A 115,343-nucleotide genomic window follows, 5' to 3' on the forward strand; every position below is an offset into this window, starting at 1 on the left:
GAGTCAAGCCCTCGGCATATTAGTACGGGTCGGCTGCACGCCTTGCGACGCTTCCACTCCCCGCCTATCAACCTCATCGTCTTTGAGGTGCCTTACCGGACTACTCCGTGAGAAACTTCATCTTAGGGCTGGTTTCACGCTTAGATGCTTTCAGCGTTTATCCTTTCCGGACGCAGCTACCCAGCTGCACGGCTGGCGCCATGACTGGTACACCGTCGGTCCGTCCACTCCGGTCCTCTCGTACTAGGAGCAGCCCCCTTCAGGTTTCTTCCGCCCGCGATGGATATGGACCGAACTGTCTCACGACGTTCTGAACCCAGCTCACGTACCACTTTAATGGGCGAACAGCCCAACCCTTGGGACCTGCTTCAGCCCCAGGATGTGATGAGCCGACATCGAGGTGCCAAACCTCCCCGTCGATATGGACTCTTGGGAGAGATTAGCCTGTTATCCCCAGGGTAGCTTTTATCCGTTGAGCGATGGCAATTCCACTCTCATTCCACCGGATCACTAAGCCCTACTTTCGTACCTGCTCGACTTGTCGGTCTCGCAGTCAAGCTCCCTTCTGCCTTTATGCTCTTCGCGCGATTTCTGTCCGCGCTGAGGGAACCTTTGGACGCCTCCGTTGCTCTTTCGGAGGCGACCGCCCCAGTCAAACTGCCCACCTGGCACTGTCCCGAGTGTCGTAACCACTCCGGTTAGATGACCAGCGGAGGAAGGGTGGTATCCCAACAGCGGCTCCGGGCGTCCTTGCGGCCGCCTTTCTCAGCCTCCCACCTATCCTGTACATCATCCGCCGGGCATCAATGCCAAGCTGCAGTAAAGCTCCATGGGGTCTTTCTGTCCAGTCGCGGGTAACCTGCATCTTCACAGGTATTTCAATTTCACCGGGCCCCTCGTCGAGACAGTGCCCAAATCGTTACGCCTTTCGTGCGGGTCGGAACTTACCCGACAAGGAATTTCGCTACCTTAGGACCGTTATAGTTACGGCCGCCGTTTACTGGGGCTTCAGCTCAAGGCTTCGGATTGCTCCTGACCTCTCCCCTTAACCTTCCAGCACCGGGCAGGCGTCAGCACCTATACGTCAGATTTCTCTTTTGCAGGCACCTGTGTTTGTGGTAAACAGTCGCTTGGGCTTCTCTTCTGTCGCCGCCTCCAGCTCCAACCGCTAGGGTTTTCACCAGGAACGGCCATCCTTTTCCCGAAGTTACGGATGCAATTTGCAGAGTTCCTTAACGAGGGTTTTCCCGCGCACCTTAGGATCCTCTCCCTGCCTGCCTGTGTCGGTTTCGGTACGGGCGCAGTTCGTCTCGCTAGAAGCTTTTCTCGGCAGTGTGGTCCGCTTGGCTTCGGCTCACCCAAAGGTTTGCCTCCCTGTCACGTCTCGGCTTTTACAAGGGGGATTTGCCTCCCTTGCAGCCTACCGGCTTCGACGCGCTCTTCCATTCGCGCGCCCAAGCTCCCTCCTGCGTCACTCCATCACTCAAACGACTCCCTGCGGTACTGGAATGTTTGCCAGTTGTCCATCGCCTATGCTTGCTGCCTCGGCTTAGGTCCCGACTGACCCTGGGACGACGAGCGTTGCCCAGGAAACCTCAGGCTTTCGGTGGGCCAGATTCTTGCTGGCCTTTTCGCTACTCATACCGGCATTCTCACTGCCATGCGCTCCACCGCTCCTTCCGGTACGGCTTCTCCGCCCATGGTACGCTCCCCTACCCCGCATAGTTTCCTATGCAGCCGCAGCTTCGGTTCTGTACTTGAGCCCCGGACATCTTCGGCGCAGGGACTCTCGACCAGTGAGCTATTACGCACTCTTTAAATGGTGGCTGCTTCTGAGCCAACATCCTGGTTGTTTTCGAATTCCTACATCCTTTTCCACTTAGTACAGCATTGGGGACCTTAGCTGGCGGTCTGGGCTGTTTCCCTCTTGCGTACGGGTCTTATCACTCGCACGCTGACTCCCGGGCTTGCCATGCAGCCATTCGCAGTTTGACTGGGGTCGGTAGGCTTTACGCCCCCTTGCCCGATCAGTGCTCTACCGTCTGCATGCATCGCCCGAGGCTAGCCCTAAAGCTATTTCGGGGAGAACCAGCTATCTCCACGTTCGATTGGCATTTCACCCCTATGCACAGCTCATCCCAAAGTTTTTCAACACTCACGGGTTCGGCCCTCCGCCCAATTTTACCTGGGTTTCAGCCTGGCCATGCATAGATCACTGTGGTTTCGGGTCTGCCCCGTCGAACTCTTCGCCCTCTTAAGACTCGCTTTCGCTTCGGCTCCGCGTCTTCCGCTTAACCTTGCTCGACGGGACAACTCGCCGGTTCATTCTTCAATAGGCACGCCGTCGCGCCAATAATGCGCTTCGACTGCTTGTGGACATACGGTTTCAGGTTCTATTTCACTCCGCTCCCGCGGTTCTTTTCGCCTTTCCCTCACGGTACTTTCCTCTATCGGTCGTCAGGTAGTATTTTGCCTTGGATGGTGGTCCACCCCGCTTCCCACAGGGTTCCTCGTGTCCCGTGGTACTCTGGATCCCAGCCCGTTCTTCAGCCTTTCGTGTACGAGGGTTTCACTCTCTTTGCCCGGCCTTCCCATGCCGTTCCACTAGGCTGCTTTCCCTTTTTGCTGGTCCTCAACCCCGAAAGCCCGAAAGCTCTCGGTTTGGGCTCTTCCCTTTTCGCTCGCCGCTACTAAGAGAATCACTATTGTTTACTTTTCCTCCGGCTACTTAGATGTTTCAGTTCACCGGGTTTGTCTCCCTTTCGGGTAGTGCGACATGACTCGCACTGGGTTGCCCCATTCGGATATCCGTGAATCGAGGCCTATTTGCGGCTCCCCACGGCTTTTCGCAGCTGATCGCGTCCTTCTTCGACTCCTGACGCCAAGGCATCCACCGTATGCCTTTCGTAGCTTGACTTTTCCACGATTTTCATCGTGTGTTTCGCCTTCAAGGCATCATTTCTGATGTTCTTGTCTTGGTTTGTGATCCTAAAATGTTCGGAAAATCTTTGCTGTATTGCTACAGCCTTCGATGATTTTCTTTCATTTTGTCTTCTGTGTAGTTTTCAAGGTACGACTTTGAGAGAAGGTATTCCCTCAAAACTAGACAATGCAGAAAGGCTTATGCCAGCCCTATGCCTCGACTTAAGATCAAGCTGCAACGGCTCGGCGCGGTCAACGTCTCCCAATCACGCTTCGCCTTTCGGCTCGCGTTCTTGGGACGTTTTCGCGTACGAGCTGTTTCCGAATCCGCTGCGCCCTTCGGGCTTGCTTCTTCGACAGCTCAGCACCTTAGAAAGGAGGTGATCCAGCCGCACCTTCCGATACGGCTACCTTGTTACGACTTCACCCCAGTCATCGCCCCCGCCTTAGACGGCTGCCTCCTTGCGGTTGGCCCGCCGGCTTCGGGCGTGAATGACTTCCGTGGTGTGACGGGCGGTGTGTACAAGGCCCGGGAACGTATTCACCGCAGTATGCTGACCTGCGATTACTAGCGATTCCGACTTCATGCAGGCGGGTTGCAGCCTGCAATCCGAACTGGGGGATGGTTTCTGGGATCCGCTCCGGCTCGCGCCCTCGCTTCCCTCTGTCCATCCCATTGTAGTACGTGTGTAGCCCAGGACATAAGGGGCATGATGACTTGACGTCATCCCCGCCTTCCTCCGCGTTCTCCACGGCAGTCTCCCTTGAGTTCCCACCTTTACGTGCTGGCAACAAGGGACAGGGGTTGCGCTCGTTGCGGGACTTAACCCAACATCTCACGACACGAGCTGACGACAGCCATGCACCACCTGTTTTCGTGTCCCCGAAGGGAGGCGTGTATCTCTACACGTTTCACTCAATGTCAAGCCCTGGTAAGGTTCTTCGCGTTGCGTCGAATTAAACCACATACTCCACCGCTTGTGCGGGCCCCCGTCAATTCCTTTGAGTTTCAGTCTTGCGACCGTACTCCCCAGGCGGAATGCTTATTGCGTTAACTCCGGCACAGGAGGGGTCGATACCTCCTACACCTAGCATTCATCGTTTACGGCCAGGACTACCGGGGTATCTAATCCCGTTCGCTCCCCTGGCTTTCGAGCCTCAGCGTCAGTTACAGTCCAGAAAGCCGCCTTCGCCACTGGTGTTCCTCCCAATATCTACGCATTTCACCGCTACACTGGGAATTCCGCTTTCCTCTCCTGCACTCAAGACTGCCAGTTTCCATCCCCTCACGGGGTTGAGCCCCGCACTTTTAAGATGGACTTGGCAGCCCGCCTGCGCTCCCTTTACGCCCAATAATTCCGGACAACGCTCGCCACCTACGTATTACCGCGGCTGCTGGCACGTAGTTAGCCGTGGCTTCCTCGCAAGGTACCGTCACCCAGGCTCAATGTTCTCAAACCCGGTTTTCGTCCCCTGCAACAGAGCTTTACGATCCGAAGACCTTCTTCACTCACGCGGCGTTGCTCCATCAGGCTTTCGCCCATTGTGGAAGATTCCCCACTGCTGCCTCCCGTAGGAGTCTGGGCCGTGTCTCAGTCCCAATGTGGCCGTTCATCCTCTCAGACCGGCTACTGATCGTCGCTTTGGTGGGCCGTTACCCCGCCAACTGGCTAATCAGACGCAGGCCCATCGACAGGTGATAGCATATTCAGAGGCCATCTTTCATCCAGGAGGGATGCCCCTCTCGGACTTCATTCGGTATTAGCATTCCTTTCGGAATGTTGTCCCCATCCTGTCGGCAGGTTGCCTACGTGTTACTCACCCGTTTGCCACTCAGTCTAAAAATCACCACTCAGGCCTCAGCCCTGTGTCGGCACTTTTTTAACGCGTGATGGCCACTTCGTGTCCATGACGCTTCTCTACCACCGGCTAAGAGCTCAGTGGTAATTTTTAGACTCCGTTCGACTTGCATGTGTTAAGCACGCCGCCAGCGTTCGTCCTGAGCCAGGATCAAACTCTCCGAAAAAAACTTGATCTTTTTGCGCTATGCTGCGTCATGGCTTCGCCGTGTGTCCTCGACGTACGCGAGTACGTCTGCGGGACGCGGCTTCGCCATTCCTTTCCTAGCGAAAAAATCTCTGCGTTTTTTCTCCGTTGCCGACTATGTTGAATAATCATGGCGGAGAAAATTGCTTTTAGCAGAGAGCCGTGATTGGCTCTTTTTTATCTTTGGATACGATTCTTTCGAACCGCATAAAGAAATTGTCGATTGCTTTTACAATTTGTAGTTCACAATCGATGTTTCATCAAGATCTCTCTTGATGGACATCTGGCTTGAATCATATAGATGATTCATTTCTGCATTGTTTAGTTTTCAAGGAACACCGCCGAATTGCTCCGGCTTGTTCGCGCCTGCTCACTTCAGGCGACTTGACTATCTTATCCTACTCCCGAGTGATTGTCAAGCGCTTTTTGACGTTTTTTTACAAAAAAACACGGCAGTCCATTTCCTGCACTGCCGCGCTTTTATTTCAAGCCGCTCAACCCGCGAGCTTGCTCTTCATGATATCAATCGCTTTCAGAAGCTGCGTGTCGTTTGATGCGCCGTCAGCCTGCTCCACGGGGACGTCCGGTTCTATGCCTGTGCCGTCAATACTGCGGCCCGAGGGCGTATAATACTTCGCAATCGTCAGCTTCAGGGCGTCGTCGTCATAAAGGGGCATGACGACCTGCACCGAACCCTTGCCGTAGGATTTTGCACCGACGAGTGTCGCTGCGCCCGTATCCTGCAGTGCACCCGCAAGGATTTCACTCGCCGAGGCACTGTTGCCGTCGATGAGCACGACAATCGGATATTTTTCCTTTTCAAGCTTTGAGTCGTATTCCTCTTTCGTACCGTCTTTCTGTACAACGGAGACAACCGGTCCCTTGGGGACGACCATGTTGGCGATCTCCACGCAGCTCGTTACAAGGCCGCCGGGATTTTCACGCAAGTCGAGGATCATGCCTTTCATGCCTTCCGTTTCAAGATTGTTATAGGCTTCCTTGAATTCTGACGCCGTATGTTCGGAGAAGGAAGCGATGCGGATGTAGCCGATGCCTTCCGTATCGGGCAGCATCTGTCCTGCGACCGTATGCACCTGGATCGTCGCACGCGTGATGGTATAGTCCTGATCCTCTTCGCCCGCGCGACGGATCGTCAGGACGACATTCGTACCGACTTCGCCGCGGATGTGCATCGCGACTTCTTCCGGCTCGATCTCGTGCGTCGGTTTTCCATCGACTGCCACGATCTCATCGCCGGTCTTGATGCCGGCCGCCTCTCCCGGCGTTCCTTCCATAACGGAAATAACTGTGACCTTGTTGTCCTTGAAGCCCATGACAATGCCGATGCCGCCAAACGAACCTTCCGTATGTGCCTTGAGCATCTCATACATCTGCTGGTTCAGATAAATGGAATGGGGATCGTCCAGCGTCTTGACCATGCCGGAAATGGCACCGTCAATCAGCTTTGTATAGTCCACATCCTGCACATACTGCGTCTCGATGAAGCGCAGCGCACCAAAGAAGCGCACGACGTCCTTCATCTTCTGTCCGTTGAAGCCCAGAAGGGCATAAATGCCGAGCACCGTCGCCGTAAAGGTGACGAACGACGTCATGACGACGAGCAGGGCAACGTTCCTCTTTTTCAAATTTTCACCAACCTTCCGCTGAAAAGTATTTCATCCGACAGCAAAAGAAAAATCAGAGATACCCCATCGGTTCAACCGGTTCGCCGTCTACACGCACCTCAAAGTGGCAATGCGGGCCTGTCGAATTTCCTGTCGAGCCGCATTCAGCTATGGGCTGCCCCTGCGAAACCGACTGTCCTTCACTCACAAGAAGCGCCTGGTTATGCCCGTAAAGCGTCGATACGCCGCCGCCGTGGTCGATGATGACAGCATAGCCGTAACCCGAGATCCAGCCTGCATAGGACACGATGCCGGACGCCGCGGCATGGATGGTATCGCCGTAGTCGCCTCCGATGTCTATGCCCGAATGGAAGCGGCTCGCACCCGTAATCGGATGGATGCGCCAGCCAAAAGGCGAGGTGATCGGACCTGAAATCGGCCAGATCATACCGCCGTTGCCCGAGGGCACCGCCGGCTGGTAACGGCTGTTCCTTATCATCCGCTCAACCTCTTTGGAGGCTGCCATATTTTCGTTGATAATGCGCTCCTGTGTCGCGCGATCCGTTTCCATCTTGTCGATAAGAGACTGCTGCGCTTCCTGCTTCTTTTCCGCCTCTTTTCGGCGTACGCTCGCCTCATCGACGAGTTTTTTCTTCGCAGCCTTATCCTTCTCAAGCTCCCGTGTGGAGTTTTCGATGGCTTGCTTCTCGGCAAAGACCACCTGCACGAGATCGTAATCCTGCTGGATGACCTTTTTCAGCAAGTCCATGCGCGTAAAGAAGTCTTGGAAATCCTTCGCACCAAAAAGCACATCGAGGTAGCTGATCTGTCCGTTGATATAGATATCCCGCACGCGAGCGGCAAGCTGATCCGTTTTCTTATCATAATCCTTGTTCAGAACCTTGAGTTTTTCCTCGTTTTCATCAATGCGGTCCTCCGTCGCGTCAAGTTCGCTGCGGACATCCTTGTATGCCTTCTTCGCAGCATCCGCCGCTTCATCAAGTTCACGCTTTGCTTCGGAAAGACCCTCGATTTCCGACTCTATCTCATTCTTTTTTCGCTGCGCCTGGTCAGCCTTATGGATATACTCATCGCGCTGCTCTTCCAGACTTTCCGAGAAAGCGACAGGCGAAAGCCCGACGAGAAAAACCGCACAAAGCGCTGCCGCCGCGATCTTTTTTCCCTGCTTTCCCCATCCGGTATAAAAAAACATGAAAAAGCCTCCTAAACCTTGAGGAATCTTTTGAGCGAAATCGTACTGCCAAGCGCTCCGATCACCATGCCGCTCAAGAGCATCACGACACTGATGAAATTGACGAACGGATACTGCGGAATCAGCGGCAGAAAAGCCAATGTGCTGTAAACCTTGGCCGTTATCATTCCATAAATGCTCCGCAGCGCGACGGAAGCGAAAACACCTCCGAAGAAACCAAGCACGACGCCCTCGAGAAGGAACGGCCAGCGAATGAACCAATCGGTTGCGCCGACGTACTTCATGATGGCGATTTCCTTCCTGCGCGCGAAGACCGTCAAACGTATCGTATTCGATATGATGAACAGCGTCGCCCCTGCCAAAAGCAGCATGAGCGTAAACCCAAAGGCGCGTATGAGGCGCGTCATATCGAAGAGATGCTCGACGACATCCTGTCCGTACTTCGCGGATTCCACACCGTCAAATCGCTCAATCGCCTTGGCAGCCGTCTCCACCATCGTCGGCTGCTTTACCGTCACTTCGAAGGAATTGGGCAGCGGGTTCTTGTCGTCAAGCGCATCGAGCAGATACTTCTGGTCACCGAGGCGTTCACGCAGGCGCACGATCGCCTCCTCACGGCTCACATATTTGACGCTTTCAATGCCCTGCATCTTGTTCAAGTCATCCTCGATATCATCAATCTCCGAACCCTTGAGTTTGTCCGACAGATAGACATTGATCTGTACCTGCGACTCGAGCATCGAGGCCATGCGGTTCATATTCATCACGATGATGAGGAACATGCCCAGGATGAAAAGCGAGACGGCAACCGTACCGATGGAAGCAAACGACATCCAGGTGTTGCGCTTGATGGAAATGCAAACCTCTCGTATGAAATATTCGCTTGTCCTAAGCTTCATAGCCGTATCCTCCCCTCGCTTCGTCGCGCACGATGCGGCCGCCTTCGATGGCAATGACGCGCTTTTTCATCGTGTCCACGATATTTTTGTCATGCGTCGCCATGATGATCGTCGCCCCCGCATCGTTGATGCGGCGGAAAATATCCATGATTTCCCATGACGTCTCAGGGTCAAGATTGCCCGTCGGCTCGTCCGCGATGACGATGGCCGGATCGTTGACAATAGCACGCGCAATCGCCACACGCTGCTGCTCACCGCCCGAAAGCTGCGACGGGAAGTTTTTCCACTTCTCGCGAAGTCCTACAATATCCAGAACCGAATTCACACTGCGCTGCATGAGGCGTCGCGGCGCCTCAATGACCTGCATGGCAAAAGCGACATTTTCATAGACGGTCTTATCCGGCAAGAGCCTATAGTCCTGGAAAATCACGCCCAAACCGCGCCTCAGGTACGGCACATCCTTCGGCTTCAGCTTCATCATATCGTGCCCATTCACGCGCAGCTTTCCGCTCGTCGGCAGAATTTCCCGCAGCAGCAGGCGCACAAACGTCGATTTGCCCGCGCCGCTTGCCCCGACGAGAAAGACGAAATCTCCCTTTTCTATCTTGACGCTCACATGGTCGAGCGCCACGGTGCCATTATCATAAACCTTGGAAACATCCTTCATATAAATCATCCGATGAATTCCCCCATATCAGATGCCCGATTTGACATTCTTTTCTATTATAGCACAAGTACCGACTTTCTGCTTTTTGCGGCAATCTTTTCTTAACAATTTTCTTTCCTCAAGGCGAACACAATGCCTTGCCGCCAAATCCTGAAGCAGATATGCAGCTATATCCGGGTGATAACCAACTGAAAATAAAGCATTTTCTCCGGGGATCTCCATATATATTCCATTGCCGACGCGTTTCTCCCCAGCACAGAAGATGCCCCTGCCCGGGTTTTTATACCCGAACAGGGGCAATAAACAAACGGGAGCCATCGCATCCACGACAGCCGGTTCTGCCCATTCAGTCCTTCGCTTCTTCCAAGCGCATGAGCATGAAGCAGTAATCGGAGAGGCGATTGAGGAAGACCTGATCCTCCTTATGGAGAACCGCCTCGCGCGAGAGTGCGTAGAAGCGACGTTCGGCACGGCGCACCGTCGTGCGTGCAAAATCGAGCATGGCGCCGGCCTGTGTATCGCCGGGAACAAGAAAATGCGTGAGCTTCGGCAAATGCGCTTCAATCTCGTCGATATCCTTTTCGAGCATCGCCGCATCGTCAAATGTGACCATCGGCTCCTGCCCAAGGCTCGCGATATCGGCCATGAGCAGCGAAAGCTTTTTCTGCAGGAGCACGATCTTCTCGCGCACGGTTTCCTTCGTGGCAAAGGCACGCGCCATGGCCAAGGCCGATCCCGCCTCATCAAGCGCCCCATACGTATCGACGCGCAGGGCATCCTTGTCGACGCGTTCGCCCGTGTAGAGGCTTGTCTGTCCCTTATCGCCGGTCTTTGTATAAACGCCCATTCATTTCACCTCAATCGAAGATTTCAATTTCACTGAAAAATATTGCGATCTCGCGCGCTGCGCTTTCAGGGCTGTCCGAGGCATGGACGGCGTTCTTGCCGACGCTCTCGGCAAACAGCCTGCGCACCGTTCCCTCAGCCGCTTCGGCAGGATTCGTCTTGCCATTGATCTCGCGCACGCGGGCGATCGCGTCATCTCCTTCAAGCACCATGGCGACGAGCGGCGCCGAGGTCATGAAGCTTTCAAGCTCTTCGTAGTAAGGGCGTCCGATATGCTCAGCATAATGCTTCTGAGCCACACGCTTCGTCATCTGCATGAGCTTCATCGCGCAAAGCTTCAGGCCCTTTTTTTCATAAATGGCAATGATTTCACCCGTATGATTCTTCTCGAATGCATCCGGCTTGATGAGTACCAGCGTTTTTTCCTTCATAAAAAGAACATCTCCCCTGTTTTTAAAGATTCTTTTTGTCCAGCTTATGCAGCATAGCCGCCTTTTTCTCCCCGCTTTCCCGCGCCTCTCTTTCTTCCCTGTAAATGCGGGCAAGCTTGCAGTAGTTCTCAGCTGAGGCGCGGACGGCTTCCAATTCGTCATCGCGCAGCGCACGGACAATGCGCGAAGGGTTGCCGTAAACGAGGGAATCATGCGGGATTTTCTTGTGCTGCGTCAGAAGCGTCGCCGCCCCGATGATCGTGTTCTCCCCAATTTCCGTATAGCCAAGCAAGACAGAGCCCATGCCGATCAAGCAGTTGTTGCCAATCTTGCTGCAGTGAATCAGCGTGTTATGTCCGATCGTCACATAATCGCCAATGATGGTCGGCGCATCGCCCATAACGTGGATCGTGGAGTTGTCCTGTATATTTGTATACCTGCCGACGACAATCGGCTGCAAATCACCGCGCAGGACCGTATTGAACCAGATATTCGCACCCTCCATGATCGTCACATCCCCGATGATTGTCGCATTCGGCGCGATCAGCGCCGTCGCGTCAATTTTCGGTGACACGCCTTTGTAGGGCAGGATGACTGCCATGCAAACCCCTCCCATCTCTTTATTTCCCTAAGCCAACGAAACTATTATAAAAAAATTTCTCCGGCTTGTAAAGGAAGCTCGGATAAAACGGCGCACCGCTTTTCATTCCTCTGCCGAATCCTGCTGCACTTCCCGCTCAGCCGTCCCTTGCGCCAAATACCGCCCCAGCGCCCGCACGCGCTGCTCGTGCAGCCATCGCCCGACAGCGGGGCCTTCCATTCCAGGCGGAGCATCGCCGCCCCGTATGCCGCGGAGCAACGCAAGAATCTCCTCCCCTTCAGCCAGATAGCGAGGCAAGGCGCCGTGATCGACGAGGATGATGCTGCAAAAATCGGCGAAGGACAGACCCGACAGCTCCACGGCAAGCAGGAGTTCCACCATCTTGCCCTTCTTGGCAAGAAGCGGTGCACGCATGTGCTCCTTGATCACAAAACGCGCCGCCTGCAGCCATGCTCTCGGCAAGGTCATGCGCTTGTTCCATGCCGCAAGCGCCTCAAGACCGCGACCCTCATGCCCATAATGATGCGGCAGCATCTCCGCCGGCGTCGTCCCCTTGCCGAGATCATGCGCAAGCGCGGCAAAGCGTGCGGGCAGGTTCCGCGTCCTCCGCGCCGTCTCGTCAACAACCTGCATCGCATGAGCGAAGGCGTCTCCTTCGGGATGATACGCTGCGGGCTGCATTTTGCCGCGCATGGCAAACAATTCAGGAAATACGAGTTGCAATAAATCTGCCTGCAGGAGCACCTGAAAAAAAAGAGACGGCCGCGGCGCAGCGAGTGCGCGCGACAACTCATGGACAAGGCGGTCTGCCGGTTCAGACATAAGTTCAGAGCCGCAGGCGGCCATCAGCGGCACGGTGTCATCCGCCACGGAAAAGTCGAGTTCCGCCGCCTGTCTTGCTGCACGCAGGGCGCGCACGGGATCTTCGAGAAAATGCTTTGATGTGGCGCGGATTGTACGCCTTTCGATATCGGCCTGTCCGCCATAGGGATCGATTAAAGTCTTTTCGGGCAGACGCAGTGCCATGCTGTTCATCGTCGTATCGCGGCGCAGGAGATCCTCTTCGATCGTGACCGATGCCGCAAAGTCCACGGAAAAGCCCGTATAGCCTCGTCCCGTTTTTTTCTCGCGGCGGGCAAACGCGACTTCCGCTTTTACTCCGTCGATTTCCAAAAGGTACACGGGAAAGGACTTTCCGGTACATACGGCAGCAGGAAAAAGGCGCAAAAACGTCTCCCGCTCCATCCCGGCAACAACGAAGTCCTTATCCTGCGGCTTCTCCCCGCGCAGCATGTCGCGCACCCAACCGCCCACGATATAGAGCGTGCCTCCGGCATTTTCCACTGCCTCGATAAAATCCGTTTCCCTCATCCGCACCTCGCCCCCAGAGCCGCGCTGCCGCCCGACGCCTTGCCGCCCCCTCGCAGCAAAGCGTTGGGCGGCAGCGGCATCAATGTCTTTTCAAAATCCTCGCTCCATGCGAGTCTATGGCAAGCTGCAAGGCATGCGCCTCGATTCCATGCTGTGCAAAAGCCTTGACCATCGCCTCTCCTACAGCTTCCTCATCCTGCAAGGCGTATGCCATCAGGCAGGGGCCTGCACCGCTCAGGCTTGCACCGAGGGCGCCCGCTTTATGCGCCGCCCGAAATACATCCTTCATGCCCGGAATGAGCTTTTCGCGATACGGCTGATGCAGTGCGTCGGAAAGGGCGCTGCGCAAAAACCGCGGATGCCCTTTCAAGAGAGCGGCAACCAAAAGCGCCGCACGGCTCACATTGAAAACGGCGTCTTTGAGCGGCACTTCCTGCGGCAAGACACTTCGCGCCAACTTTGTCGAAAGCGGAAACTCCGGCACGGCGACAACAAGCTTCAGAGCCATGCGCGGCATCAGAGAGAAGCACTCGACACGCCCGCGCGTTACGACGCTGACCGTAAAGCCACCAAAAATGGCGGGCGCCACATTGTCCGGATGCCCCTCGATATCCGTCGCCATCTGCAGAAGTTCCCGGCGTGAAAAGCGGTTGTCCAGAAGCGTGTTCGCGGCCTTGAGCCCGGCTACAATGGCTGCCGCACTGCTGCCCAGTCCGCGCGAGAGGGGGATATTGTTCTTCATGCGGATCCGGAATCCCTGCACCTTGTCAGCCATGCGCGCACGCTTCAATATCAGGCGGATGGAACGCACCACGATATTGCGCTCGTCGCGCGGGATATTCCCGGCGCCTTCCCCCTCGATGTCGATGACAATCCCCTGCTCTTCCAGAAACGTGAGTTCAAGCTCATTATAAATCGTGCAGGCGACGCCGATCGCGTCGAAACCCGGCCCGCAATTCGCGCTCGTTCCCGGCACGCGCACGCGGATGGTCTTGTTCAGCATGAACCGTTCTCCTCTTGCATGTTTTCCACCCGGATGATGCTGCGAACCTCGCTGACAACGGCAAGGCTCCTGAGATCGACAGCCGCCTCCTCCAACGCCCTGTGCTTGACACGGTGCGTGATGGCGACAATTTCAGCCTTGTCTTGGCAGCGGCGCGTCTGGATGACCGACTTCATGCTGACCTTGTGATTGCCGAATGCCGTCGCAATGGCGGCAAGAACGCCCGGCTTATCATCCACGAGGAGACGCACATAGTACGAAGCTTCCGTCTCCTCAATGGGGCAAAGGCTTTTATTGGCATAGCAAGTGCAGTGGACGCGCCCAAAGGTATCCATCTGCATATCACGCGCAATATCGATGACATCGGCCACGACAGCGGACGCCGTCGGCAGGGAGCCTGCACCGCGCCCGTAAAACATCGCTTCGCCGATGGCATTGCCGCGCACGAAAATCGCGTTGTAAACGTCGTTGACCGATGCCAGCGGATGTCCTTTGGGCAAAAACACCGGATGCACACGCACATCGACGCCCCGCTCGCCAAGATCCCGTCCGATGGCCAGAAGCTTCACGACATAGCCAAGCGTTTTCGCATAATCAATATCTGGCGGCGTGATATGCGTGATGCCCTCAACGGAAACATCCTCGAAACGTATGCGCGTGTTGAAAGCGATTGAGGCAAGAATGGCAATCTTGCGCGCGGCATCGAGACCTTCGACGTCGGCCGCAGGATTCGCCTCGGCGTAGCCTTTTTCCTGCGCTTCCTTGAGGACGCTGTCGTAGTCCGAGCCGTTTTCCGTCATCTGCGTGAGCATGTAGTTCGTCGTTCCATTGATAATGCCCATGATTTCCGTCACACGGTTTGCGGTCAGGCACTGCTTCAAAGGCATGACGATTGGTATACCGCCGCCTACGCTCGCCTCAAAATGGAAATCGACGCCATGCTTTTCCATCGTCTCAAACATATCCTTGCCGAACTGCGCCACAACATCCTTGTTCGCCGTCACGACATTCTTGCCCTTCCCCATCGCCCGCAGCATATACTCGCGCGCCGGATGAATGCCGCCTAAAAGCTCGATAACAATATCAATCTCCTCATCACTGAGGATTTCCTCGATATCCTCCGTCAGATGCAGCCCTTCCATATAGGGACGCTTCTTCTTCGCATCGCGTACAAGCACAGTCTTGAGGCAAAGCTTCGCTCCCGTTTTCGCCATGATTTCCTGCTCGTTTTCCCGCAATACGCGCACGACGCCCGTGCCGACCGTCCCGAAGCCCAGCATGCCAATCTTGATCTCTCTCATCACTTCACCTCGCATCACGCCTGGCCGAGAACCTCAAGCCTCTTCACGCCGTCCACCATGCGCAGCTTGTCGAGAAGCGCCTCGAGATCGACGGAAAGGTTCGCCGTCTCGATGGAAAGCGTCGCGTTCGCCACCCCCTGCAGAGGAATCCCCTGGTTGATGGTCAGTACACTGCCCGAATCGGCCGAAATCGTGTTGAGCACGCTCGACAACACACCCTTCTTATGTTCCAGAAGAAGCGTCAGCGATATGATCTTGTTGCGGCTCGCCTCATAAAACGGATACACGTAATCCTTGTACTTGTAATAGGCGCTGCGGCTCAGACCCATGCTCTCCACCGCCTCGTTGATCGTTCGCGCATCCCCGCGCTTGAGCAGCTCCTTTACGCGAATCGTCTTCTTGATCGCCTCCGGCAAAATCTGCTCCTGCACAAGAAAAAAGTCGCTCTGCTTTTTCTGTTCCTTTTTTTCTCTTGGCATAAAAAAACCTCCTGTCCTTTGCTGCATAATCCTGACTACCTTTTTACGCATGGAATTATATCATTTTTCCACACCATTGTACAGTCTCCATAGACATTTCTCATACAAAAACGCACCTCCGCCTCTTCTCGGAAACGGAACGAACCGCCCGTGAGGCGGTCTGCCCTCCTAGCGGCGGCCAGCCTTGATCTTACTTTCCGTGCCGTCCAGAAGACGACGAATGTTCGAGTGATGACGCACGATGACGAGAATCGCGGCGGCTCCCCCGAAAACCAGGTACTCCGCCGGTGCGTCAAAGAAGAAGGCGAGCAGGGGAACGAGCGCCGCAGCCACAATGGAACCAAGCGAAACATAACGTGTAACGAAAACGATGCCGAGCCAGACAAGCGTGACAACAGCGGTCACATTCGGCATCAGCATGGCGATGACGCCAAGCCCCGTCGCCACTCCCTTGCCGCCCTTGAAGCGCAGAAAGACGGACGCGGAATGACCGAGGATGGCGAACATCCCGCCAAAGACCATGGCCAGCGGTGTGCCGACGAGCAGCATGGCGATATACACCCCGAGGCTCCCCTTGAGGAAGTCAAGCAGCAGGACGAGCGCGCCGGGCCCCTTGCCCAACGTACGGTAAACATTCGTCGCCCCAATATTGCGGCTGCCGTAGTTACGGATATCGATGTGCCAAAAAGCGCGGCAAAGCCAAAGTCCGCTCGGGATGGCGCCGAGAACATAAGCGCTCACACAGGCAAGAAACATCATAACTCCTCTTCCCCCTTCCCGCGCACAACAAGGCGCAGCGGCGTCCCTTCAAAGCCAAAGCTCTCACGCAGCTTGTTCTCAATATAGCGCAGGTACGAAAAGTGCATGAGTTCCGGTTCGTTGACAAAAACAATGAATTTCGGCGGACGGATGTCAGCCTGCGTCATATAGCGCACCTTGAGCTGTCGTCCCTTATGAGCCGGCGGCGGATTCACGGCGATCATATCGCGCACAAGCTCGTTCAGGATGCTCGTCTTGACGCGCATCGCGGCTTGGTCGGCCACATATTTGACGAGATCCGTAATGCGTGCAACGCGCTGGTGCGTGAGCGCCGAGGCGTAGAGCACAGGCGCATACTGTAAAAAGCCGAGTTCTATGCGCAGCTCCTCCGTAAAGCGCAGCGTGGACTTATCGTCCTTGTTCTCGTAAATATCCCATTTGTTCACAAGGAGTATGACCGCCTTGCCCGACTCATGCGCATAGCCTGCAATCTTCTTGTCCTGCTCCGTTACGCCTGCCGTGGCGTCGAGCACGACGAGCACGACATCGGCGCGGTCAACGGCGCGCAGCGCGCGCATCACGCTGTATCGCTCGATCGGTTCGTCAATCTTTCCCTTGCGCCGCATTCCCGCCGTATCTATAAGAAGGAACTTTATATCATCCTTCGTGAAATGCGTGTCGATTGCATCGCGCGTCGTACCCGCCACATCACTGACAATCACGCGTTCTTCGCCCAAAAGCGCATTGACGAGCGAGGACTTGCCCACATTCGGACGACCTATGACGGCAATGCTGATTTCATCGGCGTCCTTTTCCTCCTCCCTGTCCTCAGGGAAAAGGGCGACAAGCTCATCGAGCAGGTCACCGAGATTCATGGCATTCGTCGCGGAAATCGGCACGGGATCGCCAAGGCCGAGATTATAGAACTCGTAGACATCGTTCTCTTGCTTCGGCGAATCGATCTTGTTCACGGCGAGCAGCACGGGCTTCTTCGTCGTGCGCAGCATCTTGCCCACTTCCTCGTCCGCCAGCGTAAGTCCTGCACGCCCGTCCACGAGGAAGAGGATTACATCGGCTTCCTCCATGGCGATTCTCGCCTGCTGGCGCATCGATCGCAGAATCACGTCCTCCGTCTCAAACTCAATGCCGCCCGTATCAATCATCGTGAACTCTCTGCCAAGCCATTCGGCATCAAGGTAAATGCGATCGCGCGTTACGCCCGGCAAATCGTCCACGATGGACACGCGCTTCCTGCCCAATTTATTGAAGAGCGTGGACTTTCCCACATTCGGACGCCCCACGATCGCCACGATCGGCTTGCTCATTCCATCATCTCCCTTGCCCCGGGATTATTCCCCGGCTTCGTATAGGCAGCGTTGCTCTGCCACATATAGGCTGCCTCCGCCGCCCGTGCCCCACGGTAATGCGTCCAGTCGCACAGAGCCTGCGCGATATCGCGCCCGCCCTGCGCCGTCTCGACGCGGATCCCCGGCAGGGAGCGGCGAAAGCCCTCCAGTGTCATATCGTCCAGAAGAATGTTTTCCCCGGTACGCAGGGCGCATTCCGGAAAAATCACGCCCTGCACGCCGTCCAGACGCTTCAAGGCGCGCAGCATATCCTCCCCCGTCAAAAGACCCGATACATTGACCGTGCGGCCAAAAAAATCATTTTCCACACCGAGGCAGTGCACGGTAAGCCCACGCACGGTAAGCGCCTCAAAAAGCTTCCGGAAAAGCGGCTCCACCGCCGTGCCGCAGAGCACCGCAAGAGAAAGCGGCTCCCCATAACCGCGGGATGCATCGATTTCCGCCAGAGCTTCGCGCCACTCCTCCAGAAAATTTCGCGTGAGCCCTATGCCGTTGTCAAGCTGCGGAAACGCATCGTATTCCTCGACAGGCGGCACAGGGATGCCCGCCAGAAAGTAGAACTCATCGCCAAGATAGACGAAGCTTCTTCCTGTCTCACGCCGCGCCTTTTTCTGCCACGGTTCAATCTGGCGCACCACGGCAGCCGCACCCTCGCGGTCAAACATCCGCAGCGGATAGCAGCCCTCGCGAAAGCGCGTAAGGCCGACAGGCACGACCGCCAGCGACAACGCATGCGGCTGCCGCTTCATCAGCTCCGACACCGTGTACTCAAGCTCCTTGCCGTCATTGATGCCGGGGCAGAGCACGATTTGCGTATGGTACTCGACATCGGCCGCCTCCAGTCGGTCGAGCTGTGCCCCGATCTCCGCCGCACGCCGCGTATTGAGCATGGCCGCGCGCAATTCGGGATTCATCGCATGGACGGAAACAAAAAGCGGCGAAAGATGGTACTGCTCGATGCGCTGAAAATCCTTTTCCCGCATATTCGTCAACGTAACGAAATTTCCGTATAGAAACGACATGCGGTAGTCGTCATCCTTGACGGAAAGGCTTCTCCTCATCCCAGGCGGCACCTGGTCGACAAAGCAGAACCAGCAGCGGTTGCCGCAGGAGCGTATGCCGTCAAAAACAGCGGAAGAAAATTCAGCGCCAAGCTCCTCATCGTAATCCTTCTCAAAGGCCAGAAGCTCCTGCTCGCCGTCCTCATGTTCGACGAGCAGTTCGATCTCCTCCTCGGCAAAGGCGAAGCTCAAATCAATGATATCGCGCAGTTCCTGGCCATTGACCTGAAGGATCTTATCCCCCGGCCTAAGTTCCAGTTCCTCCGCCAGACTTCCCGGCGCAACGCGAATGATTTCCCCTGACAACATCTCTTTTCCTCTGCTTTCCCTGTCCCAAGCGCCCGCAAGGCACACCTATCTGATGAACAAGGGAGTGATGAATGTTCATCACTCCCCAGCGTCTTCTTATTCAGCTATCAGATGCCCTCAGTCCTGCTCGGCGTCGCCCGCAGCCTCATCCGCTGCAGGTTCATCCTTGTAGTAAGAAACATCCGCAATCTCGGCATCCTTCTGCGCTCTCGTGATGGAAAGCGAAATGCGCTTGCGCTTCATATCGATATGCAGGATCTTGACCTTGACAATGTCGCCGAGCTGTACGGCCTCATCGGCACGCGCAATGCGGCGGTCGGCAAGCTCACCCATCGGAATCAGGCCGTCGAAGCCCGGCTCGATCTCCATGAACGCGCCGAAATCCGTCAGCTTGATGATCTTGCCCTTGATATGGGAGCCTTCTGCATAGCGTTCAGCCTTATCCAGCCACGGATCGCGCATCGTATCCTTGACGGAAAGCGAAATGCGCTTCGTCTCGGGATCGAAGTTCTTCACATAGACATTGACTTCATCGCCGACGGCAAGAACATCCGACGGCTGCTTCACGCGGTGCCATGCGAGATCGGAGATATGAGCAAGTCCGTCAACGCCGCCGATATCGATGAAAGCGCCATACTCGACAAGACGCTTGACCGTACCCGGAATGATCTGGCCAACCTCAAGCTTCGAGAAGACTTCTTCCTGCTTCTTCTCACGTTCCTCCTCGAGGAGGCTGCGGCGCGAAAGCACAAGGCGCTGCTTGCGAATATCGATTTCGATCGGCAGAGCCTCAACCGTCGTATCCACATAGACGGAAAGATCCTTGACGAAATGAAGCTCCATCTGGGAAGCGGGGATAAAACCGCGCAGCCCGTTGACAGAAGCTACGAGACCGCCCTTGACGACCTGCGTGATATGCGCCTGGAGCGTCTGCCCTTCTTCCTTCAGGGCCTCGATTTCCTTCCATGCAACCATGCGGTCGGCGCGAACCTTGGAAACCGTCGCGCCATTCTCGCCCCCGAGCGCTACGACGAAAACCTCGATCTCGTCATCCACCTTAACAACATCCCTGGCAGAATCCGGCTCTGGCGAAGCAAGCTCCTTCTTCGCTATGGGGATGTCTGCTTTGAGACCCGGAATATTGACATAGGCCTGTCCGTCCTCAACTGCGACGACCGTAGCCTTCACAACATCGTGTTCCCTTACCTCCTGCATGGACTCCTCTTCAGCTTCCAGCAAACTCTTCATGTCTTGTTCTTGCACTTTTGATATACCTCCTTGATAATCCAGTCCGGAGTAGATGCCCCGGCTGTGATACCAATTTTTTTGATTTTATCAAACCATTCGTCCTGCAGCTCTGCCGCAGTCTCGATATGATAGGTTTGGCATTCCTTGGAACACAACTGCGCCAGGCGCGTTGTATTCGCACTGTTCTTGCCGCCGATGACGAGCATCATGTCGACCTGCCGCGCAAGCTGCACGGCGGCAGCCTGCCGCTGGTCTGTGGCATTGCAGATTGTCCGAACGATGCGAACATCATTCGACTGATCGAGCAGATGAAGCACGATCTCCTTGAACTTCGCCCCGGAAAACGTCGTCTGCGCGACAATCCCCATGCGAGCACACGGCGCGACAGCCTCGGCTCCTTCCACGGAGTCCACGATGACGGCATCGCCGCCTGCCCATTCAAAGATGCTCCTGACCTCCGGATGGCATTTTTCTCCTACGATAACGACAGAATATCCCTCTTCAAAAAGAGCATGCGCCGCCAACTGTGCCTTTTTTACATGCGGACACGTCGCGTCGACGACATTAAGCCCCCGCTCCTTGGCCTCGTCATAAACAAGAGGTCCGACGCCATGCGAACGGATGATGACGGTTCCCTTTTCCAAATCCGGCAGGGATTGTACCATGCCGACGCCTTCTTCTGCAAGGCGCGCAACCATCTGCGGATTATGGATGATGGGACCCAGCGTGCAGGACGAGCCGTCGGGCGCCGCCTGTTCCCGCGCGAGCTGTATCGCGCGTTTCACGCCATAGCAGAAACCGAGGGAATCTGCCAGAAATACTTCCATATATCTACCACCAAATATATAATGTACCGCGAAAAACAGAGAAAATCCCCTACTTCCGCAATCTATTTTACATTATAGCATAAATTCAACCGCTCATGCTATTATTTTTTATCATTCCCAAGGCAATTTTTTTCTTTTCAAAGAAAATCGGCAAAATTACAGGAGTCAAACCGGTTTTCTTGCTCAAGAAGCGGGACTTCCAAGGGCTCCGTAAACAAGGATAAATATTTGTTGTTAATTCTTCTCTTTCGTGGTACAATAAATATGCGAGGCGGAACCAAGAAAGATTCGCCTTGCATATCGTTAACATAACATCTGAGAAGGAGCGATATATTATTATGGAAAAAAGATTGAACCAGCTGCTTTCCGATCTCGTTGTGGAGTACCATAAACTTCAACACTACCACTGGTACGTCAAGGGCAAGGATTTCTTCCAGGTTCATGCCCAGCTCGAAACTTACTACGACGGTGTACGTGACAGCATCGACGCCGTTGCCGAAGGCATCCTGCAGATCGGGCACGAACCGCTTTCCTCCCTCAAGGATTTTCTCGCACTCACCAAGATCAAGGAAGCGCAGCCGGGTTTCGTGAACTCGGACATCGTCCTCGACGAGGTGGAAAAGGATTTCTCTTACATCTACGAAGAAATCCGCGAGCTCAAGAAGGCCGCTGACGAAGCCAACCGCTATGTCACCTCCATGCTCATGGATGACCTCATCACGAACTATGCAAAGACGCTCTGGATGATAAAGCAGTCGCGCAAATAAGGCAAACCATACAATCATTACAAAAGAGCAGCCCCGGAAGCAAATCGCTTCCGGGGCTGCTCTTTTGAATCTGGCCGGATGCAGCGCCTTATGTTCTGAATCTTGCCGCCGCCTCGTTGAGTCCGTGTGCCATATCGGACAGGCCGCGCGTGCTCGCCGCGATTTCCTCCATGCCCGCTGCCTGTTCTTCCGTCGCAGCGGAGACATTCTCCGATTCAAAAGCCACGCGTGAAGCTGCATCGTGCAGCTGTCCCGTCACAGTGCTTATTCTTCCTGCACCGTTGCTCAAATCCTCTGTCGTCCTCTGGATGACACGGACGCTTTCCTCAAGACGATGAATCATGCCCAGGATTTCCGAGAAACTCTCGCCCGTCGCCGCAACATTCTCACGTCCCTTTTCCGCCTGTTCACGTCCGGCCTGCATAGCTGCAACGGCCTGTTCCGTCTCCTGCTGGATGGCCATGATCAGCTCGCTGATCTGCTGCGAAGCGTTCTGCGATTCTTCGGCGAGCTTTCGCACTTCCTCCGCAACGACAGCAAAGCCGCGCCCGTGCTCGCCCGCGCGTGCCGCCTCGATAGCTGCATTGAGTGCGAGAAGGTTCGTCTGCCCCGAAATGTTCGAGATAACCTCGACGATATTGCCGATTTCCTTCGAACGTTCGCCAAGTTTTGCGACGACATTCGAGGAAGAAACGACCGTATCGGCAATCGTATTCATCTGATCGACTGTGGAAACGACAATCTTGTTGCCGTCCTCCGCCTTCTGCGAAGTATTGCTGATGACGCCCATGACCTTTTCCATCGTATGTGTCGCATCCGTAATGCCTTTCGTAAAGGCCTCGATCTGCTGCTTCGCCTCCGCGATGGAATCAAGCTGCGCCTGTGCAGCGCCCGCCACCTCCGTGATGGACTGAGCCACATTCTGCGTCGCCTGCGCCGATTGCTCCGACGTGTTCGTCAACGATTCGGAAGAATCGCTGACCGTACCTGCCGTTGCCTGGATCTTTTTCGTCACATCGCGCATATTTTCCAGCATCTTATTGCACTGCCCGGCCATCTGACCAAATTCGTCCGCCGACGTCACGGGCAATGTCTGACGCAAATCGCCGTCCGCCACACGGCTCAGCGCATCGAGCAGCAGATCAACCGAACGCTTGATCGTGCGCAGTAAATAAAACCCGCAGGAACCGGCAAAGAGAACGACAAGGACAAGAACCGCGACCGTAGACATCACAACCCGCGAATATGTCGCATTGCTTGCCGCTTTCACATCCTTCGTCCCCTTGATAGAGCGCTCCTCATCCTTGACAAGGATGTTCGAGAACTTCTTATATGCTTCACGGCTGGGACCTTCGACGTAAGCAATGGCTTCTTCTCTCTTTCCCTCAGCAATAAGCCCTTCCGTCACCCTGCCTGCCGCCAGGTACTCCTGCCATGCCTCATACTCTGCATCGAAAAATTCCCGATCGCTCTGACGCTCCTCCTCGCTGTCGTATGTCATCTCGTTCAAAGTCTTTTCGTACTCTGCAAAAATCTGATCCACGTCTTGCCGTGCTGCCTGGAGACGAGAAGCAATCTCCGCTTCCTTTGCCGGATCCTCATTGACGGTTTTCAACAAATAGATGTTTCTCGCCTCATTGGCCGCATTGGAAAGCTCAGACGTCACGGATAAGGAATCCGACCAAACCATGAGATCTTCTGTCGATTCATTCAGTTGATTGCTCGCATACATCGCATATACGCCAAAGCCCAAAAATAATGCAATCAGCACCACAAAACTTAGGATGATCTTCCTGGCTACTGTCAATTCATTCATCTTCCTCAAGTCCTCCTAAAAATTAACCTGCACAAACCTGTCTGGCGTATGTTCAGCCCCTTCCCTGCCATTTCTCTTTTCCCGGCAGGGATTTTCAGGCGTTCATTTCTGATAAGGATTATCTTTTCGAACCACATAGGAGATTTTAACATAATACCCCGGTCTTTTGCAAGAGATAATATTTCCTCTGGGACTTAAGATTAGGTACGCTTTTCCATATAACAAACAGGAGCCGTCCCGAAGAGCGAATCGCTCCCGGAACGGCTCCTGCCGCCTGCTGAACCAATAGATTTTCAGGTTTTGAATTTGGCTGCCGCGTCGTTGAGATCCTGCGCCATATCCGAAAGTCCCCGGCTGCTCGCCGCGATTTCTTCCATGCCGGCCGCCTGCTCCTCCGTCGCAGCGGAAACATTCTGCGCTTCTGCCGCAACCTTAGATGCGGAATCGTGAATTTTTCCTGTCGCATCGTCAATCTTCTCTGCCCTGCGGCTCAGATCCTCCATGTTTTTCTCAATCGCAGCCGAATTCTCCTGCACACGCTGGATCATCGCACGAATCTCTGAGAAGCCCTTGCCCGTCGCCGTGACGTTCTCTCGCCCCTTCTCTGCTTCCTCGCGCCCCGTTTCCATCGCCTGCACCGCCTGCGCCGTTTCCTGCTGGATGGCGCGTATGAGCTCTTCGATTTTCTGCGAGGCGTGCTGCGATTCTTCGGCGAGCTTTCGCACCTCTTCAGCGACGACAGCAAAGCCGCGTCCGTGCTCGCCCGCGCGTGCCGCTTCAATGGCGGCATTCAGGGCGAGGAGGTTCGTCTGCCCCGAAATATTCGAGATAACCTCGACGATATTGCCGATCTCTTTCGAGCGTTCTCCGAGCTTTGCTACGACGTTCGACGAAGAAATGACCGTATCGGCAATCGCATTCATCTGATCAACGGTCGAAAGTACGAGTTTATTCCCCTCCTCCGCACGCTGCGACGTATGCTCAATGTCGGCGGCAACCTGCTCGATTGTTTGCGCCGCATCCGCGATCCCGCGCGTAAAGGCATGCACCTGATGCTTCGCCTCGGCGACAGAATCAAGCTGCGCCTGCGCGGCCCCCGCAACTTCCGTAATGGACTCGGCGACATTCTGCGTTGCCTGTGCCGACTGCTCCGAAGTGCTTGTCAACGCACCGGAGGAATCAGAAACCGTGTTTGCCGTATCTTGAATCTTCTTCGTCATCGAGCGTACATTATGCAGCATCTTGTTGCACTGTTCAGCCATCTGCGCGAACTCATCGCCCGAGTCCGTCGCCAGCTTCAGGCTCAAATCGCCCTCAGCAACCTTTTTCAGTGCGTCGAGCACCATCGCGACGGAACCCTTGATCGAGTGCAGCAGAAAGTAGCCGCAGACAACCGCGATGATGAGCACAAGGATCGTGACGATGACCGTCGTCATGACGACGCGAGCATAGACATCATCGGCTTCCTTGTCGACCGCGTCCGCCCCCTTCATGGCACGCTCTTCATCGGAAAGAATGAGTGTCTCCAACTTCTGATAACTCTTGCTCCACTTCTGGTCAATGAAAGCAAGCCCTTCGGCGTACTTTCCCTCGGCAAACAGTCGATCGCCTTCCTCACCGGCTTTCAAATACTCCAGCCAGGCATTGTATTCATTGTCAAAAAGCTCCTGATCCGAGCGGCGCTCCTCTTCGTTGTAGTAAGTCGTCTCAGCGAGTGTTTTTCTGTACTCATCAAAAACATCCTCAACCTTCTTTTTGCTCGCCTCGTGCTGTTGTTCAAGCTGCTCACGCGTCTGCGGATCCTGCGCCATCGCCTTCAAAAGTGCAAAGATACGGGTCTCGTTCGTGGCGTCAGAAAGCCTCGAAGACATATTCAACGCCCGAGTCCAATCCATGAGATCTGCCGTCGACTTATTCAGCGCATTGCCGGAATAATTCGCATAAATGCCAAAACACAGAAACATCACGATCAGGATCACAAAGCTTAAAACAATCTTTTTTGCTACTGTCAACCCATTCATTTCTCCATCCCCTCCGTGGAAAACAACTCCGGGCGCAGCAGCTTGGCAAACAAATCGTATGCACAAATATCCTAATTGGCGAAGCGCAAAGCGTTCAGTCAGTTAGTTGACGTCGACCACTAAAAAGATAATCGTTCCATCTCTCTAATGGTTTCAGTAAATCACATTTCTCGCCTGCGGGAAAAATTGCTTTCCAAAATCCAGATTGTGAAAACGGCAACTAATATAATACAATCATATGCATATATTAGCACATCTGACCCCCCCCGCAAGACATTTCTAACTATTTTTTATGATTTTCAGTTCGAATTCTAATGAAACAGCGCCACGATAAAGTTGCCGCGTTGCTGTCTTTTTCCAATCTACAGACAAAAACTTCCATGCATTTCGGAGAACCGGCATTAAACAGAAAATTTATATGTTGTATATGTCTATTACGCTATAGTCTATCATATATCAAGAAAAAGGAGCTTGCGCATGGAACTGAAAATTACAGGTTATAACAAATGGGATCTCTCGGTAAGAAAAGAAGTGTTGTATGAATTTGCTTGGTCGCTTCGCGCAAATATCGATCGCCTTTGCAGCAAAAATGAGCGTAAAAAAATCCCATATTGGATGCCCTCTATCAAAATTCAATAAAGGATTCCGGTCGCTTATTAAAAACGAATGACCCAATTGAAATTTTAAACATTGAGGGACGTTTAACTGGATTAAAGAATATGATTCCGGTGCTGAAAGATTTAAGGAAATGATCTACGAATTTACAAAGCAAGATGTGGATAATGCCACCCACGGGGTATTAGACATACTTCTTGCAGAAGGAACTTTAACGAAAGAAGAACAGAATGGTGTTGCCATAATCGCAAAAAACCCCATCGTCGACATCCGCAAAGAGCTTCAAGTTATCCAAAAGAACAGAAATCTCGATATGAAGTGAAAATGACACAGAAACCCGCAGAGCCGCCTCCCCCAAGAGGCGATTCTGCGGGTTTCCATTTCCTTCGCTGTGTGGGACGGTTCCTATCCCTGCACGATTTTGCTGAAATCAGCGACCTGGAGCAGGAGATTGTCGATGGCTTTCAAGAGTGCGAGGCGATTCCGACGCACAGCCACATCATCCGCCATGACCATGACGCCGTCGAAAAACGCATCGATCGGATCGGCGAGATCCTTGAAATCGTCAATGGCGCCGACGTAATCGTGCGCTTCAAGCAGGCTTTCCGCCGCACTCTTCGCCGATGTGTAAGCCTTCATCAATTCTCTTTCCTCATCGGTTTCGAAAAGGCTTTCGTCAATCTCTGCTGTCTCGGCCTTCGCTGCGAGGTTTGCCGCGCGCACGAAGGACTGCACAGCCTTTGCCGTATCGGGCGCGGACAGCTGTTCCTGCACGGCTTTGGCTGCGAGCATGACGCGCCCGATATCGTCGATATCGCCGAGCACGGCATCGGCGACATCATAGCGGATTCCCGCTTCACCGAGCACGTTCTTGAGGCGCAGGCGCATAAAATCAGCCACATCGGTCTGCATTTTTTCCCGCGCTTTCACCTCCGTGAGAGCGAGCAAATCCATAGCCCAGCTGACGAGGTCAACGAGCGAAAGGGAAAGCTCCGCCTTGATGATGCTGTTCACAAGCCCGAGCGCCTGACGCCGCAGCGCAAACGGATCCTGCGAGCCCGTGGGGATGAGCCCGCGGCTGAATGTCGCGACGATATTGTCCATCTTGTCCGCAAGGCTCACGATGATGCCGGCCTTCGTCTGCGGCAGTTCGTCGCCTGCAAAACGCGGCATATAGTGCTCGTCAACAGCAAGGGCGACCTCCTCGCCTTCGCCGTCAAGACGGGCGTATTCCTTGCCCATGACGCCCTGCAGTTCCGTGAATTCCATGACCATGCCCGTCACGAGATCGGCTTTGGCCAGCTTCGCCGCACGCTGCGCAGCTTTTTTCTCCGCAGCGCTTGCACCAAGGGCATCTGCGATGCGTCCGGCAAGCTCCTCGAGGCGCAGCGACTTGTCGTAGAGCGTGCCAAGTCCCTCCTGAAAGACAACCGTCTTGAGTTTTTCCAGATGCTCTTCCAAGCTCTTCTTCCGATCTTCGTCGAAGAAGAATTGCGCATCCGCCAAGCGTGCGCGCAGAACGCGCTCATTGCCGTGCTGCACCGTCTGAAGATACTCGGCTCCGCCATTTCGCACGGTGAGGAAAAGCGGCATCAGACTGCCGTCCGCCGCCTTCACGGGGAAGTAGCGCTGATGGTCGCGCATCGGCGTAATGACGGCCTCCGGCGGCAGTGCGAGATACTTTTCCTCAAATCTGCCCGCAAGCGCCGTCGGATACTCGACGAGATAGAGCACCTCTTCCAAAAGATCCGGTGTGATTTCCGCCGTGCCGCCGTGCGCCTTCGCCTCTTCGGCAAGCCCCTGCTCGATCAGCGCCTTGCGCCGCGCAGGATCGACGATGACGAAAGCCTCCTCGCACGCTTCCTCATAATGCGCGGCATCCTGGATAGTGAAGTCGCCCGTGCTGAGGAAACGATGGCCGCGCGATGTATTGCCGCTCTTGACGCGCGCAAGCTCAAAGGGCACGACTTCCTCGCCGTAGAGTGCGACAAGCCAGCGCAGGGGCCGGATAAAGCGAAAGTCGAGGTCGCCCCAGCGCATGCTGTTGGGAAGGGGCAGGTCGCAGATGAGCTCGGGCAGGAGCCTTTCCAGCACCTTTTCCGCAGGCTCTCCCGTTTCCTGTACGAGCGCATAGACGTAGCCATCACGCGTCACGAGATCCTCCGCCTTGACGCCCTGCCCGCGAGCAAAGCCTTCCGCTGCTTTCGTCGGCTTGCCCGCGGCATCGAAAGCCACCTGTACGGACGGCCCTCGTTTTTCTTCCGCGACATCCGCCTGCTTTTCAGCCAATCCTTCGACGATGAGTGCGAGGCGGCGCGGCGTGCCGAGCGTCCTCACTCCGCCATGCGCCAAACGCAGCTCGCCGAGCGCCTTTTCCGCCCTTTCACCAAGCTCCTGCAGCAATCCCGGCATTGCATGTGCCGGAATCTCCTCTGTGCCGATTTCCAACAACAAATCCTTGCTCATGCTTTCGCCCCCTTCTTCAGCATCGGATAGCCCAGCTCTTCACGCTGTTTCAAATAGCACTGGGCGCAAACCCGCGCCAACTTGCGCACGCGGCCGATGAAAGCCGTGCGTTCCGACACGCTGATCGCACCGCGCGCGTCGAGCAGATTGAAGGCATGCGAGCACTTCAAGACGTAGTCGTAGGCCGGGTGCACATACCCCAGCTCGATGACGCGCACAGCTTCCTTCTCGTATTTATCGAAAAGCTCGAAGAGGAGCGCTTCGTCCGAAAGATCGAAGGAATAGGCCGACTGCTCGACCTCGTTCTGGTGGAATACATCGCCGTAGGTATAGTCCTCCGTCCACTGGATGTCGAAGACGTTCTCGACGCCTTGAATATACATGGCCAAACGCTCCAACCCATAGGTGATTTCCGAGGAAACGGGCTTCACATCGACACTGCCAACCTGTTGGAAGTAGGTGAACTGCGTGATCTCCATGCCGTCGAGCCAGACTTCCCAGCCAAGGCCCCAAGCTCCCAGGGTCGGTGATTCCCAGTTATCCTCGACAAAACGGATATCGTGCTGCTTCGGATCGATGCCGAGGCTCTCCAGGCTCTCCAGATAAAGCTCCTGGATATTGTCGGGCGACGGCTTCATGATGACCTGGAACTGATGGTGCTGGTAGAGGCGGTTCGGATTGTCGCCGTAACGACCGTCCGACGGACGGCGTGAAGGTTCGACATACGCGACATTCCACGGCTCCGGTCCCAGAACGCGCAAAAAGGTCGAGGGATTCATCGTACCCGCACCCTTCTCTACATCGTACGGCTCTGTCAAAATGCAGCCCTGGTCACCCCAGAACTTTTGCAGAGCCAGGATAATCTCCTGAAATTTCATCTGAACAACTCCTTATCCCGGGCAAAGGGCAAAGAAAAAAACGCCCCATCCCGCAACAAAATGTCACAGGGACGAGACGAATCCCGCGGTTCCACCCTGATTGGCCCTGTCCTCCACACATCACGCCAAGGACAGACGCCCACCTTATATCTTATTGAACTGCCGCTCCAAAGCGCCCTTCATCCCCAAGGAAGGTCGGACAAAAGCACATCGCTTGCCGAAACCGTCCTGGCGGCCTCCCACCCTCGCCGCCTCGCTGCACGGGAACTACTCCTCTTCTTCATTGCACGTCTAGTTTAGCAAATCAACAGCCAGCTTGTCAATGGCGGCAGAGACAAGAAGCACCGCCTCGCTCCCCGCAAACGGCTCTGCAAAAATGCCGGAAAGCGGTCTGCGCACAAACCGGTGCGGACAGCCGCTTTCCTACCGCCGCTCATGGAGCCGCTCCTCCACTCCTTCCCAAATCTTCTCCGGCACAAAGAGATTGCCGTCCATGCCGAAGCCCATCTCGACGCCTGGACGGTTCTTCCCGTGGAAGTCGCTGCCGCCCGTCGCCAGCAAGCTGTACTTATGGATCAAATATCCCGCGAAAGCCATATCCCGCACCGTATAATTGGGATAAAACTGCTCCATGCCGTCAAGGCCAAAGCCTTTAAGTTCTTGAATCGCCTCTTCTGTCTCATCGTCCGTCAGCCCCTTGAGGCCGATGGTCTTGTGAAAATGCGCCAGCGAGGTCACGCCGCCTGCCGCACGAATGGCGGAAAGGGCTTCCTCCGGTGTGACGTCATGCTCAAGCCCCGCCTCCGCAACGGCGGGATCGAGGTAACGATCCCAAATCTCCGAAGCGCTTTCATAGCATCCGAGTGAAATGATATAGCGCATAACGGCGTAAAGGTCGACAATGTCGCCGAGAGCAAACGGGACGACATCCTCCTTGTGAATCTCCAAGCCGCGCTCCTTCACTCCTGCCAGGATTCTCTCTATGCCGCTCTCCTTGATGGAACGGATATGGCGATAGAGGCTCTGGAAAGCCGGATGTCCCGAATCAAAGCCAAGCGCGACGACATGGAGGCGACGCCCGCGATAGAAAAGCGACATCTCCATGCCCGGGAGGAAGCCGACACCCAGACGCGCGGCCTCTTCCTGCGCTTCAGCAAGGCCCGCGATCGTATCGTGATCGGTCAGGGCAAACCCCTTGAGCCCCAGCTCCTTGGCGTGCGCTGCCAGGCCTGCCGGCGAAAAGCTGCCGTCTGAACAAAGTGAATGTGTATGAAAATCGATCCTTGCCAATATGCCCTCCTGCCGCATCCTGCGGCCAAAATCTCTCAGATGTGTTTGCCTTGCCTGGAAACCACGCGCCCAAGCGGCGGCAATACGCCGATCACAAGCCTCTCTTCTCCGGCTTGTGATTGACCCCTATTCTTCTCCTGCCAGCATCTTTTCCTGTGCAAGGAAGAAATTCTTCACGGCCTCGGCCGCAGGCCCCGTCATGCCGTCGACAGCGGCCAGCTCTTCCACGCTCGCCGCCTTGATCTTCGCAATCGTGCCGAAATGTCCCCAGAGCGCCTTGCGCCTCTTCGGGCCGATGCCCGCGATATGATCGAGTACGGAAACGAGATTGCGTTTGCCACGCAGTTTGCGGTGGTAAGTGATGGCAAAGCGATGCGCCTCATCGCGGATGCGCTCGACGAGATAGAGCGCCTGGCTGCGGCGCGGCAAGATCACGGGATCGGAACTGCCCTCCGTAAAGATGTATTCAAACTGCTTCGCCAGTCCCACGACAGGCACATCGAGATGTCCTGCGCCGCGAATGATTTCCAAAGCCGATGAGAGCTGCCCCTTGCCGCCGTCGATGATGATGAGGTCGGGCAGCTCGTCCTCGGCGAGTTTGCCGTAACGCCTCTCGGTAACTTCGCGCATGGAGAGGAAGTCGTCGGGCTTTCCTTCGGCACTTCGAATCTTGAAGCGCCGATAGTCCGATTTCTTCGGCAAACCGCCTTCAAAGACGACCATCGAGGCCACGGTTTCCGAACCCTGGTTGTGTGAGATGTCGAAGCATTCCATGCGCATCGGCTCTTCCTTGAGGCCGAGGTAGCGCCCCAGTTCCCTTACCGCCCCAAGCGTCTGGTCGTTCGCCTGCTCGATGCGCGCCGCCTCGTCCGCCAGGAACTTCTCGGCATTGCCGCGCGCCATCTCGACCACGTCGTGCTTTGTGCCGCGCTGCGGCACGGCGAGCACAACTTTCGCGCCCTTGCGCTCGGCAAGCCAATTCTCCAAAAGCTCCGTTTCCCCGATGGAAAAGGGCAGCAGGATCTCGCGCGGCAAGAAGGCCGCTCGGTGGTAGTATTGCTTCAAAAATGCCGAAAGCAACGCCTCGTCGGTTTCCTCCTCGCTGCCCGAGAGCAGGAAATGTTCGCGCCCGACCATCTTGCCCGCACGGATGAGAAAAACCATGACGACGGCGCCGATGCCGGAACGCGCCATGCCGATGGCGTCCTGGTCGCCCGAGCCCGTCACGATGTTCTGCTTCTCCGCCACCTTGCGCACGGCAGCAAGCTGATCGCGGATGCGCGCCGCACGCTCGAAGTCGTAGTTGTCCGCCGCCTCTGCCATGCGGCGCGTCAGCTCCTTCTCCACAAGCTCCGTCCGTCCTTCGAGGAACAGACAGACCTCGCGGATCATCGCGTCATACTCCTCCTTGTCCACCGGCTTGCAGCACGGTGCAAGGCAGCGCTTGATATGGTGCTCGAGGCAGGGACGTTCGACCTTCATATTTTTGCAGGTGCGCAGCGGAAAGAGCCGCCGCAGGAGCTTCACGCTCTCATGCATTGCCCCTGCCGACGTATAGGGGCCGAAGTAGCGTGAACCGTCCTTCGTGATGCGCCGCGTGACCATGACGCGCGGATACTCATCTGCCAGCGTTACCTTGAGATAAGGATAGCTCTTGTCGTCCTTGAGGCTGATATTGTAGCGCGGCCGATGCTTCTTGATGAGATTGCACTCAAGGATCAGCGCCTCCACTTCCGAATGGGTAAGGATTGTTTCAAAGTCGGCAATTTTCGTCACCATCGCGCGCACTTTCGGCGCTTGATGCTTGCCGCTCTGGAAATACTGCCGCACGCGGTTCTTCAGCACGACCGCCTTGCCGACGTAAATAATGCGCCCTTTTGCATCCTTCATGATATAGACGCCCGGCGAATCCGGCAGCAGCTTGAGCTTCTCCGCCACAATTTCCGTCATTTTCTCACCTCGCTTTCCTTTGCACATATTTTAGCAGAAATATCTCGGAAGTGTATATAGAATTTTATTAGCCTATGCTTCCCCCTCTTGTCTTATTACGCAATATTGTGTAATATAAAATTGTGAGGAGGAACCTCGATGAAAATATCCGAGCTCGTCAAAATTCTAAAAAAACATGGCTGCTACAGAAAACGGAGCGGCGGCAGGCACGATATTTGGTACAGTCCCCATACCAACAAACTTTTTCAAATTCCTCGCCACGGCAGTCAAGATACCGGCACGGGACTTGTCAACAGCATTTTTAAACAAGCGGGCATTAAATAATCGCAATGGCCTTACAGCTATTGCAGACAGAAAGGAGCTTCTTTCATGAAATACGTTTATCCCGCACTTTTTCATCTTGAAGATGATGGCATCTTTTTCATCTCTTTTCCCGATCTCGACGGTTGTTTCACGCAGGGAACTTCCATTGCCGAAGGAATGGCCATGGCGGCTGATGCTTTAAATCTCATGCTTTGGCATATGGAAGAAGAGCACCTGACCATCCCTGAACCATCTTCTTTGCAAGACCTCAAAACAGAAAACGACGACTTCGCAACGCTCATCTGTGCCGACACGCTCACCTACCGTAAGCAGCACGACACAAAAGCCGTGCGAAAGAATCTGTCCATTCCGCGCTGGCTCGACACACTTGCCTCTGAGCGCAATGTCAATTTCTCCAACATCCTGCAAAACGCTTTAATGCATGAGCTTGGCCTGGACAAGACCTGACGCCCAAAATTTTCTATCCTCTTGAACATTCACAATTTACCGCAACAATATACAATATGAAAAATACCGATATTCTCGATTGAAAAAGCTTTTCCTGCGTGCTAGAATAAATCCATCGCGATAAATACAAGCTATCGTCAATAAACGGAAGTTATCGTCCTGAGATTCTGTCCACTATGCAAAAGGAGGCTGCACCTATGTTCAAGAGAATCCTCATCGCCAACCGCGGCGAAATCGCCGTCCGGGTCATCCGCGCCTGTCAGGAGCTCGGCATCGAAGCCGTCGCCATCTACTCGGATGCCGATCAAAACGCCCTGCACGTCCAGCTTGCCGACCTCACCTACCGCGTCGGCCCCGCCGATGCCTCGGAAAGCTATCTCAACAAAGAGGCCGTTCTCGAGGCGGCGATCAAGACGAAGTCCGAAGCCATCCATCCGGGCTACGGCTTCCTCTCCGAAGACGCCGACTTCGCTGAGATGGTCACGAAGGCGGGCATCGTCTGGATCGGCCCCATGGCCGAGACGCTGCGCCTCGTCGGCGACAAGGATGCGGCACGCGCCGCCATGGCGCCGTCCGGCATACCGATGTCCAAGGGCAGCGCTCCGCTTGAAGACAATGAAATGGCCCTAAAGGCTGCCCAAGAGGTCGGCTATCCCGTCATCTTGAAGCCCGTATCAGGCGGCGGCGGCAAAGGCATGTTTGTCGCACGCAATGAAGAGGATCTCCACAACATCCTGCAGCTCGTCGATCTCAAGAAGGTCGTCCATTACTTCGAGCATTACATCGAGCATTCGCGCCATATCGAAGCGCAGATTCTCGCTGACAATTATGGCACGGTGCTCTTCCTCGGCGAGCGCGAATGTTCGCTGCAGCGCCGCAACCAGAAGCTTCTTGAGGAATCGCCGTCCATCGCGCTGACCGAGGAGATGCGCCGCGAGATCGGACGCCTCGCCATCAAAGCGGCAAAAAGCGTCCACTACTCAAATGCCGGCACCGTTGAATTTTTACTCGATCTCGCCGACAACAAATTTTACTTCATGGAAATCAACCCGCGCGTCCAGGTCGAGCATGCCATAACCGAGGCGGTCACCGGCGTCGACATCGTGCGCCGCCAGATTCAGATCGCCGACGGCGAACCGCTGGGCCTCATGCAGAAAAACATCAAAATCCGCGGCCACGCCATCGAGTGCCGCATCAATGCCGAAGATCCCGACAACAATTTCCTGCCTTCTCCCGGCCTCATCACCTTCATGCACGAACCAAGCGGTCCGCGCGTACGCTTCGACAGCGGCGTGACGACAGGGCTCACGATCGAGCCGTGGTACGACTCACTCATCGCCAAGGTCATCGTACACGGCCGTACGCGCGGCGACGCCATCAAGATCATGGAGCGCGCCCTGAGCGAGTTCCGCATCGAGGGCGTCAAGACGACGATCGCCCTGCATCAGAAGATCCTCGAAGACAACTACTTCCGCACGGGCAACATCGACACGCAGTTCATCAAACGCCGCATCACCTACTACGAGAACGAGCCGAAGAAGCTCAAGCTCAAAGACAAGCTCGACCTCGCCGCCTCCATCAACGCGAGCATGTATTACGCATAGATTCACGCAAAAAAGCCGCCGGAAAATATTCCGGCGGCTTTTGTTCATATTTTGCATGAAACCCCAAAAGGCCAAGCCATAGGCGCAGACCGATTGGCTCGGTTTCTGCACGGGCGGCACATAATGTCCACAAAGTGGCCGTTTGTGCGTATAGTTTACCATAGATGCAGCGTCTTGTGCGCCACGAAACTATGCTTCCTTCGCCGCAGGCTCCTTCTGCCCCAGCGAAACGAAGAAGCCGAGCACGGCGCCCAAGACAGCGGGGCAGACCCAGCCCATCATGACGCCGTAGAAGGGAACGTACTGCGTGAGCAGTCCGTAGAGGGCTGCCGGCCCCAAGCCTGCAGCATGCAGCGCATCGGTCAGAGAGAAAGCGAGCGTGAAGAGAACGGCGCCTTGATATATGCTGCTGCGCCAGCCGATGAAGCGGTCGAAAAGCGAGAGCAGGACAAAGACGATGACCAGCGGGTAGATCGCTACAAGGAACGGCACGGCAAGCGCGATGATCTGCGTAAGACCGATGTTCGATGCGCCGAAGCTGAAGAGGATGGAGAAGAGCAGCAGTCGCTCATAGGAAATCTTCTTTTTGAAGAGCTTATGGAAGAACATCGCAGCACTCGAAGTGATACCGCAGCACGTCGTGATGCACGCGAGGATGATGATCAGCGCGAGGAGCACGTTGCCCGCCGCGCCGAAGAACAGGCGCACGGCTCCGGCAAGGAGCTGTCCGCCGTTTTCCGAGTGGCCAAGAACCGTCACGCTCGTCGCCCCAAGATACGCCAAAGAGCCGTAAACGCACGCCATAAGGAATACGGTGATAATGCCCGCCGCAAGGCACGCCTTGCCGATGGCATGCGTATCTGTCACGCCGCGATAGCGTACGGCGCCGACGACGAGCGCACCGATGGCGATGGTCGCGAGAAGATCCATTGTCTGGTAGCCGTCCTGAAAGCCCTGCGCGTACGGCGCGTCGACGTAGGGTCCCGTAGCTTCGAGCACATCGCCCAAAGGCGAGCCGAATGCGCGCAGGAAGAGGATCACGAGCACGACGAGAAGCGCCGGCGTGAGCATCTTGCCCACTCGATCGATAAGCTTGTTCGGATTGAGCGACAAGTAATATGACGCACCAAAGAAAAACGCCGTATAGATGAGCTGCGGAATCGTGACATCGTCCGTGTCGACGAAGGGACGAATCCCGATCTCGAAGGAGACTGCGCCCGTCCTGGGCATGGCAAACAAAGGGCCGATGATGAGATATAGAATGATGAGAAGCGCCGTCGCAAACCAGGGGAACGTCCGCCTGCGCAGGAGCGGTACATATTCACCGCCTGCGAGCGCGATCGCCATGATGCCGAGGAGCGGCAGTCCGACGCCCGTTGTCATGAAGCCCAGCATGGCGGGCAGCGTGTTCACACCCGCCGCCTGCCCCAGGGCGGGCGGAAAGATGAGATTTCCCGCCCCGAAAAAGACGGAGAACATCATGAAACCTAACGTAAGCAAATCCTTTTTCTTCAATCGATTCATTTCACATTCCTCTCAAAATTCTCTTCCAACATGGGCTTCAAGAACTTGCCCGTATACGACGCTTTCACCTTCACAATCTCCTCGGGGCGGCCTTCCGCCACAATCGTGCCGCCGCCGCTGCCGCCTTCCGGACCGAGATCGATGATATGGTCGGCCGTCTTGATGACATCAAGATTGTGCTCGATGACGACGACCGTGTCGCCGCCGTCAACAAGGCGGTGCAGGATACCCAGAAGCTTCGCGATATCTGCCGTATGAAGTCCTGTCGTCGGCTCGTCCAGGATATAGAGCGTGCGCCCCGTGGAGCGGCGCGCCAGCTCCGTCGCAAGCTTCACGCGCTGCGCCTCACCGCCCGAGAGCGTCGTTGCGCTCTGTCCGAGCTTGATATAACCCAGACCGACATCCTGGATGACCTTGAGCTTCGTCTGGATGCGCGGAATATTCTTGAAGAATTCCACGGCCTCATCGACGACCATATCTAGAACGTCTGCAATGGTCTTTCCCTTGTAGCGCACCTCAAGCGTTTCGCGGTTGTAGCGCGCTCCCTTGCAGACTTCGCACGGCACATAGACGTCGGGCAAAAAGTGCATCTCGATCTTGATGATGCCGTCGCCGCGGCATGCCTCACAGCGCCCGCCCTTGACGTTGAAACTGAAACGCCCGGGCTTGTAGCCGCGCATCCTCGCTTCCGCCGTCTGGCTGAACAGCTGGCGAATGGCGTCGAACACGCCCGTGTACGTCGCGGGATTCGAGCGCGGCGTCCGCCCGATCGGCTGCTGGTCGATGTCTATGATCTTGTCGATATGCTCCAACCCGAGGATTTTCTTATGCTTTCCAGGCTTTCCCTTCGCGTGGTAAAGACGCGAGGCAATGCCCTTGTAAAGGATCTCGTTGACGAGCGTCGACTTGCCCGAGCCCGAGACGCCCGTGACAAGAATGAGTTCCCCGAGAGGAAATTTCACGCGGATATTCTTGAGGTTATTCTCTGCCGCGCCGACGATCTCGACGACGTTGCCGTTGCCCGGCCGCCTGCGGCTCGGCACAGGGATGAACTTTCGGCGGGCGAGATACTGCCCTGTAACGGATTCGGGAACCTTCTTGATCTCCTCCGCCGTTCCCTCAGCCACGATGCGTCCGCCGTGTGCGCCCGCGCCTGGGCCGATGTCGATGATATGGTCTGCAGCGTACATCGTATCCTCGTCATGCTCCACGACAATGAGCGTATTGCCGAGATCCCGAAGATGCTGCAGAGCCGACAGAAGTCGGTTGTTGTCGCGTTGATGCAGGCCGATGCTCGGTTCGTCGAGAATGTAGAGCACTCCCATGAGCCCCGAGCCGATCTGTGTCGCAAGACGGATGCGCTGCGCCTCGCCGCCCGAAAGCGTTCCGGCCGCACGCGAAAGCGTCAGATACTCAAGGCCGACATTCAGCAGGAAGCCCAGCCTGGCATGAATCTCTTTCAATATCTGCACGGCGATTTTCGCCTCGCGCTCCGTAAGGGAAAGCCCCGTAAAAAATTCATCGCACTCTTGGATCGTCAGCTGTGTGACCTCCGCGATGTTCCTGCCGCCAACCTTGACGGAGAGCACCTCCGGGCGAAGGCGTGCACCACGGCACGCAGGGCACGGCGTGATCGTCATGTAGTTCTCGTAATCCTCGCGCATCGCGTCCGTATCCGTCTCACGGTAGCGCCGCGCAAGCATCGGCATAACGCCATCGAAAGCCGAATGGTGCATCTTATATTCGCCGAACATATTCTCATAGCCGAATTCGAACTTCTCCTCGCCCGTACCGTAGAGAAGCAGTTCCTGCACCTTCTTTTCCACATCGCGAAAAGGCGTGTCGACCGTATAGCCGTAATGTTTCAGCACAGCTTCCATCTGGCAGTTGGCATATGTATTGAGATTCTTCGAGAGCGGTGCAAAGACGCCTTCGGCCAAGGAAAGGGACTCGTCAGGCAGCACAAGATCCAAATCGAACTCCATATTGCTGCCGAGGCCGCTGCAAGTCGGGCAGGCGCCAAAAGGACTGTTGAAAGAGAACATGCGCGGCGTGATTTCCGGCAGGCTGATGCCGCAGTCGATGCACGCGAAATTCTCGCTGAACATCAAAAGCTCACCGCCGACGATCTGCACATAGACGACGCCCTCGCCCATCTTCAGCGCCGTCTCAAGGGAATCTGCCAGACGCTGCTCGATGCCCTCGCGCACGACAAGGCGGTCGACGACGACCTCGATCGTATGCTTCTTCGCTTTCTCCAGCTGGATATCTTCGCCAAGGTCGTAGACTTCCCCATCGATGCGTACGCGCACATATCCTTCACGCCGGATATGGTCAAGAATCTTCTTGTGTTCCCCCTTCTTGCCCCGGACGACCTGCGCCATAACGAGGAGCTTCGTTCTCTCAGGAAGCTCCTCCAGCTTGTCAAGCATCTGATCGACCGTCTGCTGGGCAATGGGCTTGCCGCACTTAGGGCAGTGCGGTCGTCCGGCACGCGCAAACATGAGGCGCATGTAATCATAAATCTCCGTCACCGTACCGACCGTCGAGCGCGGATTGCGGCTCGTCGTCTTCTGGTCTATAGAAATCGCCGGGGAAAGCCCTTCGATATTGTCCACATCAGGCTTGTCCATCTGCCCGAGAAACTGCCGCGCATAGGAAGAAAGCGACTCCACGTAGCGCCGCTGCCCTTCCGCATAGATCGTATCAAAAGCGAGCGAGGATTTGCCCGACCCCGAAAGCCCCGTGACGACAACAAGCTTGTCGCGCGGGATATCTACATCGATATTCTTCAAATTATGGGCGCGTGCGCCCTGTATATGAATGACATTCTCCATAAATAACGTTCCTCCAACTTCTTGCGTTCCCACCTATTATATAGGAAAGACCGGAGAAGTTGAAGCCTTTTTATGAAACAAAGCCGGTTTATCCTTGCGCAGAAAAGCTCCCAGCCAAAGAATCCGGCCGGGAGCTGCAAAATCATAAGCGAATGGGTCACGCGCCCTTTTTCTTCTTGCCAGGCAAGGAGCCTTCCAACTCGATGATCATGTCGCGCAGCTCTGCGGCGCGCTCGAATTCCAAAGCGCGCGAGGCCGTCTGCATCTGCGCGAGCAGCGTGCGGATCAGCGACTCCTTCTGCTTTTTCGTGAGCTTCTTCTTTTTCTTGCCGTCGGAATCTTCGCCGTAGGAGGCGCGGCTCTCGGCGACGAGCGTCGTTTCAATCAGCGGCACGACGGGCTTAACGATGGTCTTCGGCGTGACGCCGTGCTCCTCGTTGTACGCCTGCTGCACACCGCGGCGGCGCTCCGTCTCGTCCATGGCGCGCTTCATCGAGTCCGTGATGCGGTCGGCGTAGAGGATGACCCTGCCGCCCGCATTTCGCGCCGCACGCCCGATCGTCTGGATCAGCGACGTATCGGAGCGCAGGAAGCCCTCCTTGTCCGCGTCGAGAATTGCCACGAGCGACACCTCGGGCATATCGAGTCCCTCGCGCAGCAGGTTGATGCCGACGAGCACATCGAACTTACCCGCGCGCAGGTCGTGGATGATCTCGGCGCGCTCGAACGTCGCAATATCCGAATGCAGATAGCGCACGCGCACCTGCATGTCCTTCAGGTAGTCCGTGAGGTTTTCCGCCATCTTCTTCGTCAGCGTCGTCACGAGCACGCGCTCGTCCTTCTTTGCACGAATGCGGATCTCCGACAGTAGATCGTCCATCTGCCCCGCCAAAGGCCGCACCTCGACGATGGGATCGAGCAGCCCCGTCGGGCGGATGATCTGCTCGACGACCTGCTGCGCCTTTTCCAGCTCATATTTTGCAGGCGTCGCCGAGATGTAGATGATCTGATTAATGCGCTGCTCGAACTCCTCGAAGGATAGCGGACGATTGTCAAAGGCGGACGGCAGACGAAAGCCGTTTTCCACAAGCGAAATCTTGCGCGAACGGTCGCCGTTGAGCATCGCCTTGAGCTGCGGCATCGTCACATGACTCTCGTCCATGACGATGAGGAAATCGTCCGGGAAGTAATCGAGCAGCGTATACGGCGCTGCACCCGCCGGACGATGCGTGAGGTGGCGCGAATAATTCTCGATGCCCGAGCAGTATCCCATCTCCTGCATCATTTCAAGGTCGTAGTTCGTGCGCTGCTCAATGCGCTGCGCCTCAAGCAGCTTGCCCTCTTCCTTGAAACGCGCAACCTGCGCGATCTTCTCCTCGTCGATCGCCGCCATGGCGATTTCCATGTCCTCCTTCTTTGTCACATAGTGCGAAGCAGGAAAGACCATCGAATGCGTGCGCTCACCGTAGATCTCTCCGGTCAGGACGTCGAACTCAATGATGCGTTCAACCTCGTCGCCGAAAAGCTCGATGCGCACGGCACGGTTGTTCCAGCCTGCGGGGAATACTTCGATGACATCGCCGCGCACGCGGAAGCGGCCGCGCTCAAAAGCGATGTCGTTGCGCTCATACTGAATGGCGACGAGCTTTCGCAGGATGTCCTCACGCGCGACCGTCTGCCCCTTGTGCAGGGACAAGACCATCTCATGGTAGCTCTCGGGCGAGCCAAGACCGTAAATGCACGAAACGCTCGCGACGATGATGCAGTCGCGCCGCTCGAAGAGCGAGCACGTCGCCGAGTGACGCAGCTCGTCGATCTCATCGTTGATCGACGCATCCTTTTCGATATAAGTGTCCGTCGAAGGAATATACGCCTCAGGCTGGTAGTAATCGTAGTAGCTGACAAAGTAGCCGACATAATTCTTCGGAAAGAACGCCTTGAACTCACTCGCCAGCTGCGCCGCCAGCGTCTTATTGTGCGCGATGACAAGCGTCGGCTTCTGCACGCGCTCGATCGTCTTGGCGATCGTGTACGTCTTGCCCGTACCCGTAGCGCCGAGAAGCACCTGCGCCTCCTGCCCGTTCTCGATGCCCGCCGCCAGATCCCGAATCGCACGCGGCTGATCCCCCATCGGCTCAAAAGGCGCCGAAACCTCAAACGGTATCTCCTTATCAAACTCCATCGTATTGAGCTTAGGCAAAATCGCCATGCGTGCGCCTCCTGTAAATGCTGTAAATCCATACGTCCATTTGCCGCACCCACACGGCTCTGTTCTTGCTGAACAACTACCTTCATTATATCGAACGAACAAAAAAAAGCAACCGCACCAAGGAGGCGGAAAGCCTCTTTCGGCGCGGCTGTTTTTGCTAATTCCCGTTGTGGGCAAGCATTCCTTGTAATCTTTGGCAAATTTTTACCATTGTCCCAGTGTCAAAGATGATGGAAACGATCTGCACGAAGGATTACATCCGGTTAGCAAAATTGCAAATCTGCATCGCCACGCCATCCTTCATGATCTGAAAACCATGTTTCTCATAGAAGGCGGCCTTCTTGCTCTCTTCCGGCATAATTTCAAAATACAGATAGTCTTTGTATTTTTCCTTTGCCATCTCCACCAATCTTCCGGCAATGCCCTGCCCATGATAGTCGCTTTTTTTGCGCGTGCGCCATCGCCGGTCCGGCAATGGCGCGGTTTTAGAGATTTCAACGCCCCGGGGGATGTAAAAAACCAACTTGCATTTGCTTCACTTTCGCATTACAATGAACGAAAGGTGGGATCGTATCATGACCAAAACGGCCACCATCAACATGCGCATCGAGCCTGCGGTGAAAGCCCAAGCCGAGGAGGTCTTTTCCAGCTTCGGCATATCCATCACCGACGCCATCAATATCTTTCTGCACGCTTCCATCATGGAGGGCGGCTTCCCCTTCCAGCCGAAACAGCCACGATACAACAAAAAGACGCTTCTCGCCATGCGGGAAGCGCGTGACATCATGGACGGGAAAATCAAAGAGAAACGCTATCGTTCCCTAGATGCACTTCTAAAAGATTTGGATGCGGGGGGCAGCGATGCTTGAACTCGTGACCACCACCCAATTTCGCAAGGACTTGAAACGCCTGCGAAAGCGCGAATATTCGTAAACTTGACGCTGTCCTGCAAACGCTCTGCGCAGAAGAACCCTTGTCTGAAAAGCATCGTGACCATGCTCTTGTCGGTGATTACATCGGGTTTCGTGAATGCCATGTCGCTCCGACTGGTTGCTCGTCTATGCCATCGACAAGGGACAGCTTATCCTAACCGCTTCCCGCACAGGTTCACACGTCCACCTCTTCTAGCCGATTTTTTTCGAGTCGGCTTTTATCTTTCTCTGCTCCTCTGATGAATCTTTTCATGACACGAAACGCAAAGCGACATCAAATTGCTCTCGTCATGCGTGCCGCCATCGCCGAACGGCTTGATGTATAAAGTTGGGAAAATCCAGCATGTCACATTATTTCGAGCAAAAAAGAAGAAATGTGAGTGAAAGGTGAATTTTTATGAAACAGAAACTGAAAAGCATTTGGGAGAGGATATATCCTCTCTACAAGAATACCTATAGATTGCAAAAAACCATTGGTCGATATGGATTTCATGTCGTAGATGAGACATTTTCAACGAATTGCGAGGATCTTATTTTAGCGAGACTGGCGGCATTGTTCGGCATCGAAAAGGGTGGGTATGTTGATGTCGGGGCGAATCATCCCGTGCTATACTCAAATACGCTGCGGTTTTATGAGGAAGGGTGGCGGGGAATTAATATAGACCCATTGCCAGAGAGCATAGCGGCCTTTCAAAAGATGCGTCCGAACGATATCAATCTCAACGTTGGATGTTCTGACCAGACAGGAACAATGACATATTATTCATTCGATACATCGTCCTACAATACAATGAACGAACAGCAGGCAGAGTATAATATTCGAAATGGCATATCACGGCTCATTTCCAAGAGGGAGGTTCCCGTCATGCGCTTACAGGATATTTTAGACGAATATATACCCGCTATGAGGGGGCGGAGCATTGATATCATGGACATTGATGTCGAGGATTACGAGTACGCCGTCGTTCAGGGAAACGATTGGGAACGGTATCGTCCCAAAATCATAGTGGTGGAATGCCTTACAGATGAGTTCAGTGATATGCAGGACATCTATCGAGATCCGACGATCTCGTTCCTGATAGAGAGAGAATACCGTGTCGTTGCGAAGGTGTTTCATGGGACATATCTTGTTGATACACGATTGCTTTCGGATCGGTAGGTGTTGTGGAAAATCGGGTGCGATACGTCCAATCGCCGTGCGGATGATTCATACTGCGCTCCATGTGCGCAACGTAGGAGCACATCTGGATGACGAGATTCAAGCAGGAGATTCTCTCTTTCATTTTCAGAAATTATCGAACAAAAAAAAGCAACCGCTCCCAGGAGGCGGAAAGCCTCTTTCGGCGCGGCTGCTCTTCGTCTATATACTTATCTCAGTGTCCTATGGACGAGGTGCATACTGCATTCAGTTGATAACAGGAGCAGGAGCCTGGAAAATGAAATGGTAGACATCGACACCGGGAACGCGCATGCTGCCCAGATCGCGCACGAGGCCCATGGATTTCCATGTGCTGTAAATGACCCTATTCGGTGTGTATACTTCCATACCATCTCTCAATGCCGCAGCGATTTCCTCAGCGCCAGCCTTGCCCGAGCGAGTGCACCAATACTCGGTGTAGCTGCTGCCATTCTTCACATAGACAGAGGAGCGCGCCTGATCCGTGCATTTCGTCTTCATCGTGCTTTCGCTGATCGAATAGCGCTCCACAGAGGCAAAGCAGAGGCTGGACGAGAGCAGCAACATCGCAAATGTCGCGGAAAGGATTTTCTTCAGTTTCATAATGGTTCCTCCTTTGAAAAATTTTAAAATCAATCCGTGCGCAAATCCACTCAAACGCCGGATTTCTTGTTTTTATTATATCATAATCAAATAATAAGCACCCTGTCATAAATGACAGGGTGGAAAAACTTTTTAGCTCCTCGCTGTTTCGTATGAGGAATTATATACGAACAAAGGTGTTTCCATCTTCGTGAATAACCCTGCAGCATCGAATTCAGGGAGACCGGATAGCAAGATTCCATTTGCCATCCCATGGAACAGGCTCTTTTTCCGAGCCGATGTATGGATCGCATTTTATAATCAAGTAATCGCCTCGAGCGGAATCACATGCGGCATACTATGCTCATCGACATAAATTTTCGTTTTGACACGATATACCTCTTCCATCATGGACTCCGTGAAAATCTCACGCGGCTCCCCCTGAGCGTACACTTCCCCCTTCTGTAAAATGATAATCTCATCAGCAAATTTCGCGGCCAAATCGAGATGGTGCAACGTTACCAATGTCGTAAATTGATTTTCGCGGGTCAATCTTTTCAATAAGGTCAGCAGCTTGAATTGCTTATGCAAATCCAGCGCACTGGTAGGTTCGTCGAACAGCAATACCGTAGGTTCCCTTACCAGTGCCTGCGCAATAAACACAAGCTGCCGCTGCCCTCCGCTCAGAGCCATGATGCTGCGAGAAGCAAGCTCCTGCATATTCAACCGCTGCAGCACTTCCTCCGTCGCTCGAATATCTTCCTCTTTGACGCGGAAAGACAGCGAGCCCATACGCCCCAGCATGACGATCTCAAAGACCGTCAGATTGATTTTGCAGTCGTTGTCCTGAGACAGATAGCTTACCGTGCTGCTGAGTTCCTCGGACGAATATGTCTCAGCCAGCTTGCCGTTGATGCGGATATCCCCTTTGCCCGACAAGATTCCTATGATCGTTTTCAAGAGCGTTGATTTCCCTGCGCCGTTCGTTCCGATTACAGCCGTCAGTTTTCCGGTCTGAGCAACAAAATCAACACCCCGCAATATATTCTTTTGGGAATCGGAGGAATATCCAAAGGTCAAATTATGAACTTCAATCATTTGAAATAACTCCTTTTCCTAGTCAATACCAACGAGAAGAAAAAGGGGACACCGATGATTGCCGTCACAATACCAATCGGAAACATCGCCCCGGGAATCAGCATTTTACTGCCAATGGACGCCAGCGATAAGATCGCCATTCCGCACACTGCAGAGAGAGGCAGGAAATACCGCTGATCCTCACCGACCAGCATCCTCGCAATATGCGGTCCGACGATGCCGATAAAGCCGATCGTTCCCACGAAGGACACGGCGACTGCGGTGATGATCGATATGAAAAGAAAAACTTTGACTCTCAGACGCTCGACATTGATCCCCAAACCGGCGGCCTTTTCATCCCCCAGCTTCAGTGCCGTCAGCCGCCACGATTCGCGCATCATAAGCGGAAGCATCAGGAGCAGTACGATGAAAACAATGGAGATGTTCAGCCAAGTTGCTTTTGACAGACTGCCCATCGTCCAAAAAACAATGTTCTGGAGAGCTTCGGGCGTTGCCATATACTGCATCAGAGATTGAAGCGCCTGGAACAAGAACATCATGCCAATACCGGCAAGGATCATTGTCTCAGAGGAAAAACTCTTGATCTTATTGATGGAGTATATGAAGAAACTCGTCAGTCCTGCGAATATAAACGCACCGAAAGGCACCATGAACTCACCCAGAAACTCCAGTGAGCTCAGTCCGACCACAACCACGAGGGAGGCGCCGAACCCCGCGCCTGCCGATATGCCGAGGGTATAGGGGCTAGAGAGCGGATTATCGAGAATCGTCTGCATTCCCGCCCCGGCAATCCCCAGAGAAGCCCCGACGAGCAAAGCCATGACGGCCGTCGGAAGCCGAATCGACCAAACGATGACATTCGCGTTTTTGGAAACCTCCGGCGACTGTATCACCGCCAGCCAAACATCCTGTGGCGTGAGCGAGGCCGGGCCTACAATCACGTCGGTCATAAAACTTATTGCACAAATCAGCAGCCCGAGCAAAATAAAGATGATTTTGCGGTAACTCTGCTTTTTGTAGTCAAAATGATCCTTCATCTCTTCCACTATGTTAAGCCCTTTCCTAATTCAAATGCATGAACCAAATTCCCCCATAGGAGAACGGAAGAAATTTTTCGTAGAATTCCTTGAGCGTGCCTTCCGGATCAACATCTGCGAACTCTTCGGGATAGTACGTCTTGGCCAGATACTCAAATACAGCGCAGTCGTAGACCTCACGCGGCAATCCATGATGAGCCGAATAGATCTGCTTGTTCTTGACTGCTTTCAGCTGATTCCAACCATCGCGCTGTGTAAATGCCTTCAAGAGCTCCTGAGAATTCTCTTCGCTTGTTTCAAATCCGAGGCGCATGGCAGTAGCCTTTTTCGGCCAATAGGAGCCCATGATCATGATGATGTCGGGATCCTTTTCCAGAATAAATTCGGGATTGACAGGACCCGCCGATGCGACTACATCTTTTGTAATGAGATCGGCGCCGCACACCGTTGCCAAGGCACCCCATGCAACCTTGCTGCTGTATGCAGTGCCAAATCCTTCTGGTCCTTCATTGCCCGTCTCAATATAGACCGTCGGTTTCGGCTTGTTGATCTTATTGACGCGGTCGGTGACCCTTGTCACGTGCTCCGTATAAAACTTCTTGAGCTCTTCCGCGCGCTCCTCCTTGCCCAACGCCTTGCCGATGGCTTCAATCGAACGCTGATGATTTTCAAGCTTCTCCGCATGATAGTCGATATAAATAGTCGGTATTCCGGCTGCATCGATCTTCGGCTTCACATCGGATTCGTACTGATCTTTCATGTACAACGGGATAAAGATGACATCCGGATTCAGAGAAATCACCTTTTCCGTATCGAAGGTTTTTTCATTCACAGCGCCGATGAGAGGAATCTTTTCCAATTCCGGAAGATCCGCTTTGAAATGATTCCACATATCCACACGATATTTGCTTAAAGACGGATCAATCCCAACGATGATATTGGCAACATCCTTGCCTGTCAGTGCCGCCATCGTCATAAACGCACCGCCCGAAGCACTCCACTGCACAACGACGCGTTCTGCCGGCTTTTTCAACGTGACTGTCTGTCCTGTTACATCCGTAATCTCAATGGGCTTGTCATTCTGCGCCGCATCCTTCTTCACATCTCCTGAACCTCCGCAGGCCGTGAAAATCATGCTGACCATCAGAAGAAGAACCGTAACAACGGAAACCATATACTTCTTTGTCTGAAACATGAAAACACCTCGTTCTTTAATTTTTTGAGACCACCTCTTGTTGATTCCACCGAATCATTGCCGATCCGGATACGGTCAAACACAATTTGCCTTTGCTCCTGCCATCACCTTCTCCCCAATCTTCTCTTCTGCCTCCGGATTCAGATCCTTCTTCTATATAATTTTTCTGCACTCCATATCATCAGCAACGGCGCGTTCACGATGAAGTTCTCTGCCGCCCTCGCTCCATACAAAAAGCCCGTTTCCCCATCCAAAGGAAACGGGCTGTAATCTCAGCTGCTCAAAAAACACCATACCGAATAAGCTCAGGCATAGTATGAGCATCCATGTATACAAAATCTCCATCCCCGTCACTCGCAGGTCAATCGGTGATTGTCAACTAGGCAGTTCTCCTGGCTTCAGTTCATCGTTTCTTTGCGCCTTCCCAAGAAAAACTCTCAGTGACCAAGAACGCTGTGCGTCCTTCTGCAAAGTCGCTCGCTGCTACAGTGGCGTGACCGCTTTGGCTTGCACCAAATTCCCTATTAAGTCCAAAGACACCCAATTCAATCATATAAAATTTTTATTATATAATAACATGAGACTTGTAACGTGTCAATCAAAACCTTCAGGCAGATGGATTGGGTCTGCCTTGTAGCAGGTTTTGACGCTCGCATAGCCGGTCTTGCTCTTTACCGTCTTCGTGCCCGTAACCGTGAGTTTCCTGCCGTCGGCACAGAGATAGGCGTCTTCGTCGCTGAGATAGGTCATGTTCTCGAAACGCCCGATGTCATTCTTCCAAGCCCGGGTCTTTGCTCGTTCGTAGTTGTTCGGCTTGATGTAGGCCGCCTGCCCATTCGCTTTGAGATAGACGTAGTTCTCTTCGCTTTCATAACCAGCGTCGGCGATGACCTTGGCATAGCGCTCCTTCGTATGCGCATGAAAATCTTCTAGGAACGGGATGAGCATCGTCGTATCTGTCGGTTGCGGTCCAACCGTTGCCCATGTGATGAATTCTGCATCGACGCCGCATTGGATATTGTAGGCCGGCTTCAGTTGTCCGTTTCGCATCGCATCTTCTTTCATCCGCATAAAGGTCGCATCGGGATCCGTCTTGGCGAAGCTGTTGCGCGTTCCCATGATGCGGAGCTTTTTCTGGTAATCTTTCCAGCGTGCGATGAATTCGTCCAGTTTCTCCAGCATCTTTTGCAGCATGCTTTTGCGCCGTCCACTCCCATGAACGAAGACGAGGCCTTGCTCCTTCTGCAGACGTTTCAGTTGCTTGCGCATCTTCTAAAGAAAGTTCACATCGCGTCGGCAAGCCGTCTCAATTCTTCGAGAGCTGAAGAGATGGTTCATGCCAGAATAGATAAGAATGGCGAGCAGTTGCCTGGGGGACGCCAGATTTTTGTCGATACGTCCATAGGTGCGATAGAGCGCGGTTAGATCCATCCCTCCGATACATTGGCGGAGCAGGCGAACCGGGTCATTCTTGGGAATCTGTATTTCAAAATTCAGGGGCAAGCAGGGTTGATAAGTTTCGCCCCATGCGGTATAGGCTGGTTGTAAAATTAGGTTTTTTTGCATAAGTCTATTTTACACCCGCCTCCGCCCTTTTGCTAGGGCGGAGGCACTTTTTGTACACGAAAAAGCTGCCGCACATGATTTATGTGCGACAGCCCCGTTGCCGTATCTTTTGCAGCTTCATCCGCCGCGTCTTTTCCTGTCTCATCTGCTGCCCCTTATGAAACCAGCTGCCGCAGCTTCTTATAGGCGAGATGCGCTTCTTTCGATCTGCCGATCATATCAGGGGCTCTCGGACGGTGCAGCCGGCCGACGCAAAATTGCCGCTCGCTCGTCCTGCCATGCCTCCCCCCATGAGCAAACGCGCCGATAAAGATGGTGTACGAACTTCTTTGCCGCTAAACAAACGAAACCGCCGGAAGAACCGGCGGTTTCGTTTGTTTAGCGATAACAGATTCGTGTTTCACCAAACCCCTGCCCCGTGAGCCTGCCGACGCCGGAGAAGGTGGCGAATTGGGCGAGCAGCAGGGCGACTTGCCGCTGTTCCTCAGAGAGCCGCGTGACGTCGAAGTTGTATTTGCCGGAAAAGGCGAGCATGCCGCGATCCCTGGCGAAGTAGACGCGCCGTGCAGCGCCCTGCCATTCTCCCGGCAGAATCTCTGCGGCAGCCGCCCTCACCCAATCCTTGTCCATCTCCACAGGCATCTCCAGCTGCTGCCATTTGTCAACGAGGGACGAGAATATGAATACGGGATCGGGCGAGGGATAATCCCTGTCGTCGCGCCGAAAGGAAACCGGCGAGAGGAAGCGCATCTGGATTTCCTGTATATGACGGACGGAAAGCACCCTCGCGACAAGCTCCATCTCATCGAGTATGCCGGACTCCTTCGTGCCGTCGGCCACTACGTGCTCCACGCGCAGGGGAAGCGTCCCTGCCTGCAGCAGGCCGCCTTCCCGGACATGAAATGCGGCCCGCAGCACTTCCTCCTGCATGCCTGTGATGCGCCATCTCATGCGTTCGCCTTCGTGCACATCCGACGCCTTGCCATACTCCCGCTTCGTTTCCCTCTTGAGCAGGGACACCGTGAACGGCTTGATATTCGTCTTCTCGTGGATATCCTCGGCGAGAGACGGCGAATATGCTTCGAGTATCTTGAAAAAAAGCCCGTGCATCCATCTGCCGTGAAAGAAAGGCAGCTGCGCCCCTCTCTCTGCCCGAAGCTCGTAGACGACCGCCCCGATCAAAAGAAATTCCTCCTCATGACAAGTCCAGTCCCATCAGTGCCTCGCCTGTGTCAAGGTCAAAAATCTCGATTTTCTCATCCGTCATGACTGCGATGGTCGCTCTGCCGTCCTCACGCTTCGAAAGCGACGGCGAGCCGGGATTGAGAAAAATGGTATCGCCGCGCTTTTCGAGCACGTTCGTATGGATATGCCCCGTGACGAAGACATCGGCACGCATCGTGCGCGCCGCCTCGTCCTTCGCCGCGTCGCTCTCGATGAGATGCCCGTGCGTGGCGACGATGCGCCTGCCGCCTGCGAAAACATAAGCATAAGGCGCCTGAATCGGCGTCTCAAGCACGAGCTGGTCGACTTCGGAATCGCAGTTGCCGCGGCAGATGAGGACGGGCGGCCTGCTCGCGTTGATCCTCTCAGCAAGCCCGGCAGGGTTGTAGTCCTCCTTCATCGGGTTCCGCGGTCCGTGATAAAGCACGTCGCCTGCATGGATGATGAGGTCAGCGTCATGGAAAAACTTCTCATAGGCCAGTTCCCAGCGTTTTTCACAGCCGTGCGTATCGCTGATGATGCCGATTTTCATGCCCTCGCCCCCTCAGCCGATCTTCTTCATGAGGCTCGCAAGCTCCATCGCCGCCAGAGCGCAATCCGCGCCCTTGTTGCCGGCCTTCGTGCCCGCACGCTCGATCGCCTGCTCGATGTTCTCCGTCGTCAGAACGCCGAAGAGCGTCGGCACGCCCGTCGAAAGCCCGACCTGCGCGACGCCTTTCGACACTTCATTGCAGACATAATCATAATGCGTCGTCGCGCCGCGAATGACTGCACCGAGGCAAATCACGGCATCGTATTTGCCGCTCTCGGCCATCTTCTTGGCAACAATGGGAATCTCGAACGCACCCGGCACCCAAGCGACGTCGATGTCATCTTCCTTCGTCTCGTGACGATGCAGCGCATCGAGCGCACCGCCCAAGAGCTTGCTCGTGATGAACTCATTGAAGCGAGCCGCCACGATGCCGATATGAAGTCCCTTGCCTGTAATAAAACCTTCGATCGTCTTTGCCATGATTATCTCTCCTTAATTCTGCATCATCGTTACAAAACGATTATGCATAGACGTATTATAGTACCCTAATTTATGTAGGGCATACCAGTCCTCAACCAGAGCCTCATCCGCAACATGCAATGCAAGCAAAACTTCTCGGGCAAATTCCAACGGTGCAGAACCATTGGCTGTAACCGTATTCTTGTCACAAACCGCCTGTTTGGGCTGAAAATGCGCCGCACCTTTATACTGCGAATCTCCCCACTGCAGCTCAGACAAACTGTTTCCCGTGTGCTTCACAGCATCCAAAGCACCCGCCGCAGCTAAAAATCCTACTGCATCACAAATACCGCCTAACAATCTGCCATTTTGCGAACAATGCGTTACCAGAGGAAACAGTTTCCGTGCGCGTTCTTCACGCCACCGCATTCCTCCAATCAAAAGCAATGCCGCATAATCGTCTGGCACAGTATCTATCGTATAGTCCGGTATCGTCTGAAGTCCACCGATGGAACGCACACTCTGTGTCGAAAGCGAAACCGTCTTGATTTCAAATTTTCCTTGACCAAGCAGGTGAACCCCCGACGAGATATACGCAGCTTCCCAATCAGCATATTCTTCAAGAAGCACCAATAGAATTGTTTCCATTATTTCTCTCCCATGATTCAAACCACGAAGTCATTATCATTTCGCCAGATCTTCGTCGTTCAAAAGGTGTCCCATCTTGACTTTCTTGACACGCAAGTAGCGCTTGTCGAACTTGTTCGCCTTGACGACGAGCGGCACGCGCTCGACGATTTCGAGATTGTATCCCTCAAGGCCTGCACGCTTCGCGGGATTGTTCGTCATGAGGCGAATGGTCGTAAGGCCGAGATCGGAGAGAATCTGCGCACCGATGCCGTAATCCCTGAGATCCGGTGCGAAGCCGAGCTCGACATTCGCCTCCACCGTATCGGATCCCTTGTCCTGCAGCTCATAGGCGCGCATCTTGTTCGCGAGGCCGATGCCGCGCCCTTCCTGGCGCATGTAGAGCACGACGCCCTCGCCTTCCTTCTCGATATTCTTGAGTGCGATGGCGAGCTGATCCCCGCAGTCGCAGCGCATGGAGCCGAGCGCATCGCCCGTCAGGCATTCCGAATGGACGCGCACAAGCACATTTTTTTTGCCCTTGACCTCCCCCTTGACGACAGCCAAGTGGCACTTGCCGTCGAGCATGCTCTCATAGGCCTTGATGCGGAAATGGCCGTAACGGCTCGGGAAATCAACGTCGGCAATCTGCTTGACGAAGCTCTCCGTGCGCTTCCTGTACTCAATGAGATCCTTGACCGTGATCATGTTGAGCCCATGCTTTTTCGCAAACTCTTTAAGCTCCGGCGTGCGCATCATCTCGCCGTCGTCGGCCATGATCTCGCAGCAAAGGCCTGCCGGATAGAGGCCTGCAAGGCGTGCCAAATCCGTCGTCGTTTCCGTATGCCCCGCGCGGCGCAGAACGCCGCCCTCGACGGAGCGCAGAGGGAATACATGGCCGGGACGGCGGAAGGTCGCAGGCTTCGCCGTCGGATCCAGCATCCGGCGAATCGTCTGGCAGCGTTCAAAAGCCGAAATCCCCGTGCCCGTCTCTACAGCGTCAATGGAAACCGTAAAGGCGGTTTCGTGGTTATCCGTATTATGCGCCACCATCGGGCCGATATCGAGCTCGTCGAGACGCTTGCCGTCGATCGGCGTGCAGATCAGCCCCTTCGCGTACTTCGCCATGAAATTGATGTGCTCCGGCGTAACCGTTTCCGCCGCCACGATGAGGTCGCCCTCGTTCTCCCGATCCTCATCGTCTACAACAAGAACCATCTTGCCGTTCCGGATATCCTCGATCGCCTGTTCCACCGTTGCAAAATCCGACATATATATACACTCCTTACCTCTATAAGAAAAATATTCAAAATCCCTGCTGCTGCAAAAACTCCAGTGTGACGCCGCCCGGCTTTCCGCCCGAGGCCCTGTCCATTTCCGCGTTTCCGGCTCGCATAAGCTTTTCCACATACTTGCCCAGAATGTCCGTCTCGATGTTCAAGAGGCTGCCGACGTGCTTGCTGCCCAGGTTCGTGATCTCCCGTGTGTGCGGAATCAGGCTCACCGTGAAATCCCCTGCCGTCACACGCGCTACCGTGAGGCTGATGCCGTCGAGTGCGACGGAACCTTTTTCCACGATATAGCGCAGCAAGGGCGCTTCCGTCCGCACGGTCAGCAGAACGGCATTGCCTTCTTCCTTGACGGCGCTTATCGTACCCACGCCGTCAATATGGCCGCTGACGATATGTCCGCCGAGGCGGCTCCGAAGCGTCAGTGCGCGCTCCAAGTTGACGGGACTGCCGCGCTTCAGCTCCGAGAGCGAGGTACGCCGCACCGTCTCAGGCATGACATCCGCCGTAAAATGCACCGCATCGAAATGCGTCACGGTCAGGCAGATGCCATTGACCGCTATACTGTCTCCCAAAGCCGTATCTTCAAGAACTCTCTGCGCCTTGAGGGAAATTTCCCCACCTGAGAGTTTTTGCAAAATGCCGACTTCCTCAATAATTCCTGTAAACAACGGCTACTCCGCCTCCTTGATCACATAGCCCGTGAGGAGGATGTCCGCACCGACAGGCTCCGCTGTCATGCGCTCCAGACGCACGGCATCCGAAAGTTCGGCAATCCCCCGGCCCTCGACCGGGCTCAAGGCAGTTGCCCCGCCGACCATCTGGGGCGCGATGAAAGCGTGCACCTTGTCGACAAGTCCCGCCTCAAGCAGGGAAAAATTCAGTGTGCCGCCGCCATCGACAAAGACCGAGGTCATTTTTTCCTCCGCGAGGAACCGCATCAGCGCCCGCAAGTCGACTGCGGGGCCTTCCCCCAAAGCGATGACCTCCACACCGGCTTCACGCAAAGCCGACACCTTTTCCGCAGGCGCCGATGCCGTCACAGCGAGCAGCGTTCTTGCCGCACCGTCCGCGACGACGTTTGCCGTAAGCGGCGTGCGCGCCCGACTGTCGACGATGACGCGCACGGGGTTCCTGCCCGTGCCGTCCGCCAGTCGCGTCGTCAGCGAGGGATTGTCAGCGAGCACCGTGCCGATGCCGACGAGGATGGCGTCGGCCACATCGCGCATCTCGTGCACGCGCTGCCGTGCCGCCTCCCCCGTGATCCACTGCGACTTGCCCGCCGCTGTCGCAATCTTGCCATCCAGCGTCATCGCCGTCTTGAGTGTGACGAAAGGCATCTTCTGCGTCACCCATTTGAAATACGCTTCATTGATTTGACGCGCCTCTTCTGCCAGCACGCCGACCGTCACCTCAACGCCCGCCGCCTCAAGCAGCGCCTTGCCCTTGCCTGCGACAAGCGGATTCGGATCGAGCACGGGAACGACGACACGCTTGACGCCCGCCTCCACGAGCGCCTTGGCGCAAGGCCCCGTGCGCCCGTAATGCGAGCAAGGCTCAAGCGTCACATAGGCCGTCGCGCCGCGGGAGAGCTCTCCCGCCATCGCGAGTGCATGCACCTCGGCATGGGGCGTGCCCGCCTTACGGTGCCACCCTGCCCCGACGACGCGCCCCTCGCGTACGATGACAGCGCCGACGAGCGGATTCGGCGAGGTGCGCCCCAAAGCATTCTGCGCCAACAGCAGCGCCTCACGCATAAAATCCTCATCCCGTCGCATCTTCCCGCCTCCCCTCTTTCATTTTTACCATGAAGCCCCAAGAGGTCAAGCCGTAGGCGCAGACCGATTGGCTAGGCTTCTGTAAGGGCGACGCACAATGTCCACAACGTGGACGTTTGTGCGTGTAGTTTACCATGAAGCCCCAAGAGGTCAAGCCATAGGCGTAGACCGATTGGCTAGGCTTCTGTAAGGACGGCGCACAATGTCCACAACGTGGACATTTGTGCGTGTAATTTCTGCACAAAAAAAGACCGCAAAAAGAACACTCTTTTCACAGCCTTCGTAATGCAAACAAACTCTTGCACGTCTTTTCCCATCCAGACTATACTGTCGGCTTCGGAATCACACCGAATCTGCCAAAAGGCTCGCGGGCTATAGGAAGCACGAACAACGCAAGCGCTTCCTTCACCGCCGGTGGGGAATCTCACCCCGCCCCAAAGACTGCTTTTCTGCTAGAAAGGATACCATAAGACTAGGATATTTGTCAAGACATGCTCGCTCCTGCAACTCCTGCCGGCAGAGAGAGCCTGATAAATTGAGCACCGCAAAGATTCCATTGCGCCAAAGTGCATAAACGCATGGCCGCATCCTGAAAGAATCATAAAAAGCATATCCGAGCAAAATTTTATGTTATACTCTAAACAAGAGCTGCCTTCAACCATGGCACGTCCTGCCATACCAAAGAAAGGAGCATTCCCATGAACCCGCGTTTTTTTGTAGCCAGCTGCGTCTTTACCGAAGGAGAACCCACCCTCAGCCGCAAGGTGCAGGCCTATGTAACGGAGCGCTTTTCCCTGCCCGTAATCCGCTGCTGCGTCGGCAAGTACAAGGTGCAGGAGTTCGAGGAGCGCATGCCCGCCTGGTACCGTGATGAGTGGCGTTCGATCGAGCATTTTCGCGACTATCCCGCGGGCAGCACAATGGTTTCCATCTGTCATAACTGTTCCGCCATATTCGAGGAGCGTCATCCCGAAATACACTGTCAATCCATCTGGGAGCTGATCTTGGAGGACGACCGTTTTCCCTACCCGAATTACCACGGGGAACGCATGACAGTGCAGGATTGCTGGCGCTCCAAGGAAAACCACGCGGAGCAGGATGCCGTGCGCGAGCTGCTGCGCCGCATGAACATCGAGATCGTCGAGCTTGCTGAAAATCAAGAGCATACGAAATTCTGCGGCATCTCCCTCTACCAGCCGCAGCCCGCAAGAAATCCCAAGCTTGCCCCAAAGCGTTTTCTTGAAGGTGCAAAAGGCTTGTTTCAGGAACATACGCAGGAAGAAAAAAAGCGGCTCATGGAAGAGCACTGCGCCCAGATTGCCACGGACAAAGTCGCCGCCTACTGTCACTACTGCCTCCTCGGCCTGAACCTCGGCGGCAAAAAGGGATTCCATCTGGCAAGGCTTCTCTTCGAGCCGGAAAACGTATGCGACGGAAATTATGCGTCAAGATGACGATGCTGAATTGATCCGTGCTTCTTTAAACCTCACTTTCAGCAAACACTTCCCCATACGTTTCCCTTACAGCCGCCTCCATCGCTTCAAAGGCAGGAATGAACCGCGCCAGGATCTCCGTCACCAAAGCCCTTGCACGCGTGCTGTCATACATATGCGCCAGATCGTTGCGCACACGCAGCATATCGAGCCACACCGCTTCATCAAGGAAGTCAAAGCAGCCGTACGCCGCCTTGATGATCTTCCGCGGCGAGCCGGATGCAGCAATCGGCTGACCCTCATAACGAAGGAGCTCTTTCAGCACCTTCCAGCCCAGCTCAAATTGAATGGAAAACTTATCGATGATGCCGCTGATGATAAATTCGTTCTCCAAATCCTGCAGCGGCGCCTGCGCCAATACTCGCAGGTGGCGGGAAAATCCCTCATACCTTTTCATACAGCGTCACCCCTTCACGCTCAATCTCGGCAATAAGCTCTGCTGACGGCGATTCATTCATGTTGACAATATCAAAACGCAGAAGCGTTTCCACCTTCTCATCCACATCGAAGGCAAAATCGCGGAAATCCCTGCAGTCATAGACGGCAAGATCCACATCGCTCTTTTCCCTATGCGTCCTTCGCGCCCTGGATCCAAAAAGCATCAGCCTGCCCACATCGTAACGTCTTGCCAATTCCCTAAGCTGTGCGAATATCTTCTCTTCCCGCGCTGTCCACATCAGCCGCATCTCACCAATCATCGCCGTCATCCCCGTCATCGCTGTAAGCATCTTCATCATAGTAGTCGTCATCGCCATAATCGTCGTCATAGTCGTAGTCTTCACGATCGCCATCGTCATCATAAACATCGTCATAATCGCCATCATCGTCGTCATTGTCATAAATGCCGTCATCATCATAGTCGTCATCTTCGTCGTCATAGCGGCTACTTTCCGTATAGCTGCCATCCTGCCTATGAACGGCATCCGCGTATACCTCATTCCCGATCGGATGTCCCCAGTCCTGCAGCTCATCCTGCCGAAAATCCGGACTTTCCCGCCGCGAATCCACGGGCGCACGGCTGCCGCTGTCATGGAAGAACAACCGGGACAAACCCAAACCAATAAGCCCGCCGATAACGAACTGCGGCAAATAATCGAGAACGCGCCACCTAGGACGCAGCTCGCCATAAGAACCGCGCCGCTGCTCCCCCATTCCCTGCAGCTCTCCGCCGCGCCTTCGGCTTTGCCCTCTCGCTCCGGCCTGCGACCGCCGCCGAAGCTCCTCCTGCACCGCCGCTTCTCGCAGCGGAAACGCCTTGCCGCAAGCCGAACAGAAAGCATCCGCATCCCCGAGCTTCTTCCCGCAATAAGGACAAAACTTCGCCATCGCCACAAACCCTCCACACTCTGCAAAAAGTTATTCTCTATCCCCATTATAGGCATATTCCCTGATCCAGGCAACAACAAAGCCCGACATTCCGCCTTGCTCTGCTGCAAGCCGGAATGTCGGGCTTTTCTAAACGACACATTCATCCAAAAATCAGTTCGTCGCCACCGATATATCGAGTTCGACGACGTGACCGCCGAGATCCATGTCGACGGCGAGGTAGCTGTCGCTACTGATCTTGATTTGGAAATCCTCACCGATGGAGAGCGACGGCGTGGAAATGTCGACCTCAAGACCCAATCCCGCAATATGCGTTGCGGTATTCGCAGTCAGCATGTTGCTGAGTTCGGAAATGGCGCTCTGCGCCATCTCATCGAAGTTATCGACGGGCATGCCCATCATCATCGTGGAGGCGATGAACTTCGCCGTATCTTCCGTCATGTTGTATACGACGTTGCCGCGTATATGCTTTGTGAAGCCGACGATGACAGAAACGCCGAGACTGACGGCATTTTTCTGCTTAACGATGACCTTGGCGCGCTTGGGTTCAGGAAAGCCGATCTGCGGCATCACTGCCGTGAAGGCATCGATAAAAGGATTGACAAGTTTTGCATCCATACCCATTTATTCACCCTCCGCAAATCCAAGATTCAAGCAAATATCCCCGATGCGCGTCTTGGCGACAAGCTCAAAGGATGTGAGCTTCGGGTTCGCGATGCGGATGTTCGCACCGCTGATCGTGCCGGGCGGCGTCAGGCGCATCTCCTTGTCGCGGAAGATGTCGTTGACCTTGGATACGCCCCTGCCGACAATGATGTTGGCGGATTCTTCAACGGAATCGTTGACCACATCCTCCTCGATCTTATCGTTTTCTTCCATGGCAAGCATGTGACGCGCAAAACGGCGCATGACATCCGCATCCATATGCACGACGGCGCGTCCCATGGGCGTTCCTGTAAGGCCGATGATAACGGCAATGCCTCGAATCGTCAGATAGGGGCTTTCATCGAAGGAAATCTCGACTTCGCTCTCCATGCCTAGCAAGCTGAAGATACTGCGCTGCAGCGCCTGCGCGAAGGTCGTCACATAAGAATCTCGCAGCATGGCAGCGGCATCGCCCTTCTTGCGGCAGAGTATGCGCAGCATGTCGACAATCTCCTGCGGCTTCACAGGCTTTTGCAGGAAGGCATGGATGCCCGCCTCACGCCCCTGCGCCACGAGGCTCGCATCCTTCATCGCACTGATCATGACGATCTTCGCCTCGGAATCGAAGGCGAGAATGCGGCGGCTCGTCTCGATGCCGTTGGCATCCGGCAGGTTCATGTCCATCGTGACCGCCGCCGGCTTTGTTTCCTTGTATTTTTCAACGGCCTCAGCTGCATTGCTCGCGATGGCACAGACATCGAAGCCGGCCTTCTTGAGTATGCCTTCGAGCATGGCCTGGCTGACCCGCGAGTCGTCGACTACCATTATCTTGACTTTATCCACTAAGCTCACCTATTTTCTTTCCGCCTATAGAATTGTTTTCCAGCGAAATAATAGCCTCGTTTCATCCTATCGGCTAAAATTCTTAAAAGATTAAGCGCTCTTTCCGCTTGCAGCGGCAAAATCATGCCAGACGCGCCAGTATCGTGCGCGCCACATGGACGCCGCTGGCTCCGGCCTGCGAAAGGCCGCGCGTGACGCCCGCACCGTCGCCGACAGCGAAGACATTCCTGAGCCTCGTTTCAAGCTCCTTTGTCAGCACGATGCGCGAGCTGTAAAATTTGACCTCGACGCCATAAAGCAGGGTATCGTCGTTCGTCATGCCCGGCGCGACCCAATTCAGCGCCTGTACCATCTCAATGATATTGTCGAGATGACGCTTGGGCAGCACGAGCGAGAGGTCGCCCGGCGTGGCGTGGAGCGTGGGCTCCATGAAGCTATGGCCCATGCGGTGCGCATTCGTGCGTCGCCCTTTGATGAGATCGCCGTAGCGCTGCATGATGATGCCGCCGCCGAGCATGTTCGAAAAGGACGCGATGCTCTTGCCGTATTTATGCGGCTCGTTGAACGGCTCCGTGAAATGGTTTGAAACGAGGAGCGCGAAGTTCGTATTATGGCTCTGCATGGCCGGATCGCTGTAGGAATGGCCGTTGACGGTCATGATGCCGCCCGTGTTCTCCATGACGACATGCCCGTGCGGGTTCATGCAAAAGGTACGCACGGAGTCCCCATAACGCTTTGTGCGATAGACGAGCTTCGCTTCATATACCTCGGAAGTGATGTGGTTAAAAATCTCGTCCGGCACTTCGACGCGCACACCGACATCGACTTGGTTGTTTTTCTGTTCGACCCCGAGCCGCCGACACTCGTGCGAAAACCATTCGGCTCCCGAACGCCCCGGCGCAATGATGAGGTATTCAGCTGCAACCGTCTCGCCGTTTTCCAAAGCCAGGGCATTGTCACCCGCACCATCGGAGATGATGTTTTTGACCGGAGCGCCGAAGCGGAATTCAACCTTTTCCTTCATATACTCGTAAGTCTTTTCCAGCATTTTCAGGTTGTTTTCTGTGCCAAGATGGCGCACACTCGCTTCCAGCAGGTGAAGATCATGCTCCAAAGCCAGCTTGCCTATTTTGCTGCCCTTCGTGCTGAATACCTTGCTCGGGGCGCCGTGACGCATATTGATCGTATCGACATATTCGATGAGCTGCATGACTTCGCGCGCGTTGATATATTCGCCGAGCCAGCCGCCAAACTGCGTCGTGAAATTGTACTTGCCGTCGGAAAAGGCGCCCGCCCCGCCAAAGCCTCGCATGATGCTGCAGGGATTGCAGCCGATGCAGCTCTTGACCTTGCCGGCAGAGATGGGACAGACCCTATGATAGATGTCGTTGCCGCTCTCGAGGACGACGATGGAAAGACCGGGCTTTTTTTCAGACAGCTCATAGGCTGCAAAGATTCCCGCCGGACCCGCGCCCACAATGGCGACATCATACTTTTTCATGCCGCTGTTCCCCCTGTCGCTGCCATATAAAAAAACAGTTCGATAGGAAACTTGCTGAACATATGTCCACCCGCTTTGCACGAAAATCGCCCATCGGTCTGCACCTTCAGGCTTGACCTCACAGTAAACTTTCAGGACATAGGTTCAGCCGGCACGCGAAACAACATCGTTTGCTTTCGATTCCTTCTCCTGCGATGGCATCATCACAGCATCGTGCTGTACATATATCCTCACGCCTTGCAGAAACCTCGCCAATCAGCCTGCGCCTTTGGCTTGACTTCTTGGGGTTTCATGGCAAATTAATGGAAAGCCTTTTCCGAAGGCCATCCTTCTACAAGTGGTATTATATAGGAATAACTTCCTTTATGCAAGGGATTCATTGCCAAATGTATCCCTTTTCATTATAATAGGGAAGTATATTCCGTATCCCAAACGCCCATGGGATGGACTTCCCGTGCCCTGTGGCCTTTTGTGTGCTTTTTCCCTGCTGCTCTGCAGGAAGCAGGAAAAGAACGTCTGGAACATTCGTGTTCCTGATCTTGAGGAGGATTTGCCTTGACAAACAACATCGCGATCATCATCGCTTTTATCGTCTATCTAGGCTTCATGATGTCCATCGGCATATATTATTATCGCCGCACGCGCAGCATGGCCGACTATATTCTTGGCAACCGCAGGCTCGGCGCCTGGGTCACGTCCATGAGCGCAGAGGCTTCGGATATGAGCGGCTGGATGCTCATGGGGCTGCCGGGCTTCGCCTATGTCGCCGGCCTCAATGCCGGCTGGATTGCCCTCGGTCTCGCGCTCGGCACTTATGCGAACTGGAAATTCGTCGCCTCACGCCTTCGCAAGTACACAGAACTTGCGAATAACTCCCTGACTTTGCCGGACTTCCTGCAAAACCGCTACGAGGACAAATCGAATCTCCTGCGCATCATCCCCGCCATCTTCATCCTGATTTTTTTCATCATCTACACATCCTCGGGTTTTGTCGCAGGCGGCAAACTCTTCGAGACGATTTTCGGCCTACCCTACACATACGCCCTTTTGCTCGGCGCTTTCGTCGTCGTGTTCTATACGCTCGCCGGCGGCTTTCTCGCTGTCTGTTGGACGGACTTCATACAAGGCGTGATGATGTTCTTCGCTATTTTGCTCGTGCCTGCGACGGCCTCCTATCTCCTCGGCGGTCCGTCTACAACGCTTGCCGCCATCTACACGCTCGACGCCTCTTTCTTCAATCCGTTTCAGAAGCCCGACGGCTCCACCATCGGCTGGATCGAGTTCATTTCCCTCATGGGCTGGGGGCTCGGTTACTTCGGGCAGCCGCATATCCTCGTGCGCTTCATGGCAATCCGCTCTTCTCATGAATTGGGCCGCGCCATGCACATCGCCATGACCTGGGTCGCCATCTCGCTTTCCGCTGCCGTGCTCGTCGGCATGGTCGGCAAAGCGTTTCTCATAGAGCCTCTTTTCGGCACGAATACAGAAACCGTTTTCCTCGTAATGACAAATACGATCTTCACCCCCTTTGCAGCGGGGCTCATCCTCTCCGCCGTACTCGCTGCCATCATGAGCACGGCCTCATCGCAGCTCCTCGTCGCAGCCTCGGCTTTCGCACAGGACTTCTACCGTTCCCTGCTGCACAAAAAAGCCGGACAGACGGAACTCGTCTGGGTCAGCCGCCTCTCTGTCCTCGTCATCGCTTCGCTCGCCTTGCTGCTTGCCATGAACCCCGCGAGCCTGATCCTCGATATCGTCGCCTATGCCTGGGCAGGCTTCGGCGCAGCTTTCGGCCCGGCGCTCCTCACCTCGCTTTTCTGGCGGCGTGCCACAAGAAACGGCGTCCTCGCCGGCATCATCACCGGCGGCCTCACGGTGCTGATTTGGAAGCAATTCGCCTTTTTCGGCCTCTACGAGATCATCCCCGGCTTCCTCCTCGCCCTTCTTGCCATTTACATCGTGAGCTGCCTCGACAAACCGCCTGCCAAGAGCATCACGGACACCTTCGATGCGGTGGGGAAAAGCGACATATAAAATGAAGCATTGCCGCAGATCAGGAGAGGATGAAGATTCATGGAAGAAATGACTTCTTGGAACCTCGTTGAAACCGAAGATGATATCGAGCTTCTGCTTCGTATATATCACCGGTTCCATGATGCCTGCATCGTATCCGCATCATATCAGAGCGGAACCACCGTCGATCATGACGGCACAATGCACTATCCCTCTGCGAACGGACACAACATGACGATCTTTTTTCAATCCCAAATGGCACTGCGAACTTTGGAACTTCAATTCAGCGGCGTAAGAGCGGCTCACTTGATTGGTTGGGACGATAATCGCTTCTGTGAAATTTTTGATGCAACATTATCCTTTGCGGAGGGACTGCTGCCGGGAAAACCTGAGCGATTGATTGCATGGGCAGGCTGCAGTGAATTCGACTTCAAGCAACTTCATAATCCCTTGCATGAACCTGCAAGTTATATCATAGCGAACAAGCTGAAATGGCGATTCGTTCAGCAAGATTAGCCGCACGCGCAGTTTGGCGTGAAAAAGCGCAGTCATTGGACGCAAATTCTCAGCTTCCAATGACTGCGCTTTTTGGCTTTCAATGCTTCGCCGCATAGCGGGAAACGACAGCACAAACCGCCGCCTGTGCGGCGGACGGCGCCGTCGGGACGACAGCTGCTGAACATCATGTCCTGAAAGTTTATATAGGTATAGCTTGCATATTTATATTTTCCCCATTTTTGTCAGATATAACTGACAAAAATACATTTTATCCTTGCATGTCAGATATAAACAGATTAAAATTACTATATCAACAATATGCGAGGTGATTCTATGATTCCGCGTGAACGATACATTCAGCAAATACGCCCTTTCATAGACAAGGATATCATCAAGGTTCTCACGGGCTTTCGCCGTTCAGGGAAATCCGTCATGCTGGAGCTGCTTCAAAATGAACTGCGCGCGCACGGCGTCGGAAATTCACAAATCGTCGCCTTTAATTTTGAGTCATTCAGCAACGTAAAGTACCTGTCTGCTGCAGCCCTCCACGAGGAACTGACACGCCGTATAGCGGCAATCAAGGGAAAAGTCTATCTCTTCTTCGACGAAATTCAGGAGGTTACAGATTGGGAAAGGTGCATTAACTCCTGCCGCGTCGATTTTGACTGTGACATATATATCACGGGCTCCAATGCCAAATTGCTCTCCGGAGAGCTAGCCACCTATCTCGGCGGACGCTATGCAGAATTCGTCATCTACCCATTTTCGTTTTCCGAATACATTGAGAGCAACGCGGGTTACAGCGAAAGCATAGACATAGCGAAAGCATTTCACGCCTACATCCAACTCGGAGGAATGCCATTCCTCATGAACTTTGCCGGTGCGCAAGAACCTGCGCGCCAATATTTGCGCGACATCTACAGCTCCGTCGTACTGAAAGACATTGTAAAACGGAACAACATTCGGGACGTTGATCTTCTTGAGCGCCTCATCACCTACATCATGGCAAATCTCGGTCGCACCTTCAGTGCTCGAAGCATTGCCAATTATTTCAAAAACGAACAGCGAAAAATCGCGCCCGAAACCATCCTGAACTATATGCACACTGCATGCGATGCCTATCTTTTCTACAAGTTGAGTCGTGAGGACATTCTTGGGAAAAAGATTCTATCCGTCAACGAAAAATATTACGTCATCGACCACGGTCTTAGGGAAGCAGTTTTTGGCGGTAATACAAGGGATATGGATCAGCTGCTGGAAAACATTGTCTGTCTGGAACTGCTGCGTCGCGGCTATCATGTCACCATCGGCAAAGTTGACCAACGCGAAATAGACTTTGTCGCCAAAAAAGATGACACACGCATCTACATCCAGGTCGCCTATCTCCTCGCCGCAGAAGAAACCATCGCACGGGAGTTCACTGTACTCGAAAGCATTCGCGACAACTATCCGAAGTACGTCCTCTCCATGGATGAGTTCGATCTCAGTCGCAACGGCATCCTCCATCGTAACATCCGCGACTTTCTGTTAGCAGAAAAGTGGCAGTAAAACCCTCCTTTTCGGCATACGGTAGACACACTTGAAAATCCGCTTCTTTGTCTCCGGCAAGTACAGAATGCGCATATTCGGGGTACATAAACATCATCAGCGGCACCCGCGCCGTTCTGCCGATATAAACCTTGATCGATTCCTTCCCCATATTGCAGCACCTCCATAAATTTATATACCTTTTCCGCAGGTACACTCCATCCGTCACACGGTTTCCAAGCGAAAAGCAGGAAAAAGCACATCTAGAGACGAATTCTTAGTAATAATTGCTGAGAGGAGGCACTGCCGTGCTGGGGGTAGAACGTCGACAAAAAATTATGGAAAATCTGCGGCTGGAGAAAAAAGTATATGTATCGGAGCTGAGCAAACTCTTTGGCGTAACCGAAGAGACCGTGCGCCGGGATCTGGAGAAATTGGAAGGAGAAAACCTCCTGCGCCGCAGCTATGGCGGAGCAACGCTTGCCGAGCATACAAGCGAAGATCTTTCCTTTATGCGGCGCAGTGCAGTCAACAGCGCAGGCAAAGAGGCAATCGCGCAGAAGGCGGCGCAGCTCATTCATGACGGCGATACCATCATGGTGGATTCAAGTACAACCTGCATGGCGCTCTTCAAAACCTTGCAAGACAAGAAGGATCTCACGATCATCACGAACTCGATTCGTCTGATTCATCGTTTTATGAACACGCCGTTCAAATTCATCTCAACCGGCGGAACGCTCCGATCGAATTCAGGAGCACTCACTGGCACAGTCGCGTGCACGACGCTGCGCAAATACTTCGTGGATCGCGCGGTCATCAGCTGCAAAGGGCTGGATCAATCGAAGGGTCTCATGGAGTCAAACGAAGAAGAGAGCATCATCAAAGAGGTCATGATTGAGCAGGCTAAACAAACAATCCTGCTCGCCGATCACTCTAAGTTCGGACACACCGCATTCACGCAAACGTGTGCCCTCACAAAGATTGCAACGATTGTCACAGACGTTCCACCCGATGCGTCGTGGCAGAACTTCATTGCGGAGCAAGGCATCGAGTTGATTGATTAGATTCAAAGAGGGACTGTTTTACGAAGTCGTTGGCTTCGTAAAACAGTCCCTCTTCCACATATACAAACTCAGGGTAAGAAGAATACCTGCTCCATGCGCGGCTGTGCACCAGTCACGGGATCCATCTCCATAACCATGACATCCTTCATGTACTCATTCCAGCGATCGACGACCGCGCTCTTTGCCTGATACTCCTCGGCGTAGGCAACACCCTTCTCACACTCAAAGTACCCGAAGAGCTCGTTGCCCGTATTCCAAATCGTATAGTTGGAGATTCCTGCTTCTTTCAGCACCTCTTTCAACTCCGGCCAAATGGTGTCATGTCGCCGCCGATACTCGGCAAGCATACCGTCCTTCACCGTGGCTTTCCATGCAAATCGTTCCATCATTTTACCCCCTCGCGAGCTTGGCAAGAAAAAATTTCTGCACCAATCTGACAGACTTTCGTTTTATCATGAAACCCCAAGAGGTCAAGCCGAAGGCGCAGACCGATTGGCGAGGTTTCTGTAAGGGCAATGCACAATGTACACAAAGTGGACGTTTGTGCGTGTAGTTTATCAGAGATTTTTTACCAGCCAACCGTTTTCATCCACCTCGTCGCCATAACGCTCAGCTGTGATCTCATCGAGAGTTTTGCCGCGATCATCTGCACCGAAGAATGTGCCTGCCACCCAGCTGACCATGCAGAAACCAACCATGAGGACTGCGGCAATCTGGAAACCGAGCATCTCCATAATGATGGGGACAGCGAACCCCCAGATTGCTGCAGCGAATCGTGTGACGAAGAAAGTGAAGCCCTGCGCCGTTGCACGGTAGCGTACGGGGAAGAGCTCGGAACTCCACAGCTGGTAAAACTGCTGCTGCATGGAGAACCCCCATACAATCGTGAAGAAGAAGAGCATCCATGTCTGGAGCATAGCAGGCGGCAGCACCCAAACAAGCCAGCTGATGACGCCGAGTCCGGAGAATATCCCAAAAACCTTGCGACGATTGAAGCGATCTGCCGTATACATAAAGATGACAGTCGTCAGGATACATACGGCAAAATTCAAGCAGGTGAGGAACAATCCCATCGTATTGCTGAGATTCCCGACGTGCTCATAGACATACGGCATAAAAAAGCCATTCGTACTAGCCGCCAAATTCCACATCGCATAAACGCCGCAACACATGATGACGGTCTTGAGGGATGTGCCGCGGAGAATGTCCGCGTAGGTCGCCTTGCGCTGAACAAGCCCCTGTGCAGCAAGCTGCTCCTCGCGTTCTTTAGCAGCTTTCCACTCCGAGGATTCCGGCATACGCAAACGCTGGTACCAGATCCACGCAGCAACAACGATGAGATGCGCGAAGATGAGGCGGTTGCCGAGGAGTCCAAACATTTCGTTCATAGGGATGGAGGCGGCGAACACGACGACCGGACCGAGCATCCACGCAATCTGCGCCGAACCGCAGTGCTTCGCGCGATCCTTGGACGGCGCTTCCTCCGCAATAAACGTCCACGATGCCACGACGTCTGCACCGACCATAAGACCAACAATGACATAACCTAGCAGGAACATCGGATAATTCGTCGCAAGGCAGATGATGGCAACGCCGACCATGTAAAGCAGCAACGCCCAGTTGTAGACGAATTTGCGTCCGTATTTGTCACAAATCTTGCCGCCGATGAGCGCACCGAGCGCCGCACCGCCTGTGTTCGACGAGAGCGCAGCCAACAGCCCCATCTGTACGCTGCTCATGCCGAGATAGTCCGCCCACATACTGAGCCCAGATGCTCCGGCAACGATGGAGCCGGCATCAATATAGCTGATGAGGCCGGCAATCAGTGTCTTTTTCCATGCGGACATATGCGTGTCCTGTTTTACTCCAAGCATAGGAGTCCTACCTTTCTGCTGCACCTATGCAGCGGTGTTCGAGGAAAAACGGATCAATTAAGAAAATCTGTATTCAAGTCGATTTTGAAATCCTTCGCGAGCTGCAGAAACCCATCCTTCGGAATTGTCTGGCGTTTCCCGCCCATCGAGAGCACCTTGACACAGATTTCGGACGCCTTTTCCACCGTATCCATTAGTCCGAATGCCTCATCAAAGTCATCCCCACAGACGAAGAGTCCATGATGCGCCCAGACAATGGCACGGTACTTTTCGAGGAGGCGAACGGAAGCGTCGGCAATCTCTTTTCCGCCCGGCACCATCCAGGGAACAATGCCCAGCCCCTCGGGAAAGATCACGGGATCTTCCGTAGCCATCTCCCACAACTCCCGCGAGAACGCCTTGTCCTCGAGCGGCAGAACAAAAGTCAGTGCAATGAGATTCGTCGGATGTGCATGGTAGACCACTCGGTTCGTACCGCGTGAGAGACGCTTCTTCAGCTCATGCGCCGCCAAGTGTGTCGGCAGCTCGCTCGTCGGACGTCCACCCTTCGAAAGCCCCCAAACGACGGCATAGTTCTCTCCACGCTCATCTACACGGATCACAGCGACATTTTCCTCCGGTGCCAACTCTACATTGCGCATATACTTGCCGCTGCCTGTGACGAGAAAGTATTCCCCTGCCAAATCCGGCACAGTGTTGCCGATTGGAAGCTGCTCTGCCGCACTGTGCAGACTGTCCTTTACGTCTGCGATCTCCTCTTCCCGAATGCGGTAGGAGAGATTGCCTCCGTTGCGTTCATGCCAGCCTTTGCGGAATGCATCCGCTGTAAGCCGAATAAAGCCTTGTAAAAAATCTGACTGCCTGATATCCATAGTATTCCCTTCCGTTCTTCAAGCGCTCAGCGTTTCGCCAAAACATCGGCCTCATAGCGGCGCACCTCCGGCAGCCATGCGCCGTCTTCCGGTACGTTCGCGCGGCGGCAGAACTCCGCCCAGATCTCGCCGAACGGCAGCGTCTTCAGTTCCTCGAGACCAACAAGCAGATTAGTGAAATTCTGTTCTTCCTGCCATTTGCGCAGCTGATCGTTTGGCGAGAGCAATCCGTAGAGCAACGCCTTCTGCATATTGCGCACACCGACCACCCACGCTGCAATGCGGTTGATGCTCGCATCAAAGAAGTCCAGCCCGATAAATACGCGATGCAGGGCATCGCAGCGTACGAGCTCCGTTGCCAGTTCTTTCAGCTCATCGTCCAGCTTGATTACATGATCACTGTCCCAGCGCACAGGACGGCTCACATGCAGTGCGACGTTCTCGTTGAAAATGAGCATCGCGGACAACTTGTCCGAGACGACCTCCGTCGGATGGTAATGCCCCGTATCGAGGAGGCACATAAGATTGTTCTTTGCCGCATAATTCATATAGAACTCATGCGAACCGACCGTATAGGATTCCACGCCGATACCGAATACCTTGCCTTCGATTGCGTCTGCCATATGCGTTTTGTCGAATTTCTCCGCAAAGATTGCGTCGAGCGACTCCTTCAGCCGCATACGAGAACCTAGACGATCTCCCGGCACATCCTTCGTGCCGTCTGGAATCCATACATTGTTCAATGCGGTGATGCCGAGCTCTCTGCCGAAGTAGTCCGCAATGCGGCGACAAGCTTTGCCATGTGCAATCCAGAACTCTCGAATCGCCCTGTCGGGATGGGAGAGCGTCAGATTGTCCGCTGCCTTGGGATGCGAAAAATACGTCGGATTGAAATCGAGACCGATTCCTTCCGCACGGGCAAAATCGACCCAAGCCGCAAAATGCTTCGGCTCAAGTGCGTCACGGTCAATCTTTTCCTCCGTAATGCGGTAGGACGCGTGCAAGTTGAGCTTGTGCTTGCCCGGAATCAGCGAATATGCTTTGCGAATGTCTGCCATCAGCTCCTCTGAATTCCGTGCGCGGCCGGGGTAATTTCCTGTCGCCGCGATACCGCCCGAAAGCGATTCGGCATCGAACCCCCGCACATCATCGCCCTGCCAGCAGTGCATCGAAATCCGCACCTCGGCAAGTCTCTGCAGTGCCTCCTCAACATTGACCCCAATCGCAGCATAACGCTCGCTCGCATTCTTAAATTCCATGTTTCTCCCTCCAAACCGATTCATCCCATGCGGATGTACGCTTTACATCAAAGGAACGCGCAACGGCTTCCCTTGCCTCAGGCAGATCGACGAACACCTTATCCTCCAGCATCTGCACAATGAGATTGCCAATAGCAGTCGCCTCGACCGGCCCCGTAAATACCTTCTTCTTTGTTTCACTTGCAATCAGCCCGCTTAGGAAACGATCCTGCGATCCTCCGCCAATCACATGGATGACCTCATAGGATTTGCACGTCAGTTCTTCGATTTCCGCAACCGTTTCAGCATAACATTGGGCGAGCGACTGATAAACGCATGCGAGGAGTTCCCCCTCTGTCTCCGGCACATCCTGCCCCGTCTCACGGCAATACGAGCGCAATGCCTCCGCCATGCTCTCCGGCGCGAGGAAGCGACTGTCGTTCACGTCAACCGTCGACGTGAAATAGCGCGCAATGCCGGCCAGCAGATACAGTTCCTCAAAGCTGTACTTGTGTCGGAACTCCCGCCGCAATGACTGCATCATCCACAACCCCATGATGTTCTTCAGATAGCGATAGCGGTAGTGATAGCCGCCTTCGTTCGTAAAATTGCGGCGACGACTTTCTTCGCCGCAATCGGGAACAAGACGCTCGATGCCCATAAGCGACCAGGTTCCTGAGCTAAGGTAGATTGCCTCCCGCTCGTTCGTCGGCATCGCAAGCACCGCCGAACCCGTATCATGTGTCGCGGGCAAGACAACCTTTGTCTGAAAGCCTGCCTTAGCTGCAATCTCCTCACGCAAGTTTCCAATCAGTGTCTTTGGAAGAGCCAACTCACCAAAGAGACGTTGCGGAATACCGAGGCGATCCATCAGCTCGAAATCCCAATTCTTTGTTTGTGCGTTTACGAGCTGTGTTGTTGTGGCATTCGTGTACTCGTTGACCATCATCCCCGTCAACAAATAGTTCAGGTACTCCGGTACCATCAGGAAACGATGTGCTTGCGCGAGGATTTCCGGTTCCTGCATGCGAATCGCCGTGAGCTGATAGATGGAATTGAAAATCTGCTTTTGGATGCCGCTGCGTGTATACAGCTCCTCATCCGAAATCTCTCGGCGGACAATCTCATCCATCCCCTGCGTCCGACAGTCGCGATAAGAAACCGTATCCCCGAGCACCTGCCCGTTCGCATCCAGTAAAACGAAGTCCACGCCCCATGTATCGATGCCGATTGACCGGGGCATGCGTTGGAGTGACGCGCACTCCTTCAGTCCTGCCAACACCTCGTCAAAGAGACGCGGGAGATTCCAACAAAGATGACCGTGCACCGTTTCCAGATGGTTCTCAAAACGGTAGATCTCCTCAATACGAATTTTGCCGTTCTCTATCCAGCCGAGAATGTGGCGTCCACTGGACGCGCCAATGTCGATCGCCAGATAACACGCTTTTTCCATCAGAGGCATACTCCTTTCTAAATACATCGTGCGCAAATATTTTGATTTTTATTTGTTTTCCTGTGTTGTTGTTATTATACAAGACAATCAAACATAAGTCAACAAAAATATTTTTGTTATTCTTTGTTTTTATCAAAATCAACAAAAAGAAAGGCTGCACACAAGTTAAATTCAACTTATGCACAGCCCTTCTCTTTGTATCGCATGAAGCAAACATTCTGAAGCACTATCTATTATGGAAAAAGATGTAAATATATCTCTTCCAACAAAACAACCATGCGATGCAAAAGACTCGCCTCCCTCTCCCTAAAATCATTTTCGGGGGCCATACGGGGGTCACGGGGCAAAATAAAAACCCGCAAACCCTTATATTTCAAGGATTGCGGGTTTTTGGCAACTACTCAAACTCAATTCTTATATTTTAGCTCCTCTTGAGAAGCCTTATATTGCAAGGCTTCTCGTTCTCTCTCTTCCTCTCATTCTCCTTATTATACGCCTTTTTGAGATTTTTGGGGGTCATACGGGGGTCACGACTTCATCCGTTCTTATCGTTCTGCACCTTTTTCGCTCTCATGCTTAATGCCCATAACACGCCCTTTCTTCCGAACAAGCACGCCTGTTGTCTTGCCTGGTTCTTTCTCCAAAACCCATTTCAATGCTGGTAGTAAAATTTTTTGATACCGTAGCTCAAGGCTGCGTTTGAGATACGTTTTATAAACCTCAGAAATCACAGGCGTCGTTTCTATAATTTTAGAAATACTTCCCTGTTGTTTTTCTATCTCAGGCACAACACGAAGAATCGCTTCCTGCAAATCTTTATGGGGATTTTTCAGATATTCGGAAAAAAGAATCCTCTTGCGATCCTCCCGATAACACGAATAGACATTGAATTCCTCTCGTTTGAATTCCGGCCCTCCATTCAATCGCTGCTGCATGAGTTCTTCAGGCAGCAACGCCGACAAAGATGAACCACAATCATAGATGGGTGCAAACGAAAGCTCATTTTCAGCATTCAACACGCCACCCCAATTATCCATATTTCGATCTCGGTTATTGATATATCCATCAACAATGAACATATCCCAAAACTTTCTTTTAAATTTTTCCTTGTCAACAATTTGCTTTGTTTGATCAATGACCATCATCACATTATCCACGTTAGCCTGCGTTCGCAAACTGTCGCTTTCCACCTCCTGTAAAACAAGCTTGTGGAACTCAATCAATTTCTTTCCGTCTTGCGTGAAATCCTCGCAGGCAACAACAATCTTCTCTTCTCCATTCGGCATTTTATAGGTTGCCAGAAAAGTATTTTGCGTTTCAAACCCCAATATCTTAAAAATCTTGCAGCCGATATCCTCAGAGAATTGATTGTTCATGTAGCTCAAAGAATTATGAAGCTCTCTCACTGGATCAGGAAATTTCACCATGTATATCCGATGATCATAAAGAATTCGCTTCTTTTTCTCCGACCCTCCAAAAGTATTGATGGTCTCCTGGCAATGCGTCAAATCAATCATGGACAAGCCCCCAAAAAAAGCGTTGGATTTCCTGCCCCTTGATCGGATCAATCTCACGGAATTTGACAGCTTCCTTCACGCTCCAATGAACGTCAACCACCGCTCCATATAAAGAAAGCTGGTTGTCCTGCTCGGCCAACTCATAAGCGCGATTCATATCATACCGCAAACCCGCTTCATAGTCATCCGGATTGTATCTTCGCTCAATCTTCATTTTCCGCTTCCCTCCTCGCATTTTTCCGCACATATCGCGAAAGCGTTAAAACACTCAGGTTCGTCACAGCAGCCACATCCTTATAGGAACGACCCTCACGAAGCAAGGAAAGCCGTGCTCCTTCCTCGCCCTATCGATTGACGGCCTGCCCTCACGAAACCCCTGTTTCGTCCTGGCAATCGCCTTGCCTTCCTGCATCCGCTCCAGAATCATGCTCCGCTCAAGCTCGGCCACCGCAAGAAGCGTCGTAATAAAGAACTTACCCATGGGCGCTGGTCGAGCAATCCTACATTCAAGACATTGACTTTCATGCCACGCTCAATCAGAGAACGAATCACATGGATTCCCTCTTCCACGTTGCGGGCAAGGCGATCCAACTTCGTCACAATCAAAACGTCGCCCGCTTCCATGCGGCCAAGCAAGCCTTGAAGCTTCAGCCGTTCCATGGAGGCTTTGGAAAACTGCTCCACCGTAACCGAAGAGGCTCCATTTTCTCTCAGGCGCTGCTCCTGTTCCTCCAAGGAATTTCCATGAGCCTTCTGCCCCTTTGTCGATACTCGAGCGTAACCCCAAACTGTCATTTCAGTACCTAGATTCGACCGGATAAAGGTGTCCAGTCTGGACACCTTTGCATCATGTCAGGCATCCTTCCGTTATTTTATCCCCTGCCCCGGCTTTTGTCTTCGTCCGTTCGTCACGAAATTTTTCTCAAACGCCAAGAATTCATGCCCATCCTGTATCCCCAGCTTATTTCTCAAGACCCCGTTGGGTTGGAGATATGGATCCCTTGCACTCATACGATCTCCGCTTCTTTCCGTTCTGCAAGCCTTCCCCGAAATATCTCTCTTGCCTCCTCCGTCGTGATCTCGAGATTTGCAATACGGTCGAAAATCGCCAGTTCCTCCTCCGTAAACTTGAAGCCTTCCAATTCATGTACCTTGATTGCCGAATCCACGTTTTTTCTCATTTCTTCCTTAGATGCCATATCCATTCCCCCATTCATACAATAAGACCACTTATATTATACCACTCAAACTCCACACATCAAAAACATTCTACAGGCCTTGAAAATATTGACTTTATATCAAAGAAAATACTCCCTTTATGCACATTTTCGTAGTTTTTGCGACAACAGTCTGCTGGGCGAGTTTTCGCTGCTTGCCGCCGTTGAAACGAGCGTCTATTTTCGGTGATACCTCACGGAGGCGATTCTTCGCATTCTCGGTAGAGAGCAGCGTATGGTTAACGGGTAGCAACGTATTGCTATCCGACCAGCAGAACGTGAGCATGCGGAAGCCATAGGAGAAATCCTTCTTGGCATGGTCATAGAGACGAGCGAAAAACTCCACCTTCTTGGAGCGAGCGCGATGGTAGATGAAATCGTCGAGGACGAGCACATTGATGCGATCTACACGGGGCAGGGGATCGAGCGTGGCATGAATGGGCGAAGGCAAGTCCTGCCGTGAACCTGCGCCAGTGGATCTGGCAAGATTTCATGAAGCGGTAGAACGTATCCTTGCCGAAAGGAATGGCGGTGCTTTGGAGATGCATCTGCGTGTAAACGGAACGCTGCCGGAACACCATGCGGAACGCCAGCAGGAAAATGCTGAAGACAAGGACGCCGCGAAGCTTACATGCATTTGCCGCACGGAGGATGCGATCAACTTGACAGCGACGAAAAAGACTTGCATTTTCTGGGAAAGCAGATCCTCGTCTTGGTAGTTTTGTGTTATACTGTTCATAGCATGAACCTCTATTAGATGTTTTTTGTTGGTACTTAAAATTATACCAAATGGACGTAGCTCATGCTATTTTATTTGCCAAGAGGATAGATATTTCAAGGGTGCAACAGATTATTCATCTGCGAAGTTTGAGTGAGTAATAAATAACAATAGTGAAAATTGAATTTAGGAAGTTATCGTTTTAGCAATTATAGGAAACTGATATGTCCTAATCATTTTACTGTTACAATAATCAATTTAAGATAGGAGCTAATATAAATGGAAGAAGTAAAAGCAGGTGGATATATTTCAAGAATTCATTTCAATGATGAAACTTATGTAGATATCCAACAAAATGACATTATCATTTTTGTAGGACCAAATAACGCTGGAAAAAGTCAATCCTTAAAAGATATTTATATACTAGCTTCAGGAAAATTTCCAACTACAGTTGTGTCAGATATTGATATAAAAAAGTATCCTACTCAAATAAAAGATTTACTTGATAATATTTCCCCAAAACAACCTCAAGGTTCATATACTTCATATAATGTTCTCGGACGAAATTTTAATTATTTTAAGGAAACAAATACTCAGTTTCTAACGACCCCCTACTTTAGCGATTTCCGAGATCTATTTGTGGCTAATTTGGATACAGCTGCACGATTAACAATTTGTAATGCACCCAGCAGTATAGCAAGAAGTTCACCCAAGCAACATCCTATTCACTATGCTGCATTCGATAGTAAATATCGAAAGTGGCTATCAGATAATTTTAAGAAAGCCTTTGGGATTGAGGTTACTCCAAATATCCTAAATGGATCTACAATTCCGCTTTGTGTGGGCGAGCAAGTAAGATTTGATAAAGAGTATGAGGATGAGCAAACACGACTGGAAGCTTATGCAGGTATACTCGAAACTTATAAACAGGTTCAAAATCAGGGAGACGGTATAAAAAGTTTTACTGGAATTTTGCTCTATTTGATGCTTGACTACTTTTGTACCTTTCTAATTGATGAACCTGAATCTTTTCTTCATCCGCCGCAGGCTCACATTATGGGGCAAATAATCGGTCAAACACTATCAGACCAACAGCAATGCTTCATTTCAACTCATAGTGAGGAAATAATTAAAGGTCTACTAGAAGTTTGTCCAAAACGAATCAAAATCATTAGAATTACTCGAAAAGATGATACAAATTACTTCTCGATTCTTGACAATGATAGATTCGAAGATGTATGGAAGGACCCTTTGCTAAAATATTCCAACATAATGTCTAGCTTATTTCATAAATCTGTTGTTTTGTGCGAGAGCGATTCTGACTGTAAAATGTATTCAATTGTCGAAAGCTACCTTAAACAATCATCAGGAAAGTATTCAGAGACTCTTTTTATTCATTGCGGCGGTAAGCAGCGTATGTCTAAGATTGCTTTGGCACTCCGGGTATTGAAAATTGATGTAAAATTGATACCAGACATAGATGTCCTGAATGATGAAGCAGTATTTAAGGAGATTGTAGACGCTTTTGGAATTGACTGGACAACTATTCAAAGTGATTACAACACTATTGTAGGGAATCTGCACAGTCCAAAAGAAAAAATCAATAGAAACGACGCCAAAACAAGTATTAACAGAATCATTGATGGCTCTCAAAATCAGGATTTATCAAATCAAGAAATAAAAGACATCCGCACAGTTATTCGTACTATTTCAAAGTGGGAGACAATCAAGTCGGCAGGGAAAAATGCTATTCCAAGGGGAGATGCAACATCTGCTTTTAGACGATTGAACGAAACGTTACAACAAAACGGCATTCATATTGTTCCAGTTGGGGAGTTGGAATGCTTCATTAAAGATATTGGAGGACACGGCCCAGAATGGACAAATAAAGTGCTCGAAAAATATCCCGACATTGATGACCCCGTATATGATCAAATTAGAGAATTTATGGGTAATCTGAATCTATAATGTTATTATATATGGCTTCCCAATATGTTTATTATATGGATTCAAATCATTTACAGCCTGACAAATTCCAGATTATCGGCTAACTAATGAACATGTCCCCTTTGCGGTAGCATTTTGCGATATCAGACGCTTCATATACGAGCAGAAATAGCACTATGTCTCCTTAGTAAAAAAGACCGTGACAACTAAGTTACGGTCTAATTTTTATTCATTTGTAAAGATACTGGAAGATACTATTGGATTTATTCTTTTTGAAACTTTTACCCAATTTTGTCCCACTTGCTCATTCTAATAGCCTGTAAACCTTGATTTTTAGCTATTTCCTAAGAAATCCACTCTATTCGAACTCGATCGTTCCGGGCGGCTTGCCCGTGCAGTCGTAGAGCACGCGGTTGACGCCTTTTACTTCATTGACGATGCGCGTCGTAACCTTTTGCAGGACTTCCCAAGGAATCTGCGCGCTTTCAGCGGTCATGAAGTCGCTTGTCCGAACGGCTCGGAGGGCTATGGCGTGATCGTATGTCCTGCCGTCGCCCATGACGCCGACGCTTCGCATGTTGGTCAGCGCAGCGAAGTATTGGCCGAGGTCTTTATCCACACCGGCTTTTGCGATTTCTTCACGGTAGATGGCGTCGGCTTCTTGTACGATCCTGACCTTTTCCGCTGTGACCTCGCCGATGATACGGATGCCAAGACCGGGTCCCGGAAATGGCTGTCGGTTTACAAGGTGTTCGGGAATGCCAAGCTCCCTGCCGGCCTTCCTTACCTCATCCTTGAAGAGCAGACGCAGCGGTTCGACGATTTCCTTGAAGTCGACATAGTCGGGCAGACCGCCGACGTTGTGATGGCTCTTGATGACGGCGGATTTGCCGAGACCGCTTTCGATGACGTCGGGATAGATCGTGCCCTGCACGAGGAAGTCGACTTTGCCGATCTTCTTGGCTTCAGCTTCAAAGACGCGGATGAATTCCTCCCCGATGATCTTGCGCTTTTCCTCCGGCTCGGTCACGCCCTTGAGCTTTTCGTAGAAGCGCTCCTTAGCGTTGACGCGGATGAAGTTCAGGTCGTAGTGCCCGTCTGCGCCGAACACGGCCTCGACTTCATCGCCCTCGTCCTTGCGCAGGAGGCCATGATCGACAAAGACGCAGGTCAGCTGCCTGCCGATCGCCTTTGAGAGCAGCACTGCCGCCACGGAAGAATCGACGCCGCCCGAGAGGGCGCAGAGCGCCTTGCCCGCGCCGATTTTTTCGCGCAGGGCTTCAACCGTCGTTTTGACGAAGGACGACATCTTCCAGTCGCCCTTGCAGAGCGCCACGCGATAAACAAAGTTCTCGAGGATCTTCGTGCCGTATTCCGTATGCATGACTTCAGGATGGAACTGCACGGCGTAGAGCTTCTTCGCTGCATCTTCCATCGCCGCGACGGGGCAGTTCGCTGTCTTTGCCGTGACGCGAAAGCCCGTGGGCGCTTCGGCGATGTAGTCGGTGTGGCTCATCCAACAGACGCTCTTTTGCGGCACATCGGCGAAAAGCAGCGAATCGGCGTCCGTGACCGCAAGATCCGTCCTGCCGTACTCGCTGACGGGCGCGGTCTTGACCTTGCCGCCCAGTTCATGCGCTATGAGCTGCGAGCCGTAACAGATGCCGAGGAGCGGAATGCCGAGAGAAAAGATCTCCTTGCTGTAACGCGCCGCTTCCTCCTTGTAGACGCTTTCCGGACCGCCCGTAAAGATGACGGCCTTCGGCGCAAGCTCACGTAGCTTTTCCAAGGGAATCGTATGGGGATGCACCTCGCAGTAAACACTGCATTCGCGCACACGGCGGGCAATCAGTTGATTGTACTGTCCGCCAAAATCCAGCACGACAATCAATTCATGGTTTTCCTTCTGCAAGGCAAATCCTCCTTCAAACCTTGTGTTCACAATATTTCCGTTTTTCCCGACGGCTCACACCAAAGCGGAGCGAGGCGCGGGGCAAGAGCACCCGAACGGCTCCGGCCCTTAGTCCTCAGCCGCCTGAAATTCCCTTACAGCCGCACGGCAGACATCGCTCGAAAAACCACGCCGATAAAGATGCTCCAGTATCTTCTGCGCCGCCGCGCTGCGTTTGAAATGCACAGAGAGACACCGAAGTGCCGCGTCCTTCTCGCGCCCGAAAGTATCGTCCGGCACACATGCCAAGATCAGCGAGCGGTCAAAGCCCTTCTTCATGAGCTTTGCCGCAATCTGCCGCACGCTCTGGCGGCTCTCCTCGTAAAGAAACGCGAACTGACGGCGGCAGGCCTCCTCATCATCGAGATAGCCCCGCTCCGTCAGCGTCTTTATGGCCTCCTCGACCTCTTCCGTCTCGTAGCCGCGCTGCTTGAGCTTTTCCTTCAGGAGAGCCGTGCTTTGCTCCGCGCGGGCCAGGAGATCGACCGCCTTCATCAGAGCCGTCTTTTCAGTCGTCGACCGCTGCCTTTCCGCTTTCTTCACCATTCTCCTCGTCGGTGACATGCTTCACTTCCCCATCCGTCGTCACTGCCGTCTGCTCCATAAGCTTTGCCCGCACCTTTTCTTCGATCTCGGCAGCCAGCTCGGGCGCTTCCCGCAGAGCCTTCTTCGCATTTTCCTTGCCCTGACCGAGACGCGAACCATTGTAAGCGTACCATGAGCCGCTCTTGTCGATGATGTCAAAGTCCGTAGCGATATCGAGCACCGTGCCGACGCGCGAGACGCCTTCCCCATACATGATATCGAATTCCGCTGTCTTGAAAGGCGGTGCGACTTTGTTCTTGACAACCTTGATCTTCGTACGGTTGCCAATCATTTCCTGCCCCTGCATGATCTTGTCAATCTTGCGCACATCGAGGCGAACCGTCGAGTAGAATTTCAAGGCGCGGCCTCCCGTCGTCGTCTCCGGGCTGCCGAACATGACGCCGACCTTCTCGCGGATCTGGTTGATAAAGACTGCGACCGTACGCGACTTGCTGATAAAGCCCGTAAGCTTCCTCATAGCGCGGCTCATAAGGCGCGCATGCAGACCGACGGACTGATCGCCCATATCGCCGTCGATTTCGGCCTTGGGCACGAGCGCAGCCACAGAGTCAACGACGATGAGATCAATGGCGCCGCTGCGCACAAGGGCATCGACAATATCGAGCGCCTGCTCTCCCGTATCCGGCTGCGAAATCAGAAGATCATCGATATTGACGCCCAGTTTCTTCGCATAGACGGGATCAAGCGCGTGCTCTGCATCGATAAACGCCGCGATACCGCCCATTTTCTGCGCCTCTGCGATCATATGCAGCGTGACCGTCGTCTTGCCCGAGCTCTCCGGCCCGAACACTTCGATAATGCGCCCACGCGGTATGCCGCCGACGCCGAGCGCCACGTCCAAGGGAAGGATTCCCGTCGGAATCGTCTCGACATTCATGTTTGCCGAAGCCTCACCGAGACGCATGATCGAACCTTTGCCGAAATCCTTCTCGATCTGCTTCAGTGCATTGGCCAATGCCTCTTTTCTATCCATAAAAGTATGTTCTCCTCCTTCAGTGCGATTCATCTATCCATTATATAAAACACCGATTCTTTCTGCAACTTCTTCCTCGAACTTTTCCCCAAAAAGGCAAATGGATTGCTCAAAACAAGCGATGCTTTCTATATAATCATTTGCCCCCATGCAGATTCTTTGACAGATTTTGTTGCAATATCGGGCTGCGGGAATGGATGGACAGCCTTCCGCATCCGTCTCAATCTTGTCTTGAAAATGAACACTTTCCTTTGCGTAAGTACCCCACGAAAAAGTGCGTTCTTGTGCCCCGCCCTTCCATACGCTATAGTTCAGGATAGAAAGGGAGGTATCCTTATGAAATCACTGATTATCGCCGCACATCCGAACCTCGAAGAATCTGTCATCAACAAGCGCTGGCTGGAGGAACTGCGCAAGCACCCAGACCGCTGTACCATTCATGTCCTTTCCGAACAGTATCCCGACGGCCAGATCGATGTGGAACGCGAACATCGACTCGTCGAATCGCATGGCAGTCTGATCTTCCAATTCCCCATCTACTGGTTCTCAAGCCCGCCGATCTTAAAGACATGGTTCGATGATGTATTGACGCACGGCTGGGCATACGGGAGAAACAGCGGAGACAAACTCAAGAGCCGCAAAATCGCACTCGCCGTCACGACGGGCGTTCGCGCCGAGGACTACAGCCCACATGGCAGATATCACTATACGCTCGCAGAGCTGCTTGCTCCATTCGAAGCGACACTTCGGTACTATTGTCATGCCGATTATCAGCCGTTCTTTGCCTTTTACGGAGCAGAGCAAGTTCCGTGCGAGGATTACCACTCAAGCAAAGAGGAAATCGAACGCAGTGCCGAAGACTATGCACGCTTTGTAGAATCGCTATCCTGATTCATATCATCCCTATGCCGTTCTCCCCAATCACACATATTGTAAAGAATCGGGATGAGCGACCGCCCCCGCTCTGTAAGGGCGTACTCCACTTTGGGCGGCACCTGCGGATACTCCGTCCGTACAATCAACCCGTCCGCCGCGAGTTCCTTCAACACGACAGCAAGCGTCTTATACGGGATGCCCTCGATCCGACGATGAATCGCATTGTGACGGAGCACATCATGCTCCGCAAGCAGATAGAGAACGGCCATCTTGTACTTGCCTCCGATGAGGGACAGTGTATAGTGAAATCCTGTCCTGATGATCTCCGACCCTTGCGGCACACAGCTTCCATGTTCCATAAAATCACCTCGATTCGTTTCCTGGCGCAAGATTTCTTTACTATTCATAAATCATTCTTCGACAAATTCAAATTCGTTCCTCTGCCATAACATAATTTGTTAGAAATATCTCCTCTCGTTCTGCCTGTTGTTCCTTTACAACTCCACGGTTGATTGCAGTATCCAATCGGAGGCAGCCGCAACATTTGAGAAAGGCCCAAAGCTCGACAAAGACAAAAACACCCCGAACGGGACTTTTCTACGTCCTGTTCGGGGTGTTTTGCCGTATCAACGCATGCTTTGTTTTATTCCTCTTCGATCTCACGGCTTGTCAACAGGTACTCGATTTTGACATCCGTACGGATGTTGAGGTCAATGAATTCGCCGTCCATGGTCTGCACGACGGGCAGGGAGGCAAGACGCGATTCGTCGATGTAGATGATCTTGCCCGCCTCGCCGTTTGAGAGCTTGACCCAGTTGCCGTTCAGGGAATGGCAGACACGGCGGATGAAGCGGAAGCCGTAGTCCGTATCGAGGCGTCCCTTCATGATATCATCGGACAGAATATTGAACACCTCAAAAGGCGAGCGTTTTTTCGCATAGGAACGATTCGAGGCCATCGCATCGTACATATCCATGATCGCAAGGATGCGAGCGAAATCGCCGATCTGTGCTTTCAGAAGGCCTTCAGGATAGCCTGAACCGTCGTTCCGTTCATGATTTTGCAGCACAGCCTCAGCGATTTGCTTGTCTTTTCCGAGCTCGCCGGCCATGATGAACTCATGTCCGAAATTCGGATGGCGCTGCATAATTTTGCGTTCATCCGGCGTCAACACGCCCTCTTTATCGAGGATTGCCTGATCTATGCGCAGATTGCCGATGTCGATGAGGAATCCCGCCGTGATGAGACGCAGCTGATCCTTTCGGGACATCTTGAGCCACTTACCCATAAGTCCTGCCAAAATGGCCACATGGAGACTGTGATGAATCAGATACTCGCCGCTGACCGTCATGTTGTGGATATGCGCAACGGCCTTGGCGCCGGAGCAAAGGGGCAGGATGTTTTGTGCCAGGGTTTCCGCCGAATCCTTATCGACAGAGCCATGCGCCTTTGTCACCTCGTAAAGCGACTTGAGTTCGATAAAGCAGGCGTCGTATTCCTTGACGTAGCCCGTATCAAGAATCGCCTCCTTCACCGGGATGGTCTTGACTTTCCCACCCTGCGGCTGCACCGCCTTGGGGATGGGGGCGGACGTCTCCCCTTCCGGGTCATCTTCTTTGATCTGTATGGAAACGATATTGCGTTCAGACAGAGAATCGATCATCTGCTGGTTCAGCACCGTACCTTCCCCGAGGAGGACAGACATATCTTCTTTATGTACAGCCTGCCCAACAATCATACCTTCCTTGAGTTGGTCTACCATATACTTCTTCAGCATCAGCTTCGCACTCCTTCGCCCGGAAACATCATCCATAAATGCATAGATTCATAGTCCTAATTATAGCATATATTTTTCTCCGATGCTACAAATACAGTATAAATCGGTATGCAGTCCCCTGTTCCAGGCAAAAAATCCCCCAAAAAATCAAAGGCCGTTTCACCCATACGGGAAACGGCTTCCGATGCTTCAGCATGAACGTCCCTGCCCCTCCGCCGAAGGGCACTTCGCGGCTTTCATGCAAGAGCGCGCACAAGGTACGCAATGTGTACGTTTGTGCGCGCAGTTTATGCTGTTTCTATCTCATAACTGCGGAGCAAGGATTCCACCTTGATGTCGCTGCGCCTATTGAGATCAAGGAATTCCCCGCTCGTCGTCTGTACGATAGGAAGCGCTGTCAAACGCGATTCATCGATGTAGACGATCTTGCCTTTTTCCCCGTTCGAGAGCTTGACCCAGTTGCCGTTCAGCGCATGACAGATCCGGCGAATGAAGGCGACGCCATATTCCGTATCGAGATGGCCTGCAACGATTTCGTCGGAAAGTATGCCGAACACCTCGAAGGGCGAGCGCTTTTTTGCATAGAAGCGCCGCGATGCCATCGCATCGTACATATCCAAAATAGCCAAAATCCGTGCGAATTCACAAATTTTTTCTTTCTTCGTTCTTGCGGGATAGCCTGAGCCGTCGTTGCGTTCATGATGCTGCAAAACTGCGTCCGCCACCTGCCTGGCGCCTTCGAAATCCGCCGCAGCTACGAGGGCATAGCCGAGGCGCACATGTTTCTGCATGAACCTGCGTTCCTCCGGCGTATAGTGGGCGATTTTCTTCAAAAAGTCTGTCGCCATACGCGTATAACCAATGTCCATGAGCAGCGCTGCCAGGACGAGGCGCTGTTGCTTTTTGCGCGGCATCTTGAGCCAATGCCCCATAAGTCCGGCCAAGACAGCGACGCGCATCGTATGGTGCAGCTGGTAGTCGCCGACCGCTTCCATATTGTAGATATGCGTGATGGCCTTTGCACTGGAGCACAGGAGCAGTGCTTTCAAAGCAATGGTCTCCGCCATCGGCACATCGATGCGGTTCGTCTCCCGCGTCGCCCCATAAAATTTTTTCAGCTCCAAGAAGAGCGCGTCATATTGCCGGACATAAGCGGCTTCCAAAGGCGATCTTTTGTCTGGTGCGGCACCGGCAGATGCTGTCTCGGACGCTGCTTTTCTCTCTGTCCCTGCAGCTGCCTCATCCGCAGCGGACTCTTCCGCAGCCGCCGAATCCTCCGCAGCTCCTGCGGCTGCCTCATCCAGCGTCTGACCGTCAGACCCCGAAGGAGCAGCAGGCTCTTCCCCGCGGCTTTCCGGCGCGGTCGGCCGTTCTTCAGCAGCGATGTCATCTTCTCCGCCGAGAGCGCGCGGGGCATCCGAACTTGCGGCGGCCGCCCCATCCATCTCTGCGTCGGACACACTCCCCGTTTCTGCAGCACTTCCAGGAAGATCCTCCAAAGCAGCTTGCCTGCCTGCACCGGCGCCTTTCTTGCGAAGTGTCTCCGATTCTTGCTCTTTTTCCTCATCCGGCTCCAGGATATGGACGAACAGAACGTCCCGTTGCTCCAGCAAATCGATTCGTGACCGATCCAGTATCGTGCCTTCCTCCAGGAGAATGGACATGTCTTCCTTATGTACCGCTCGTCCAATAACCATTCCTTCCCTGAGTTGATCGATCGGGTACTTTTTCAGCATGAACGCAATGCCCTCCTCATACAGCCATGCCGACATAAAAGAGATTGTCTTTTCACAGCGCCAAACCGCTATTTCCCTGCCTTCAGGGAAATATTCTCCCCATGTATGCGGATCCGTCGTCCCGCTTAGACACAGCTTATTTTATAGTAGTATAATATATCACAAATCACAGAAAGAAACCATTCCAAAAACCGCACAAAACCAGCAAGGCATCATGCCGATCCCGACTGCCCGGGACAGCGAGGAAAGATCCTCCCCGCCCGTTTCGCAGGGTGTTTTTCATCCCATTTCCATTTCATCACTCGTAAGCAGAGATTCAACCTTGATATCTTGCTGCTTGTTGAGGTCGAGGAAACTTCCTTCCGTCGTCTGCACGACCGGCAGCGCATCGATGCGCGACTCATCAATATACACAATCTTGCCCTTTCCTCCATCGGTGAGCTTGACCCAGCTGCCGTTCAAGGACTGGTAGACGTGACGAATGAAGCAAACACCGTATTCCGTATCAAGACGGCCATGCGCGATATCATGGGAAAGAATCCGGATTGCATCGAAGGGAGAGCGCTTTTTCGCGTAAGCGCGATTCGACGCCATCGCATCATACATGTCGAGAATGGCGAGAATGCGCGCGAAATCGCAAATCGCTTCCCCCTTTATTCCTGCAGGATAACCCGACCCGTCGCTGCGTTCATGGTGCTGCAGCACGGCGCCTGATACCTGCACATCCTCGGCAAGACGAGGCGACCGCGTAATAAGAGTGGAGCCCAGCCGCGGATGCTTCTGCATAAGCCTGCGTTCTGCCGAACTGTAGTACCCCTGCATATCCAGGAACGTGGTATCGATGCGCGTGCTGCCGATATCCAGCAGGAAGCCAGCCATGACAAGACGGCTGCGATCGCTTGAGCGCATCTTGAGCCATTGCCCCATAAAACTTGCGAGAATGGCAATGCGCATGCTGTGATGGAAGCTGTAGTCCACCTCCGCCACTTCCATATTGTAAATGTGCACAATGGACTTCACCTTGGAGCAAAGCTGCAGGATATCCTGCGCCAAAGATTCCGCCGCGTCCGCATCGATGCGGACATGCCGTCTTGCTTCCGCATAAAGTTCCTGCAGCGCCGAAAAACAAGCCTTGTACTGCCCGGTAAAAGAATCGTCGAAAAGACTTTCCTGGGGAGGGAACGCGAGAGGAGCCTTCGGGGCGGGCGGTTCTTCCTCGTCGGTTTCCTCCTCGGCTGTCGCTTCGTCTGCCGAGACGGCTTCCTGACCTTTGGGCGCCACTGTCTCAAGATGCTCCTCAGGGGGCTGCTCTATCGGAACACGGCGCGGTTCCGCCGCTTCCCCGACCTGGACATGCACGAAGAGGACATCCCTTTCAGCCAGGGAATCTATCATCTTCTGCGTAAGCACCGTCCCCTCACCCAGAAGAACCGACATATCCTCTTTATAAATATCCCGTCCAAGAACCATTCCTTCCCGCAGCTGATCCACGGTATATCGTTTCGTTTTCAAAGTCCTCGCCTTCTTCCTTGATAATCTCTGTTCCTATTAGGTCTATTATACCAAGCATCCATGACAGATGCCACTAACATTTCATCCATAAATCGAGAGCAGCCTATGCCTGCAAAAGCTGCAGCCACCGATCCCTTAGCGGCTGCCTCGCTTCATCCCTATATTCGCTCCCTTTCGGCAGGACTTGCCGCGCATCCATCAAGCCCCCATTTCCTGATTCGTGAGCAAGGATTCGATCCAAAAGGCATTCAGCGTGTTGAGCTCGAAGAAGCCCCCTTCCATCGTCAGCACAATCGGCAAGGCGTCGAGGCGCAACTCATCCTCATCATATATCTCGCAGTCGATAATCATTCCTTCCTGCAATTTACTGCTTGCATGTCTCTTAATTTTCAAGGTCTGTTCTCCCCTTTTGATATTTTTATCTAGTTTGTTTGTCCTATTATACCACGAGATAATCTCAAATACTACTGTTTTTTCAAAAATAATTTGAAGAATTCCGCTCCCACGAAAGATGCGATTCCTGCGCAATTTTCTTCCAGCAAAAAAGAGGCTGCCAAGAGCAGCCCCTTTTCGGAAAAGCACAATATTACATATAATCCGTCGGCGTCTTCTTCTTCGCCTGCTTAAGCATGCCGAGCTTCGCGGCGATCCATTCCACGATGACGAAGAACACAGGGATCAGGAACACGCCAAGGATCGTCGCAAACAGCATGCCGCCGACGACGGCGACGCCCATGCCGTTTCTCGCGGAAGCGCCCGCGCCCGTCGCAACAGCGAGCGGCAGGCAGCCGATGATGAACGCGAAGCTCGTCATGAGGATCGGGCGCAGGCGCAGACCTGCCGCCTCAATCGTCGCCTTGACCGGCTCCATGCCTCGGTCGACGCGAACCTTCGCGAACTCGACGATGAGGATCGCGTTCTTCGCCGCCAGACCGATGATCATGATGATGCCGATCTGCATGTAGATACTGTCCTGCAAGCCGGGATTCATATAATGGAACAGGATCATGCCGCCCATGCCGAGCACGTACTCAGAAAGGAGTGCGCCCAAGATGCCCGTCGGCACCGTCAGGAGCACGGCGAACGGCACGCTCCAGCTCTCGTAGAGAGCCGCGAGGCACAGGAACACGAAGACGAGGCACAGGGCGAGCACGCGCAGCGTCGAGCTGCCGGCCGCCTTCTCTTCGCGGCTCTGACCCGACCACTCGATGTTGAAGCCCGCGGGAGCCACTTCAGAGACGACTTCTTCCGCCGCGCGCATCGCCTCGCCCGAGCTGTAGCCCGAGGCGGCGTTGCCCTGGATCTGCACAGCGCGTGCCGAGTTGAAGCGCGAGATGATCGGTGCGCCCGTGCCGCGCTTCGGCTTCAGGAGCGTGTCGAGCGGCACCATCGTGCCCGCGCTCGACTTGACGAAGATGAAGCGCGCCGCCTCGACTTCCGAGCGATACGGCATATCCGCCTGCATCATGACCTTGTAGGTGCGGCCGAACTGGTTGAAGTCATTGACCTGATAGCCGCCGAAGTTGACCTGCAGAGCCGTGAACACGTCGCTCAGCTGCACGCCGAGCTGCTTGGCCCTCTCACGGTCAATTTCGAAATTATAGATTGGCGCATCGGTACTGTACGTCGTCCGCACGCCCTGCAGCTCAGGACGCCGGTTCATCGCCTGCAAGACCTGCTTCGTGATTGCATCAAGCTCCTCTTCCGTATGTCCTGACATATCCTGCAGCTGCATCGTCCAGCCGCCGACCATGCCGAGTCCCGGCAGAGCCGGCATATTGAACGCGATGACCTGCGCCTCGGGCGCGACTTTCGCGCCGATGCCGAAGGTCTTGCCGATGAGCATGTTGAGGTTCGTCTCGATCGTCGTGCGCTCACTCCACGGCTTCAAGCCGACGAAGATCGTGCCCGCATTCGACTTCGCACCGAAGGACAAGACGTCGAAACCGTTGATGGCCATGACCATATCGACGCCGGGCAGTTCCTGCAGGGAGACTATCATCTTGTCCATGCTTTCCTGCGTGACGTTGCTCGACGTGCCGGGAGGCAGGCTCACGGAAACGACGTAGAAGCCCTGATCCTCATCGGGCACGAAGGTCGACGGCATATTCTTGTAGACGATCGCCGTAAGAGCGCAGACAAGCACCATGAAGAGCACGGCGAAACGCGACTTGCGGATCATCTTGGCGACAATGCCCAAGTAGCCGCTCTTCGTCTTGTCAAACCACGTATTGAAACCGGCGAAGAAGCGATCGAAAATGCCCTTCTTGGACGCGTCGCCCTTCGCATGCGGCTTCAGGATCAGCGCGCACAGAGCAGGCGTCAAGGACAGCGCGACAAAGGCCGAAATCGCCATGGAGATGGCGATGGTCAAAGCAAACTGCTTGTAGAGCACACCCATCATGCCGCCGAGGAAGGCGACGGGGACGAAGACGGCGGCGAGCACGAAGGCAATCGCCACGACAGGCCCCTGCACTTCGTCCATCGCGCGCTCCGTCGCATCCATAACGCTCAAGCCCTCTTCCATGTGGTGCTCGACGTTCTCAATGACAACGATGGCGTCGTCGACGACGAGACCGATGGCAAGCACCATGGCGAAGAGCGTCAAGGTATTGATGCTGAAGTCCAGCGCAACGAAGGCGATGAACGTGCCGATCAAAGATACCGGCACAGCTAAGAGCGGAATCAGCGTCGCGCGCCAGCTCTGCAAAAAGAGGAAAATGACGAGCACGACGAGGAGAAGCGCCTCAACAAAGGTGTGAACGACCTCCGTGATGGAGGCGCGAATGTAGTTCGTGCTGTCCACGATCGTATCGCAGCGCATCTCGGGCGGGAAATTCGGCCGCGCCTCATCGATGACCTCTCGAACGGCAGCGACCGTCTGCATGGCATTGGCGTCGCTCGTGAGCTGGATGCCCATGGCGAGCGCCGGATGGCCGTTCGCCTTGGCGATGATGTTGTTCATCTTCGCGCCCGTCTCGATGCGCGCGACATCCTTGAGGCGCACGAAGCTGCCGTCGCCTGCGGCACGCACGATGATATTGCCGAACTGCTCGGGCGTCACGAGCCGGCCGTCCACCTTGCCCGTCGCCTGCTTCTCCTGCATCTCGGGCACGGGCATAGCGCCGATCGTACCCGCCGGCGCTTGTATGTTCTGCTCCTTGATCGCTGCTGCGACTTCGGAGACTGTCAAGCCGAGTTCTGCGAGCTTGTCGGGATTGAGCCAGACGCGCATCGAATAGTCCGAGCCGAAGATCTGGACGTCACCGACGCCATGCACGCGCTTAATCTTATCGAGGAGATAGATCGTCGCGTAATTCTTGAGAAATGCTCGGTCATACAGGTCGCTGTCCGAATACATGGAGACCATCATCGCCATGTCGTTCGACGCCTTTTTCGTCGTGACGCCGACCGTCTTGACATCGTCGGGCAGGCTCGCCGTCGCCACGGCGACGTTGTTCTGCACCTTGACCGAAGCCATGTCGCCGTCCGCGCCGACATCGAAGGTGACCGTCAGGCTGTAGCGCCCCGTATCGTCCGAATTGGAGCTCATGTAGTCCATGCCCTGCGTGCCGTTGACCTGCTCCTCGATGATCTGCGCGACCGTCTGGTTGACGACGCTCGCGCTCGCGCCCGTATACATCGTGCCGACAGTGATCGTCGGCGGCGAGATCTGCGGATACTGCGCGATCGGCAGCTGAAGCCCCGCGATGACGCCGCAAATGACGATCAAGAGCGCGATGACGATGGCAAAAATCGGCCTATGGATAAAAAACTTAGACAAGTTCATGCCCTCCTATGCCTATTTGCCCAAAGTGCTCACATCGGGGTTAAATTCCTTCATATCATTTTCAAGCGAGAAGCCCATGTCGGCTGCCGTGACCTCAGTCGGAGAGAGCTCGACGCCCTCCTGCAGGTTCGTCAAGCCTTCGACGACGACGAGATCATTCGCCGAGATACCGTCCTTGACGATGTAGAAGCTGCCCACCTTGTCGCCCAGCGTCACGGTGCGCGCCTTGGACTTGCCGTTCTCCACGACCATCACGAAGGACTTGTCGAGAAGCTGCTGCACGGCGCGCTCCGGCACCAAGATGGCGTTCGGCACCATCTGCCCCGAGATCTTCACGCGCGCGAACATGCCGGGCAGCAAAAGGCCGCCGGGGTTGTCGAAGAGCGCCTTGATCTTCAAGGTTCCTGTATTGTCCTTCAAGGCGCGATCCGTCTCGACGATACGCCCGTCGATCGGATACGCTGTGCCGTCCGAGAGCGTCAGCGAAACACGCGCTGAAGGAGCGCCCTCGCCGCGCATGGCGGCGCCCATGAACTTCAGATAGTCCGTCTCGCTGATGCTGAACGTCGCGTAGACGGGATCGTTCGTACCGATCGTCACCAGCGTCGTATTTCCTGCTGTGACGAAAGTACCGACGGCAACATCGTCGACGGCGAGCTGTCCCGTCATCGGCGCATAGATCGTCGTATCCGCAAGATCCTGCTGCGCACGGCGCAGAAGCGCGGCGTTCGCTTCGGCTGCCGCCTCATAGGCGTTCACATTGGCGCGCTGCGTCGCCACCGTCTGCTCAGGAATGGCTGCCGCCGCATAAAGCGCCTCATAGCGCGAGAGATCGACGCGCGCATTGCTCAAGGTCGCCTCCGTCTGTGCAAGCGCTGCCTGCGCCTGCCAAACCGCCGATTCATACTGGCGCGAGTCAATACGATAGAGCGGCTGCCCCGCCGTGACAAACTCGCCGCCCTGCACATACTTCTCGATGACGGCTCCCGAAACCTTCGACTGCACCTTGACCTCGTCCTTGCCCGAGATCTGGCCTGCATACTCGCTCGCAATCGGCGTGTCCTGCTGCATCGCCTTCATGACCTTGACCTGAGCCGGTCCCTTCTGCATGCCCTGTTGTCCGCCGCAGCCGCTGAAGAACACTGCAAGAGCCAAAACAAATACGGCCAAAACACTGCTCTTTTTTTTCTTCAGAAAAAACAAGATTCCACTTCCCCCTTTTCCCACGGCTCGCGAACAGCGGCTCGGGGCGGTTGATTTCAAAAACATTGGACAAGGCCAAAGAAGGCCTTGTCAACTTCTTATATTATATGAAAGAAAAGGAAAAGTCAAGGATTGCCATGCGCTCTCCAGCCTGATCCAACAGCGCTTCCGGCAACCTGCGGCATAAGTTTAATCCCGGCATAAACACCCTTCAAAAGCGAAGGACAGGACGGCAAATCGTCTGCTGCCGTCCTGTCCTTTCCGCTTCAGCTTTCTTTCTCCCCGACCTTTCGTTCCTCCATCATTTTCTGCAGTTTGCGCATGTCTTCGATGGTCGGCATCCCCTGGATGCCGACTTCCTTTGCGAACTCTTTCAGCACGCTGAGTGAGGGCATGCCGCCCTTCGCCATCTGCTGCATCTTCTGCATCATTTCGATGGACGGCACACCGTTCATGCCCACGCCGTGCATCTTCTCCTTCTCCTTGCCGGGCTTCTTGTCCTGCGCAGCGATGCTTTCCAGGTTCAGCGTATTCTCACCCGTCAAGAGGTATTGTATGCACTCCACCGTCGTCTGTGCGAGATTGACCTCCCAGAATTTCCCTGCTACCGTAAGTTCATATTGTATGCCGTTGAACTTGACAAAACCGTGCTCTTCCCAGAGCGTGTAGAGCCAGCAAAGATCCGCCAAACGCCCGTCCATCTCCGCAAGACGCGCGAGATCGATAAAGCCCCGTTCAAGCATACTGACAGCACGGTTGGCAAACGGCTGGATGTCCGACTGCCGCACAAGCCCCATGATGGGTTTCTGCCCGCTCGCCACCAGCATGGCATAGGGCTGCAGTACGCGATGGAGCATGACCGCATAGCCCTCCAGAAAACCGCCGGCGCTGCTGCCAAAAGGAAACATCGGCACGCCTTCCTTGGCCAAAGCATTGTAGAGGCTGCGCTCTCGGTTGCTCCGGCTCCAGTGGCACATGCTGAGCTGGCGCCAGCCGCGCTTCACCATGTATTCATGGGCAAAAGCATACATCCGCGCCTGCTCCTTCGTCGTCGCGGCCGGATCAAGCTTGCCTTCGGCAATGCGTTTGTTGAGATCGCTTCCTTCATATACATTGAGCTGATAAAAATCGGCGCCGTCAATGCCCGATGCCACAAGATCGGCCAAATCCTGCTCCCAGACTTCCATGGTCTGCCCCGGCAGGCCATAGATGAGATCGAGCACTACAGAGCACTGCCCATAAGCCTTGAGCAGAGCCAACCGCTCGAGGACTTCCTCCCGCGTCTCAATGCGCCCCTGTGCTTGACGCACCTTTGTGTCAAAGGACTGCACACCAAGGGATATGCGGTTCACGCCGTTGGCGAACCAAGCCTCCATCTTTTCCGGCACAAGGTCATGAATGCGTCCTTCCAGCGTCATTTCATAATCATTTGCCAGCGGCAGCACACGGCGCAGCGCATGCAATACCTTCGCTGCATTTTCAGCAGAAAGGGAGGTCGGCGTACCGCCGCCGATGAAAACAGCATGGATCATTCCATTCTTGAGGCGAGGCGCCTCTGCCGCTGCCTCGATTTCCTCCAGCAGGGCTTCCACATAATCATCTTCTGCCGATTGCTGTGCTGCATTCTGAAAAAACCCGCAGTAAAGACACTTCGTCTTGCAAAACGGGATATGGATATATGCGGCCTGCACTTCCCCTTGCTTTGCCGGTGTATTCATGATGCGCTGCCAAACATCCTGCGCCTCCGTCGGCGGAACGATTTTCCCCTGAATCCCTGCATGAACCACGCGTTTCCTGGGAAATCCTTCCGTCAGGGCATCCGCCGCCGCCGTACCAAATTGCAGCATACGCTGTTCTTCCGTATCCGCCGCGAACATGTCCTTCAGCTTGTACATCGTCATGCTTCACCTCGGACGATGTTTTCCATCGTCTCCCGGGCAAATGCCCCTGCTGCAGCCAAATCCGCCTCATCCGGATGCTTGGCAGCCTCGGCATGTAGCGCGTCGCGTTCAGCCGACTGCCCATGCACATGCCCCTTGGGGAACATCTTATACATCATCTCGATGACCTTCGGGTCAACGGCTCCCTGGCAGATAAACTTTCCTGCCGGCTTCTTGCCGTTCGGCAGCAGTTCCGCCGCCTTGTCCAAACTTTCGGCGGCATGAGGCGAACGCGGGTCTGCGCCCAGCGTGGCAAAAAGAGCCACATGCTTGTTTCCCAACGTCGCCAGAAGATCTGCAGCCGCCTTGTCCGCATTGCCGCGATCGACCCAGAAGCCCAAAAAGACGCAGTCGTAATCGGCGAGATCCGCCGGCGCTTCCTTGACTGGAACCGCAGCCGTCCCCTCGGGCAACGCCCCCGCAATCGCTTCGGCAATCTTTTTCGTATTCCCCGTAAGCGAGGAATAGACCACAATCGTACGCATGTAAACGTCTCCTTTTCTGATTCATCCTATTAAAAATACTGTTTCACTTTCTAAGGAAGCGCTGATAAAATGAGGTCGCCCAGATTTGCACAGATGCGCTGTATCTATCGAGGAGACAAACCACAGGCGTAGCGGTGCTACGTCGAGGATTTGTCGACGACGAGAGGACAGTGCAGATGTGTGAAGATGGGTGGCTGAATTTATCAGTGCTTCCCTAAGTATACAGCAACATACGGCTCTGTTTCCAGTGCGCAGAGAAAATCCGCGCCATCGTCCGACGGCGCTCCGCCCCTAGCACTATGGAAGCAGAGCCATATCCTTATGTCTCCAAAGCCGAGGAATTTCCCGAAAGCAACGGTTTCCCTGCTAAAGTCTCCTCTTTCCCGGATCTTTAGTTCAAATTGAAGCTCACAGGAACGGAAACCGTAACATCATGTCCGCTGGGATTCGGGTAGCTGCCGACAGCCCTTACAGCCGCCACGGCCGCATCATCGAGTATGTCATGCCCCGAAGACCCCTCCAGGAAAACGCCGACAACGCTGCCGTTGCTCGTCACGGTGCAGCCCACGGAAGCGGAGCCTTCCAAACGCCGTTTTATTGCCATATACGGATACTCTTTGTTTGCATTCACCGCAGCCCAGAAACCGGATTTGTCAAACGGCGCAGTCCCTGTCCCTGCGGTATTTCCGTCGCCGCTGCCCTGTCCGCTGCCCGAGCCTTCGCCCGTGCCGTGTCCCGAGCCGCTTCCGTCACCGCTGCCCGAACCGCTGCCTGAACCTTCGCCCGAGCCGCTTCCTGAGCCGCTTCCCGTACCGGAACCGCTTCCGTCACCACCTCCGGAGGCGGCGCTCGACCCCGTCGGGGCAGATGTGCCGGACGTACTTGCCGCCGGTGTCGCATCGGAAGCCGAAGTCGTCGCCGGTGGAGGCATCTGCACCGCTTCCGGTTTGGTCACGGCTTCCGCTTCAGCAGCAAAGGTCTGTGCCTGCTGCACGGTTTCCACGCGTTTCGTCATCTCTTCTTCCTTCAGAGGCTCTGGGAAAGCCGCAAGGGAGCCGCCTCCTCCGCCGCCTTCATGCCCGCTGCCCTGGCTGAAGTCCGATGTGGCAAGATCGATCACATAGGTTTGCTGTTCCTTTTCCGCAGCAACCTGCGCCAAACCCAGAGCGAAGAGCAGAGCAATCACGACGTGCAGCAAGATGGAAACGCCATACGCTTTTATCCATGAAAGATTTTGCTCCATATGCTATTCCTTCCGTCATTTCTGTTCTGCGGCTATCGACAGGCGTTTCACTCCCGCTTGTTTCAGCATATCCATGACTACGACGACTTGCCCGTGCGCCGTGCGCTTATCCGCCTGTAAAACGACAGCTGCGTTCGCATTTTCCTGCATATGCCGTTTCATGATATCCGAGGATTCCGTAATGCTCACCGGTTTATTGTCAATCGTGATATGCCCTTCCTCATCCAGCGTCATGATGATCGGCAGCTGTGCAGGCGCCGATGCGCTCTGCGCCTGCGGCAGCTGCACGGCAAGCGCTTTCTGTGCGACCGTCTGCAAGCTGTTCATCATGAAGAACACGAGCAGGAAGAAGATGATATCAATCATCGGAATGATCATAAATACCGGCTTCTTTCTCATACGATGTCTCATGAAGTTCATGCTTCATCCCAGCTTTCTTTTTTCGCACTGATTACCGTCGAGCAAAGACGTTCCGTATCGGTCACCAGCGTATCAAGCTGATGGCTGAAGTATGTATAAAAGCAAAACGCGATAATTGCCACGCAGAGGCCGCTCGCCGTCGCAACGAGAGCCTCGCCGACGCCGCCCGTAATGGCGGAGGCGCCGCCGCCGCTGTCCAAGACGCTGAAGGTCTGGATCATGCCCGTAACCGTGCCAAGAAGCCCCAAGAGCGGAGAAATCGTCACGATGGCGCTCAGATAGTCGAGATAGCGATGGAAGCTGATGGATTCCATCGACATGCGGTCCTCAAACGCGCTCTTCATCGCTCCCTCGGAATTGTCATGCTCCATGCCGCTCTCAATGACACGGCTCAAAGCGGAAGGAAATTCCTGGCAAAGCTGGCGCACAACGCCCCAATCCTTCTGTGCTGCGGCATGGTAAACGCCGTGGAAGAAGGTCTTCGAACCCTTGCGGTTATTGCGGTAGTAGTAGAATCGCTCCACAGCAATCGCCAATGTGATAAGCGACAGGATGAGCAGCGGATACATAACAAAGCCGCCGCTCTGGAACAGATGAATGAAATTTTCCATGAATGAACCACTCCTTAAAATTGTAACTTTCTGCTATCCCTACAAAATGGACTGCAAATATATATCAGAAGCTCGCACGCATACCGAAGCGATAAATCCGCCCGCCCAGACCGAGGTATGGATCGTATGCGTTGAAGACATTCGTGACGCCTGCATAGACCGTCGCATTCTTCGTGACGTCCTTTTCGATCATCAGATTCCAAACGCCGTAGTTTTTCTCGCGGGCGACCTTTTCACGCGTATAGCCATGCTCAATGTCGCCCTTCATGTACTTCTTTGCATCCGCCTCATTCTTAAAGAGGTGATACACCTCGCCCGTGTTCGGATTCGTAAACTCCACCTGCTCCAATTCCTGAACCCCATCGGCGCCGATGATACGTCCCGTAAAGATGCGGTCGCGTATATCGAGGTAATTCCAGGCGTAATCGCCCCAGAAGGTCGCACGCCAGCCGTTCTTGCGGTCGTTGTAGTTCAGCGTGATGTTGAGCATATGACGCGCACGTCCTTCGAGGCGCTTGTTCGTATTGCGGTCCCTGGCATCGAGGAACGTATAGCCGAACTTGACGCTGAAGTCACGCGAGAAGTCTCGCGTCGCCTCAAGCTCGACGCCCTGTGTGCGCGCCTTGGAAATATTCTTGTATGTATAGACGTCATCCGTAGCAGGAATGCCGCTTGCATAACCCGATTCATCGATGACATTGTTCTCGATATCGTTCCAATTCGACGCAGCGTTCAATGCATTCACGAGATCATCATAACTTGAAAATCCCCATGGATCCGGATATCGCACATGCGTATCATAGTATGTGCGCCCGTAAAGATTCTTGCTGTCCTTTTCCCCTGTGTAGGCGATCTGCATGTAGTTATCAAAATCATTGCGGAACAAAGTAAGCTTTGCATGCGTCTTCTTGTCGAAGTCCTTCTCCACCGAAAGATCCATATTGAGTGCCTTCTCGGGCTTGAGCTCGGGATTTCCCTCGAAAAGCCAGCCGTTGCGAATCGGCGGCGATGCATTGAGCGACGGCTCGTACATCTCCCAGTCATGGTAAAGCTCGGCGATGCCTCCCGTAGCGAAACTGGTGCCGATATTCGCCTTGACGCGCAGACCGGGTCCCGCCTTGTAAGTCGCGCCGATAGACGGCGAAAGATTCACGCCGAAATGGCTATGGTTCGTGTAGCGCAGAGCGGGAACGATGAGAAGATTCTTCCCGACCTGCCAACTGTCCATGACATAAGCGCTGTAATAGCTCAGCGAAGTTTCATAGATATAGCCGGAATAGGACCGCTTATTCGGATTGGAAGGATCCGAGGGATTCGGAAAGGTGTATATGCGCGTCTCTTCCCGCGGCGTCTGACCCGGCACAGTGATACGCGTACCTTCGCCGCTTTCAACATGATAATCCGCACCGGCGGTCATATAATGTTTGTCATGCGCCATAAGACCGATCGACGCCTCCAGGACTTTATCCATACGATTGAAGTTATCGAAATAGAAATGGCGATAAGGCATTCCCTTGCCGAAGATATCATAGTTCACGTCGGAATCATGTTCGGTTCGATAGAGGCGCACATGATAGTCCGCAAGGCTTGTCTGCTTTTTCCAGTCAATGCTGAAATTTCTGCGCCATGCGTCTTCCGTCGCCACCATGGCTATTTCTTTGCCGCCCCTAAACCTTCCAAGAACCGTATCCTTCTGCAGATCCTCCGTCTGCTGATCCGCAGAAAGGGTAAGCGTCTCACCCTTGCCCAGCGAGAACTCCACACGCCCGCTCATCGGCGTGCGCGTACCATAATACTGCATGGATGTGCCGTCATTGTCATAGAGGAACGGCGCCGTTTCATTCCTGCCGTAGGAAAAGTCCATGTAGATCCCTTTGCCGATTTTTCCCGTTGCAAAGTTCACATTATGGTTGTACTGGTTGCCGCCCTGGCCGATCCAGGAGCGTTCCAGCGTCACAGTGCCGCCCATCTTGCGCGGAATCTTCGTGACGATGTTGATGACGCCGCCAATGGCATCCGCACCGAAACGCGCCGTCCCCGAACCTCGAATGACCTCGATGTGATCGATGTTGTCAACGCCGAGGCGGTTCGCCTCGTCCGTCGCGCCGTAATACTTGCTCAGGCCGCCCGCGAGACGCCTGCCATCAACGAGGATCAGCGTGTGGCGCGCCTCAGCGCCGCGGATGGAGATCGTCTTGCGCCCCATATTGTCCGTGCCCATCTGAATGCTCTGCTCGGCTGCCAGCGCGTCGGAAAGCGTGCGCGCACCCTTGCGGTCGAGATCTTCGCGCGTGATGATGGTTTTCGTCTCCGGTTCTTCCTTGAGCAGTTCCTTCTCAAAATCCGCTTCAACATTGACAGTATCGGTAGTAACCTTCTCTCCTGAAGAATTTCCACTCCCTCCATCTGCACAAAGCCCCGAAGAGGTAAGAAGCATCCAAGCTGCAGCGGTCAGCGCAACGTATTTGCCCCGCACTGCTTGCCTCTCTCTTCTTTGCATGTTTCCCTGCCTCCTGTTCTCAAATAATGAATTCCCTACATCTTTGAACGCCGTTCACAATCATAAACATCATTAATGATATAGGCAGATTCTATCAGGAAGAGGAATCATTGTCAATACTATTTCTTTTGAAAACGGATTAAAAAACTCTTTCTTTTCTTTAATGAAAATATATCTCAATTTCGTCACAATCCCTTATATAACAAGCATTATAGTATCACAGCGAAGCGATGGGAATTGATTTTTATCTTACATATTTTCCCTAAAAATGAACGCTGTACATCTTTGAAGGCAATTCATAATAATAAATATAATTAATGATTAAGATTCATGTTTTTTCTGATCTTTTAAAAGAGGCATGATTTTAACGGATTTTCGAATATTTTTTTACATCCATAGGAGACATTTATGGGCATCTTTTCTCTCGTTTATCTTTGTCTTGGACGCAAAAAAACAGCAAGCATACCCGTGAATACATCTAGGTATGCTTGCTGTTTTTTTATAAGGGCGGCGCACAATGTCCGCAAAGCGGATGTTGTGCGTGTAGTTTGTACCGAAGCTTTTTGTCCGGCTTCCCTCAGCTTTTCTTCAGTCTGCTCAGAGCTTCATGCGCTGCGCCTTGCTCGGCTTCCTTCTTGTTGCGTCCCTTTCCCGTGCCATAGACAACATCATTGATGCGCACGGCAAACTCAAACGTCTTATTATGGTCGGGGCCGGATTCGCCGATCAGCTCGTAAGCAATTTTTTTATCCACATGCTTTTGCACGACTTCCTGCAGGGTTGTCTTATAATCCTGCATATTTTCTCCGCTCTCTATGGTCAGGAGCTCATCGTGCAGCTGCTTCAAGACATAGTTGTAGGCTGTCTGCCAACCTTGATCGAGATAGATTGCACCGATGACCGCCTCGAAAGCATCGGCCAGCATGGAAGGGCGATGCCCGCCGCCCATGACGGCCTCCCCGTGCCCCAGAAGCAGATAGTCGCCAAGCTCCAAGGCTGCGGCGCGGCGGGAAAGAGTCGCCTCACGCACGATGGACGCGCGCGCCTTCGTAAGATCTCCCTCGGGGCTGTCCGGAAAATGCTCGAAGAGATAGGTGCTGGTGGCCAGCTCCAGGACTGCATCGCCAAGAAATTCAAGCCGCTCGTTGTGCACGACACCCTTGTGCCTTGCCTCATTTGCATAGGAGGTATGTGTCAGCGCTTCATGCAACAGCACGATTTCCTTGAACGTAATGCCGAGATGGGCGGAAAGCTCCAAGAGCGCTTCCCGGCGCGATTTTGTCAAAACCTCCGCCGCTTTTCTCATGCCTGGAACTTCTTGAGCACTAAGCAGGCGTTATGCCCGCCGAAACCGAAGGAATTGGACATGGCCGCGCGGACAGGCTTTGCCTTTGCCTTGTTCGGCACATAATCGAGGTCAAGCCCTTCATCCGGCGTTTCATAGTTGATCGTCGGCGGCAGCATGTCATTTTCCACGGCAAGCGCCGTCGCGATGCATTCGACGCCACCCGCAGCGCCCAGGAGATGTCCCGTCATCGACTTTATGGAGCTGACAGAAACATCCTTGGCGGCCGCACCGAAGACATTCTTGATGGCTTCGGTCTCGCCCATGTCGTTCATATGCGTCGATGTGCCGTGCGCATTCACATAGTCGATGTCGGCCGGCGTAAGGCCCGCATCCTTCATTGCTATCGCCATGCACTTCGACTGGAACTCGCCGTGCGGCGCCGGGCTCGTGACGTGATAGGCATCCGCATTGGCGCCGTAGCCGACAACTTCGGCGTAGATATGGGCGTCGCGTTTTTGGGCATGCTCGAGGCTCTCGAGAACGACAAGTCCAGCGCCCTCGCCCATGACAAAACCGCTGCGGTTCTTGTCGAAGGGACGCGAAGCGTGTTCCGGGTCGTCGTTGTGGTCGGCGCAGAGCGCTTTCATGGCACAGAAGCCCGCAACGGCGGCTTCCGAAATGCTCGCCTCCGTACCGCCGGCCACCGCCGCATCCGCCTTGCCCTGCGAAATGGCACGGTAAGCATGGCCGATACAATCCGTCCCCGTAGCACAGGCTGTCACAACACAGGCCGAGGGGCCATGGAGACCATACGTGATGGCAACCTGCCCAGCCGCCATATTCGCAATCATCATCGGGATGAAGAAGGGGCTGATCTTGGAAGGGCCTTTGTCAAAAAGCTTCTGGTACTGGCTGTGCATCGTCTCAATGCCGCCAATTCCTGCACCGATAAAGGTGCCGATGCGCTCTCTGTCCTCTTTTTCAAGGTCGATCTTCGCATCTTCCAAGGCTAGCTTCGCCGCCGCCACAGCAAACTGCGTATAGCGATCCATGCGCTTTGCTTCCTTCTTGTCGATGTAATCGCCCGGCTCAAAATCCTTTACCTCGCCTGCAATCTGCGAATGGCATTCCGATGCATCGAAGCGCGTGATCCTGCCAATGCCGTTCTTTCCTTCGAGAAGCGCTTTCCAAAAGGCCTCCCGGCCAATGCCAATCGGCGTAATCGCGCCGATTCCTGTTATGACTACACGATTGCTCAAGCCATGACACCTCACTCCGTTTTTCCTTTTATCACTCTTCAAAACTTTGTCTCAGCTGATTGCCGCTACTTCCGCCGTCAAGCGTCGGAAAATTTCCTTTACGGAAAGAATCTCCTTGATGCGGGAAATATATTCGCCGGTAAAGACAAGCCCGGTTTCCACATCACCCTGTTCGGCACGAATGAGCGCACGGATGATGCAGAAGTTATGCGCACATTCCTTGAGACAGTTATCGCACTGCTTCGGCGGCACATTGCCCTTCAGGATGCGCTCCGCAAAGGGGTTTCGCACAGCGCGCCCCGGCAGGCCCACAGGGCTGTGGATGACGACGATGTCTTCCGGCTGCGCCTTGAGGTAGAATTCCTTCAAGGCCGGAGCCGCATTCGATTCCTCGCTCGCCGCAAAACGCGAGCCCATCTGCACGCCGTTGGCGCCCATTTTTATGAGATCAACAACATCCTGACCCGTGAGAACGCCGCCCGCCGCCACGACGGGGATGTCCACGGCTTTCCGGATGTCGGGAATCAGATCGCGCACGGATGTATCCGTACCGAGATGACCGCCGGCTTCCTTGCCCTCGACGACGATTGCCGAGGCGCCAAGACGCTGTGAGATTTTTGCAAGTTTAACAGAGGAGACAATGGGCACGATCGGGGTTCCCGACTCCTTGCCCAAACCGAACATATCACGCGAGAAGCCCGCCCCGGCAACGACGAGGTCGATGCCTTCATCGATGGCCGTCTTCACAATCTGGCTGAATTTTCGCGCCGCCACCATGATATTTATGCCGACAATGCCCTTCGTCAAAGAACGCGCCAGACGAATCTCATAGCGCAATTCCTCATCGCTCAAACCCGAAGCCGCGATCAGGCCGATGCCCCCTTGGCTGGCCACTGCTGCCGCCAACTTTGCCGTCGATAGGCGAATTGCCATTCCACCTTGAATAATGGGTATTTTTGCTATTTTTTCGCCAATTTTCAGCTCTGGAAGCTTCAACTCTACTCCTCCAATCGAGGGAATTCTGAACCGTACAGGCTTCCCTTGGGTATTTCTTTCCTTGAGAAAATCCCGTGAAGGAACCTTCACGGGACTCTTCCAAGGAACAGCAAGACAGTACAGTCTATCTGTCCTAGTCTTCCTTATGCTGGTCAATGTAAGTTACGACATCCTGAACGGTCTTGATCTTTTCCGCTGCCTCGTCCGGGATTTCGATCCCAAACTCCTCCTCGAATGCCATGATGAGCTCAACGATATCCAGGGAATCTGCTCCCAGATCGTCAATAAAAGTAGAATCGATGGAAACCTCATCGGCCTCAACGCCAAGCTGCTCCACAACGATGTCCTTTACTTTATCAAAAGTCGCCACTACAATTCACCTCCCTCCGGTGCCTTCTGTCGGGAACCGGCGATTCATTCGGCAATTCCCTCTATATTTATATCACATAACCATGCCGCCGTCTACATTGACAACTTGGCCCGTGATATAAGACGCTTGATCCGATACGAGGAAAAGAACGGCTTCCGCTACATCCTCAGGCTCGCCCATGCGGCCGAGCGGGATATCTTCCAACATCTTCTCCTTCACCGTGTCCGGCAGCACCGCTGTCATATCCGTGCCGATAAACCCCGGCGCTACCATGTTGACCGTGATGCCGCGCGAGGCCAATTCACGCGCAACGGACTTGGAGAAGCCCAGTATGCCCGCCTTGGCCGCCGCATAGTTGGCCTGCCCCGCATTTCCCATGAGACCGACTACGGAAGCCATGTTCACGATGCGCCCCCGGCGCTTTTTCATCATGATCTTGGCCGCCGCCTTCGTGCAGTAGAACACGCCCTTGAGGTTCGTGTCAACGACAGCATCGAAGTCCTCGTCCTTCATGCGCAGCAAAAGACCGTCCCGCGTGATTCCCGCATTGTTTACGAGAATATCGAGACTGCCAAACGCCTTGACGACCTCGGCGATCATCGCTTCGACAGCGGCGCTGTCGGCTACGTCGGCCTGGCAAAGAAGCGCCGTGCCGCCTGCGGCCTCAATCGCGGCCTTGACTTCTTCCGCAGCCTTGGCATTGCCCGCATAGTTGATGGCGACGCGCGCTCCTTCCGCCGCAAGGCGCAGGGCAATCGCACGTCCAATGCCGCGGGAAGCGCCTGTAACAAGCGCGGCCTTGCCGTCTAAAAGCATATTAACGAACCTCCTTGAAATAGTCAAGCGTTTTTTGCAAAGTTTCCAGATTTTCGACATTCATGCTCGTAAGCTTGCGGTCAATGCGTTTATTGAAACCGCAGAGCGTCTTGCCGGGACCTGCCTCTACAAAGGTGTCCGCGCCGAACTCCTTCATCTTCTCCACGCAGTCCTCCCATTTCACAGGGTTTGCCGCCTGCTTTACAAGGCTTTCCTTTATATCGGCCGCCTGCGTGAGGATTTCGGCAGAAACATTGGCCACGACAGGAATCTTCGCATCGCGGATCTCCACTTTGTCAAGCTCTGCTGCGAGCTTTTCCGCTGCCGGCTGCATCAAGGTGCTATGGAAAGGAGCGCTGACCGGCAGGATGACGCTCTTCTTCGCGCCCGCCTCCTGCAGCAGCTTCGCAGCTTTCTCCACACCCGCCGTCGTGCCGGCGATGACGATCTGCCCTGGGCAGTTGAAGTTTACCGCCTGGACTGCACCGACCTGCGCCGAGACCTCCTCGCAAATCCCAACGATCACCTCGCGCTCCAGCCCCATGACAGCGGCCATGCCGCCTTCCCCCACAGGGACGGCTTCCTGCATGAAAGCGCCGCGCTTATGCACGAGCAGAACGGCGTTCTGGAAATCCAACACATCTGCTGCGACAAGAGCCGAATATTCGCCAAGGCTATGTCCTCCCGTGATATCGGGCTGGAGGCCGTGTTCCTTCAGAATCTCGTTTGCGATCACGCTGACCGTCAGGATGGCCGGCTGCGTGTTGGCCGTGAGGCGCAGATTCTCCTCCGGGCCGTCGAAGCACATCGCTTTGATGGAGTAGCCAAGCGCCTCGTCCGCCTCGCGGAAGAGTTTCTTCGCCACCTCATACTTCTCGTAGAAATCCTTGCCCATGCCAACCTGCTGGGCGCCCTGCCCCGGAAAAACAAATGCGAGCTTGTTCATCAAATCGGCCTCTCTTTCCTAAAGACACTTCCCAACCTTATTTATTTGCAGCAAGCCTCCGCACCCTGAAGAACGGAGGGCAGCTTCGCAACCATATTTTGAATGATCTCAGCGACGGGCAGTACGTCGTCCAGCATACCCGAGATCTGTCCGATCATGACAGAGCCGTTTTCCACATCGCCCTTATGCGTTGCAAGATTCAATTTGCCCGCGCCGAGCTGGTCAAGTTCCTCGACAGAAGCGCCGCTTCTCTCCAGTTCCTCGAACTCACGCGTGAGCTTGTTGGCCAGAACACGCACGGGGTGGCCTGTCGAACGCCCCGTAACAACCGTCGAACGGTCGCGCGCCTTCAAGACGAGTTTTTTGTAATTTTCGTGCGCGATACACTCCTGCGAGAGCACGAAGCGCGTGCCCATCTGTACGCCGCAGGCTCCGAGAGCAAAGGCCGCCGCCATGCCGCGCGCATCGCCTATGCCGCCCGCCGCAATGATCGGCACATCGACGGCGTCAGCGACCTGCGGTACAAGCGCCATCGTCGTGATTTCGCCGACATGACCGCCCGATTCCGTCCCCTCGGCGATCAAGGCGTCGACGCCCGTCCGGACAAGCCTCTTTGCGAGCGCCACGGAGGCGACGACAGGAATGACCTTGCTGCCGATTTCCTTCAAGGCAGGAATATATTCGCCGGGATTCCCCGCCCCCGTCGTCACAACAGGCACGCGTTCTTCCACGACAACCTGCATGACTTCCTTGACAAACGGAGACATCAGCATGATATTGACGCCAAACGGCGCCTTCGTCCAGCCCTTGCACTTTTGGATTTCCGCGCGCAGTACATCCGGCGGCATATGACCCGCGCCGATGATGCCGAGCCCTCCGGCATTCGAGACGGCCGAGGCCAGCTCTGCCGTGCCGATCCAAGCCATGCCCCCCTGGAAGATTGGATACTTTATCCGCAGCAGCTGACAAATACGATTTTCTTCAAACATCCCTTATCCTCCTAACAACCATCTCATGCCCGGGCAGCTTCCGAAGCGGTTTCTTCCGTTTCGGAAAGCTCTCCGGCGGCGCCCAAGGCCTCTTCCCTCGCCAGATTTTCCTTGATATGCCCCAACACATCGCTGTCCACATAATCCTTGGCAATGCGGATGGCGCTCGCAATCGACTTCGCATTCGACGAGCCGTGCGCGATGAAGCAGCAGCCCCGCACACCGAGAAGCGGCGCACCGCCGTACTCCGACACATCGATGGTGCGTCCGAGCTTTCGGAGCGCTGGCAGCAGCAGGAAGGCACCGATTTTCGCAAGAATCCCGCCGTTTTTGACCGCTTCCTTGGCGAGACGCACGAGCGTCTTCGCCAGTCCCTCCGCAAATTTTAACACAACATTGCCCACAAAGCCATCGCAGACAACAACGTCGAAATTTCCCTTGGGGATGTCACGTCCTTCCGCATTGCCGCAGAAGTTGAGCATTTTCATCGCCTTCAAAAGCGGATACGTCGCCTGCGCCTGCTCATTCCCCTTCGTCTCCTCCTCGCCGATATTGAGGAGGCCGACGCGCGGGTTCTTTATGCCAAAGACATGCTCCGCATAAAGCGCGCCCATGATGGCTCCCTGCACGAGATGCTTCGGCTTGCTGTCCACATTCGCCCCCGAATCAAGGAGAAGCGTCACGCCCCGGGGCGTCGGCATGGGCGTGGCAATCGTCGGACGATCAGCGCCCGGAATCCGTCCAAGGATAAACTGCGCCGCCGCCACAGCGGCTCCTGTGGAGCCGGCAGAGAGGACGGCATCACAGGTTCCCTCCTTGACGAGACGCGTGGCGACAACAACGGACGAATCCTTTTTTTTCCGCACAGAGACGACAGGATGTTCCCCCATCTCGATGACCTGGCTTGCATGAAGCACAGAAATGCCCAGTCTCTGCCAATCCCTGACTTTCGACAGAACCTGCATGATTTTCCCTTCATCACCGACGAGAACGATCTCGCAGCCGTACTCCTTCGCCGCCCGCACCGAGCCAAAAACAATCTGCTCCGGCGCGTAATCCCCGCCCATGGCATCTACTGCAATCTTCACAAACAAACCTCCCCGGCATACCGTGCCTTTTTATTTCTTCGCTGTCGCCGCAATAATTCCTTTAAGGAATCCATTAATAATAAAGAATGAGCAGGACATAATCTCTTATATCCTGCTCACCTCAAAAGTCTTACTCGTCCGCAGCAACGACTTCCCTGCCATCATAGTAGCCGCATTCGGGGCAAACACGATGGGGCATTTTCGGTTCATGACATTGCGGGCACGAAACGAAGCCAGGCGCCGTGAGCTTCCAGTTTGCACGACGGGAATCGCGGCGGGCTTTTGACATCTTACGCTTAGGTACTGCCATTCGGGGAACACCTCCTTAAGATAATCTCCTCATTTTATTTTTCTTTCAATAATTGCTGTAAAGCAGAAAGCCTCGGATCAGGAACGAAGCGATCGCAGCCGCATTCCCCCCGGTTGAGATCCGCGCCGCATTTGGAGCAAAGCCCGCGGCAGTCCGGACGGCAGATATTGTTGAGCGGCTGCGCGGAAAGAATCGTATCGCGCACAAGCGCCTCGATGTCGACGGCATCGTTTTCCAGCGCCAAAAGAACCGTCCCGTCAGATTCAGCGCCGTCCTCCAAGCGGACTTCCTCATCAAAGGCATAACTTTCCTCTTTGCGGAAATCTCCCAGACAACGATCGCAGACAAAGGTCTTTTCAGCCTTGACCACGCCATGGATACGACAGGCCTGTCCTGTATTCGTGACCTCACCGCAAACCGCGGCCGTTCCCACAAAAGAAAAGCCGTCGCCCCGAAGATCAAGCTCGCCTGCCTGCACCTCGAAGGTGAAAGGAAGGCTCGCGCCTACGGCGGCAAGCGCTGCGGCAATATGCACCATCATCATTCTGCATCAACCTCAATGAATTATAGCAGGGAGAAAAATATTTGTCAAGAAAAAGCATGGGATATGCTCTCATTCTGGCTGCCCATGCGATAGCCCCCCAAATCAAGCGTTACGTAGGCGAAACCGGCAGCACGCACAGCCGTCTCAAGTTCCTCGCGGTGCTGCCAAAACGCATCGAAGGAAGCCGGCTCGATCTCGATGCGGGCGATGTCGCCGTGATGGCGCACGCGGATCTGCCCGCGGACGCATCTGCGAATGGCCGCTTCCGCCGTTTCAACAGCCCGGAGCCGCTCTCCGGTGAGTTCGATGCCATAGGCCACGCGCGAGGCCAGGCAGGCCGCACTCGGTTTGTCCCAGACAGGCATGCCCCATTCCTTCGCCGCCCTGCGGATATCCGCTTTGCCCCAGCCGGCTTCCTTCAAAGGGGATACGACCGCAGGCGCAAGCTCTTCGATTGCCGTGAGGCCCGGGCGGTAATCAGCCGCATCGTCCACATTCGTTCCCTCTGCCACATGGCGGCAGCCGTGTTCCCGCGCCCATTCGACAATCATCTCAAAGCGGCGTTTTTTGCAGTAATAGCAACGCTTCGCGTCATTGCGCACGACATCAGGCGAGGAAAGATCCTCCGCAGGAAGCGTCGTGAGCGTAACGCCGCAAAGTTTTGCACAACGCTTCGCGTCGGCCAGCTCATCCCCGGAAAGAAGCTCCGAGACAGCCGTGACAGCGGCGACCTTTTCCTTGCCCAGGGTTTTGACCGCCGCCTTTAGGAGCACCGCGCTGTCCACGCCGCCCGAAAGGGCAACGACGAGGGATCCGTAGGCTTGCAGCAGGGAAAAAAGCCTCTCCTGCTTCGCTTTTTCCATCGCCCAAACCGCCTTTCCGGATAGGAAGAACCTTCCCCCGCACTCATTCGCCCAAGCGTTCGCGCAAATCATCCAGCGCCTCTTGGCGCACACGCTTCAAAGGAATGCCCTCGCGCGCGGCAATCTCACGGCAGTCCTCATACTCCGGCGAGAGGGAAACGATCTGCCCGCCATAGGCGCTGACCTTGCAGCGCACCTTGCCGTGCGCCGTATCGACGAGCGCCGTATGGCGCACAGCCTCGATGCGCTCGTCCACATGCAGGACGCGCATGCCGATGCTCGTTGTCTCACGGAAGAGCAAGGCCAGGCATTCCGCTTTTTTCGCCTCGTCAACGAGGACGGAAAGCATATGCGCCGGACGGTTTTTCTTCATATAAATAGGCGTCGTCCAAACGTCGAGCGCCCCGACGGCAAAGAGGCGTTCCTGCACATAGCCGAAAACCTGCGCATCCATATCGTCGATATTCGTCTCGATGAGGCAGATATCGCGCTGGCCACTGCCTGCATACTCGCCTACATGAAGGCGCACGACATTCGGCATCTCGAGATCCCATGTCCCTGCGCCATAGGCAATGCGTTCCGCAAAAAACTCCGTCGGTATATTGTCGGCAAACTCAGCGAGCGCGGCAAGAATCGCAGCGCCCGTCGGCGTCGTCAGCTCCTTTTCCTCTCCCCGGTGGTATGTGGGAATCAGCCGCAGAAGCTCCGCCGTCGCCGGCGCCGGCACCATCATGAGGCCGTGCTGCGTCTGAACCGTACCGCTGCCCGTATTCACGCGCGAGACAAAGATCTTCTCAATCTCGAGATAGTCGAGGCAGATCGCCGTGCCAATGATATCAACGATGGAATCGACTGCGCCGACTTCATGGAAATGCACCTCGTCCGGCTTCATGCCGTGCACCTTCCCTTCGGCGTCCGCCAGAGCCTCAAAGATCTTCAGGCTCGTCTTCCTGACTTCCGCGGAAAGGGATGAACGCTCCAGAATCCCCCGAATATCCTGTATCGTGCGCTGCACGCAGCCGTGTTCGTGAGCATGGCCATGCGCCGAAGCATCCTTTCCCTCGGACAGGAGCTCCACCTCGACATAGGTCGCGGCAATGCCGTTCTTCTTCACAACGCTTTGTCTGAGTGCAAATTCATCGGCCATCGGCAGGCGGCGCAGTTCCTCCTGCAAAGCCGCGAACGGCACGCCCGCCGCGAGAAAAGCGCCGAGCAGCATATTGCCGCTGAGGCCGGAAAAACAATCAAGATATATCGCTCTCATATCCATCTCTCCTTATCGCGAACGATTGATGCGGCTTGCCATCGCACCCGCGCCGAAGCCGTTGTCGATGTTCACGACAGCGACGCCTGCTGCACAGGAATTCAGCATGGCAAGGAGTGCAGCAAGTCCCTGAAACGATGCGCCATAGCCGATGCTCGTGGGCACGGCGATGACAGGACATGCGACAAGGCCGCCGACAACGCTCGCGAGCGCCCCTTCCATGCCGGCAACGACGACGACGACATTGGCGGCAAGCAGCTCATCCTTATGCGCCAGAAGCCGGTGCAGACCGGCGACGCCGACATCATAGCAAGTCTTGACGTCATTTCCCATGAGGCGCGCCGTCAAAGCCGCCTCCTCGGCAACGGGAATATCGCTCGTTCCCGCCGTGACCACGAGAATGCGATGCGCTTCATCCACGGGCGGCACGCTGCGCTCGATATAGACAAGGCGCGCCGTTTTATCGTAATGCGCTTCGGGCACAAGGGACAGAACCTCCGCCGCCTTTCTTTCGCTGACCCGTGTCGCCATGATGTTTCCGCTGTTCTCAGCAAGCAGCGCCTGCAAAATTTCTGCAATCTGCTCTGCCGTCTTGCCGGCGCCATAAACCACCTCGGCGAAACCCTGCCTTTTTTCCCGTTCCATATCGACGACGGCAAAGCCCAGTTCCTTTTGCTCCATACTGCCTTTCACCTCAAGCTGTCCGCGTGTTCCCATCCGCCGAAGCGCCGTCTGCAAAGTCTTTGGCAAAAGACGCCCCTTGACGGCAGAGGATTTTCACTGTTGAAAAAAAGCGCTGCCTTGCGCAGCGCCCTTCTTTCGTTTTCCGCCGCCCTGCAGCCTCAGCCGCGCGGGCCGTGATTCAGATCGTCCTTCGCCCGCTGCACGACCTCCAACGCATTGCTCAGGTTGCTGGACAAATGGTCAAAAACCTGGTTCGCATATTGATCCGCATCGTCGCGCAGCTGCTTCGCGTTTGCCATAGTTTTCTCCATGATTTCCCGCTCCTGCTCCTGCGTCTGCTGCATGATGGCCTTGGCTCTTTCCTCAGCCTGCATGACGATCTCGTTCTTGTCCACGAGCTCCGCCGCATACTTCTTTGCCTTTTCTATGAGGGAGGCTGCCTCGGCATTCGCCCTGTCGAGAATATCCTGACGCTCCTGCATGACCTTTTCCGCCTTCTGCAGTTCGAGCGGCAGTTCACGGCGCAGCTCGTCAACGAGATGGATCAAATCCGTCTCGTCAATCAGACTCTTATTCATTAACGGCATGCGCCGCGACTCAACCACAAGATTTTCTATAGAATCCAAAATATTTTTTACAGCCATTTTCCTGCCCGCCTTCTCTTCAAAATTTATAAATCAAGAATATAAAAATTACGCAAAATGCCTGCTTATTGCTAATTCTACACATTCAGGCACAAGTCCTGTCACCCGCCCATGAAAATTTGCAATTTCCCGCACCCCCGAAGAGCTCACAAAGGAATAGCGCGGGTCGGTAAGCAAAAACACCGTTTCGATATCCGGCGCAATATATTTGAGCATCTGCTCCTGCTTCTGCTCATACTCATAGTCCGTAACCGAGCGCAGACCGCGCACGATGACGGTCGCACCGACGCTGCGCATATAATCCGGCAAAAGCCCCTCGAAAGAGCCGACGCGAAGATTCGGGATATGGCGCGTCGCTTCCTCAAGCAGAACCAGCCGCTCTTCCACTGTAAAAAAAGGTTTTTTCCGGATATTATGAAAGACGCCGACGATCAGCTCGTCAAAAATCTGGCTCGCCCGTTCAAAAATATCAATATGTCCATTCGTCACGGGATCGAAGCTCCCTGAGCATACCGCTCTCACCATCATGCCTCGCCTCCTTGCAGCCGCAGTCTTTCAAAGAAGCTCAGCTGCGTCGTCTTGCCATAGCGCTCACTGCGCACACGCTGCAAAGCGGAAAGCAGCGGCAGGACATCCTCGTCCGCACCGTGCTCGACAACCATCAAGCCCGCGGGAGCCAGCAGCCCTGCCCTATCCACAGAGACAAGAGCCTTCTCCCATAGCCCCAGGCGATAGGGCGGATCGCAAAAAATCAAATCAAAGGAACGGCCCTGCCCCCCCAGGCGTCCCAAGACGCGGAGAGCATCTTCCCGCAGGATTTCAGCACGTTCCGAAAGATGCGTACGCTCCGCATTTTCCCTGAGCAGAGGCGCCGTCACATGATCGACAAAAACCGCCGCCGCCGCTCCGCGGCTCAAAGCTTCCAGGCCAAGCGCACCCGTCCCGGCAAAAAGATCGAGCACCTGCGCCCCCAAAGGTCGCCGCCCCAGGATATTGAAAAGCGACTCTTTGATTCGGTCCGCCGTCGGCCGCGTCGCCTGCCCTTTGGGCGTCTTCAGGCGGCAGCCGCGTGCCGAGCCCGTGATAACGCGCATAGTTCCCCCCCAAGTCCAAAAACAGGCCTTACATATTTTATCATACTTTTTCAATTTCGTGAACCGCACTATGGTATAATATCGGGAGAATACCTGCGGATTGGGGGGAAATCCTTGAAAAAACCTTTGCTTTGCCTGCTTCTTCTCATATTCTCCGCCCTCGCTGCCTGGAATTTCCTCGTGCATCCCTTTTATGGCGGCACACCGTTTGCCGCCCTGCCGGAAAAGAGCGGCCGTCTCCTCCTCGTGCCGCTCGACGGGCGCCCGCCCTGCCGGCAGTTTGTCCTTGACGCTGCAGACATCAAAGGGATCGAGGTCTCCGCCATGCCCTATGAATTCCAGGACTACTATACGGCGCCCGGCGATACAAAAGCCCTTCAGGCTTGGCTCAAGGAAAACATCGGCACAGCCGACACAGTCATCCTTTCCATCGACCAGCTTCTCTACGGCGGCTTGCTCGCAGCACGGGAAGCGCGCCAGAGCCCTGCCGAAATCGAGGAATTCATCGCCTTTCTGCGCGAGCTGCACGAGCAAAATCCCCGGGCGCGCCTCTGCGCCTTTTCCATCCTGCCGCGCATGACGCCGCCCGCAAGCATCGACGGCTACTATGACAACAAATACCTGCTCGAATATTCGCGCCTCGCCGACCGCTACGCGCTCGAAGGCCGTCCGGAGGATGCCGAAAAGATGCAGGAGCTCGCGCAAAAAATCAAGCCTGCCAGCCTCGCGCAGTACCTCGCGCTCTTTGAGCAGAACGAGCATCTTTCCCGCGCCCTCATCACCCTCGTCGAAGAGGGCGTCCTGACGCGTCTCCTGCTCGGACAGGACGACGGCGAAACATACAGCATCCCCAATATCGAAAAGCGCCGCCTGCAGGAGCTGCTTACCCAAAAACAGCTTCCGCAGGAAAAAGCCGCCATCGTCCACGGCGCCGACGAGCTGGCGCTGACGCTTCTCGCTGCCCTGCCTGCGGAAACGGCCTCACCTCGTCCACGGATCTATGTCGACTGGAACGACGCAGCCGCTCCCGATATGGTGCTGCCCTTCATGGCCATCTCCCTGCAGGAAACCGCTTGGGAAAAAATCGCGCTCTTCGGCGGGGAGCCTGCCGACACTCCGGAAAACGCCGACTTTGTGCTTTTCATTGCCGCCGGCTCGGAAAAAACCGTCGGCTCGCGCAGCGAAAGCGCGGAACGTCTGGCACATTATCTCACGGCGGGCGTCCCCGTCGCCCTTGTCGATCTCAGCAAGCACTTCGCGGCCGAGGAAACGCTTCTGCCGCTGCTCATCGAACGCGAGGTCCCCGTCGAGCAGCTCATCGCCTACGCCGGCTGGAACACGGCCAGCAACTCCATCGGCACCGCACTTTCCGAGGCCATGCTCTTCTCCGCCGCCAAGAGAGAGGTAAAAACGAAAGAGGAAACACTCCGCCTCTATGCCGCCAACCTCAAATTTCTCAACAACCGATTCCTCGAGGACTACTTTTATCTCAAGGACGCCATCACTCTTGTGAACACAGGCCTCAAGAAGTACGGCACGAAAAACGTCTACGACCTCGACCTAGAACGCGATTACCTCGCCGCCACCGCCATGCTGCAAAAGGCCATGGGCGACCGGCTCAAAACCTTCAAAAGCACGAAAGCCTGCCGCCGCCCTTTTCCCATAGACACCCCCGAAGGGCCTTGCCGGATCTTCGTCTATGACATCCGGGCCGATATGAGCTTTCCTTGGCCGCGCACCTTCGAGATCCATTTGGAAACGACGCCCTTCCTCAGCGTCCGCTGAACGCATAGCAAAAAAGCCTCCGCATTCCGGATTTGGACTGCAGAGGCTTTCATATTTTGTTCAATCGCGTCCGAACTTGTCCTTCAGGATGACGTCATGCGAGCCGCCCTCAACGATGCTCGTCGAGGAGACGAGCGTGATCTTCGCCTTATCGCGCAGCTCGGGCAGAGTAAGCGCGCCGCAGTTGCACATCGTCGAGCGAATCTTGCTGAGCGAGATGTGGATATTGTCGCGCAGGGAACCCGCATACGGCACGTAGGAATCAACGCCTTCCTCGAAGGAGAGCTTGCGGTCGCCGCCGAGATCGTAGCGCTGCCAGTTGCGCGCACGGTTCGAGCCTTCGCCCCAATACTCCTTATAATAGGTGCCGTTGACCTTCACCTTGTCCGTCGGGCTTTCATCGAAGCGCGAGAAGTAGCGGCCAAGCATCATGAAGTCCGCTCCCATCGCCAGAGCCAGCGTCATGTGGTAATCATGCACGATGCCGCCGTCCGAGCAAACGGGGATGTAGACGCCCTTTTCCCTGAAATACTCATCGCGCGCACGGCAGACATCGATGACGGCCGTCGCCTGGCCTCGGCCGATGCCCTTCGTCTCACGCGTGATGCAGATAGAGCCGCCGCCGATGCCGACCTTGACGAAGTCCGCGCCCGCATCCGCCAGGAAACGGAACCCCTCAGCATCGACGACATTGCCTGCGCCGACCTTCACATCCTCGCCAAACTCCTTGTGGATGTACTCCAGCGTCTTTTTCTGCCATTCCGAATAGCCTTCCGACGAATCAATGCACAAGACGTCGGCGCCCGCCTCAAGAAGAGCCGGCACGCGTTCGACATAGTCGCGCGTATTGATGCCCGCGCCGACAATATAGCGCTTGCGCTCGTCAATCAGCTCAAGCTCGTTCTCCTTGTTGTCCGTATAGTCCTTGCGGAAGACCATGTAGCGCAGCCGCTGGTTCTCGTCGATCAAGGGCAGCATATTGAGCTTGTGCTCCCAGATCAGATCGTTCGCCTGCGGCAAAGTCAGATTCGCATCCGCATAAATGAGACGCTCGAACGGCGTCATGAAATCCTTGACCGGCGTATCCATCCCCATGCGCGTCACGCGGTAATCACGGCTCGTCACGATGCCGAGCAGCTTGCCCGTCGGCGTGCCGTCCTCGGTCACCGCCATGGTCGAGTGCCCCGTCATGTCCTTGAGCTCGAGCACCTCGCCCAGCGTCGTCGTCGGCTTGATATTCGAATCACTGCTCACAAAACCCGACTTATAGTTCTTCACACGCGAAATCATCGCAGCTTCCTGCTCCGGCGGCTGCGAGCCATAGATGAAGGAAACGCCTCCCTCACGCGCCAGAGCAATGGCCATCGTATCATTCGACACAGCCTGCATGATGGCCGAAGTCATCGGGATATTCATCTTGATTGTCGGCTCCTCGCCGCGCCGAAACTTCACAAGCGGCGTTTCCAAGGAAACATTCGCCGGAACGCACTGGTCCGAGGAGTACCCCGGCACAAGCAGATATTCACCAAAGGTATGCGACGGTTCCGTGAAATAGAATGCCAATTTAACCCCTCATTTCCTAAAAATCATTCAACCGTAACAGACTTCGCGAGGTTGCGCGGCTTATCCACATCGCAGCCGCGCGTAATGGCGGCGAAGTAGGCAAGCAGCTGAAGCGGCACGACTGTCAGAAGAGGAATCAGAAGCTCATCCGCCTCCGGCACCTTGATCACATGATCGACATACTTCTCAAGCGATTCGTCGCCTTCGGCTGCAATGCCGATGACAACAGCATCGCGCGCCTTGACCTCCTTG

106 protein-coding genes, 2 rRNA genes, 3 pseudogenes and 2 riboswitches (1 of these 113 running past the window's edge) are annotated in these 115,343 nt (G+C 54.3%); of the genes and pseudogenes, 19 read left to right on the plus strand and 92 right to left on the minus strand.

What is annotated here, in order from left to right; translation table 11 throughout:
- The 19 genes from ACRTGH_RS00005 to ispH all read right to left on the minus strand — a co-directional run bounded on the left by ACRTGH_RS00005 (position 1) and on the right by ispH (position 20,975).
- Positions 1-2,917, minus strand: a 23S ribosomal RNA gene (locus ACRTGH_RS00005).
- A 378-nt stretch (positions 2,918-3,295) separates the two neighbouring features.
- Positions 3,296-4,948: ribosomal RNA gene (locus tag ACRTGH_RS00010) — 16S ribosomal RNA — on the minus strand.
- Together the 16S and 23S rRNA genes form the textbook arrangement of a ribosomal RNA operon.
- A gap of 514 nt (positions 4,949-5,462) precedes the next feature.
- The gene (locus ACRTGH_RS00015; RefSeq protein ID WP_368848000.1) at positions 5,463-6,614 is read right to left on the minus strand and encodes a S41 family peptidase; all 1,152 of its coding nucleotides are present in this window, start codon (positions 6,612-6,614) and stop codon (positions 5,463-5,465) included.
- 52 nt (positions 6,615-6,666) lie between these two features.
- Positions 6,667-7,806 carry a murein hydrolase activator EnvC family protein gene (locus ACRTGH_RS00020; RefSeq protein ID WP_368848001.1) on the minus strand — a complete coding sequence of 380 codons (1,140 nt, stop codon included), beginning with the start codon at positions 7,804-7,806 and terminating at the stop codon, positions 6,667-6,669.
- Positions 7,807-7,817: 11 nt separating this feature from the next.
- Positions 7,818-8,705 carry a permease-like cell division protein FtsX gene (gene ftsX, locus ACRTGH_RS00025; RefSeq protein WP_368848002.1) on the minus strand — a complete coding sequence of 296 codons (888 nt, stop codon included), beginning with the start codon at positions 8,703-8,705 and terminating at the stop codon, positions 7,818-7,820.
- Positions 8,695-9,381 (minus strand): cell division ATP-binding protein FtsE, encoded by a 687-nt coding sequence (gene ftsE, locus ACRTGH_RS00030; protein ID WP_368848003.1) that lies wholly within the window; start codon positions 9,379-9,381, stop codon positions 8,695-8,697. Before ftsE ends, ftsX begins: the two co-directional genes overlap by 11 nt.
- 18 nt (positions 9,382-9,399) lie before the next feature.
- Positions 9,400-9,699: a hypothetical protein gene (locus tag ACRTGH_RS00035; protein ID WP_368848004.1), complete on the minus strand. Its 300-nt coding sequence runs from the start codon at positions 9,697-9,699 to the stop codon at positions 9,400-9,402.
- A 19-nt stretch (positions 9,700-9,718) separates the two neighbouring features.
- Complete coding sequence (locus ACRTGH_RS00040; protein ID WP_368848005.1) at positions 9,719-10,219, minus strand: cob(I)yrinic acid a,c-diamide adenosyltransferase; 501 nt, start codon at positions 10,217-10,219, stop codon at positions 9,719-9,721.
- A gap of 10 nt (positions 10,220-10,229) precedes the next feature.
- Positions 10,230-10,649, minus strand: a complete 420-nt coding sequence (gene ndk, locus ACRTGH_RS00045; RefSeq protein ID WP_368848006.1) for a nucleoside-diphosphate kinase — start codon at positions 10,647-10,649, stop codon at positions 10,230-10,232.
- Positions 10,650-10,671: 22 nt separating this feature from the next.
- Positions 10,672-11,250 carry a gamma carbonic anhydrase family protein gene (locus tag ACRTGH_RS00050; RefSeq protein WP_368848007.1) on the minus strand — a complete coding sequence of 193 codons (579 nt, stop codon included), beginning with the start codon at positions 11,248-11,250 and terminating at the stop codon, positions 10,672-10,674.
- A gap of 102 nt (positions 11,251-11,352) precedes the next feature.
- On the minus strand, positions 11,353-12,621 hold the full coding sequence (locus ACRTGH_RS00055) for a tRNA nucleotidyltransferase/poly(A) polymerase-related protein (protein WP_368848008.1): 1,269 nt from the start codon (positions 12,619-12,621) through the stop codon (positions 11,353-11,355).
- Positions 12,622-12,700: 79 nt separating this feature from the next.
- On the minus strand, positions 12,701-13,624 hold the full coding sequence (gene thrB, locus ACRTGH_RS00060; RefSeq protein WP_368848009.1) for a homoserine kinase: 924 nt from the start codon (positions 13,622-13,624) through the stop codon (positions 12,701-12,703).
- Positions 13,618-14,925: a homoserine dehydrogenase gene (locus ACRTGH_RS00065; protein WP_368848010.1), complete on the minus strand. Its 1,308-nt coding sequence runs from the start codon at positions 14,923-14,925 to the stop codon at positions 13,618-13,620. Before ACRTGH_RS00065 ends, thrB begins: the two co-directional genes overlap by 7 nt.
- A 14-nt stretch (positions 14,926-14,939) precedes the next feature.
- Positions 14,940-15,404: an ACT domain-containing protein gene (locus ACRTGH_RS00070; protein WP_368848011.1), complete on the minus strand. Its 465-nt coding sequence runs from the start codon at positions 15,402-15,404 to the stop codon at positions 14,940-14,942.
- Positions 15,405-15,572: 168 nt separating this feature from the next.
- Positions 15,573-16,163 (minus strand): glycerol-3-phosphate 1-O-acyltransferase PlsY, encoded by a 591-nt coding sequence (gene plsY, locus ACRTGH_RS00075; protein WP_368848012.1) that lies wholly within the window; start codon positions 16,161-16,163, stop codon positions 15,573-15,575.
- Positions 16,160-17,488 carry a ribosome biogenesis GTPase Der gene (gene der, locus ACRTGH_RS00080; protein WP_368848013.1) on the minus strand — a complete coding sequence of 443 codons (1,329 nt, stop codon included), beginning with the start codon at positions 17,486-17,488 and terminating at the stop codon, positions 16,160-16,162. Before der ends, plsY begins: the two co-directional genes overlap by 4 nt.
- Positions 17,485-18,900, minus strand: a complete 1,416-nt coding sequence (locus tag ACRTGH_RS00085; protein WP_368848014.1) for a DUF512 domain-containing protein — start codon at positions 18,898-18,900, stop codon at positions 17,485-17,487. Before ACRTGH_RS00085 ends, der begins: the two co-directional genes overlap by 4 nt.
- Positions 18,901-19,017: 117 nt before the next feature.
- Positions 19,018-20,148: a 30S ribosomal protein S1 gene (gene rpsA / locus ACRTGH_RS00090; protein ID WP_368848037.1), complete on the minus strand. Its 1,131-nt coding sequence runs from the start codon at positions 20,146-20,148 to the stop codon at positions 19,018-19,020.
- Positions 20,145-20,975 carry a 4-hydroxy-3-methylbut-2-enyl diphosphate reductase gene (gene ispH, locus ACRTGH_RS00095; RefSeq protein WP_368848015.1) on the minus strand — a complete coding sequence of 277 codons (831 nt, stop codon included), beginning with the start codon at positions 20,973-20,975 and terminating at the stop codon, positions 20,145-20,147. Before ispH ends, rpsA begins: the two co-directional genes overlap by 4 nt.
- Positions 20,976-21,313: 338 nt before the next feature.
- Here ispH and ACRTGH_RS00100 point away from each other — a divergent pair, with 338 nt between their 5' ends.
- Positions 21,314-21,742 carry a Dps family protein gene (locus ACRTGH_RS00100; protein WP_368848016.1) on the plus strand — a complete coding sequence of 143 codons (429 nt, stop codon included), beginning with the start codon at positions 21,314-21,316 and terminating at the stop codon, positions 21,740-21,742.
- Between the two features lie 88 nt (positions 21,743-21,830).
- Here ACRTGH_RS00100 and ACRTGH_RS00105 read toward each other — a convergent pair whose 3' ends face one another.
- Positions 21,831-23,558 (minus strand): methyl-accepting chemotaxis protein, encoded by a 1,728-nt coding sequence (locus ACRTGH_RS00105; RefSeq protein ID WP_368848017.1) that lies wholly within the window; start codon positions 23,556-23,558, stop codon positions 21,831-21,833.
- A gap of 293 nt (positions 23,559-23,851) precedes the next feature.
- Positions 23,852-25,579 carry a methyl-accepting chemotaxis protein gene (locus ACRTGH_RS00110; RefSeq protein WP_368848018.1) on the minus strand — a complete coding sequence of 576 codons (1,728 nt, stop codon included), beginning with the start codon at positions 25,577-25,579 and terminating at the stop codon, positions 23,852-23,854.
- A 477-nt stretch (positions 25,580-26,056) separates the two neighbouring features.
- On the opposite strand from ACRTGH_RS00110, the gene ACRTGH_RS00115 reads away from it, so the two are divergent.
- Both ACRTGH_RS00115 and ACRTGH_RS00120 read left to right on the plus strand, forming a co-directional pair.
- Entirely contained in the window at positions 26,057-26,218 is a 162-nt protein-coding gene (locus tag ACRTGH_RS00115; protein ID WP_368848019.1) for a hypothetical protein, read from the plus strand.
- 109 nt (positions 26,219-26,327) lie between these two features.
- Entirely contained in the window at positions 26,328-26,516 is a 189-nt protein-coding gene (locus tag ACRTGH_RS00120; protein ID WP_368848020.1) for a hypothetical protein, read from the plus strand.
- An 83-nt stretch (positions 26,517-26,599) separates the two neighbouring features.
- Here the strand turns inward: ACRTGH_RS00120 and glyS are convergent, their stop codons facing one another.
- The 4 genes from glyS to uvrC all read right to left on the minus strand — a co-directional run bounded on the left by glyS (position 26,600) and on the right by uvrC (position 32,778).
- Positions 26,600-28,660: a glycine--tRNA ligase subunit beta gene (glyS, locus tag ACRTGH_RS00125; protein ID WP_368848021.1), complete on the minus strand. Its 2,061-nt coding sequence runs from the start codon at positions 28,658-28,660 to the stop codon at positions 26,600-26,602.
- Positions 28,657-29,538: a glycine--tRNA ligase subunit alpha gene (gene glyQ / locus ACRTGH_RS00130; RefSeq protein WP_368848022.1), complete on the minus strand. Its 882-nt coding sequence runs from the start codon at positions 29,536-29,538 to the stop codon at positions 28,657-28,659. Before glyQ ends, glyS begins: the two co-directional genes overlap by 4 nt.
- 423 nt (positions 29,539-29,961) lie before the next feature.
- Complete coding sequence (locus ACRTGH_RS00135) at positions 29,962-30,828, minus strand: PHP domain-containing protein (protein ID WP_368848023.1); 867 nt, start codon at positions 30,826-30,828, stop codon at positions 29,962-29,964.
- 126 nt (positions 30,829-30,954) lie between these two features.
- Positions 30,955-32,778, minus strand: a complete 1,824-nt coding sequence (gene uvrC / locus ACRTGH_RS00140; protein WP_368848024.1) for an excinuclease ABC subunit UvrC — start codon at positions 32,776-32,778, stop codon at positions 30,955-30,957.
- 138 nt (positions 32,779-32,916) lie between these two features.
- On the opposite strand from uvrC, the gene ACRTGH_RS00145 reads away from it, so the two are divergent.
- From ACRTGH_RS00145 to ACRTGH_RS00155, 3 genes are all read left to right on the plus strand, one after another.
- On the plus strand, positions 32,917-33,102 hold the full coding sequence (locus ACRTGH_RS00145) for a type II toxin-antitoxin system HicA family toxin (RefSeq protein ID WP_368848025.1): 186 nt from the start codon (positions 32,917-32,919) through the stop codon (positions 33,100-33,102).
- A 45-nt stretch (positions 33,103-33,147) separates the two neighbouring features.
- The gene (locus ACRTGH_RS00150; RefSeq protein ID WP_368848026.1) at positions 33,148-33,549 is read left to right on the plus strand and encodes a type II toxin-antitoxin system HicB family antitoxin; all 402 of its coding nucleotides are present in this window, start codon (positions 33,148-33,150) and stop codon (positions 33,547-33,549) included.
- A gap of 197 nt (positions 33,550-33,746) precedes the next feature.
- The gene (locus tag ACRTGH_RS00155; RefSeq protein ID WP_368848027.1) at positions 33,747-35,153 is read left to right on the plus strand and encodes an acetyl-CoA carboxylase biotin carboxylase subunit; all 1,407 of its coding nucleotides are present in this window, start codon (positions 33,747-33,749) and stop codon (positions 35,151-35,153) included.
- Positions 35,154-35,342: 189 nt separating this feature from the next.
- On the opposite strand, the gene brnQ is transcribed toward ACRTGH_RS00155, so the two are convergent.
- The 4 genes from brnQ to ACRTGH_RS00175 form a co-directional block, all read right to left on the minus strand.
- Entirely contained in the window at positions 35,343-36,677 is a 1,335-nt protein-coding gene (gene brnQ / locus ACRTGH_RS00160; RefSeq protein ID WP_368848028.1) for a branched-chain amino acid transport system II carrier protein, read from the minus strand.
- On the minus strand, positions 36,674-39,514 hold the full coding sequence (gene uvrA / locus ACRTGH_RS00165; protein ID WP_368848029.1) for an excinuclease ABC subunit UvrA: 2,841 nt from the start codon (positions 39,512-39,514) through the stop codon (positions 36,674-36,676). Before uvrA ends, brnQ begins: the two co-directional genes overlap by 4 nt.
- A gap of 157 nt (positions 39,515-39,671) precedes the next feature.
- On the minus strand, positions 39,672-41,723 hold the full coding sequence (gene uvrB, locus ACRTGH_RS00170; RefSeq protein WP_368848030.1) for an excinuclease ABC subunit UvrB: 2,052 nt from the start codon (positions 41,721-41,723) through the stop codon (positions 39,672-39,674).
- Between the two features lie 253 nt (positions 41,724-41,976).
- Entirely contained in the window at positions 41,977-42,246 is a 270-nt protein-coding gene (locus ACRTGH_RS00175) for a GNAT family N-acetyltransferase (RefSeq protein WP_368848031.1), read from the minus strand.
- Positions 42,247-42,298: 52 nt separating this feature from the next.
- On the opposite strand from ACRTGH_RS00175, the gene ACRTGH_RS00180 reads away from it, so the two are divergent.
- Both ACRTGH_RS00180 and ACRTGH_RS00185 read left to right on the plus strand, forming a co-directional pair.
- On the plus strand, positions 42,299-42,592 hold the full coding sequence (locus ACRTGH_RS00180) for a type II toxin-antitoxin system RelB/DinJ family antitoxin (protein WP_368848032.1): 294 nt from the start codon (positions 42,299-42,301) through the stop codon (positions 42,590-42,592).
- Positions 42,585-42,851 (plus strand): annotated as a pseudogene (locus tag ACRTGH_RS00185) (type II toxin-antitoxin system YafQ family toxin). Before ACRTGH_RS00180 ends, ACRTGH_RS00185 begins: the two are co-directional and overlap by 8 nt.
- 22 nt (positions 42,852-42,873) lie before the next feature.
- Here ACRTGH_RS00185 and ACRTGH_RS00190 read toward each other — a convergent pair.
- Positions 42,874-42,978: pseudogene (locus ACRTGH_RS00190) on the minus strand (HNH endonuclease); the annotation flags it as partial.
- Positions 42,979-43,052: 74 nt separating this feature from the next.
- Here ACRTGH_RS00190 and ACRTGH_RS00195 point away from each other — a divergent pair.
- Positions 43,053-43,814 carry an FkbM family methyltransferase gene (locus ACRTGH_RS00195; RefSeq protein WP_368848033.1) on the plus strand — a complete coding sequence of 254 codons (762 nt, stop codon included), beginning with the start codon at positions 43,053-43,055 and terminating at the stop codon, positions 43,812-43,814.
- Positions 43,815-44,060: 246 nt separating this feature from the next.
- Here ACRTGH_RS00195 and ACRTGH_RS00200 read toward each other — a convergent pair whose 3' ends face one another.
- The 13 genes from ACRTGH_RS00200 to ribD all read right to left on the minus strand — a co-directional run bounded on the left by ACRTGH_RS00200 (position 44,061) and on the right by ribD (position 55,219).
- On the minus strand, positions 44,061-44,435 hold the full coding sequence (locus ACRTGH_RS00200; RefSeq protein ID WP_368848034.1) for a hypothetical protein: 375 nt from the start codon (positions 44,433-44,435) through the stop codon (positions 44,061-44,063).
- Positions 44,436-44,735: 300 nt separating this feature from the next.
- A complete protein-coding gene (locus ACRTGH_RS00205; protein WP_368848035.1) occupies positions 44,736-45,512 on the minus strand; it encodes an ABC transporter ATP-binding protein in 777 nt (258 codons plus the stop codon).
- Positions 45,509-46,549, minus strand: coding sequence for a FecCD family ABC transporter permease (locus ACRTGH_RS00210; protein WP_368848038.1), 1,041 nt, complete (start codon positions 46,547-46,549; stop codon positions 45,509-45,511). The genes ACRTGH_RS00205 and ACRTGH_RS00210 overlap by 4 nt, the downstream gene beginning before the upstream one ends.
- A 25-nt stretch (positions 46,550-46,574) precedes the next feature.
- Positions 46,575-47,744, minus strand: a complete 1,170-nt coding sequence (locus ACRTGH_RS00215; protein ID WP_368848036.1) for an ABC transporter substrate-binding protein — start codon at positions 47,742-47,744, stop codon at positions 46,575-46,577.
- Between the two features lie 365 nt (positions 47,745-48,109).
- Positions 48,110-48,303, minus strand: a riboswitch (cobalamin riboswitch).
- A 35-nt stretch (positions 48,304-48,338) separates the two neighbouring features.
- Complete coding sequence (locus ACRTGH_RS00220) at positions 48,339-48,938, minus strand: transposase (protein WP_438474446.1); 600 nt, start codon at positions 48,936-48,938, stop codon at positions 48,339-48,341.
- 78 nt (positions 48,939-49,016) lie between these two features.
- Positions 49,017-49,310, minus strand: a complete 294-nt coding sequence (locus tag ACRTGH_RS12245) for a transposase (protein ID WP_488657301.1) — start codon at positions 49,308-49,310, stop codon at positions 49,017-49,019.
- A gap of 378 nt (positions 49,311-49,688) precedes the next feature.
- Entirely contained in the window at positions 49,689-50,492 is an 804-nt protein-coding gene (gene cas6 / locus ACRTGH_RS00225; RefSeq protein ID WP_368847683.1) for a CRISPR system precrRNA processing endoribonuclease RAMP protein Cas6, read from the minus strand.
- Positions 50,493-50,505: 13 nt separating this feature from the next.
- Positions 50,506-51,066, minus strand: a complete 561-nt coding sequence (gene yfcE / locus ACRTGH_RS00230; RefSeq protein ID WP_368847684.1) for a phosphodiesterase — start codon at positions 51,064-51,066, stop codon at positions 50,506-50,508.
- Between the two features lie 12 nt (positions 51,067-51,078).
- Positions 51,079-51,546, minus strand: a complete 468-nt coding sequence (ribH, locus tag ACRTGH_RS00235) for a 6,7-dimethyl-8-ribityllumazine synthase (protein ID WP_368847685.1) — start codon at positions 51,544-51,546, stop codon at positions 51,079-51,081.
- Positions 51,547-51,558: 12 nt separating this feature from the next.
- On the minus strand, positions 51,559-52,173 hold the full coding sequence (locus tag ACRTGH_RS00240; protein ID WP_314625550.1) for a type 1 glutamine amidotransferase family protein: 615 nt from the start codon (positions 52,171-52,173) through the stop codon (positions 51,559-51,561).
- Between the two features lie 36 nt (positions 52,174-52,209).
- Entirely contained in the window at positions 52,210-53,424 is a 1,215-nt protein-coding gene (locus ACRTGH_RS00245; protein ID WP_368847686.1) for a bifunctional 3,4-dihydroxy-2-butanone-4-phosphate synthase/GTP cyclohydrolase II, read from the minus strand.
- A gap of 34 nt (positions 53,425-53,458) precedes the next feature.
- Positions 53,459-54,112, minus strand: a complete 654-nt coding sequence (locus tag ACRTGH_RS00250) for a riboflavin synthase (RefSeq protein WP_368847687.1) — start codon at positions 54,110-54,112, stop codon at positions 53,459-53,461.
- A 3-nt stretch (positions 54,113-54,115) separates the two neighbouring features.
- Positions 54,116-55,219, minus strand: a complete 1,104-nt coding sequence (gene ribD / locus ACRTGH_RS00255; protein ID WP_368847688.1) for a bifunctional diaminohydroxyphosphoribosylaminopyrimidine deaminase/5-amino-6-(5-phosphoribosylamino)uracil reductase RibD — start codon at positions 55,217-55,219, stop codon at positions 54,116-54,118.
- 301 nt (positions 55,220-55,520) lie between these two features.
- Positions 55,521-55,665, minus strand: a riboswitch (FMN riboswitch).
- Between the two features lie 252 nt (positions 55,666-55,917).
- Here ribD and ACRTGH_RS00260 point away from each other — a divergent pair.
- Complete coding sequence (locus tag ACRTGH_RS00260; protein ID WP_368847689.1) at positions 55,918-56,673, plus strand: hypothetical protein; 756 nt, start codon at positions 55,918-55,920, stop codon at positions 56,671-56,673.
- A 25-nt stretch (positions 56,674-56,698) separates the two neighbouring features.
- Here ACRTGH_RS00260 and ACRTGH_RS00265 read toward each other — a convergent pair whose 3' ends face one another.
- The 6 genes from ACRTGH_RS00265 to ACRTGH_RS00290 all read right to left on the minus strand — a co-directional run bounded on the left by ACRTGH_RS00265 (position 56,699) and on the right by ACRTGH_RS00290 (position 61,027).
- Positions 56,699-57,109 carry an HI0074 family nucleotidyltransferase substrate-binding subunit gene (locus ACRTGH_RS00265; protein WP_368847690.1) on the minus strand — a complete coding sequence of 137 codons (411 nt, stop codon included), beginning with the start codon at positions 57,107-57,109 and terminating at the stop codon, positions 56,699-56,701.
- A complete protein-coding gene (locus ACRTGH_RS00270; protein WP_368847691.1) occupies positions 57,096-57,428 on the minus strand; it encodes a nucleotidyltransferase domain-containing protein in 333 nt (110 codons plus the stop codon). Before ACRTGH_RS00270 ends, ACRTGH_RS00265 begins: the two co-directional genes overlap by 14 nt.
- On the minus strand, positions 57,400-58,038 hold the full coding sequence (locus ACRTGH_RS00275) for a zinc ribbon domain-containing protein (RefSeq protein WP_368847692.1): 639 nt from the start codon (positions 58,036-58,038) through the stop codon (positions 57,400-57,402). The genes ACRTGH_RS00270 and ACRTGH_RS00275 overlap by 29 nt, the downstream gene beginning before the upstream one ends.
- A 153-nt stretch (positions 58,039-58,191) precedes the next feature.
- Positions 58,192-58,656 (minus strand): chemotaxis protein CheX, encoded by a 465-nt coding sequence (locus tag ACRTGH_RS00280; protein WP_368847811.1) that lies wholly within the window; start codon positions 58,654-58,656, stop codon positions 58,192-58,194.
- Positions 58,657-58,662: 6 nt separating this feature from the next.
- On the minus strand, positions 58,663-59,535 hold the full coding sequence (locus ACRTGH_RS00285) for a response regulator (protein WP_368847693.1): 873 nt from the start codon (positions 59,533-59,535) through the stop codon (positions 58,663-58,665).
- A 112-nt stretch (positions 59,536-59,647) separates the two neighbouring features.
- Positions 59,648-61,027 carry an NAD(P)/FAD-dependent oxidoreductase gene (locus ACRTGH_RS00290; protein ID WP_368847694.1) on the minus strand — a complete coding sequence of 460 codons (1,380 nt, stop codon included), beginning with the start codon at positions 61,025-61,027 and terminating at the stop codon, positions 59,648-59,650.
- A gap of 555 nt (positions 61,028-61,582) precedes the next feature.
- Here ACRTGH_RS00290 and putP point away from each other — a divergent pair.
- From putP to ACRTGH_RS00310, 4 genes are all read left to right on the plus strand, one after another.
- Complete coding sequence (putP, locus tag ACRTGH_RS00295) at positions 61,583-63,061, plus strand: sodium/proline symporter PutP (protein ID WP_368847695.1); 1,479 nt, start codon at positions 61,583-61,585, stop codon at positions 63,059-63,061.
- A 39-nt stretch (positions 63,062-63,100) separates the two neighbouring features.
- Complete coding sequence (locus ACRTGH_RS00300; RefSeq protein ID WP_368847696.1) at positions 63,101-63,556, plus strand: hypothetical protein; 456 nt, start codon at positions 63,101-63,103, stop codon at positions 63,554-63,556.
- A 315-nt stretch (positions 63,557-63,871) separates the two neighbouring features.
- On the plus strand, positions 63,872-65,086 hold the full coding sequence (locus ACRTGH_RS00305) for an ATP-binding protein (RefSeq protein ID WP_368847697.1): 1,215 nt from the start codon (positions 63,872-63,874) through the stop codon (positions 65,084-65,086).
- A 287-nt stretch (positions 65,087-65,373) separates the two neighbouring features.
- The gene (locus ACRTGH_RS00310; protein WP_368847698.1) at positions 65,374-66,129 is read left to right on the plus strand and encodes a DeoR/GlpR family DNA-binding transcription regulator; all 756 of its coding nucleotides are present in this window, start codon (positions 65,374-65,376) and stop codon (positions 66,127-66,129) included.
- Between the two features lie 68 nt (positions 66,130-66,197).
- Here ACRTGH_RS00310 and ACRTGH_RS00315 read toward each other — a convergent pair whose 3' ends face one another.
- The 9 genes and pseudogenes from ACRTGH_RS00315 to ACRTGH_RS00355 all read right to left on the minus strand — a co-directional run bounded on the left by ACRTGH_RS00315 (position 66,198) and on the right by ACRTGH_RS00355 (position 74,282).
- On the minus strand, positions 66,198-66,515 hold the full coding sequence (locus tag ACRTGH_RS00315) for an L-rhamnose mutarotase (RefSeq protein WP_368847699.1): 318 nt from the start codon (positions 66,513-66,515) through the stop codon (positions 66,198-66,200).
- Between the two features lie 171 nt (positions 66,516-66,686).
- The gene (locus ACRTGH_RS00320) at positions 66,687-68,003 is read right to left on the minus strand and encodes an MFS transporter (RefSeq protein WP_368847700.1); all 1,317 of its coding nucleotides are present in this window, start codon (positions 68,001-68,003) and stop codon (positions 66,687-66,689) included.
- 53 nt (positions 68,004-68,056) lie between these two features.
- Positions 68,057-68,875: a rhamnulose-1-phosphate aldolase gene (rhaD, locus tag ACRTGH_RS00325; RefSeq protein ID WP_368847701.1), complete on the minus strand. Its 819-nt coding sequence runs from the start codon at positions 68,873-68,875 to the stop codon at positions 68,057-68,059.
- A gap of 26 nt (positions 68,876-68,901) precedes the next feature.
- Positions 68,902-70,134 (minus strand): L-rhamnose isomerase, encoded by a 1,233-nt coding sequence (locus ACRTGH_RS00330; protein ID WP_368847702.1) that lies wholly within the window; start codon positions 70,132-70,134, stop codon positions 68,902-68,904.
- Entirely contained in the window at positions 70,124-71,566 is a 1,443-nt protein-coding gene (rhaB, locus tag ACRTGH_RS00335) for a rhamnulokinase (RefSeq protein WP_368847703.1), read from the minus strand. Before rhaB ends, ACRTGH_RS00330 begins: the two co-directional genes overlap by 11 nt.
- Before the next feature lie 545 nt (positions 71,567-72,111).
- Positions 72,112-73,083 (minus strand): HipA domain-containing protein, encoded by a 972-nt coding sequence (locus ACRTGH_RS00340; protein WP_368847704.1) that lies wholly within the window; start codon positions 73,081-73,083, stop codon positions 72,112-72,114.
- A complete protein-coding gene (locus ACRTGH_RS00345; protein ID WP_009644967.1) occupies positions 73,076-73,297 on the minus strand; it encodes a hypothetical protein in 222 nt (73 codons plus the stop codon). Before ACRTGH_RS00345 ends, ACRTGH_RS00340 begins: the two co-directional genes overlap by 8 nt.
- A gap of 63 nt (positions 73,298-73,360) precedes the next feature.
- Positions 73,361-73,878: pseudogene (locus tag ACRTGH_RS00350) on the minus strand (recombinase family protein).
- A gap of 212 nt (positions 73,879-74,090) precedes the next feature.
- Positions 74,091-74,282 (minus strand): antitoxin VbhA family protein, encoded by a 192-nt coding sequence (locus tag ACRTGH_RS00355; RefSeq protein ID WP_368847705.1) that lies wholly within the window; start codon positions 74,280-74,282, stop codon positions 74,091-74,093.
- Positions 74,283-74,616: 334 nt separating this feature from the next.
- Between ACRTGH_RS00355 and ACRTGH_RS00360 the strand changes: the two genes are divergently transcribed.
- The 3 genes from ACRTGH_RS00360 (at position 74,617) to ACRTGH_RS00370 (ending at position 76,986) form a co-directional block, all read left to right on the plus strand.
- Positions 74,617-74,763, plus strand: coding sequence for a hypothetical protein (locus ACRTGH_RS00360; RefSeq protein WP_368847706.1), 147 nt, complete (start codon positions 74,617-74,619; stop codon positions 74,761-74,763).
- Complete coding sequence (locus ACRTGH_RS00365) at positions 74,738-75,019, plus strand: hypothetical protein (protein WP_368847707.1); 282 nt, start codon at positions 74,738-74,740, stop codon at positions 75,017-75,019. The genes ACRTGH_RS00360 and ACRTGH_RS00365 overlap by 26 nt, the downstream gene beginning before the upstream one ends.
- Positions 75,020-75,297: 278 nt before the next feature.
- A complete protein-coding gene (locus tag ACRTGH_RS00370) occupies positions 75,298-76,986 on the plus strand; it encodes an ATP-dependent nuclease (protein ID WP_368847708.1) in 1,689 nt (562 codons plus the stop codon).
- 337 nt (positions 76,987-77,323) lie between these two features.
- Here ACRTGH_RS00370 and guaA read toward each other — a convergent pair whose 3' ends face one another.
- From guaA to recA, 3 genes are all read right to left on the minus strand, one after another.
- Positions 77,324-78,877: a glutamine-hydrolyzing GMP synthase gene (guaA, locus tag ACRTGH_RS00375; protein WP_368847709.1), complete on the minus strand. Its 1,554-nt coding sequence runs from the start codon at positions 78,875-78,877 to the stop codon at positions 77,324-77,326.
- Between the two features lie 108 nt (positions 78,878-78,985).
- The gene (locus ACRTGH_RS00380; protein ID WP_368847710.1) at positions 78,986-79,462 is read right to left on the minus strand and encodes a regulatory protein RecX; all 477 of its coding nucleotides are present in this window, start codon (positions 79,460-79,462) and stop codon (positions 78,986-78,988) included.
- Complete coding sequence (gene recA, locus ACRTGH_RS00385) at positions 79,425-80,495, minus strand: recombinase RecA (RefSeq protein ID WP_368847711.1); 1,071 nt, start codon at positions 80,493-80,495, stop codon at positions 79,425-79,427. The genes ACRTGH_RS00380 and recA overlap by 38 nt, the downstream gene beginning before the upstream one ends.
- Before the next feature lie 336 nt (positions 80,496-80,831).
- Here recA and ACRTGH_RS00390 point away from each other — a divergent pair, with 336 nt between their 5' ends.
- Entirely contained in the window at positions 80,832-81,386 is a 555-nt protein-coding gene (locus ACRTGH_RS00390) for an NAD(P)H-dependent oxidoreductase (protein WP_368847712.1), read from the plus strand.
- Here the strand turns inward: ACRTGH_RS00390 and ACRTGH_RS00395 are convergent.
- The 29 genes from ACRTGH_RS00395 to rsmD all read right to left on the minus strand — a co-directional run bounded on the left by ACRTGH_RS00395 (position 81,356) and on the right by rsmD (position 111,743).
- Positions 81,356-81,730, minus strand: coding sequence for a winged helix-turn-helix transcriptional regulator (locus ACRTGH_RS00395; RefSeq protein WP_368847812.1), 375 nt, complete (start codon positions 81,728-81,730; stop codon positions 81,356-81,358). The two genes, ACRTGH_RS00390 and ACRTGH_RS00395, sit on opposite strands and share 31 nt — an antisense overlap.
- Positions 81,731-82,014: 284 nt before the next feature.
- Positions 82,015-83,148 (minus strand): HD-GYP domain-containing protein, encoded by a 1,134-nt coding sequence (locus ACRTGH_RS00400; protein WP_368847713.1) that lies wholly within the window; start codon positions 83,146-83,148, stop codon positions 82,015-82,017.
- Positions 83,149-83,435: 287 nt separating this feature from the next.
- Positions 83,436-84,884: an HD-GYP domain-containing protein gene (locus ACRTGH_RS00405; protein ID WP_368847714.1), complete on the minus strand. Its 1,449-nt coding sequence runs from the start codon at positions 84,882-84,884 to the stop codon at positions 83,436-83,438.
- A 279-nt stretch (positions 84,885-85,163) separates the two neighbouring features.
- The gene (locus ACRTGH_RS00410) at positions 85,164-86,396 is read right to left on the minus strand and encodes an HD-GYP domain-containing protein (RefSeq protein WP_368847715.1); all 1,233 of its coding nucleotides are present in this window, start codon (positions 86,394-86,396) and stop codon (positions 85,164-85,166) included.
- Between the two features lie 198 nt (positions 86,397-86,594).
- Positions 86,595-86,789, minus strand: coding sequence for a hypothetical protein (locus tag ACRTGH_RS00415; protein ID WP_368847716.1), 195 nt, complete (start codon positions 86,787-86,789; stop codon positions 86,595-86,597).
- A gap of 193 nt (positions 86,790-86,982) precedes the next feature.
- Entirely contained in the window at positions 86,983-90,180 is a 3,198-nt protein-coding gene (locus ACRTGH_RS00420) for an efflux RND transporter permease subunit (protein ID WP_368847717.1), read from the minus strand.
- Between the two features lie 18 nt (positions 90,181-90,198).
- Positions 90,199-91,389 carry an efflux RND transporter periplasmic adaptor subunit gene (locus ACRTGH_RS00425; RefSeq protein ID WP_368847718.1) on the minus strand — a complete coding sequence of 397 codons (1,191 nt, stop codon included), beginning with the start codon at positions 91,387-91,389 and terminating at the stop codon, positions 90,199-90,201.
- Positions 91,390-91,655: 266 nt separating this feature from the next.
- The gene (gene hutW / locus ACRTGH_RS00430; protein WP_368847719.1) at positions 91,656-93,290 is read right to left on the minus strand and encodes a heme anaerobic degradation radical SAM methyltransferase ChuW/HutW; all 1,635 of its coding nucleotides are present in this window, start codon (positions 93,288-93,290) and stop codon (positions 91,656-91,658) included.
- Positions 93,287-93,814, minus strand: a complete 528-nt coding sequence (locus ACRTGH_RS00435; RefSeq protein WP_368847720.1) for a flavodoxin family protein — start codon at positions 93,812-93,814, stop codon at positions 93,287-93,289. Before ACRTGH_RS00435 ends, hutW begins: the two co-directional genes overlap by 4 nt.
- A gap of 391 nt (positions 93,815-94,205) precedes the next feature.
- Entirely contained in the window at positions 94,206-95,057 is an 852-nt protein-coding gene (locus tag ACRTGH_RS00440; protein ID WP_368847721.1) for a TonB family protein, read from the minus strand.
- 15 nt (positions 95,058-95,072) lie between these two features.
- Positions 95,073-95,477 carry an ExbD/TolR family protein gene (locus ACRTGH_RS00445; protein WP_368847722.1) on the minus strand — a complete coding sequence of 135 codons (405 nt, stop codon included), beginning with the start codon at positions 95,475-95,477 and terminating at the stop codon, positions 95,073-95,075.
- Positions 95,474-96,088 carry a MotA/TolQ/ExbB proton channel family protein gene (locus ACRTGH_RS00450; RefSeq protein ID WP_368847723.1) on the minus strand — a complete coding sequence of 205 codons (615 nt, stop codon included), beginning with the start codon at positions 96,086-96,088 and terminating at the stop codon, positions 95,474-95,476. The genes ACRTGH_RS00445 and ACRTGH_RS00450 overlap by 4 nt, the downstream gene beginning before the upstream one ends.
- A 64-nt stretch (positions 96,089-96,152) precedes the next feature.
- Positions 96,153-98,588 carry a TonB-dependent receptor plug domain-containing protein gene (locus tag ACRTGH_RS00455; protein WP_438474462.1) on the minus strand — a complete coding sequence of 812 codons (2,436 nt, stop codon included), beginning with the start codon at positions 98,586-98,588 and terminating at the stop codon, positions 96,153-96,155.
- Positions 98,589-99,165: 577 nt separating this feature from the next.
- Positions 99,166-99,894 (minus strand): ribonuclease III, encoded by a 729-nt coding sequence (rnc, locus tag ACRTGH_RS00460; protein WP_368847724.1) that lies wholly within the window; start codon positions 99,892-99,894, stop codon positions 99,166-99,168.
- Positions 99,891-101,135 carry a beta-ketoacyl-ACP synthase II gene (gene fabF / locus ACRTGH_RS00465; RefSeq protein WP_368847725.1) on the minus strand — a complete coding sequence of 415 codons (1,245 nt, stop codon included), beginning with the start codon at positions 101,133-101,135 and terminating at the stop codon, positions 99,891-99,893. Before fabF ends, rnc begins: the two co-directional genes overlap by 4 nt.
- A gap of 51 nt (positions 101,136-101,186) precedes the next feature.
- Positions 101,187-102,131 (minus strand): NAD(P)H-dependent flavin oxidoreductase, encoded by a 945-nt coding sequence (locus tag ACRTGH_RS00470; RefSeq protein WP_368847726.1) that lies wholly within the window; start codon positions 102,129-102,131, stop codon positions 101,187-101,189.
- 133 nt (positions 102,132-102,264) lie between these two features.
- Positions 102,265-102,501, minus strand: coding sequence for an acyl carrier protein (locus tag ACRTGH_RS00475; protein ID WP_368847727.1), 237 nt, complete (start codon positions 102,499-102,501; stop codon positions 102,265-102,267).
- 72 nt (positions 102,502-102,573) lie between these two features.
- A complete protein-coding gene (fabG, locus tag ACRTGH_RS00480; protein WP_368847728.1) occupies positions 102,574-103,317 on the minus strand; it encodes a 3-oxoacyl-[acyl-carrier-protein] reductase in 744 nt (247 codons plus the stop codon).
- Between the two features lies 1 nt (position 103,318).
- Complete coding sequence (gene fabD, locus ACRTGH_RS00485; protein ID WP_368847729.1) at positions 103,319-104,263, minus strand: ACP S-malonyltransferase; 945 nt, start codon at positions 104,261-104,263, stop codon at positions 103,319-103,321.
- 41 nt (positions 104,264-104,304) lie between these two features.
- Positions 104,305-105,252, minus strand: coding sequence for an enoyl-[acyl-carrier-protein] reductase FabK (gene fabK, locus ACRTGH_RS00490; RefSeq protein ID WP_368847730.1), 948 nt, complete (start codon positions 105,250-105,252; stop codon positions 104,305-104,307).
- Positions 105,253-105,275: 23 nt separating this feature from the next.
- Positions 105,276-106,340, minus strand: a complete 1,065-nt coding sequence (plsX, locus tag ACRTGH_RS00495; protein WP_368847731.1) for a phosphate acyltransferase PlsX — start codon at positions 106,338-106,340, stop codon at positions 105,276-105,278.
- 130 nt (positions 106,341-106,470) lie between these two features.
- Positions 106,471-106,650 (minus strand): 50S ribosomal protein L32, encoded by a 180-nt coding sequence (rpmF, locus tag ACRTGH_RS00500; RefSeq protein WP_009644988.1) that lies wholly within the window; start codon positions 106,648-106,650, stop codon positions 106,471-106,473.
- Between the two features lie 34 nt (positions 106,651-106,684).
- Positions 106,685-107,194 (minus strand): YceD family protein, encoded by a 510-nt coding sequence (locus ACRTGH_RS00505; protein ID WP_368847732.1) that lies wholly within the window; start codon positions 107,192-107,194, stop codon positions 106,685-106,687.
- A gap of 44 nt (positions 107,195-107,238) precedes the next feature.
- Positions 107,239-108,057 carry an ATP-dependent sacrificial sulfur transferase LarE gene (gene larE, locus ACRTGH_RS00510; RefSeq protein ID WP_368847733.1) on the minus strand — a complete coding sequence of 273 codons (819 nt, stop codon included), beginning with the start codon at positions 108,055-108,057 and terminating at the stop codon, positions 107,239-107,241.
- A gap of 43 nt (positions 108,058-108,100) precedes the next feature.
- Complete coding sequence (gene larC, locus ACRTGH_RS00515; RefSeq protein ID WP_368847734.1) at positions 108,101-109,321, minus strand: nickel pincer cofactor biosynthesis protein LarC; 1,221 nt, start codon at positions 109,319-109,321, stop codon at positions 108,101-108,103.
- A gap of 12 nt (positions 109,322-109,333) precedes the next feature.
- Positions 109,334-110,038: a nickel pincer cofactor biosynthesis protein LarB gene (larB, locus tag ACRTGH_RS00520; protein ID WP_368847814.1), complete on the minus strand. Its 705-nt coding sequence runs from the start codon at positions 110,036-110,038 to the stop codon at positions 109,334-109,336.
- A 125-nt stretch (positions 110,039-110,163) separates the two neighbouring features.
- Positions 110,164-110,649 carry an ATP synthase subunit B family protein gene (locus tag ACRTGH_RS00525; protein WP_368847735.1) on the minus strand — a complete coding sequence of 162 codons (486 nt, stop codon included), beginning with the start codon at positions 110,647-110,649 and terminating at the stop codon, positions 110,164-110,166.
- Between the two features lie 48 nt (positions 110,650-110,697).
- Positions 110,698-111,174 (minus strand): pantetheine-phosphate adenylyltransferase, encoded by a 477-nt coding sequence (gene coaD, locus ACRTGH_RS00530; protein ID WP_368847736.1) that lies wholly within the window; start codon positions 111,172-111,174, stop codon positions 110,698-110,700.
- Positions 111,174-111,743: a 16S rRNA (guanine(966)-N(2))-methyltransferase RsmD gene (gene rsmD, locus ACRTGH_RS00535; RefSeq protein ID WP_368847737.1), complete on the minus strand. Its 570-nt coding sequence runs from the start codon at positions 111,741-111,743 to the stop codon at positions 111,174-111,176. Before rsmD ends, coaD begins: the two co-directional genes overlap by 1 nt.
- A 114-nt stretch (positions 111,744-111,857) precedes the next feature.
- Here rsmD and ACRTGH_RS00540 point away from each other — a divergent pair, with 114 nt between their 5' ends.
- Complete coding sequence (locus ACRTGH_RS00540; RefSeq protein WP_368847738.1) at positions 111,858-113,528, plus strand: DUF4127 family protein; 1,671 nt, start codon at positions 111,858-111,860, stop codon at positions 113,526-113,528.
- Between the two features lie 60 nt (positions 113,529-113,588).
- Here ACRTGH_RS00540 and ACRTGH_RS00545 read toward each other — a convergent pair whose 3' ends face one another.
- Together ACRTGH_RS00545 and glmS are read right to left on the minus strand one after the other, a co-directional pair.
- A complete protein-coding gene (locus ACRTGH_RS00545) occupies positions 113,589-115,091 on the minus strand; it encodes an IMP dehydrogenase (RefSeq protein WP_368847739.1) in 1,503 nt (500 codons plus the stop codon).
- Between the two features lie 23 nt (positions 115,092-115,114).
- A protein-coding gene (glmS, locus tag ACRTGH_RS00550; RefSeq protein WP_368847740.1) for a glutamine--fructose-6-phosphate transaminase (isomerizing) crosses the window boundary here: on the minus strand, positions 115,115-115,343 show its 3' portion. It continues 1,601 nt past the right edge of the window; the window shows 229 of its 1,830 coding nt (coding positions 1,602-1,830); its start codon lies off the right edge, out of view; the stop codon is at positions 115,115-115,117.

Source organism: Selenomonas oralis, assembly GCF_051603425.1.
GTDB lineage: Bacteria > Bacillota > Negativicutes > Selenomonadales > Selenomonadaceae > Selenomonas > Selenomonas sputigena_A.

What these genes read in the sequence shown, in the direction of transcription:
- ACRTGH_RS00145 (WP_368848025.1), top strand. Translation starts at nt 32,917, where the DNA reads ATGAAAATATCCGAGCTCGTCAAAATTCTAAAAAAACATGGCTGCTAC.
- ispH (WP_368848015.1), bottom strand. Translation starts at nt 20,975, where the DNA reads ATGGAAGTATTTCTGGCAGATTCCCTCGGTTTCTGCTATGGCGTGAAA.
- ACRTGH_RS00270 (WP_368847691.1), bottom strand. Translation starts at nt 57,428, where the DNA reads ATGACGGGGATGACGGCGATGATTGGTGAGATGCGGCTGATGTGGACA.
- ACRTGH_RS00525 (WP_368847735.1), bottom strand. Translation starts at nt 110,649, where the DNA reads ATGGCTGTAAAAAATATTTTGGATTCTATAGAAAATCTTGTGGTTGAG.
- ACRTGH_RS00400 (WP_368847713.1), bottom strand. Translation starts at nt 83,148, where the DNA reads ATGCTGAAGAAGTATATGGTAGACCAACTCAAGGAAGGTATGATTGTT.
- fabD (WP_368847729.1), bottom strand. Translation starts at nt 104,263, where the DNA reads ATGAACAAGCTCGCATTTGTTTTTCCGGGGCAGGGCGCCCAGCAGGTT.
- thrB (WP_368848009.1), bottom strand. Translation starts at nt 13,624, where the DNA reads ATGCTGAACAAGACCATCCGCGTGCGCGTGCCGGGAACGAGCGCGAAT.
- ACRTGH_RS00085 (WP_368848014.1), bottom strand. Translation starts at nt 18,900, where the DNA reads ATGTTGTCAGGGGAAATCATTCGCGTTGCGCCGGGAAGTCTGGCGGAG.
- ACRTGH_RS00395 (WP_368847812.1), bottom strand. Translation starts at nt 81,730, where the DNA reads ATGGAACATGGAAGCTGTGTGCCGCAAGGGTCGGAGATCATCAGGACA.
- glyQ (WP_368848022.1), bottom strand. Translation starts at nt 29,538, where the DNA reads ATGAAATTTCAGGAGATTATCCTGGCTCTGCAAAAGTTCTGGGGTGAC.
- ACRTGH_RS00390 (WP_368847712.1), top strand. Translation starts at nt 80,832, where the DNA reads ATGAAATCACTGATTATCGCCGCACATCCGAACCTCGAAGAATCTGTC.
- ACRTGH_RS00340 (WP_368847704.1), bottom strand. Translation starts at nt 73,083, where the DNA reads ATGATTGATTTGACGCATTGCCAGGAGACCATCAATACTTTTGGAGGG.
- ACRTGH_RS00290 (WP_368847694.1), bottom strand. Translation starts at nt 61,027, where the DNA reads ATGAAAAAGTATGATGTCGCCATTGTGGGCGCGGGTCCGGCGGGAATC.
- der (WP_368848013.1), bottom strand. Translation starts at nt 17,488, where the DNA reads ATGAGCAAGCCGATCGTGGCGATCGTGGGGCGTCCGAATGTGGGAAAG.
- ndk (WP_368848006.1), bottom strand. Translation starts at nt 10,649, where the DNA reads ATGAAGGAAAAAACGCTGGTACTCATCAAGCCGGATGCATTCGAGAAG.
- ACRTGH_RS00305 (WP_368847697.1), top strand. Translation starts at nt 63,872, where the DNA reads ATGATTCCGCGTGAACGATACATTCAGCAAATACGCCCTTTCATAGAC.
- ACRTGH_RS00360 (WP_368847706.1), top strand. Translation starts at nt 74,617, where the DNA reads ATGGTCATAGAGACGAGCGAAAAACTCCACCTTCTTGGAGCGAGCGCG.
- rpsA (WP_368848037.1), bottom strand. Translation starts at nt 20,148, where the DNA reads ATGAAGAGTTTGCTGGAAGCTGAAGAGGAGTCCATGCAGGAGGTAAGG.
- ACRTGH_RS00120 (WP_368848020.1), top strand. Translation starts at nt 26,328, where the DNA reads ATGATCTACGAATTTACAAAGCAAGATGTGGATAATGCCACCCACGGG.
- ACRTGH_RS00355 (WP_368847705.1), bottom strand. Translation starts at nt 74,282, where the DNA reads ATGGCATCTAAGGAAGAAATGAGAAAAAACGTGGATTCGGCAATCAAG.
- ACRTGH_RS00345 (WP_009644967.1), bottom strand. Translation starts at nt 73,297, where the DNA reads ATGAAGATTGAGCGAAGATACAATCCGGATGACTATGAAGCGGGTTTG.
- larB (WP_368847814.1), bottom strand. Translation starts at nt 110,038, where the DNA reads ATGGGAACACGCGGACAGCTTGAGGTGAAAGGCAGTATGGAGCAAAAG.
- ACRTGH_RS00330 (WP_368847702.1), bottom strand. Translation starts at nt 70,134, where the DNA reads ATGGAATTTAAGAATGCGAGCGAGCGTTATGCTGCGATTGGGGTCAAT.
- ACRTGH_RS00440 (WP_368847721.1), bottom strand. Translation starts at nt 95,057, where the DNA reads ATGGAGCAAAATCTTTCATGGATAAAAGCGTATGGCGTTTCCATCTTG.
- ribD (WP_368847688.1), bottom strand. Translation starts at nt 55,219, where the DNA reads ATGCGACGGGATGAGGATTTTATGCGTGAGGCGCTGCTGTTGGCGCAG.
- uvrB (WP_368848030.1), bottom strand. Translation starts at nt 41,723, where the DNA reads ATGGCGATTTTGCCTAAGCTCAATACGATGGAGTTTGATAAGGAGATA.
- ACRTGH_RS00240 (WP_314625550.1), bottom strand. Translation starts at nt 52,173, where the DNA reads ATGGAAACAATTCTATTGGTGCTTCTTGAAGAATATGCTGATTGGGAA.
- rhaD (WP_368847701.1), bottom strand. Translation starts at nt 68,875, where the DNA reads ATGGATATCAGGCAGTCAGATTTTTTACAAGGCTTTATTCGGCTTACA.
- ACRTGH_RS12245 (WP_488657301.1), bottom strand. Translation starts at nt 49,310, where the DNA reads ATGCAAAAAAACCTAATTTTACAACCAGCCTATACCGCATGGGGCGAA.
- ACRTGH_RS00040 (WP_368848005.1), bottom strand. Translation starts at nt 10,219, where the DNA reads ATGGGCGTTTATACAAAGACCGGCGATAAGGGACAGACAAGCCTCTAC.
- ACRTGH_RS00380 (WP_368847710.1), bottom strand. Translation starts at nt 79,462, where the DNA reads ATGGTGAAGAAAGCGGAAAGGCAGCGGTCGACGACTGAAAAGACGGCT.
- fabG (WP_368847728.1), bottom strand. Translation starts at nt 103,317, where the DNA reads ATGCTTTTAGACGGCAAGGCCGCGCTTGTTACAGGCGCTTCCCGCGGC.
- recA (WP_368847711.1), bottom strand. Translation starts at nt 80,495, where the DNA reads ATGGATAGAAAAGAGGCATTGGCCAATGCACTGAAGCAGATCGAGAAG.
- ACRTGH_RS00320 (WP_368847700.1), bottom strand. Translation starts at nt 68,003, where the DNA reads ATGCTTGGAGTAAAACAGGACACGCATATGTCCGCATGGAAAAAGACA.
- ACRTGH_RS00450 (WP_368847723.1), bottom strand. Translation starts at nt 96,088, where the DNA reads ATGGAAAATTTCATTCATCTGTTCCAGAGCGGCGGCTTTGTTATGTAT.
- ACRTGH_RS00200 (WP_368848034.1), bottom strand. Translation starts at nt 44,435, where the DNA reads ATGAAACTGAAGAAAATCCTTTCCGCGACATTTGCGATGTTGCTGCTC.
- ACRTGH_RS00220 (WP_438474446.1), bottom strand. Translation starts at nt 48,938, where the DNA reads ATGCTGCAAAAGATGCTGGAGAAACTGGACGAATTCATCGCACGCTGG.
- ACRTGH_RS00100 (WP_368848016.1), top strand. Translation starts at nt 21,314, where the DNA reads ATGGAAAAAAGATTGAACCAGCTGCTTTCCGATCTCGTTGTGGAGTAC.
- ACRTGH_RS00065 (WP_368848010.1), bottom strand. Translation starts at nt 14,925, where the DNA reads ATGAGAGAGATCAAGATTGGCATGCTGGGCTTCGGGACGGTCGGCACG.
- ftsX (WP_368848002.1), bottom strand. Translation starts at nt 8,705, where the DNA reads ATGAAGCTTAGGACAAGCGAATATTTCATACGAGAGGTTTGCATTTCC.
- ACRTGH_RS00020 (WP_368848001.1), bottom strand. Translation starts at nt 7,806, where the DNA reads ATGTTTTTTTATACCGGATGGGGAAAGCAGGGAAAAAAGATCGCGGCG.
- ACRTGH_RS00265 (WP_368847690.1), bottom strand. Translation starts at nt 57,109, where the DNA reads ATGAAAAGGTATGAGGGATTTTCCCGCCACCTGCGAGTATTGGCGCAG.
- ACRTGH_RS00115 (WP_368848019.1), top strand. Translation starts at nt 26,057, where the DNA reads ATGGAACTGAAAATTACAGGTTATAACAAATGGGATCTCTCGGTAAGA.
- fabK (WP_368847730.1), bottom strand. Translation starts at nt 105,252, where the DNA reads ATGTTTGAAGAAAATCGTATTTGTCAGCTGCTGCGGATAAAGTATCCA.
- uvrA (WP_368848029.1), bottom strand. Translation starts at nt 39,514, where the DNA reads ATGGAGAATGTCATTCATATACAGGGCGCACGCGCCCATAATTTGAAG.
- ACRTGH_RS00365 (WP_368847707.1), top strand. Translation starts at nt 74,738, where the DNA reads ATGGGCGAAGGCAAGTCCTGCCGTGAACCTGCGCCAGTGGATCTGGCA.
- ACRTGH_RS00280 (WP_368847811.1), bottom strand. Translation starts at nt 58,656, where the DNA reads ATGGATGCAAAACTTGTCAATCCTTTTATCGATGCCTTCACGGCAGTG.
- rpmF (WP_009644988.1), bottom strand. Translation starts at nt 106,650, where the DNA reads ATGGCAGTACCTAAGCGTAAGATGTCAAAAGCCCGCCGCGATTCCCGT.
- rnc (WP_368847724.1), bottom strand. Translation starts at nt 99,894, where the DNA reads ATGAGAAAAGCGGCGGAGGTTTTGACAAAATCGCGCCGGGAAGCGCTC.
- ACRTGH_RS00050 (WP_368848007.1), bottom strand. Translation starts at nt 11,250, where the DNA reads ATGGCAGTCATCCTGCCCTACAAAGGCGTGTCACCGAAAATTGACGCG.
- ACRTGH_RS00105 (WP_368848017.1), bottom strand. Translation starts at nt 23,558, where the DNA reads ATGAATGAATTGACAGTAGCCAGGAAGATCATCCTAAGTTTTGTGGTG.
- uvrC (WP_368848024.1), bottom strand. Translation starts at nt 32,778, where the DNA reads ATGACGGAAATTGTGGCGGAGAAGCTCAAGCTGCTGCCGGATTCGCCG.
- ACRTGH_RS00435 (WP_368847720.1), bottom strand. Translation starts at nt 93,814, where the DNA reads ATGCGTACGATTGTGGTCTATTCCTCGCTTACGGGGAATACGAAAAAG.
- ACRTGH_RS00275 (WP_368847692.1), bottom strand. Translation starts at nt 58,038, where the DNA reads ATGGCGAAGTTTTGTCCTTATTGCGGGAAGAAGCTCGGGGATGCGGAT.
- larE (WP_368847733.1), bottom strand. Translation starts at nt 108,057, where the DNA reads ATGGAAAAAGCGAAGCAGGAGAGGCTTTTTTCCCTGCTGCAAGCCTAC.
- ACRTGH_RS00055 (WP_368848008.1), bottom strand. Translation starts at nt 12,621, where the DNA reads ATGAGGGAAACGGATTTTATCGAGGCAGTGGAAAATGCCGGAGGCACG.
- rsmD (WP_368847737.1), bottom strand. Translation starts at nt 111,743, where the DNA reads ATGCGCGTTATCACGGGCTCGGCACGCGGCTGCCGCCTGAAGACGCCC.
- ACRTGH_RS00210 (WP_368848038.1), bottom strand. Translation starts at nt 46,549, where the DNA reads ATGAAGGATCATTTTGACTACAAAAAGCAGAGTTACCGCAAAATCATC.
- ACRTGH_RS00070 (WP_368848011.1), bottom strand. Translation starts at nt 15,404, where the DNA reads ATGCCAAGAGAAAAAAAGGAACAGAAAAAGCAGAGCGACTTTTTTCTT.
- ACRTGH_RS00195 (WP_368848033.1), top strand. Translation starts at nt 43,053, where the DNA reads ATGAAACAGAAACTGAAAAGCATTTGGGAGAGGATATATCCTCTCTAC.
- ACRTGH_RS00205 (WP_368848035.1), bottom strand. Translation starts at nt 45,512, where the DNA reads ATGATTGAAGTTCATAATTTGACCTTTGGATATTCCTCCGATTCCCAA.
- ftsE (WP_368848003.1), bottom strand. Translation starts at nt 9,381, where the DNA reads ATGATTTATATGAAGGATGTTTCCAAGGTTTATGATAATGGCACCGTG.
- ACRTGH_RS00215 (WP_368848036.1), bottom strand. Translation starts at nt 47,744, where the DNA reads ATGTTTCAGACAAAGAAGTATATGGTTTCCGTTGTTACGGTTCTTCTT.
- ACRTGH_RS00455 (WP_438474462.1), bottom strand. Translation starts at nt 98,588, where the DNA reads ATGCAAAGAAGAGAGAGGCAAGCAGTGCGGGGCAAATACGTTGCGCTG.
- ACRTGH_RS00180 (WP_368848032.1), top strand. Translation starts at nt 42,299, where the DNA reads ATGACCAAAACGGCCACCATCAACATGCGCATCGAGCCTGCGGTGAAA.
- ACRTGH_RS00405 (WP_368847714.1), bottom strand. Translation starts at nt 84,884, where the DNA reads ATGCTGAAAAAGTACCCGATCGATCAACTCAGGGAAGGAATGGTTATT.
- yfcE (WP_368847684.1), bottom strand. Translation starts at nt 51,066, where the DNA reads ATGAAAATCGGCATCATCAGCGATACGCACGGCTGTGAAAAACGCTGG.
- ACRTGH_RS00150 (WP_368848026.1), top strand. Translation starts at nt 33,148, where the DNA reads ATGAAATACGTTTATCCCGCACTTTTTCATCTTGAAGATGATGGCATC.
- brnQ (WP_368848028.1), bottom strand. Translation starts at nt 36,677, where the DNA reads ATGAATCGATTGAAGAAAAAGGATTTGCTTACGTTAGGTTTCATGATG.
- ACRTGH_RS00260 (WP_368847689.1), top strand. Translation starts at nt 55,918, where the DNA reads ATGAACCCGCGTTTTTTTGTAGCCAGCTGCGTCTTTACCGAAGGAGAA.
- ACRTGH_RS00300 (WP_368847696.1), top strand. Translation starts at nt 63,101, where the DNA reads ATGGAAGAAATGACTTCTTGGAACCTCGTTGAAACCGAAGATGATATC.
- hutW (WP_368847719.1), bottom strand. Translation starts at nt 93,290, where the DNA reads ATGACGATGTACAAGCTGAAGGACATGTTCGCGGCGGATACGGAAGAA.
- ACRTGH_RS00505 (WP_368847732.1), bottom strand. Translation starts at nt 107,194, where the DNA reads ATGATGATGGTGCATATTGCCGCAGCGCTTGCCGCCGTAGGCGCGAGC.
- ACRTGH_RS00155 (WP_368848027.1), top strand. Translation starts at nt 33,747, where the DNA reads ATGTTCAAGAGAATCCTCATCGCCAACCGCGGCGAAATCGCCGTCCGG.
- ACRTGH_RS00445 (WP_368847722.1), bottom strand. Translation starts at nt 95,477, where the DNA reads ATGAACTTCATGAGACATCGTATGAGAAAGAAGCCGGTATTTATGATC.
- ACRTGH_RS00370 (WP_368847708.1), top strand. Translation starts at nt 75,298, where the DNA reads ATGGAAGAAGTAAAAGCAGGTGGATATATTTCAAGAATTCATTTCAAT.
- ACRTGH_RS00315 (WP_368847699.1), bottom strand. Translation starts at nt 66,515, where the DNA reads ATGGAACGATTTGCATGGAAAGCCACGGTGAAGGACGGTATGCTTGCC.
- glyS (WP_368848021.1), bottom strand. Translation starts at nt 28,660, where the DNA reads ATGAGCAAGGATTTGTTGTTGGAAATCGGCACAGAGGAGATTCCGGCA.
- plsY (WP_368848012.1), bottom strand. Translation starts at nt 16,163, where the DNA reads ATGATGTTTCTTGCCTGTGTGAGCGCTTATGTTCTCGGCGCCATCCCG.
- ribH (WP_368847685.1), bottom strand. Translation starts at nt 51,546, where the DNA reads ATGGCAAAGACGATCGAAGGTTTTATTACAGGCAAGGGACTTCATATC.
- rhaB (WP_368847703.1), bottom strand. Translation starts at nt 71,566, where the DNA reads ATGGAAAAAGCGTGTTATCTGGCGATCGACATTGGCGCGTCCAGTGGA.
- coaD (WP_368847736.1), bottom strand. Translation starts at nt 111,174, where the DNA reads ATGGTGAGAGCGGTATGCTCAGGGAGCTTCGATCCCGTGACGAATGGA.
- ACRTGH_RS00245 (WP_368847686.1), bottom strand. Translation starts at nt 53,424, where the DNA reads ATGTCGGATTTTGCAACGGTGGAACAGGCGATCGAGGATATCCGGAAC.
- ACRTGH_RS00110 (WP_368848018.1), bottom strand. Translation starts at nt 25,579, where the DNA reads ATGAATGGGTTGACAGTAGCAAAAAAGATTGTTTTAAGCTTTGTGATC.
- larC (WP_368847734.1), bottom strand. Translation starts at nt 109,321, where the DNA reads ATGAGAGCGATATATCTTGATTGTTTTTCCGGCCTCAGCGGCAATATG.